Origin of the sequence: Azospirillum baldaniorum, assembly GCF_003119195.2 — a bacterium.
Classification (GTDB): domain Bacteria; phylum Pseudomonadota; class Alphaproteobacteria; order Azospirillales; family Azospirillaceae; genus Azospirillum; species Azospirillum baldaniorum.
In genome coordinates this window covers 687,456-791,790 of record NZ_CP022255.1, presented here as the reverse complement: position 1 = coordinate 791,790, position 104,335 = coordinate 687,456, and the positions used below count along the sequence as shown (strand labels likewise).

Below are 104,335 nucleotides of genomic sequence, written 5' to 3'. Positions count from 1 at the left end.
ACATGCCCATCGCGGCCTGAAACCGCAGGGCGAGCAGGTCAACGTCGCCATTGTCCAGAGCGTCCTGCCCCGTCACGGTGCCGATGGCCTGCCCAGCGGCGGACGCCATAACGGTGCCCTGCCGAATGGCCTTGTTAACCTGGGCAGACCGGGCGAGCCCGGATTGAAAACCGCCTTCCAGCGCGCCGCCGGACCCGGTGTCGGTCTCCCAATTCGCCTGCGTCTCGACGTTCGCGCCCGTGGCCGTGGCGAAGGGAATGAAATCGTTGGTCGCCATGTGGATTCCTCAAGGAGAAGTGGGGAGGCCCCAGGCGCCCACGTCGAACCCGGCGATGCCGGAGTCGGCGGCGTCGAAGCCGAAATAGGGGGTGTCCGGGACGGATTGGGTCCAGTAGGCGTTGACCGCCACGCCGGCCGGCCGGACGTTGAGGTAGCCGCCCGTGAAAAGGGCCAGCGTCACCGCGTCGGGCGACGGCCCGAGCAGTGCGAAATCCATCGTCATGTTCTGGTTGTCTTGGATCAGGACCGAGTACCCGGTGCCGGCGAAGGCGATGTCCCAGACCGCATAGGCACCGGGAATGGTGCCGTCCCAGGCATTCGCGGCGATGCGCGCGCGGATCAGCGTCCGGTACCCGTCGTCCGGCAGGACGGTGAGGTACCCTGTCGGATCGCCGACAGCCCACCAGGAGCCCTGGTCGAAGCCGACGCCCGCGGTGTCGAAGCTGAAGTAGACGCCGGTCAGCGGCACGGTCAGTCGCCGGCTTGCCCCCACCCAAAGCCCGATGGTGTCGAGCTGGTCGCCCACGGCGCGATCAAGGTCGAAGCGGTCAGCCAGCCCGGCGAAGCTTCCCTGCCCGTCCGAGAGCGGCTTGAGCAGCGCCGTCAGCGCTGCGCGGTATAGGGGTTGGCTGGCGTGCTCGCTCGTGATGAGGCCGAGATAGGTCGCCACGTCGGCGCCGGGCAGGGAGAGGCCCGGCACCTCGTAGGGTGTCACCGCGGGGTCGCCGACCATGTCGACCAGCAACGCGGCAACGCCCGCGATTGCCGCCGCCACAGCGTCCAGGGCGGCCTGCTGCGCGAGGGCGATGGGCCGACCGGCGGGGGCCGGAACCACGGGCTCCTGAACCGGCAGGCCAGGGTAGATGTCGGGGGAGCCGATGTAGAGGCCGAGGCGGTTGATCGCCCCCTGGATCGCCAGCCCGGAGTCGGCCGCGGCGGTCTGGAATTCCTCGTTCATTGCCGCCTCACTCCACGGTCAGGACGATCTGGTCCGTTTCGGTCTGCGCGACGGAGTCGAAGGGGACCGGAACATTGGCCGACCCGGACGGGTCGGGGGCCGTGCCGACCGTGATCGCCGTCACGTCGTACGTGGCGCTGAGCGCGTCGAGTTGAGCTTGCGTCTGAGCGGCGCCCGATGCGGCGGATACCGCCGCGATAGCCGCGGTGCCGGTCAGGTTCGCCGCCGACCAGAGGCGCCCATACGTGACCGGCGCGCCGATGGTGGTGCTGTTGATCTCCTGCACCAGCGCCGCCACGATGTAGCCGCCGATCGCTGACGTGTATCCCGCGAGCGGCGTGATCGTGACCGTGGCGTAGATGTCCGTGTAGGCCAGAGTGCTGTACCGGATCGTGACGGGCACGCCGGACGGGTCGGTGACCAGAACGCTCGTGTCGCCGTAGGTCCCGGTGCCGGGCGCCTTCTTCACGGCGATGGCCTGGGCGATCAGCGCCGGGGCGCCCCCCTCGACCACCGCGCAGACGGTGTGGCCGGGGATGCCGTTCCCGTCGGTCGTGCCGGTGTCGTTCTCATAGAGCCGCAGGCGCGTCACGCCTGCGGCGTTGGCAATCTGCCCATAGAGCGCGGCGAGCGGCGTCACGGCGGCGAGTGACGTGGATTGCGCCTGCCGCTGCCGCAGGGCCGCATCGGACTCCACCGCGCGCCCCAGGGAAGCCGCCGCGGCGTTGGTCACAGCCTGCCAGCCGCGCTGCGGGTTGAGGATGCGGGTCAGCGTGTCGGCCTCCGCCGCCACCGCTCCAGCGGTCGTGCAGGTCGCCGCAGTCGTCACCTCGCCTTCGGGCGGGATGGTCACGGTGGCCTGGAGCGCCCATTGCGTGCCGAGGCTCTGGTCATCGCCGATCAGGCCGTTGCTGATGACGGTCCCGGCCTGCCCGGTGATCGTCACCACGGCGACGCTGTTGGTCGCGCCGATCCGGCTGATGCCGTTGATCTTCACGGCATATGACAGCCCGGTTCCCTGCGCGGTGGCCGGGCTGAAGTTGTTGTAGGCCGCGATCGCGGCGCTGTTGGAGTCGTGGATCGCGCGGGCAAAGATCGCCAACATCTGGCCATCCTGGCTGTCTGGCGCGATGTAGGAGTCGCTGCCGTAGATGGCCTGAAAGCTGGCCTGCAGGCTGGCGTAGATGTCCACGTAGGCGGGCGCGGTGATGCCGCTGGCGCTGACCGTCGCGGCCAGCGTCGGGAGGGGATAGGTCGTCATCGGGGCGTCACCGTGGAGAGGGTGATGTCAATAGCCGTCTGCCCGTAGATCGTGGCGACGGTGGCGTCGACGGACAGGGCGCGGGTCGCGCGGTTCAGGTCGCTGGAGTAGGCGACCAGCTCCGTCACGCCGGCCGTTTCGAGGATGCGCGTCCGGATGGCCGCGTCGTAGGTCGGCACGGTCCCGGTCCCCAGGATCTCCGTCGAGTAGGGGGTGCCCTCCGTGACGTCGAGGAACCATTCCCCGGTCAGCAGCAGCAGGCGCGTCCGGATTGCCTGCGCCACCGCGGCGGCGTTGTCGACGTGGAAGGCCGTCGCGCCGGAACAGAACGTGCTGTCCCCGGCGCCGGTAAGGGCTCGGTAGCGCATGGGTCAGGTTCCCGGTGTCGGCGCGGCGGTGCTGCCGCTGCCTGGCTGGACGCCGCCATGGATGTGATGCTGTAGGCTGACCGACGCGCCGCCGGCCCCGGCCACCACGTCGCCCGTGGCGTAGACTGCCCCGGCGATGGCACACGGCGCGGCGTGCCCCTCACTGTTCAGGATCGACAGCCGGCCCGAGATGGTGACGTCTGGGCTGTCCAGAACGATGCGGGTCGGCGCCTTCACCGTGACGACCTCGCCGCCGGCCACTTCCACGTAGGTTTCGCCGTCGTCACTGCGGAGTTGGGTCGAGTTGCCCGAGACGCCGCCGATCGTGTTCGGCTGGCTCCAGACCTTCGGGATCACGAAGCCGTCCGACAGGTCGTGCATCCGCAGTTCGGCCTGCGCCTGCACGCCGCCGCTCGACCACCACGCATCAATGCAGCGGTCGGCGATGATGACCAGCACCTCGTCGCCCGGCGCCACAGGGAATGTCAGCGTGAAGCCGCCCCCCGACGGGAAATGCACCGGGCAGTCGAGCAGCAGCGGCAGGTTGACCCAATGCCAGATGCCCGCCGGGTCGCGCACCTGCCGCTGGACGGCGGGCTGCACCACGGCGGTCATGGCCGCAGCGTTGAAGCTCTGGATGATGCCGGGGATGGCGGTGTTGATCCGCCCCTGCAGGCCGTCCATCGCCGCACGCAGGGCTTCCTGCCCGTCGTCAAAGCGTTCGCGAGGGTCCACGCCGATTCTCCGAGGTTGTGCTATGCTTCGCCATCACGTCTTCGGAGGGGAGAGCATGCGGTCCATTCTGGCGGCAGCCGTCATCACTGCGGCCATGAGCGCAGCCGCAGCGGCCCAGCAGCCGGGCGAGAAATTCGAGGTTGTGTCGGTGGGCCTCGTGATCGGAGTCGGATCGCCGGTCGTGCCGGGCGGCATCGTGTGCGCCGACTACGCGACTGTTACGGCCCTGTACCAGCATTACAACCGCGCATGGCGGGACGAGATACGCGAGTCCCAGCAGCCTGGGGCAACCATGCTCTATGGCCGCGTCGACCGGCCGCGCCCGTCGGATTATGGGTGCCGCGTCGCCAAGCCCGGCACCAAGGCGACCGCCTACTGGCCGCCAGGGGTGCCGGTGATGGTGGTGGAGTACAAGGCCGGCGGCAAGCTGGTGAAGGGAGCCACGATGCCCGCGCTGTGGACGAAGGCGGGGTGACTACCCCACCGGTCCACCCGCCCAATACGGGTTGACCCGCTGGCCGTCCGGCGCCGACGGATCGACGGCGAGGCACGTCATGGTGGAGTACCAGGGCACCCCGCGGCTGTCCCCCACGAATTCGTGCACCAGCACCTTGTAAAAGCCGTCGTCGGCGATCTTGGCGTTGAAGCCAGGGATGGACTCCAGCCGGCCCGGCGAGATGGCCGGGGCCGTGCTGAGGCCCTGGTTGATCGACTTGTTGTCGATCCTCACCAAGCCCCCGATCTGGATTTTCGGGTTCAGCAGCGCCGTCACCTCGATCCCGCCCGGCGTCTGCTGCGGATAGCCGATGAGCCCGGTGGCCGCGGTCAGAACCACCGCCTCGCCGGCCCGGTACCCGGTCATCGGCACCATGACGAGCTGCCCGTTCTGAATGCTCCAGCTCTGTCCTACCGTCTCGCTCAGGCGCCGCATGTAGTCGCGGCTCATGCCGAACATGACCTTGCCGCGGCTGAGCGCCGTGGGCGGCAGGTCGGTCACGTAGCCGGCCTGCAGGTCCATGGCCTTGGACAGCGCGTCGAACTGGTCCGCGGGTGTCGAGCCAGCGGCAAGGCTGGTGTTGATCACGCTGTTGACGTAGGCCGTGTCGCCGTCGGCGGCGAAAACATCCAGGTAGCTGTCGGTCGGGCTCTCGTGCCCGGTCATGACCTGCTTGATTTCGCCTTCGAAGATGACGCCGTACGGCCCGTCCGCATAGCCTGCCTGGAGCGTGACGCGCTGGTATTCGCCGCGGACCTTGCGCGCCGTCTCCTCCTTCAGGTTGTAGATCCGAATGAACGAAGTGCCCGGCGTTCCAATGTCCGACTGGTTCACGCGGAACAGGATGCGCATCTCGGACAAGTCGAGGCCGCCGCCGCCCAAGCTCTGCGGGTTGTACACCACGAGCCCGATTTTCCGCCCGAAAAGCGTCTCATTTGCCATGGGTCCTCACGGGGTCGTGAAGTAGAGGTGCCCGGTGCTGCCCAGCGTCTCGTACGAGGGCACCAAGTCCGGGTTGTTGTCGCTCTGCACAAGGATTTCCGCCCTGGCGCCGCCGATGAGCAGATAGCCGACCTGCTCCAGCAGGTTGACGCCCGTCACCAGGGGCACGCCCTGCACCAGCCCGAGGCCGCCCTGGTCGGTGATGTCGAGCACCCAGCAGGACGCGGCTCCATTCCAGTCGATCGCGAGCTGGTAGATCGTGCCGCCGAGCGTGATGGTCATCCGCTGTGCCGCCGGGATCGTCGGGATTTCGAACTCAGCCATTACGGACCCCTTGGCCTGACGATGGTGATGGTGCGCAATCCAACGTTGCCATTGTTCACCGGGGCCGCGGTCGCCTGCGGGGCCTTCTGGACGGACGGATCAGGCACGGTGACGGTCTGGACGCGGGCGAACAGCACCTCTTGGAACTCCGCCGACACCCACAGGACGTTTTCCGATTTCTCGTCCGTCCGGACCGCAAGCGTCTCCAGCATGAGGTTGGTGTACCGGCGCTTGCCCGTCACCACTGTGACCACGGCGCGCTGCGTCTGGATCTTCAGCAGCGTGTCGTAGAGGTCCGTCAGGTAGCTGGTATCCGGCGGCACCGGCAGGAACATGGCCGCGATGCCGGCGGCGTTGGCGAAACTCCATCCGGCCCGGATGCGCAGCCGCGCCGGGAGCTTGAAGGCGTGATCCGTGATCTGCGCGCCCACCTCGACCGGGTGCTGGGTCAGGCGGAGTTGGTCGAGGTGCTGTTCCTCCACCACGACCTGCGGGGCGAGGGACGAGATGGCCGGGCGCCCCGACTGGTCCACCGCCGGTTTCCCCGCGGCGTCCTTGGCCTGCCACAGGATGACGCGCTTGGGGCTTGTCGACCAGATGGCGCCGAGGACGTTGGAGCCGATCAGCCCAGCGGCGCCGAGGCCAAGCGCGGGGATGTTCATTTGCTCACCTCACGATGGCGGACAGGTTTCGCACGAGGTCGCCGGTTGCCCGCTCCTGCGCTTGGCCGATGGCGCGCCCGGTTGCCGCCGGGTCGGTCGCTCCGTTGACCGTGGTTTTGACCGTCTGGTTGACCGTGACCGGCCCCGCCCCGCCCTGCGCGGCTTGCGTCGCCGTCTCCGGCCTGACCTGCGACAGCCAGTGCTGGCTGTAGCCCAGCCGGCGCGGGATGTCGTCCAGGCCGCCCCGCTCGTAATGCCGCGTCACCACGTCGGCGGCGCGCTGCAACGTGGTCGCGCCGCGCAGGAGCGCCCCTGCGGCTCGCTCGTTGCCGCTCGTCATCTCGTGCTGGACGTAGGCCAATTGCTCATCCAACGACGCATCGCGGAGCTTCTTGCCGTACATCCGCTCGAACTCTTCGATGCGCGGGCCTCGCCACTGCGCGATGCCGTGCGCGCCCTGGCCGCCGCCCTCTGGGTTGTAGGCCTTCGGGTCGAAGTTGGACTCGCCCTGCAGCGCCCCGGCGATCGCCGCAGCCTGCTCCTTCGTCCATCCCTGCTGGATGAAGTACTGCGTGACCTTCTGGCCGGTGGCCTGCATATCGGACGGGGATGAGATCGGCGGCGCGGGGTCGGCATCCACACCGTAGGCGCGGGGGTTCGCTTTGAACTTCCGCACCTCGTCATCCTCCCCGGCATTGGCCTCGGACGGGGCCATGACGGCTGCGGCTGTGCCGATCACGGGGAGGCGCCGGAGCAGCCCGCCCAGAAGGCCGCTGCCCGATGCGCTCGCAGCGCCGCCGCCGCCCAAGAGGTTGCGCAGGCCGCCCAGCAGCTTCCATCCGCCCCACGCCGCGCCGACCGCCACGCCCACATCGACGGCCTTGCGGCCCGTGTCGTCCAGGCTGGTGTACCAGCGCGCGAAGGCGTCCGCCGCCGCGTTGGCGTAGTCGACCACCTGTTTCGCCACCGGCAGCCAATCCTGCGCCACCCGCTGCGCAAGCGCCGAGAACCGCGCCATCAGACCGCCCAAGGCGTTGTCGAAGTCCTTGCTCTGCTCGGCCAGCTTCTCGCTGTCCACGCCGAATTGACCGAGGATGCGCCGCCCCTCCTCCTGCGCCTTCAAGTAGGCCGGCAGGTTGTCGAGCACCCGGTTCAACGTCTCCGGGTCGATGCCCAGGCGCGGCGCGATGGCGATGGCCTGATACCGCGGCATCTTCGCCAGGACCGGCAGAAGGTCGTTCAGCGTGCCGGACAGGTCGCGCAACTGGCCGTTGGCCTGCCGCGTCTGGATGCCGTAGGCGTTGAGCAGCCCTTCTGTGCCGGGGTTGGTCCGCATGGCGCGGGCCAGACCCTCCAGCATGTCCTTGCCCTGCCCGGCCTGCAGGCCGACCTGCTGCGCGGCATAGCCAACGGCCTGCAGGGATTCCGCCGTCGCGTGGGTCCGCTGTGAGGCGTAGTACAGATCCTCCATCTGGCGGGCCACGGTCGTGACCATGGCGCCCACAGCGGTGGCCGTGAACACCGCGGCCTTGCCCAGAGCGACGACCGGCACCGTCGCCTTGTCCACGGCGCCTTCGAAGCGCTTCAGCCCGCGCTCGTCAACGTCGAAGCCGAGCGCGAGGAGGAATTCGCGGATCGTGTCAGCCATTCCCGCGCTCCCGTCGTGCGGCTTCGTGCACACGCCAATCGTTCTCGATCCGCGCGTCGATGCAGTCGTTCATTTCGGCGATGTCGGCGAGGTCGAGAGTGCCGTCTTTCAGGCTCTCGTACCGGCACCACCCCTCGCTGACCGGCCGCAGCAGCCAGCCCCGCCGGCCCGGCAGCGTCACCAATTTCGCCGCCGTCTCCGGGACGGTCAGTTCCCAGGCGCGGGCGGGGCGGCTGAAAAAGACGCGAGGGACGGTTGCAGGACGCGCCAGACGATCTGGACCATGAGGGGCAGGGAGTCCGCCACCTCGTTGAGCATGATGTTGCCCTGGTGGTCGCAGAGCACCTGCCATCCGACCTGTCCCTTCTTGGCCCACTGGACCTTGCACAGCGCTGTGGTGACGACCATGCGCCGGTCCTCCCGCGGCATCGCGGCCAGGGCCTTCGCGAGCGGCGCCAGCACGGCGGACGGCTCGCTGTCGAGCAGCGCCTTCACGCCGCTCTCCAGCCCGCCGCCACCCCGGAAGACGCGGGCAATGGCGTCCGCCGCGCCGGAGATGACGGGCAGCAAGACCACTGCAACGTCCATCTGCTCGAAGGCATTCAGCTTGCCGGCCCGAAACGCCGTGTCGCCGATCTGGAATTCCACCATGGCTTAGAACCCCGTCATGCTGGAGAGGTTGGGCGTGCCGCCGCCGAGCTGGATGTTCAGCACGCCCTCGAACTCCCATTCGTTCATGGGGCCCTCGACGTTGTAGACAACGGTCGGCTGCTTCCGGAACGCCGCGCTGGTCAGAGTGATGACGTCGCCCCGGTCGACGTCGGAGAAGGCAATCGTGTTGCCCCCCCAATTGGCCGCGCTGGACTTCTGGAAGTTGTACATCAGAGACAGCATGGCATTGACCGGGCTCGTCTTGAGCAGCCGCACCACGGCCCGGCCCGGACTGGCGGCGTGCAGGCTGTGCATCACGGCCCCGTCCGCGCCCATGGTCATCGTGTTCTTGTCTTCGGACGGCTCGACCGTGATTCCTTCGGATGCCACGCCCGCCGTGCTGCCGATGTTGATCGCGCCGCCGGGGCCGACGATCGTCCCCTGAACGCTCAGGAAGCTGTAAGTGTTCGAGACAGGCATTTCTTACGCCTCCTGGGGTTTACTGGTTGACCGTGACGGAAATCGCCACGTCGTGAACCGCGCCTGCTTCCTTCGCCATGACCTGGATGGGCACGGACTTGCGCGCGGCGCGGTCGGCCTGCGACTGCGACGCGATGGGTGGCACGTAGACGTAGTAGCCCTTGGGCAGCCAATCGCCCTGCTGGTACTGGCCGAACCCGGCACTGTTCCAGACGCCCGGCGCGAGGAACCCGTTGTTGACGGCCTGCGCGCACACGGCCTCGATGGTCGTGCCGATCAGGTGCATGCCGGCGTCGGTCTGCGGGACCTTCGTCGGCGTCGTGAACAGCAGATTGAAGACGGCGGATTGGATGGACGAGCCGAACCAATCGGCGTTCCAGATTTCATCGATGAAATGGCGGCTCGCCAGCTTCCCGTTCACGGTGATGGCCGTGTTGTTGTTGAAGTTGGCGTAATAGTTGTAGTTATTTGCGTCGAGCGCGGCGGCCTGTGTGCTGTTGATGCTTTCCGCGATAACGCCCGGCTGCTGCTTCCACATGAACGTGATCGTGGTGTTCGCGCCGTTGTAGTTGACGGTGCAGCCTTTGCCGAAGATGGCGCAGGCTGCGAACGGCGTGGTGCTGGACCACTGCACGAAGGTCCGGTTGTACTCCAGGGCCGCCAGCAGCGCGCCCAGGCTCGTTGTGTCGCCCGGCAGCAGCGCCGCCGCCTCGCTGGTCGTGGCGCCGTAAAGGTGCCGGTTGCCGTTGCCCTCGATGTAGCCAGCGACGGCGAGGTGGTCCGCGTCCGTCACGTGGGCGTTGCCGCCCGAGCTGCCGAAGGTCAGGCCGTACCAGTCAGCAAAAACGGACTCGATGGCCTGCACCGCGGCGAGCGGCGTTTCCGCGTCCGCGCCCGGCACGGCGTAGCTGCCCGACGTGGTGACGCGGGCGCCCAGCGTGGCGCTGATGTCCGTGCCCGACCCGCCGGAGAGAGTGGCGCCGGAGAGGGTGATGGCGCTGGACGACTTGGCGAGCGTGTAGGACGCCCCGGTGGTTCCGGTGGCCTTGCTCACGATGTAGAGGGTCGTGCCGACCACGCCGTAGGTCATCGCCGACAGGTTGGCATCGGTCGAGCTGGACAGTAGCGTCAGCAGGTTCGCCAGCGTCGCGGCAAGGGTGCTGCCGATCTGGACCTGACCCGCGCTCGGCGCGCCCGACACGAAGGTGACGGCGGTGCCCTTGATGGTCAGCGTGTCGTTGTTGGCGGGCTGGCCGCTGAACGCGGCGCTGCCGATCGCCGCGGGCGTCTGTAGGAACCCGAAGGACGAGGCTGCGCCGGTCGTGCCGCTGATGAAGGCAAAGCGACCGTATACGGAATTCCATGCCGCCGTGGAGCCGGCCGAGGCGCTGTTCAGTGCGGTCGCGATAGACGACGCCACGCCGTTCAGGTTGGTGGCGGTCGAGAAATTCAGGCCGCTGATGTTGACCGGCTTGCCGTCGATGTAGGCCAGGAACGCGCCGGACGTGATGGCCGTCCAGTTGCTCATGACCTGGGCCGCCGCGGACAGAGTGGCGCCGGTCAGCCGGCCGGCGGCGGCGACGCGCACCCAATAGCCGATGTAGAGCCGGGTCGGCTGGGGCTGGGCGGCGAAGAAGATGGAAGCGGCCTGATACTCGGGCGCCGACGTGCCGAAGTCGCCGGCAACGCCGTTCAGGTCGCTGTACAGCCGGTAGCGCTCGCGGGCGTCGATCACGCCCGGCGTGTCGCCGACGATCAGCAGCGAGTTGAGGTCCGGCCCCTGCGCCGCGGTCGGCGTGATCTGCACGCCCACCGAAATCAGCTTGGAGACTGGGAGGGTGTTCGCCATGGCGGGCGGCTCCTACGAATTGGTGACGGTGACGGGGACGGTGAGCGTCCGGCCCACCGGATCGCCCGCGATGATGGTCGCTTGGCCCTGCAGTAGGTTCAGGACGGGGTAGCTGCGCGCGACGGCGCGGCGGACGGTGATGGGCAGGTCGACCCGGTAGAGCCAGCGGGACTTGAGAAGCGACGGGACCGGGGTTAGCGTGCCCGTTTCGATCAGGGCGAACCCGGCCAACTGAAGCGGCTCGCTGTTCTGCCGGATCGTGAGGTTGTCGCGCAGCAGGGCCGCGTGAGCGTCGGCCTGCCCGGCGACTCCCAGGTCGTAGACGCTCACCAGCAGCTCCAGCCGCTCGTGCCGGACCACGATGTCCTGCCCGTCGCCGCTCGGGTCGTGCGTGACGCTGGGGTAGGCGTCCGCCGGCCGGGCCGTGATGCCGATGGCGGCCCATGCCTCGCCCGCGTCGGGGATGGCGGGCGGCTCGGCCTGCCAGCGGGGCCGGACCATCTGGCCGGGCAGCCCCAGGAGCGGCGCGAGCCAGCCTTGCAGGAAGACCAGCAGCGCCTTGCCTTCCAGCGGCGCGACGGTGCCGTTCGGCAGGATCGGGCCGCCGGTTGCGCTGGTGTTGCTCATGCTCCGGCCTCCTGCGGCGGGCTGTCGATGAAATCGGTGCTGGAGCAATCGGCCTCGACGAAGCCGGCGCCGAAGGCCGTCCAATCCTTGAGGTCGCGAACCACGTAATGGTCGCCGCCCCACAGGATCAGGTCCGGCTGGTAGCTGGCACCGGCCTCTTTGCTCGGACCGCGCAGACGGAAGGCGGTGATGACCTTGATCGTCTTGGCGCCGGTCTGGAAATCCTGCTGCCGCACCAGCGAGTTGTCGCCGGTCGGGGAAATGGAGCCGTAGACGGGGCCGATGATCTGGTTGGTAACTTCGGAAAAGCCGTCGTCGCCAACAGTCTCCACGCGCCGGATCACCGTGAACTCGGTGCCGGCGATGTAGGTGGAGAGCGTGAGTCCGCTCAGGTCGATGCTTGCCATCAGCGGCTCCGAACGACGTAGGTGATGGACCGGAGCAACTGACCGGTGTCCCAGAGCGGTTTGGCGTCGGCCTCGGTCGCCTCGCGCCGGTAGCCGCTGCCAGGGGTGCGTTGCGCCCGGTTGGCGATGGTGGCCGGCGAGAGCGGCGGCTGGAGACCGTTGCGGATCTCCGTCTGTGCCGCGGTGGCTGCCGTCTGGCCGGCCCGCGCCAGCCCGATCTCCACTCCCGTGGCGTCGCCCTCGATCGCCGCATCCGCGGCGCCGCGCAGCTCCGCCACGATCCGCGGCTTGGCCTTGGCGATTCCCGGCTGGAGGAAGGGCCGGGGCGGGATGTTCACCTCGGGAGCGCCGAAGGTGTGGATGTAGGCCAACTGCGCGTTGGTGATCGGCTCGCCGGCCTGCCGGTTGGCGTTGTCGCCCGGCACGCCCACCATGGCCTGCCGCTTGGCAAGCTGGCGAATGCCGTCTGAGACCTTGCCGAGATGGTCCCGCGTGGTCCGGACGCCCGACTTCATCGCCCGTACCTCGGCCCGGTGTAGGGACCACGCGGACCCGGCGCGTAGACCGGCCCCAGGCACCGACCCTTGATCAGGCGCCACAGGCGGACGCCGTATTGGGTCAGGTTCCATTCGCCCGCTCGCTCATCCGCCACCCTCCCGGCGTCGTAGCTGGCGGATGCGGGACCGACCGTCTCGGACGTGGCCGGGCCGCGGATTGCCCCCGGCGCGCCGCCAGTCGCCCCTGCCCGCACATTCGGTGCGGACAGGGCGAGGTTGTGGGCGGTGAACAGCATCACGGCCAAGTCCAGCCGGCCGCCCAGGCGTTTGGCGTTGAGCTGGGCATAGCCCTCCGCCGACCAGAAATTGAACTGGCTCTCCGGGAAGACGGCGGGGTTGGCGAACTCGGGGAAGGCCGCGATGAAGTCGGCATAGCTGACGGCCATGCGGCCCTCCGTTGGTCAGGATCAGACGTCGGCCTGGGTGACCTGCATGCCGACGCGCGGCGGGTTCTTCGGGTCGATGCGCTCCAGGCCGGAGCGGAGTTCCGTCCTCTCGCGCGCTTCGCCCTCGGCGTGGCCGGGCTTGGCGTGCGCGAATATCAGGCCGGAGCGGACCAGGGCGGAGCTGGCGTTCTGCTCCAGCCACTTGTCCCAGAAGCCCTTCGGCACGCCCGGCGTCAGGCCAAAGCCGCCGATGATGGGGTGTTCCGGGGCCATGTTCTGCGGGAAGGCGTTGCCCTTGATGACGAAGGTCGTCTCGTCCTGCCGGGCCATCTTCACGGAGCGGAAGCCGCCGCCCATGACGGGCTCGGAGACCTCCTCCATGGTGAAGGTGCGCAGCTCCAGGCCGTGCGGCAGCTTGCACGCGACGGTGACGGTCTCGCCCGACGTGGCCGGCGCGGTGGCCTCGCTTGCGGCGGAAGCGGTCAGAACGTCGTCGGTCGCGCGGGGCGTGTTGGGGGAATGCTCGCGGGGCGGCATGTGGTCCTCGTGGGTTGGGATAGGCTGGGTCGAAGCTCAGGCAGGCGCCCGGCGGGAGGGTTGCCGGGCGCCCGGTCAGCGCCGACCGGGGACGGGTCGATCAGACGCCGAGCATCTGGGCGATCGCCATGGGCATGCGGATGATCGCCCCCCAGGTCCCGCCCGTGACCTTCTGCTTGTAGGACGAGGTGGCGGGGATGATCTTGTGCGCCCGCATCTTCTCGTTGTAGGCGCAGTACCCGGTGTCCTGCCCCTCGATCTCGTCGACGATGAGCTGGACGAGGTTGCCGACGACGACGCCCTGCGGGTTGCTGGCCGACCGGATGCCGTACTGCACCGCCGTCACGACGCGCAGGTTCGGGAAGTTCTTGCGCAGCAGGTCGGTGACGTTGACGTTGTAGGTATTCGTCGCGGTCAGGGCCACGGCGCTGCCGGGGCCCAGGGCCAGGGTCATCTTGGATTCCTGCGTCACGAGGCCGCCGGACTGCGCCACCAGCTTCCAGAACAGGGCCTGGATGTCGGCGTAGACCTCGTTGGCGGTCGCCTTGATGACGCCCGCGGCGATCCACGCCGTGCCGCCCGCGGCCTTGGTCGCCGGGGTCAGGGCCGCGGACAGGTTCGGGTCGTTCAGCAGGCCGTAGTTCTGGAGGCCCTGGACGCCGTAGAAGTAGGTCAGGTTGGTGAAGCGGTTCAGGGTCGTGGCCGCGGCCTTGTCGATCTCCGACACCCAGTTGATGCGGGCCAGACCGGCGCGCTCCAGCTCGCGCTCGCCGTATTCCTTCATCACCTGGAACAGGTAGGACTGGCGCTGCGGCCAGTTGGTGTTCGCGCCGGCCCGGCCATTCTCGGCGAAGTCGCCGTAGCTGGACGCCTCGCCCGTGTGCTCGACCACCGGGAACATGGCGGTGTCGTCCGTCCACGTGCCCTTGCGGTTCTCGCCCAGGATCTCCGCCGCCTTGGTCGGGCTGAACAGGATCTCGAAGACGTCCGGGTCGATCAGGGTCGTGAGCATCGCCGGAACGGCGCTGTTCGGGTCGGTCGACAGGCCCGGCTGCGCGTCCATGGCGATGGTGTAGTCGAAGCGCGGGCCGTCGTACAGGTAACCGGTGGCGAGGCTGTAGACGCCCAGGCGCTCGGCGCGCTCGCGGTCCGAAGCCCACGCGGTCCGGGCTTCCTCCTGGGTGTTGAAACGGATGGGCATGGGGAACTCCCGTGATGGGCGCCGGCTCGCGGCGCGAAGAGAGACGAGGCCTTGCCGAAGGGCTGTTATGGCGTCCGATCAGCCGATCGGGGTGGTGGTGACCTTGACCAGCTCACCGGCCAGACCGGACGAGCGGGCCTCCCAGCGGGTCTCGATGTTGACCGCCGCGGTGACGGTGGTGCTGCTTGCCGTCTGCGAGGTGCCGACCCGGTAGGTGCCGGTGCCGCCGGTACCGGTGCCCAACGCCGTGATGGTCGTGCCGGCCGTGATGCCCGAGCCGGACAGGACCGCGCCGACGGTCAGCGTGCCGCTGGCTACGGCGGTGACGGTCAGCGTGCCGTAATCCTCGGTGATGGTCGTGCTGGCGACCGTCTGCTCCGGGATGTCCACCGAGTAGACGCCGACACCGCCGGCCGTGCCGGAGACCTGCGAGACGACGCGGGTGCCGGTGGCGACGCCGGTACCGGACAGCACACCGCCGGGGACGACGGTGCCGGACGACACGGCGGTGATGGTCATGATGTTGCCGCTGATGCTGCCGGTGACGACAGCCTGGGTCGGGGCGATGGAGCCGGTGACGGTGGCGTTGGTCGGGTTGCCGGTCGCGGCGAAGGAAATCGCCCCGTCCGAGAAGCGCGCGTAGGCCTTCATGCCGGGAAGGGCCTGGGCCGAGCCGTTGTTTTTGACCCAGATATCCCCGGCGTTGAAGATTTCGACAGGGAAGCCCTGCGGCACGGACAGGGACGAACTGCCCAGGAAGTCCGTGATGAGTCCCTGTTGCCGGCGCGGCACGATGCCGGTGGGCTTGCCGATGCCGTGGCTGCTGACGATGGCCGGCGCGCCGTTGGCGTCGACGGTGCTGAAGTCGGCCCAGGCGAAGCGACCGACGGTCACGCCGTCCGGGCCGGCCACGAAGGCGCCGGGACCGGCCAGGGCGTTGTGCCGCGGGTTGGTGGAGGCGAAATCACCCTCGACGGCGGGCGCCGGCTGGGCATTGACCTGCGACTGGAATCCGCCGCTCATGGTTCAGTCTCCCAAAAAAGAAGGCCCCGCAGAGGGGGCCGTTGAAGCGGTGTTGCGGGGCCTGCCCGTGTCAGGCGGTGCCGATGCGGCCGGCGCCGGGGAAGCGATCGGCGAAGCCCTTGGCGCTCGCGGCGTCCATGGCCTGGACGGGCGCGCGGCGCGGCGTGGCGGCCTGCACGTGCATGTCCCACATGGCCCGGTAGGCGCTGGGGTGGACGTCCTTCAGGTTGACGCCGCGCATTTCCAGGGCGGCCTTGAAGACGCCCTCGGCGCTGTCGCAGGCGACGGCCAGCGTGCCAACGACCGGGCGGACCAGATCGCGGGCCTCGGCCACGGCGTTCATGCGGGCGATAACGGCGGCCTCGGTCTTCGTGCGCTCGGCGGCCAGGGCGGCGTCCATCGCGGCCTTGGTGATGGGCTCCTGTCCGCCGCCGGGGATCGGCTTGCCTGAGAACGGGGCCGGCTCGTCCTTGGCCGCGGGCGGCTGGAGCGCGCCGGGTTCCTTGGTCTCCTCGTCCTCGCCGAGCATGGTGCCCAGCGCGGCCATGTCCTCTTCGCCCAGCTTGCCGGCCAGGGCGGCGAGGATTTCGGCCTTGGTCTTGCGGACGGCCGGGGCGACGGCTTCGGCCTCGTCGCCGGCCTCCAGCTCGGCCAGGAGGGGTTCGGCCTCGCCCATGGCGTCCTGCGCCATCTTGCCCTTCATCATGTCGCGCAGCTTCGCGACGACTCCCTTGCGCTTGCTCATGCTCTCGATCTCCAGGGGTTTCGCGTCGCCGACAACCACGTCCGGGCCGGCTCGCCCTTCTTTCACCAGGGCCACATGGTTGCCCTTAAGGTTGCGCATCACGCCGTCGTAGGGCTGGCCCTCGTACGTGCCCGGCGTCATGTCCGGGTCGTAGCGGTAGCCGCACGACAGCTCTTTCTGGCTCCCGTCCTCGATCCCGGCGATTGCGTCGGCGGTCCAGACGGCGAGGCTGTTGGTCAGGTATGGCGGCTGGAACGCCGCGTCTGTGCCGGTGGTCCCGACGACCTTACCGAAGGGGTGATCCCAGGCGGTGGAAGGGACGTGGGTGTCGAGCAGCGGCAGCGCGTTGAAGGTCGGCGCAGCGCGGGCCAGTTCGTCCGGGTGGCGCAGAAGTCGATACGTCTTGCCGGGGTCCAGCCCCAGCGCCTCCCATCCGGGGATTTCCCGGCCCAGGTAGGGGTTCACGACGGCCTTGCTGATGTTGGCCCGCTCGACCTTCAGGCGCCCATCCTCGTCCTTCTGGCGCACCGTGTCGCGGTCCATCGCCAGCCGGTCCGTGGTCACGCTGTCCGCGGCGCCTCCACCGGTCAGCGTCGCCCGCACCTTCGGGTGCATCGGATCAGGCAGAGCGTCCGGCAGCGCCCAGACGAAATCCGTGTGCTCTCCGTTCAGCGTCGGTTCGAACCTGTCCGCCACCGGGCATTCGAAGGTGTGGAACACCATGCCGGTTGGCGTCTCCTTGCGGCTGATGAGCCGGAGGGGGCCGGGCGGCTCGCGCCCGATCTCCTCCAGGCTCTCGCGCGTCGCGGCCTGCTCAGCCGTCTCGCCGGGGTCGGCCCCGCCGCCGGGAAGCGACCAGTGCCCCGCAAAGTTGACGTCGTCCGGGCTGCGCTTCAGCAGGAGAACCGACCCGTCCGGCGCGCGGAAGATGATGCCGGCGGCCATCTTCGGCGGCGGTCCGCCCTTCGCGCGCCCATCGTCCGGTCCCTGATGCTCCGGCTCGGCCGCCTCCTCCATGAAGAAGCGGATGAGCAGACGCACCAGATCGCCTAGGTAGGACGGAGCGGCGTCCTTCGGGATGCTTGGCGGCATGGTGGGAACCCCTGTAGGCTGGCCCGATGGCCGATGATTTGACGTTCGCCCTTGAGGCGATCCGTGAGTTGGTGGACGACCTCCGCCGGGACGCGGAGCTGATGAGCTTCGAGGTGGTGGTCCCGGAGGAGCGTCTTGTGGGCAATGAGGCCGCGGCGTTCATCGAGCGCGCCGCGGGATTCCTGGAGGAACTGGCGAAGGCCGGCGGCCCGACAGGCGAACGTGCGTCCGCGATCCTGCGGACGGTCGGCTAAAGCACCGGCTCCGCGTAGCACCGGCAATTGTAAATTGCCCCAGGCAGAGCGCGGGCGCCGGTCCGCTTGTCGGCGACCGGCGGCGCGTTCCATTCGAACGTCTTCCCATCCAACGCCCGGTGATCCCGCCGCACGTCGGAGTCGCCGACCGTGCGCCAGTTGAAGTGCGTGCTCCCGATGGCCTGCGACCGGGCCGACACCAGTTCGGCCTGCGTGCGCCCGACCTCGGTCCGCGCGATCATGTTCGCCCGACTGGCCGCGACGTCGCCGGATCGCATGATCTCCTGCGCGATCTGCTCCGCCCGGGTGCCGTTGGTCAGGCTCTCGACCGTCAGCTTGTGGACCCGCTGCCCGGCCTCCGTGGGAAGGCTGGTGATGAGCTGGACCTGCTCGGCCAGCCGCGCCTGCATCAGCGCGCCCGTCGGGGCGCCCTCGATTTCGGCATGCAGCGCCCGGCCGATCTGCCGCCCAGCGTCGAGCCACATCTTCCGGTCCCGCGCCGCGACGTCGGCGAGCATCCGGCGGCCCACCGCATCCGCCCAGGGCTCAATGACCTTGGCGTAGCGGTTGAGCGCGTCGGTGATCCCCACGGCCCACCCCAGGTCTCCAGGCTGGAACGTGCCGCGCACGAGGTTCCCGACCTGCCGGGCCACGCCGCGAAGCTCGCGAGCGTATGACTCTTCAGCCCGGCGCGCCCGCATGACGGCTGCCTTGCTGAACGGCTTGTTGGCCCGGTCGAAGGCGAGGCCGCGGGGCAGCCCGACCAGCCCGCGCGGCTGCGCGTCGCACAGGATGCACATGGGCCTTGCCCCTCAGTCCTTCGGTGGTCGCGGCGGGGGCAAAGGCCTCCGCTCCCCGCACGACAGGCCACCGCCCAGCACGAGCAGCCAGACGACGACCACCGCGCCCGTCACGAGGATGACGGCCCGTTCGATCAGCGCTTCCATCACGCCACCTCTTGCTGTTGCGGCGGCGCGGCGGGCGCGGCCGGCTTCTCCAGGCCGGGCAGCGGCGGGATGCCGCCGCCCTCTTCGCCAGCCGGCGGAACCGTGCTGCGCTCCCTGGACAGGCCGCTGTAGGGGCTGCCCTCGTCGCGGATGAGCCGTTCCCGGATCTCCGGAGCGTCGATCGCGCCGATCTCCTGATAGATCGCGCCCGTCTGCGCCTCGATGAACCGAACCTCTGCCTGTTCCTTCTCGTCCAGGCTCCGCAACGGCTCGAACTCGAACCCGATGTCCGGGTCGATCTCGCCGAACTTGCTGAGCTGCACGACCTGCAGCACCCGCTCCAGGTTGGGCCGGAAGAACCGCTCCTGGAGGCTGTGGACGTGGTCGTAGAAGGCCTGCAACTCCCCTTCCGACGAGGCGTTGAGCCCCGCGGGCTGGATGCCCAGCAGGATCACGATGGGGATTCCTGACACGGCCGACATGTGCTCCTGCGTCTGCGCCTGGAGCACGTCCAGGCCGGACAGCGGGGCGGAGACGTTGGCGAAGTCCTCCGCGTTTTTGTCCACGGCCATCACGCCGCGGTTGTCGCGCAGGGAGTTGAACAGGTCGATGCGCCGGAACAGCTCGTCCGCCGCCTCCCCGTCCGCCATCTGCGCAAGAAGGTCGGTCTTCAGCACCATGACGCTGAACGCGCTCACGATGTCCGCGACGCTCTGCCGGGTCCGAAGCCAGTTGTCCACATAGGGCTTGGCGATCTGGCTGAGCGACAGGCCGCCGAAGCTGTAGGCCGGCTTCAGCATGTCGGGGACCTCGCGCCCGATGAAGGTCAGCAGGCGGGAGCCGTGGACCTCCTTCCCCATCACGAACCAGCTCTCCGGATTGTACCAGCCGGGGTTGAGCGGGTCGTTGCTGTTGTAGGCGGTCGGGTAGCACCAGACGGCTTCGACCGGGCGGACGGCCTTCAGGCTGCCGCGCTTGACCTTGGCGGGGCTGGGCGTGCCGTCGGCGCTGGAGATGGGCTTCTTCAACTCCTCAGGATCTTCGGTCGATCCGGTGTCGAGGTAGAGGTGCGACCGACCGAAAAAGCCGTCGTCCTCCGCGATCTTCCGGAACGCCTCCTGCACGCCCAGGCGCTTGAACTCCGCCTCGATGGCCGCGATCTTGTCGGACTTGTCCTCGCCGTCATCGCCGTTCTGCCCGTCGCCCACGTGGCGGATCTTGATCCACTTGCGGGTCATGTGCTGCGCCAGCGTCTCGCTGATGCGGCGGTACTCGGGCCGCTGCGCCAGCTCCGACAGGTAGGCGTAGCCGAGGAACTGTTGCCCCTCGTGCCATGCGCTACTGGCCGCCCATGCGAACATGGCCGCGGCGGAGGCGTCGGAGGCGCTGTCCATCGCCATGCCGTTCGACCCCTTCGGGGCAACGCCCGGCGGGTGGGACGGGGCGACGAACGGGTGCACCGCGTCCGGCCGTCCGGGCTTGCGCGCCGCCTCGATCAGCGCAGTGTGCGTGACGCGCATCTTCGGCTTGGCCGGCGGCTGCTCGACCGGCGCCGCGGCATCCTGCGCCGGAGCGGCGCCACGCCCGCGGGGGCGCTTGCTGTGCTTCGGCTGGGTGGTCATCGACGCCTCGTGGTGGGCTGGGCGGCACGGGCCAGGACGGAATCGGAGACGGTCATTCGGGCGCCCTGGAACAGCTCGTTGAACGCCCGTGAGAGCGCGTCGACCTGATCGTCGTTCGTGGCGTTGGGGAACACCCGCATTTCGGCAATCAGCGCATCGTTCCACGGCGCGGCCAGCATCAGCACGTTGCCGACGTTCACCTGAGAGGCGAACGGCTCGGCCCGCGTGATCTTGTCGCCGCTCTCCGGGCTGGACTTCACCGTGTGCCCGGCAAGTTGTTTGGTCAGGTAGCGGACCTGCGATTTGCCGGCCTGTCCGGGGTCCTGCGGGATGCAGACCGCGACGGACCGGCGGTCGCGCGCCGCGGTGTTGACGATGGCCTCTTCGACGCGCTCCGGGCCGCCCTGGAGCCGCACGATATCGGCGATGACATAGCGCCCATCGGGCAGTTGCCCCAGCTTCGCGCCGACCGTCCAATCGCCCTCGTCCTCGCTCGCGGCAAGGTCCCAGGCCCGGACGAAGCGCGTCCCCGCCGGCAACTCCTCAATCGGCTTGATCGAGTCCGGCTTGAAGATGTTGCCTTCGGGCGGCGCCGGCTGCTGTTGGTACTGGCCCGCGAAGGTGTAGGGCTTCGCGGCCCGCATCCGGCGCAGCTCGGCGACGTCGTGTTTCTCGGGCCACAGGGCGGTGCCGTCGTCCTGCAGCGCCTTCAGGCACACATGGTCCCATCGCTCGCCGTTCCCCCCATTCAGGAGCCAGCCGGCCAAGTCCCCCTCGTGCAAGCGCTGCATGATGAGGATGATCGGCGTGTCCGGCCCGTTGACGCGGGTTTCAAGCGTGTTCTGGAACCAGTCGATGACGTTCTGCCGCATGACGTCCGAACGGGCCTCGTCGGCCTTGTGCGGGTCGTCAATGAGGATGGCCCCGCCGAAGCCGGGCCGCATCTTGCCGGCGCCATAGCCGGTGATCGTGCCACCCGCGCCGACCGCGTAGACGATGCCGCCTTCCGTGGTCCGCCACTCGTCCTTGGCTTGGCTGTCGTCCCGCAGCGCCAGCGAAGGGAAGACCTCGCCGTAAGCCGGGTGCTGCGCCATGCCGCGCACGTCCCATGAACTGGCCGACGCCAGCCGGCCCGAGTAGGACGTGTAGATGAACTCGCTGTCCGGATGGTGCCCGAGCCCCCAGCCGATGAAGTTCTTGACGATCTCCGTCTTGGAGTAGCGCGGCGGCAGGTTCAGAATCAGCCGCCGGCTTCCCCCGCGGAACACCTTCGTCAGGGCCGCGCAGATGGCCGCGTGATGCTTGGCCCGCTGCCACTTGAAGCCCTTGCGCTGGAGGAACATCCACCGGCTGAAGAAGTACAGATCCTCGCGCGCGAGCTGGACCGCGGCGAACCTCTTCTCCGGCGTCATGTCCAGCATGGTCAAACCTCGTCGGCCACCTCGCGGGCGATGCCCTTCCACTCGTCGACGGACAGGTTTGCGACTGGGATCGGCGCACCGCCCGGCCCGCTCAACTCCTTCCGCACCTTGTTCGTGAAGGCGTCGCCGCACTCCTTCGCGGCCTGCTCCATGAGCTGCGCGGCCAAGGCCATGTTCCCCATGCCCTCAGCCTTCGCAGCCATCCGGTTCAGCGCCCGCAGCCGCACCGCCTTGTGGCTGATGCCGATGGCGGATGTGTCTTCGAGGAAGGCCTTGCGGGTCTCCTCGAAAAGCTCCTTCCAGCGCTCGGCCAACCCGCGGCCCGAGACCTTCGTGGGGTCGTGCGCCTCGACCTGCTGCCGAGACACGACAACGCCGAATCCCGTTTTGACCGACTCGACCACGGTGGACGGTGGATCGAAGCAGGCGACGGCCTGAACGATGAAGGCTTTCACCTCTGGTTTCAGGACTGCCATGTCAATCAATCCCGTCCATAGCGGTCCAGACTACGCCATCTTCCGGCAACACGTCCCACAAGCCGCCCCAATGAGCGCCGGGGCAATCGTCGGGGCCGAGTTCGCGGCCCGCACCAGATCGACCGTACGGCCCGCAGCGTGGCCCACGCCGTAGCGCTGAACCACCCCCACGAATTCCTCGACGTCGTGGCCTCGGATGCCGAATGTCGGCCGTCCGTCCTGTCCAAACTTCGGAGCGCCGAACACGTCGCGCTGCTGCCCGCAGTGGAAGAGTTCATGTTCCACGGTCGCGCAGGCCGAAGCGTCGTCCGCCTCGACCCACCACACCGCGTCGAAGGTCAACAGGAAGTCCGGCTCGTAGCCGAACCAGTCCTCAAGCTGCTGTTCCGCGCGCCCGGCGGTCCAGGCGTTGCCGCGTGGCTGCGGCATCTCCGCCATGGCGACAGCCCGGTTCATCTTCACGACGAGCGGCCGGTTCGCCCAGAGGCAGGCGATGTTGGCCTGCCGGAGGTGCGCGTGTTCGGGGTTGGCGAGAAGCCCGGTTTCCGAGACGAAGACGGCCATGAGCCATTCCGTCAGGTCGACCGCCGGGACGAAGCGCCACGGCGGAAGCGGCTCGCACAGGTCGGCCGGCGGCATGGGGCGCTTCAGGCCGCCGAGGCGGATCACTTCGCCCTTCGGCTTTCGCGCCATGGCGTCACTCCAGTTTCAAAGCCGCCCGTCTGGCGAGATAGTCGGCCAGCCGCCGCGCGTTCGAGGCCGCTTCTTGGGCGCGCCGCGCTTCCCATTGCATGTCGACGGCCGAGCGTCGCCGTGGGCCAGGCGGGCAAGACCTCTCACCCGCGACCGCGTTGCGCAGCGTCCGCGCGATCCCCAGTTCCATGGCGCCCGTCCTCCTGCCGCTCGATCAGCGCCTCGATGATCCGCACCGCGTCGGCGAGGCTTTGGCTCAGCGGCTTCATGCTGGTTCGTCCGGTTGTTCGACCAGCACGCGCCCGACCCAATCGGCCGGGATGATGCTGAGCGACAGCCGTCCCGCCCCATCCTCCACCAGCTCGTGACGCGCATGGACCCGCGTCCCGTCAACGGCCACGAACGGCTCGCCGCTCGCGTCCAGTCCCTCGGTCACGACGCGGCGCGGGGCGCATGTGCACCGGCCGTCCGTCATGCAGGTCTCGTTGCAGCGCTTCGTCATCTCGTCCCCATCAGCCCGTTGGCGGGTCGCAGCGCACCGTCGGCGATCTGCCGAACTCGGCGCGCCATTTCCTTCGAGGCGGTTCGCAGCGGGTCGCGAAGGCGGCGGCGCAGGCGGTCAACCTTGCGCTCCAGCCGGGAAACGTCGTGCTGCTCGGTGCGGATCACCGCCCGTTCGGTCGGGGCGACAGCGGCGGACGCCAAGCCAAGCGCCATCACGGCGCCAAGCCCGGCGCCGATCAGCAGTCGCTTCATGCCCAACCTCCTGAATGCGCAATTGTGAATTGCTTTCTGGTCAGTCCGCCCGAGCCCGCGGCAGCCGGCTCTGCACCGTCTGCCACACGGCCTCGATGATCCGCGGCCCGATGTACGAGCCCGCCACCACGAAGCCGACGCGGACCTGCCCGTCGATGCCGAGATGCCCGGCCATGGCGTCGAGCACCAGCCCCATGCCAACGGCGGTGACGGTCTCCAGCCCAAGCTCCTTGGACCAGAATTTCCGGCGTCCCAACTGGACCTGCCCTGCGTGAACCATCATGCGCCCCACAAAGCTGGAAGCCACGGCAACGGCACCTGACGTTACCTGCGCTAACCAGTCCGGTCCGGCGTCTAAGGGCATGACAGTCTCCAGCGGGGCCGGATGACGGGCCCAAGGCGATGTGTAGGGCCGCAGGCGACGCCGCGCGGCGTCATCGTGCATTCTGGCGGGACCAGGACGGTGCTGCGCGCCTGCGGATCTCGGGAATGGTTGCGATCGCCCCGAACGCGAAAAACCCCGCTTGGGACGTGCCCAGCGAGGTTTCTGCGGTCGGATTTCGGCGATTAACTGCGACCCTACACCCGACCCTCCCAGGGGTCAAATCCTTTTTTCGCGATAAAGGGTTAGGTTTTGCCGATGGGGTACCGCTCGTCGCGGATGATTCGCCGGGACCGGAACGGGACCTGCAAAAACGCCTCCTCCAGCTCGGCGTAAGCGGCCTCGAACCGGTCCACGATGGCGCGCAGCATGTCCAGATACGCCGGATCGGGCCAGTACTCGACTGGGCAGTAAGGGGACCAGAGGCGGTCGCCGGTCGCCCAGCCCGAATTCGTGTCCAGCGGCGCCCCGGTGGTAGCGCACACCACGCGCTGTTTTCGACGCAGCCGGCGGCGCGGGCGCAGGTCGATCCGGTATTTCCACTTGTGGGTCCGGTCCTTTGTCGCCCAGCGCTCGATCTCGCCGTGGTCCTCCGTCTCGGCCAGCTTGGCGGCCTCGGCGCGGGTCAGCAGGATTTCCGGGACCGTGACCCACTCGCCGCGGACGGCGTGCATCGCTCCCCCGGCGCCGCGGTCCATGTTCGGCATTGCCCGCACCTCCGGCTGAGCGGTCGGGCGTTCCGGCTCCTCGCCGGTCCGCGCCGCCTCGATGACCAGCCGGGCAATCTCCGGGTCGAGGATGCCGATCACGATCCGGTGGGCCGCAGCGGCGTCGCGGTGGATGGCCGCCGGAATGTCGCCGTCCAGGCTGGACAGGTATTCCGCCCACAGGAACCTGGAACCGTGGCTGCGCCCGAGCCCGAGCCGGTCGGCGCGCTGCGACCCGTAGGCCCAGACCAGCATGTCCCAGACGGTGGCGGGCTTGCGCTGGTCGACCGGCGTGGCGTCAATCGGCACCGGGGTGGCCGCGGGGGTGATGGCGATGGCGTTCATGCGGCCTCCTTGGTCAGGGCGTCGAAGTTGGTCCAGAAGGCTTCCTCCCACCGGTTCAGCCGGCGGGAGCGGAGGGCGGCGGCGATCCGGGGGCGAAGCTGGCCGATGCTGGCGTGCTCGGCAGCGTGCGGGATGACCCGGTACCGCTGGTCGCCACTCGAAGCCGGGATGATGCCGGCCTGGACAAGATCGGCGGAGAGGCGCAGGGCTTCGTCCGCCCACAGCATGGACAGCATGGCGTGCGGGGCCATGCGCTCCCCGGCGCCGAAGCGACGGCTATCGCGGTAGGTTTCAGGCTCCCACGGGGCGGACGCCCCAAAGTGAACGGCGGACTCCCTGAGGGTTCCGCCGTCGAAGGTGCGCACGGCGTCGAACCCCAACGCCCAGCATGCGGCGTAATCGGCGGGCTCGTGCAGCACGTCCAGCACCAGAACCAGCTTGTCGAACCGGGCGCCATACCGCTCGCGCTGCTCGGGCAGGCGGGCCAGCGTGTCCTTGCCCGACTTCAGCTCGATCCCGATCAGCGCGCGGTCCAGTGCGACAACCATGTCAGCCCGCCCGTCGCTGGACGAGCTGTCCAGCGTGATCTCGTGGCGGATGGCGTCACGCGGCGTGCCGGCGGACAGCAGCGCCGCGGTGACAGCCAGCCGCAGGTCCATGTCGCAGGTTTTCGGGGGCTTGGTCATGCGGCGTCTCCTTCGGCGGCGCGGTCTTTCAGGAAGGCGCTCACGGTCGGGTGAGTGACCTTGATGCCGTACTCGGCGGAAACCGTGTCGGCGATCCGGCGCAGCGACGTGCCGGCGGAAGCCAGTTCCACGATGCGCCCCTTGATCGCGTCGAAACCGGGGATGGGGACCAGCGCGTCGCCCTCCCGGCGGAATCCGAACGGCGGGTTGCCGCCTTGGTACCGGCCCTTGGCTTTCAGCTCGTCCATGCCGGCCTGGGTGCGGACCCCGATCATCTCGCGCTCGAACCGGGCGAACCCCGCCATGACCAGGGCCAGGATGCGCGCCATGCCGCCCTTGGTCGGGTCCGGCGTGCCGTCGCTGAGCGCCACATCCACGCCGCGCTCCGCCAGATCGTCCACAGTCACGCAGAAATCCGTGTCGGATCGAAACAGGCGGTCGAGTTTTGTTGCGAATACTTTGTCGCCGGATTTCAGCGCCGCCAGCAGCGCCCCGCCCTGCGGACGGTCGCGCAGCGGGATTTTCGCCGACACGCCGGCATCCACGAACAGCCGGGCCAGCGGCGCGCCGCTCTTCTCGCAGAGGGAGCGGATGGTGCGCTCCTGCCCGTCAAGGCTTTGACCTTCAAGGGCTTGCTCGTCTGTCGAGACCCGGATGTAGCCGTAAGCGGCCATGGTCACACCTCGGCTGGTAACGAGTGGAAGGGAGGGGCGCCTTTCCAGGCATGGGGCGGTAAGGTGGGGTCGGTCGAAACCAGACGATCCGAGCGGCCCTTTACGCGCAATACTCCCCGCGCTTCTTTCAAGTAATCGTGACGCATTTTATCCCCCGAAGTCCAAAAGCGCCTTTCCACGGCTCCGCGGCAATTGAACGGCGCGGCGCGCTTCGACGAATTCATTCAACATTTTCGATTTCGCCTTTGGGCGCCCATGTCGAAGCGCTCGCGGCGAAGCCGAACTCCATGTCCGTTTCGATGGATTTCGTGACGATCCCGTGCTCGATGGAGCGCACGAAGGCGCCGCCCTCATCCCGCAGCATGGCGGCCGACGCCATGGCCCAGGGCATCCGCTCCGAAATCCGATCAGCCCTCAGCACGACGACATTTCCGGCGGCGTTGCTCACCAGAGCCTCCCGCATCCGCGAGTACCCCGGCCGCTGGGAAGGGTTGCCCCTCCCGTCGCACACGTCCGAAAAGATTTTGACGAGGCTGACGTCGTTATCGGCACAGAATTTTCGTATTCCGGCCTCTTGTTCGGCATAATTCGGGGGCGAGCTTTCGCTTTCCGTGCGGATATATCCAACGGCCAGCTTCGCTGCAGCGTCGGCATCCTTCTTTTTCTTGGCGAGCTTCTTCAGCTTCCGTTTCTGATATTTGCTGATCTGGTGCGGCGTCGGGTCATCCATCGTCACAGCCCCCACACGGAAAGCCACCACAGGCCGAACCGAATGGCCGGAACGGCAGCGAGGAAAAGTAGGAACGAAACCACCACACCAGACACAGCCGGCCCCAACGGGCTCTCGGGGCCAAGCCACCGGCCAATCAGCTTCAGCGCTTTCATCCCTCACCCCTCCCCGCGGTTCATCACGGCCGGCGCGCCCATGTTCCGCTGCGCCGGCTTCCCGCCGTTCCGCGCCCAGAAATCCGCCATCAGCTTTTCCGTGGTCTCGCTCATGACGCGCGGGCCGGCGTCCCGGTCATCCTCCGGCTGCGGCCGTCGACGCTGCGGCGCTGGCGCCCCGCCCTTCGCGAGCACGGACAGCCGCCCCCATGCATCGCGCAGCCGCGTCCGCTCGGCGTCGAGCGCTTCGGACAGCTCCGCCCAGCCCGGCCAGAACCGGAACTTGCGGGCCACGCGGTCGAAAACGGCCGGGTCGGTGAACAGGGCTGACGGGTAGCCGTTGTTCAGGATGTCGGAGACGGCGCCCATCAGCTTGGTTTCCGGCGGGAGCTGGCTGCCGTTGCACCGGTTGGCGAGATGGGCAACCCACCGCTTGGCGTCGTCGTGCGACACCGGGGCGGTTCCGGAGCGGAGCGCGGCCAAGGCATCGGCTGCTTCGCGCCGCACATCGGGCGCCACGATCGCGGGCGGCTTCCAGGCGCCGGGCCGGAGCACGTACACGCCGTCGATCAAGACACCCTCCTCCGGGGGCTCAAGCGCGGCCCGCAAGGTCTCGCTCCAAGATGCCGGCGAACAGGCTGTCGGGGCGCTGGCGGGCAGCGCTGACACGAGACTGGTCACGTTGGTCATGATCGAATCCTTTCGGCGATTGCATGGCGGGCGGGGGCGGCTCGTCGAGCCAGCACTTGCCGTTCAGCCACGTGGATGGATGCTTGATGTACCGGGGGTCGTTCCCGGCGACCTGCCGGGCGTACCGCTGGATTCCGGTCAGCAGGTCGGCAGGGGTCGCCCCGCCCTTGACCGCCGACCGATAGGCCTTCTCGGCGTGCCCCTTGCTCACCTTGTGCGGGACGTGCTGCCACCACTCGCCGAACGATGCATTCGGGTCTTGGCTCTGTGGCTCCGGGATGGACCGGGAGTCGTCGTCGACCTGCCCGTCCGTCGTCTGCGGATCACCAGTCCGCAGGCTCGCCTCATCCGCACTCGGGTCATGGCCCAGGGGGGCCGATTTGAGGGAGTCCTCAATAGCGTCAGCTATTGAGGTAAGTACTGTATGGGTGTGGGTGTGGGTGCTTGCGTTTTGCTTAAGCTCCGCTGATGCATTTGCTTGAGCGGTATTGTTGTTTTTCAGCGACTTAGCCTCAGCGCCGAGCTTCCCGGACTTGCTGCGAACGGCCGACACTTTTTGCACATACCGCCACTCTTTTTCGAGCCGATGCTGCCGCCACGTCCCTTCCGACAGGTCGAAAAAACTGGCAAGGATCGGCCGCAGACGCTCCGTCCACCGCTTGACCGAAACGCGGCAGATGCGCGCCATCCGCACCGGATCATCCGGGAAGGGGTCCGCGTTGTTGCGCCACGTCACGAACAGGATGAGGCAATAGGCGCCGAACTCCTCCGTAGAGAGGTGCGTGGTGTCCCCGAGCAGAGCATCGGTGAACACCGGCATAGAAGGCGCCTTGCTCATGCCACCCCCCATTGTTCCGGTGTCCTGGCGCCCTTTGCTCGATTGCAGGGACGGCACGCTGTGACGAGGTTCTCTTCGGTCGCCGCCCCGCCAACGGAGGCGGGGATAACGTGGTCGCACTCAAGCGGTCCGCCCCTCTTCCCGCAGTACCGGCAGGTGTAGTTGTCACGCTCGAAGACGACCGCCCGGATTTGCCGCCACTCTTCCAGAGGCGGCCGGGAGGCGGCGCGAGCAATTTCAGTTTCGCACCGACGGTTGCTCAGCTTCCCGTCTCTGAGGAACAGTTTGCGGCGCGCGAGCAGCGATGCGCGGATGCGGCGCCACTTCTCAATCGTCGTGTTGCACAGCTTCGCGAGGTCCCGATCATCGTCGTCGATCGGGCCGCCGTAGCTGTAGATCAGACAGCAGACGGTGATGTAGCAGCCGCGCTCGTCCGGCCGCAGCGTTGCCGCGCCCACAAGCCATTCGTCGGGGGACAGGTCGACGCGCCGGACTTTGCCCATGGATCAAATGGCCCTCTCTTCATGCCGCATCAGGAACAGCGCGGCCCGGACGCTGCTGAGCGCGTCGCCCCACTGCGGGGCCTCGCGGGTCAGGACCGGGGCGCCGACAGAGCGGATCACGGTGCGCGGCGACAGGCCTTGGAACTTCGCCCACAGGCAGTGTTCCAGGGCGATGTCGTGCGCCGCGTCGCGTTGGTAGGCCATGCCCCCTACTCCGCCGCCTGCGCCAGCCCAGCCGCCCGCAGGTCCCGAACCCACGCCAGCATGAGGGCGTTCGGCGCCGCGGTGACGGCCTGGAACCCCCGCCGCTCGAAGACGTCCGGGCGGCCGGTGCGGGCCATGACGAAGTGATCTGGCTCGGCCCGGTTCTGGACGTGACGCAGCGCCGCGTCGAGCAGGCGCCCGCCGATTCCTGCGGCCTGGAACTGCGGGGCGACGCCCCAATAGGCGATGTCCCAGCCGGCAGCGGAGATGAAGGACCGGCGGAAGGCGATGGCGCCGACGACGCGGGCTTCCTCGCCGACGGTGGCGACGATCACCTGGGGCACGTGCAGGGTGATGCCGGCCAGGCTATCGAACAGCACGTCCCGCAGGTCGGTCGCGTAGCGCTGGGGGATCGCGCCGCCGGGCTGGCGGTGGCAGTCGCGCAGGATCTCGATGACCGCTGGCACGTCGCCGCGAAGCATGGTGCGGATGGTGGCGCTCATGGCGTGTCCCTGGAGAGAGGTTGTGGGCATGGCCGGTCACTCCGCGGCGACGAGCGGCAAGGTCGGGGCCGGGGCGGCGGCGAACTTCCCGACCTCATTCCCCCAGGCGTCCCAGCCCTCGCGCGCCGCCCTGGCGAACAGCTCGCACTTGCGTGCCGCCGGATACATGCGCTCCAGATCGGCGTGCAGCCGGTCGGGCTTGCGGGAGTGCTCCCGGCGCTCGGCGATGATGCTGTTCGGGATAGCCACCCCTCGGACACGGCCGGGCTGACCCTTGACGCCGACGAGCCACGGTTCGGAGCTGGAGCGCCAGTAGTAGCCGGTACCCTTGGCCGGCTGTCCCTCGCCGTCCAGCTTCGCCCAGCTCCCCGCCGTGCTGTACCGGAAGCCCCAGGCCCGCAGCACATCCAGCGAGAGGGCCAGGAAAGGCGCTGTCGTCCACATCACCAGCAGGCAGTCGCGAGCGGCCAGATCGGCGACGGGGAGCGCGGCGATTTCGCCGATGCTCATGGTCGGATAGGGACAGGGCTTCCCGTCGCCCTTCGCCGACCACGTTCGGAACTTCCAGGGCGGGTCGGCAAGGATGACGCCGTATGCCCCGCGCTGCAGGTCGCCGAATGGCCAGGAGGGAGTCGTCATCGCCGCACCCCCTTCTTCCTGGCCTGCTCCTGCTCGGCCCGCTGGATCGTCGCCCGGTTGGTCTGGTAGCGCTTCCAGAGGTCCGGCCGCTTGGGCAGATCGTCGCCGTGCTCGCGCATCAGGCGCGCGTTCTCGGCCATGGCCGATGCGGTGGCGGGGGTCATGGGGCGGTCTCCCCGCAGAAGAGGGCCGTCTGGACGGGCTTAGCCGCAGGCGCAGGGACGAAGAGGTCAGCTTGCTTGTAGGCTTCTTCGATGCGGCGGCAGGCGATGCCGAAGTAGCGGGCATCTCGCTCGATGCCGACGAACGACACGCCACGCTTGGCGCACGCAACGCCAGTGGTTCCGGAACCCATGTACGGGTCGATCACCGAGCCCACGGACGGCAGAAGGCCAAGGCACCACAGCATTAGCGAAAGGGGCTTTTGCGTCGGGTGCTGTTTGTTTGGCGTGCCGCGCGTTGCGCTCTCACGAAAGATTGCCGCCGGCCTGTTGAGCGATGACCACGCCACCTCAACCTGAGAGAAATTCTCCCACGGCTGCTCCTTGTCCCATACCAGAACGGCGCGAGCGGGCGGGAGGTTGAAGTAATTCCCCCCCCAAATGATCTGGTCTCGCGACACCCGGCGGATCAGGTCGAACACCTCGTCTGATGGGGCGATGTCCCATTTCACGTCAGAGGTGTTCAGCAGCCGCCCCTTCAGCTTTCCGGAGCCCTGCTGGCGCGGCGACTTCCTTACGGCAGGCGTTGACCCCTCGCCTTCAAGGTTCAAAATGCCGTACGGCGGGTCGGTGACAACCGCATCAACCCCGCTCAGCGTCGGCAGGATTTCCCGGCAATCCCCGCAATACAGCACGGCATCGCCAATCTCGACGCGCTCAACCATTCAGTGCCTCCAGTGCGGCAGATCGGGGACAGGTACCGGCGATGACCGCCCGACCGATTGCGTAGTAGGCGGCGTAGGTGGCGCTAAGCTCACGCTGGGTGCGCCACCAGTCGCAGAAGAGGGGCTTCATCACACCCCTCCCGCCGCAGCCGCGTCGCCCTCGGGCGTGCGGAAATAGAGGAAGTCGCGCGGCACGCGCTGCTGATTGACGAAGCCGCCGCCGGTAAGCGCCTGCATGACGGCCTTGGCCTCGGGCAGGTCGAGGCCGGCGCGCTCGGCGATGCTGGGCAGGCGGGCGCCCTGCACGTCGCGTTGGCCCGGCGTAGCGCGGAGCAGGGAGAGCATGGCGGGGGTCATGCTGGCACCGCCACGGAGCGCAGAGGGTTGAGCTTGGCGACCACGAGGTGGAGCGAGCGCGGACAGTGCGGCTGCCGCTTGACCAAGCCACGCCGAGCAAGCCCATGGACCGCATCGGAGGTGGTGCGGGGGTCCGAAAGGCCCGAAGCCTCCGTCAGCTCCCGGTAGGTCATCGGGACGGCCCCATTGGCCTCCGCGTTTTTCACGAGGGCTTCGAGTACCTGGGATTGATGCGCGGGCATCCCCGTGAATGCCGGCCGCGACCGCTCTCCGGCCGCAGGCTCAGTGAAGCGCCCGCCATAGCCGAGAGCCTGCGCCCGCTCCATCAGGTCGAGCTTGGTCGAGCAGCCGAGGCGCGCGGCCAGCTTGGCGGCGCAAGCCCGAACCTCCTCTTTCGTGACCCCGTGGGACTCGGCGATCTCCCGGTACATCTTGTGCTGGGCGACGCCGAGAAGGACGGCGTGCTCCAGGTCGGACGCGAGGCGTGCCTTGCTCATGCGGCCTCCTTCGCGCAATCGTCCATTGCGCTTTGCGAGAGGTGTTCGTGGGTGATGCGGACGCCGACGAGCGCGGCCCAGGCGAACAGCTTGTCGGCGGGCGGGAAATTGACGCCCTTCTCCCAGGCGGACAGCGCTTGCCGGGTGCAGCGCAGATCCTTGGCGACGGCTTCCTGATGGAGCCCCTTCGCGGCGCGGGCATGCACCAGCGCGCGGCGGAGGGAAAGCCAGTGGGCGGCGGCGCTCATGACGTCATCCCGAGCGCTTCGCGATACAACTCAAGTATCGCGTCTTGCTCTTGCAGGTCCGCCTTATCCATCTTGCGAAGACGAATGATTTGGCGAAGAATTTTATTGTCAAACCCCGCGCTTTTGCTTTCTGCGTAGACTTCGCGAATATCGTCGGTTAGCCCCTTCTTTTCTTCTTCCAGCTTCTCGATGCGGAAGACGAAGGATTTCAGGCGATCAGCAGCTATTCCACCGACATCACTCATCGTGCGGCCCTCTGTTCAGCGCGCCGGGTGCGTTGCATTTCCATGCGGTGCGCGTGGTTTTGTTTCTGATGGCGGCGGATGGCATCGGACTGGCAGGCGCGACAAAATCGATGCCCGCGATGGTCGATGCCGGTATTCTCCGGAGAGAATGGGTGTCCGCGCTTGCAGTGGGTTTGGAGTGACGCCTTTGCTCGGGTTACGATCCCAAGCGCGCCGCGCAAGGTGTTTTCCAGGACGGTCACAGCTTCCAAATGCTCGGGGTTGACGCAGCGTCGATTGCGGCAGAGATGATCGATGTGCAGGCCTTCCGGGATCGGCCCATAGGCCATTTCGTAGGCCACTCGATGCGCCAGAACCGGCTTCGAATCCTCGCTGCTGATCTGGCCGTATCCACTGCTGATGCAGCCGGTCCAGTCATGGCACCCGGTGATCGGATTGACGGAGACCTTCTCGGCGAAGCGCTGCGACAGCGGCTTCCGCACGCGGAGCCATTTTCCCCGACCGAGCTTTCCGCCGCCGACGTCGCTCGCGTCGGACGGCGGCTTGTTGTGGCCGATCTTGCTCATGTCGGCCTCCTTCAAACGCGCATCGGCATGAGGACTTGGCGCAGCGATACGCGGTCCTGCTGCTCGCTCGGGCGCCCATCGTCCGCCGGCTCCACCACACAGGGCATGGCGCCGTCTTCGAAGCGGAACGTCACCGCTTCGCCGTCGAAGGCGTCCAGCATCTCGGCCACGTAGCGGGCGTTGAAGCCGATCTCGCCGACGTCGGTGCTGGCGACCGTGACGCGGGTGGACAGGCTGCCCAACTGCGGGGAGGAGGCGGAGACCTGCAGGGACGCCTTGTTCAGCGTGAGCTTCACGCCCTTGCTGTCGCAGGTCAGCGCCGGCCCGACCGTCTTCAGCGCCCGGCGCAGCATGGCCCGGTAGACCGTGAAGGCCTTCGTCGTGTCCTTCGGGATGACACGCTCGTAGTCGGGATAGGTGCCGTCCACGAGCCGGGTGACGATCTCCGTCGTCTCGCCGCCGTGCTCCCAGGAGAAGGCCATGCGCGCGGCTTTGTCCGGCCCGTTCGGAATGGTCAGCGTGACCGGCGCCGCTTCCGGCAGGACGGCCAGCAGCCGCAGGACCATGCCGACCGCCGATCGCGGGATGATGACCCCGGAGTCCAGGTCCTTGTGATCGCCGTCCACGGGCGACGCGATGCTGGCGATGCCCATCCGGTGGCCGTCGGTGGCGACGGCGCGCAGAGTGCCACCGTGGCGCCGCAGGAAGATGCCGTTCAGGTAGTAGCGGGTTTCCTCGGTGCTGATGCAGTGCTTGACGGACTCGAACAGCCGAAGCAGGTCGCCGGCCGGCATCTGGAACGGCTTGTCGGTCTGGACGGCCGGAGCGTCGGGCATGTCCTCGATGGGGAGCGCGAACACCTCGCCTGTCACATCCTCGGCGGTGATGGCGACCCGCATGGCCGCGCCGTTCGGCTCCAGCGTCACCGGTCCGGGCGAGATGGCGTCAAGCACTGCGGCGAGCGTCTTGGCTCCGACGGTGGTTCCGAACGCCGCCGGCACGTCGGCGGGGGTCGTGCGCAGGATCGCGATGTCTTGATCGGTCGCCCAGAGGCGCACGGTGCCGGCGGGGTCGGCTTTGATCGCGACGTTGGACAGGATCGGGATGGTGTTGCTGCGGGCCACGACGAGCGAGACCGCCTTTACGGCGCGCAGCAGGACGGGGGAATCGATGGTCAGGCGGGCGACGGGCGTCGAGTTGGTCTCGCGGGCCGCCCTGGGCCTCTTCGCGGTGATGGTCATCACGGGGTTTCCTTCTGCGTGATCGTGACACGGCAGCCCGTCAGGCCCGGCACGTTGGGGCGCCCGGTCAGCTCGGCCACGATGTTGGCGTTGTCGTCTTCGATGAGGCCCAGCTTCACCAGGAGGTCGAGCGGGGCCTTGAACAGATTGTCGGTGTCGACGCGCCCGGCGCGCTTGCCGTGCTCGACCAGGATAGTCACCGGGCCGTGGATAGGTTCGTGACGCTGTGCCTTGACCTTCCAGACGGCAGCCTGCTTCCAAGCGTCGTAAGCGGGGGTCGGCACGCGACCGCCACGCACGTTCTTGAACAGGTTGTTGGCGCTCGGCGGGGCGGGCATTTCGATCACGGCGCAACGGGTCATTGCGAAATCCTCCGCAGGGCGGAGCGGGCGCGTCGGTCCAGGTCGAGGCGATGGGAGACTTCGAAAAGCTGGCGCGTCTGGGCCTCGGTCGGACGGTCGCCCATGGCGCGGATCAGGTGTTTCTTGGCCTGCTCCTTGGCGACGATCTCCGCTCGAGACATGATCCACTCCGGGCCGGGTGGCGCGTCGTCTTCCTCCTGCCGGGGCTGAACGACGGCCAGGGATCGGCGAAGCGTCTTGGGGATGCGGAGCGCGGATCCGTTTCCCTTCAGGCCCATGAGGGCAAGGTGATTGCCGACGGTCCTGGAGGATGTCCCGATCCGCTTCCCGATCTCGGCGCTCGTCAGGCCCTGCGCATGGAGCGGGGCAATCATGGCCTGCAGGGCTGCGCTTTGTTCGCGGCGGGCTTTGCTGAGAGCCATCACGCCACCCCCTGCACGTCGGAGCCGCGCGGCCGGCGGAAGCGCAGGACACCGACGTCAGCACCAGCCAGCACGCGACGGAACCGCTCGCCTTCCCTCTCGCGCATGACGGCCAGGGTCCGGGCGGGTGGAAGGTCGCTGATCCAGCGCTCGGCGGTGCGCGTGGACACGCCATAGTCGGCGCCGACCTTCGCCGCGACGCAGGCTCCTCCGTGTTTGGTCACGAAGTAGCGCTTCAGGTCGCTCGACATTTTCCGAGCGGCCTCGTCCTGCTCCTCCGACATCTTCTGTCGGCGTAACGACATGATCTGTCGGGGCTTTCCGGTGGACCGGTCAACGTGTGCGTGTGCAGCATAGACGCCATGAACACGAACGATCCGATCCAAAACCCCGTCGACGCCCTGATCCTGGCGACGCTGATCCGCATCCGCGCCGCCGAGGTCGAGGCGGTCACGCCGGCCAGGGCAGCGTTTCTGCGCGCCGCCGCTGGCGCCATTGAGGCCCGCGTGTTCTCCGGGCAGGCACCCGGAGACCTGGGCGGCCTGCGGAGCGCTGTGGGTGAGTGACGGACCCATGTCACGCCTCCATCTGCGGGGAGGTGGCGGCACCGGCCTGGGTCGCGCGGGAGCGCCACCAGACCGCGGCCTGGACGCGGTTCTTCGAGCCGGTCCGGCGGAATATCTCGGACATGTGCGAGCGAACGGTCTCGGCAGAGATGCTGAGCGCTCGGCCGATTTCCTTGTTCCTCTTGCCGTCGGAAAACAGGGCCAGCACCGACTCATGGCGCGGCGAGAGAGGGAAGGCCTGGGCATCGGCGCTGCGGATCTTCAAAACGGTCGCGAACTGTGCCCTGCCCTGAACGCCGAGAACTCGCTTGGCCGCCCGTACGGCATTCTTCACGGACTGGTTGGGGACCTTCAGCGTGGTCGCGATCTCCTTGTCGGGATGGCCGCACGCGACCAGCCGCGCGACTTGGGCGACGAGGCCCGTCAGGGCCGCGGAACCTTCGGCGGGCTGGACCGGGGGCGCCATCCCATGGCATTCTCCGGCTTGCTGATTGGCACTGATCTGCATGGTTTCTGCCTTTCAGTCTGGACGCCGGCCCGCGGGGTGCAATCCTGGGCCGGCGTTCTTGCGTTCGCGCTCCGGTTGGAGCGCGGCGGGTTGGGCTCAGAGCCCGAGCGCGGCCCAAACGAAGCGGGTCAGGGCCGACGTGAGAAGGAAGAGACTCCCCAGCATGAGGCCGGTCGTTGCGGCGATGCGAGCCGTCGCGCCGAAGTGGTAACGGCCACTCCGCCAGGGGGAGGGAGTCCGACCGCATGCGCGAATGACACGCTCACGGACGGGCCGGTAGGCTGGGGCCATGGTAGAATGGGCGGAGCTTTGCCCGCCCATCGGGTCTTGGCGCGAAGCGGCGAGCAGGCAGGCGTGGTCAGCCATGGCTGCGGCTCCTATGCGTTGGCTTTGGGAAAGCGCTCGAACAAGTCGAGCGGAGACGTCGGGATGCCGATGGAGGTCAGATGCTCGGCAACCTGTACGGCCCGGTGCTCGGGGAGGCGGTGGGCCCAATGGATTACCGTCGGCTCCGGAACCCCCATGCCCGCGGCAAGATCCCGCACCGACATCCCGGCTCGCCTCAGGGCTGCAGTCAGGATGGAGTGGCTTGGATTCGCGGCGCCGGATTGCGATCCAACCGTGTTCGGTATGTCCTCAGGAAGCGTGCCCCCGATCCCCAGGCCGCGAGCAAACGCCACAAGCGACTCCTCAGGACGAAACCATTCGCCATGAATACGATGCTGCGCAAATCGCTTATGAAGGAACCCTTCCGCGACCCGGCACCCCGGCGCTGTGGCGATGATGGACAGGGGGTAAGGGCACCAACCGAAAAGCGCCGAGATGCGACTGCTCGGGTTAACCGAGCATCCGATTTTGATCGGCCCAGCCATCCCGTCAGGCTCCTGGACCTGGATGAAATAGACACACGGCGTCTCCATCACGCATCCCTCCCGAAGACGTCGGGGCGGAGATCGTTCTTCGACACGCCTGTAACGGCTTCCACATCCGCCGCGTATTGCGGCGGCAGTTTCCCGGACTTGTTCAGCCAGTACCAGACATGACCCTGCTGAACGTTCAGGCCGCGCGCCTCACGGAGTTTTCGAGCAAGCGCCGCCTGCCCTCCAGCGAGGCCGACTGCATGCTCAAGGGGGGTGGCTTCGTGCTTCATGACGCCGACGATACAAGCATTCTTGTGGGCATGTCAACAAGAAGTCTTGTCGGGAATGCTCACAAGGTTGCTGGTAGGCTCCGCCCCATGTCGATCGGTGAACGTGTTCTCAAAATTCGGACGGAGCGCAAGCTTTCGCAGGCCAAGCTTGCGAAAGAAGTTGGCGTTACCCAGCAGCTCATCGGGCAGATAGAGAACGGCGAGAACCAGGGCACCAAGCACATCGTGAGGATTGCGGCAGCATTGGGCGTATCCGTCCTGTGGCTCGAAAGCGGCGAAGGGGAGCCGGAGCCGCCGCCGCCGGCCCGCATCACGTCAAGCGCTGACCAGCGGCTCGAAGCTATAAAGGCCCGCCTGGGCGATGAGCAGAAGCATGCGGTTGCCGACATGCTGGAGCGGATGTTCCCTCCGGCAAAGTGAGTTGCTCAAGCGCTTCCAGGGCTTGACCCTTTTGCTGCTCGCTGAGACGGCCCCAGATCCGCATAAGCCGGGCATCCCCGCTCTCGCGCTCTCCTCTCTCCAACCGATCTTCAGCGCCGGCCATTACGCTTCCTCCCGAACGAAAAGTGAACACAGTGTGCCATAAGGACGCGAGTCAGTCCATAACTGATGACGGCAGTCCCATCGATAGGAATTTCAGCCCATTTGCATAAAGGGGTATGCCTACCCCGGTGAGGGCTTGCGACGCACATATTCCCGTATGTAATTAAGGGTTCCCAAAGCGTCTCCTCCCGTGCAACAGTCACCGATGCCCGCCGGTAGGGCGCGGACGGTGAGTTGAGGCCAACAGCGCTTATGCGCCGCAGCAATACCCGGTGAGGTGGGACTCTGAGGGGTCGGTTTGGGTCTAGCCACCCTTTCCGACCTCTTCCGCCTTTGGGCAAAGGCGGGACTGAACTCTACAGACTCACGATCTCTCTTTGGTAGAGTTTTTTCATTTCAATCACGTAACCGTCCTGAACTGGCAACATACAAGAATATGCGAAGCGCTCCCCACCCTCTGTGTTTCCATAAGGTTGCAGGCGTATGTGGTTTGCGTGCGGCAGGATGCCGCATGCGTTGCGCTAGATGTGGCATATCGACGGACAGGAGCGCTTGACACCGACGCCGCCCAACGGGAACATAATGCGAACAGACTGTGGAGTTCGCCATGCCCGTTCAGCAGCCTCGCCGCCTTTTCATCGTGGAGGACTCCCGGCGTCGGGCGGCCGTCTCGGCCCGGGACGCGGGCCGGGCGCGCGCCGTTGCTGCTGCCATGCTGCTGGGGAGCCCTCACGCAGAGCGCCGGGACGCCCTTGTCGTCAGGGAGCCCGAGGACGAGGAGCGCGCAGACTTCGAGACGCGGGCACGCCAGATCGGCCAGGGCGATTGCGGGCTGACGGCAATTCCGTTGTGACCTTGCCGCCCCCGGCATGAAGGCGCGCTTTTCATGTGAGATCCATCACATGTTTTTCGGCTCCGTGACGGTGCACACATATGGATGCAACCAGACACGCGGCGGGGAAGCCATGTCTTCGAAAATGCTCAAGAACGTCTGTGTCGCCGGAAAGCGCACCAGTATGCGGCTGGAGGCGGCCTTCTGGGATGCCCTGGCGGAGATCGCACGGAGGGAAGGCCTGACGGTGAGCAAGCTGTGCACCCGCCTCGCCAGTCAACTGGATGCCCAGGACATCGACAGCTTTTCCAGCGCCGTACGGGTCTACGTGATGGAGTATTTCAGGGCGGCCACGCCGAGGTCGGAGGCCCCTTGCTGTGAGGTAGCCGTCGCGGCGGAGTGATAGACCGGCGCAGCAGCGCGCGACTAGGAAACGCGAAGGGCGCCCGAAGGCGCCTCCGCTTGCCGCCCCTCCGCCGAGATGCCCATCAGCAGATCGAGAGAAGGAATTCGTTCCACTGCGCGCCGATTTTCTCGGCGTCGAAGCGCATGACCGCGTTAGCGCGCGCGGCGGCCGACACCGCCGCCGCTTTTTCGCTGTCTTCCTGGATTTCCCGGGCCAGATCCGCAGCGTCGGCGATCGTGTCGTAGAGAGCGCCGCCGCCATCGTCCAGAAAGGCTGGCACCTCGTAACGAGACGGGTCCCAGCCGTCGTCCACCGGGCACCCTTGGTCCAGTATGAACTTGTCGGACGGGGCCAGGATCGGAGTGCCGGCCATCATCGCCTCCAGAACCGACAGCGTGTAAGACGGCGGGCGCGTGTAGATGTAGAAGTAGTAGGACGCCTCCTGCAGCAGCCGCGCCATGTCACCGTGAGGCGCCAAGCCGCTTGAGTTCGGGATGCCCTCGTTCCAAGCTCCGAACAGCCGGCTCTGGACCCGCTCATTGAACCGCTGCCACCCGCCGACGTCCGGATAGGAAATGGCGTTCCGCGGCGCGAAGGCATTGTGGAACGACAGGCCGCCAGATCCGCCGCGCCACGCCTGATAATCACCGGGGTACTTGCCGAAGTAGATCACTGCGTCAGTCTTCGCCCAGCCGGGGCGCTCGGCCTCGGTCTGGGAATAACGGACGATCTTCACGCGGTCCTGGAACGCTCGGTACTCCTCCTCAACCTCCTGGGTGGACTGGCCGATGGTGCGCATGACCACCGGCAGATCGCCGAACGCATCGCGGTTCGAAGTGAACCAGATCGGATGGTGATTGACGATCACGACATCGAAGTTCTTGCAGAACTCCGCCGTAACGCTCCGCGCTCGGATGGAACATCCCGTCTTTTCGAACTGCTCGAAAAGCTCCTTCTGGTGGAAAGCTTTTTCCAGTTCGTCTCCTGCCCCACGGAATGATTGGTCCTTCCAGCTCTTGTCGCCGAACGACCCTATACTGAATACTTTGTGTCCGGCCTTGGTGAGCATCCTGAGATCATCAAACTCTAAGGTTTCGTGACAAGCGAAATAAAGCACGCTGAGGCTGCGGGGCATGGGGCGCTCCTGGTGAAAGCGGTGACGTGGCGGCGTTCTCGGTGAGGCATACCGGGGCGAGCGCCCGTCTTCAAGCGCCACCGCGGCGAGTATGACGAGGATAGAAATTTTATCCTCACAAGTTTTCTTGTTGACGCCTCCCTACAAGAATGCTTGTATGTCTCCACGCCACCCGCTCAGACAGCCACCCGGCAGCCCGAACAGGTGACGGAGCCAGCCCGAATAGGGATGGCGCTCTTGGTTGCGTTTCCTCCCATCCGAAACTCTCCCGCGGCGCTGCGCGTCGGCTGCCGCGGGAACTCTTCGGAGAGGGGCGCAGGACACACGGGGGAAGACACCATGACCAGCAAGCCGCATTTCATCACGCTGACCAGCGCCGGGAACAAAATGAAAATCCGCTTCAATCCGGCCTGCATCACGACATACCGGTCGGCAATCGAGCAGGACCGCATTCCGCCGGCCGCAAGCGTGGTCAACATGCTGGATGAAACGATCTACGTCACCGAGACGCCGGAGCAGATCGACGCGCTTCTGGGCGTGACGGCGGCGCCCGCGGCCCCTGATGGGTATCCGCCCGTTGGGTCCATGGTTCTGGTCGCCGGGGCAAACAGCGACATCAGCGACACCGAGCGCTCGTACGGAGAACGCATGGTGATCGGCTACACGCCATGCGGACTGTTCGCGTGCTTCCAGAAGCCGGGATGCTGGCCGTACGTGGAGCGGCTCGCGAACTGCCATTTCAAGCCGCTCCCCGCTCATCCCGCCATCGCCACCGGCACGGAGGGCGCGTGATGACCAAGGACGACTGGATTGACGCCTGCGCCGACCGCTTTGCGACAGGCGGCGACATGGACCGGGAGATTGCCGACCTGAAGGCCCGCGAGGCTCTGGGGATCTGCTCACGGTGGGGAGGCGAAGAGAAGGCCCTTGTCGATTTCGATCCGGTCGCGGTCGCCAGAGACCTGCTGTCCATGGCCGCCTGACCCCCTCCCTCCCGGATCATATCCGGGAAGACACAGACAACACGATAGGAGATAGCCGTGAGCCAGACTGAGCGCGCAGAGCTTTCCGAGGGTGCGGTGTTCAGCGTCGCTTACCCCTTCGTCCGCGACATCCACCGCTCCATGGATGAGGACGGCATCGGAACGTCGCTGACATGGAAGCCCGGCCTGCGCGCTGTCTACGTCCCGGCGTTCGAGGCGCCCGACGCTGAAGAGGTGGCGGACGCGATGGGCGAAATGATCCTGACCGTCGTCAGCGTCCACAAGCCGGGCCGCTTCCCGACGCGCGTGTTCTTCACCCGCCAGTGGGTCACGCCGGACAGCCGGAAGTTTGGTAAGAGCAAGCTCCACGTCGCCACCGCCGAGAAGTTCCGCCGTCTGGCTCGCGGGTTCGGCGTGCAGGTGTGGCGAATGGCCGAACCGGACGAAGTGTCGAGCCACCTGGAAAAGCTCAAGGAAGCCGCCTGACCTCTACCGGTGGCTGGCACGACAAGCCACCGGCTACCCGACACTCAGACATACCAGACACACGACAGGAGGCAGCGATGCACGACCAGCTTCTCAGCGACCGCATCGTGAAGGCCAAGAAGCAGCACGTCTGCGATCACTGCGGGGTCACTATCGAGGCCGGCGAACGGTACCGGTCCATTGCCCAAATCTGGGAAGGAGACTTCGGCGTGTTTCGCGCCCACTGCGACTGCGAGCGGGCGGCCAGACACCTTCACCGGGCGTCACGCATGAATTGGGACGAGGGCGTGATCCTCGCCGATGACATCGCGGAAGGTGGGCCGGAAGCCGCTGATTGGCTGGCCGCCAAGCACCCAGGCCCGGCGATCCGGATGGGTGTCGCTCTCACCCCGTACTTCTGACCCTCAGCCAGCGGCACACACGCCGCCGGCTCTCGCAATGGCCCTGACACGTCGGGACCGGGGCGATAGCCGAGACCAAGGGAGACACCCAATGCTGATGACCGAAGAACAGGCCCGCACGAAGTGGTGCCCGCATGCTCGCCAAACGGGCGTGACGAACCGCGACGGCGGCATGTGCGCCACGGCCAATCGGGCCGGCTCCGAACACTACGGGGTCGAGAACTGCAACTGCATCGCCTCCGGGTGCATGGCGTGGCGGTGGGTCCGCGTCCGCGACGACGAAGGCAGCGAGGACGGCGGGGCCGCGATCCTGACGCAGACCTACGGCTTCTGCGGCGCCTTCGGCAAGCCGGAGGCCGCCTGATGCGCCCCCTCCCCTCCGAAGCCGATCCCGTGGCGAACACGCTCGCCGACCTGCGCGCGACGGGCCTCTTTCTCTTCCGGGTCGCCGTCTGGACCTCCACGGCTGTCTCCGTCGCCGCCTTCATGGCCCTCCTGGGAATCCTGCCATGCTGAACTCCACCGCCCCGCGCGAATCCTGGCTCTCCTACCCCTACTGGATCGCGACCGACCGCGGCCCGCAGCCGGTGACCAGCGGCAAGGCCCGCGGCCCGTTTGCGGTCCACCGCGACCACGACGGCTGGCGCCTCACGCACCTTCCGACCGGCGCGCTGATCGGGTTGGCGGACGACGCCGAGACCGCCATGGCCGTCTCGGACCTGATCGCCGGCATCCGCAACTGGTCGCTGCCGCAAGAGCCGACCGCCATCGAGAAGGATGTGGCCTCCGCGATGCTGCGCAGCAGGGGCATTCGGGCTCCGGAGACCCGGAAGTATTGGGCGCCATCGGCAATTGCGCCCGCCGCCCTTCCGCTGGGCACCTGAGAAATCCCCTTCCCCGCCGTCCAACCCTGGCAGGTCGTTACGGCGGGCGAACCGGTCGGCGGGTGCATCCAGGCGCCCGCCGGCTGCCGGAAGCGGGCGCATCGACGCCCGTTGCCGCCAGCCGACACCACAGGAGCAAGGAGCACGCCATGCCCGTCCTGACCGCTTACGCCGCCCTCCCCATCACCCCCTCCGACGCGCCGGACAGCCGCACCGCAGCCTTCTTCAACGCCCTGGACGACGCCGACCTGCTGATGGCCCGCGCGATCTTCGACGCAGAAATCCACCGTCGGGCCGAGAGCAATCCTCTGTTGCGCGTCGCCGCTGCGCCGGCCATGCCGATCTGTTCCCTATCCCGCGCCTTCCAAGCCGTGCAGGGCATCCTGCGCCACCGCGACACCCACACGCGCCGGGTGCCGGGCAGCTTCCTGTCGATCGAAGTGACGGCGCGCGACATCACCGTCTTTCAGGGGTCGGCGCCCATCGCGATCACCAACGACATCGGCGACGCGCTGCGGGAAATGGACTCGCGAGTGTCCATGCTGGTGCCCCGCGCCGCCAGCCGGAGGAACTGACGATGGCCCACATGTCCAAGCTCGACCTGGAAGAGGCCGAGACGTTGGCGAAGCTGCTTCGCGCGGTCCGGACTTTCGACTTCGCGCTGAGCGATGCGGTCGGGGACAAGTGCCGGCAGTTCCCCAGCATGAAACTGAGCGTGGGGACTGTACGCGATGCGCTGGAAGACCTGCAAGGCGACGTCCGCGGCACGATGAAGGACAAGGACCCGGACAACGTGACCGGCTGGGACGAGCTGCGCAGCTACCTCAGCCGCCGGGAAGCGGAGGCCAGGACATGACGCTCCTCGCCATCGGCCTTTCCCGGCTCCAGCTCGACGCCAAGGCCGCCGCCGCGTCCGGCCAGCCGCTCGCCTACACCGCCGCCGAGGTCCAGCAGATCGTCGCCGAGATGGAGCGGGCGGAACGCGCCGCCCTCGAAAGCGCGATCGCCCACCTGGAGCGCCTGAATTTCCAGCCGGCCACCCGGCTCTGACCAACGCCGCTCCGCCGGCCGCCGCCGCGGACAATGAGGAATCGCCATGTCCGAAACTCTCGAAGCAGCCAAGACCGAAATCGCCGTCGTGAACGTGACGGCGCTCGTGCCGACCAAGGTTTTCGCCCCAGGCGGCGTGGACGAAATCTTGACCAAGCTGGAGGCCGAAGCCCGCGCCACGGCGGCCACGCTGGACGTCAGCGCGCCGAAGGGTCGGAAGGAAATCGCCTCGCTGGCCTACAAGGTGGCGCGCAGCAAGACCGCCCTGGACGATATGGGCAAGGATCTGGTCGCCGACATCAAGGCGAAGGCGGCACTGATCGACGCCGACCGGCGCGTGGTGCGTGACCGGTTGGACAAGCTGCGCGACGACGTGCGGCGCCCGCTGGACGAGTTCGAGGCGGCGGAGGAGAAGCGCGTCGAGCAGCACGAGGCTGGGATCGCGGCGTTCTCTATCGCGGCTCCCGGCACCACCGAGGAGATTGCAAAGACGCTGGCTATGGTCGAGGCCACGCCGACCGACGGGTTCCAGGAGTTCGCCAAGCGAGCGGCCGAGGCGAAGGAGGCCGCCGTGATCCGCTTGCGCTCCGCCCTGCTGGAGAGTCAGCAGCGTGACGCCGAGCGCGCCGAACTGGAACGCTTGCGCCAGGAAGCTGCGGAGCGCGCCGCCCGCGAGGAGGCCGAGCGGATCGAGCGCGAGAAGCAGGAAGCCGCCGACCGCGCTGCTGAGCAGGCCCGGCGCGACGCGGAGGAGAAGGCCCGCCAGGAGCGGGAAGAGGCCGAACGTGCCGCCACGGCAGAGCGTGAGCGGATCGAACGGGAGGCCCAGGCCGAACGTGAGCGCGCCGCTGCCGAGCAGGCCCGCGTCGAGCGCGAGAAGGCCGAGGCCGAGGAACGCGCTGCCCAGGCGGAGCGGGACCGGCTGGACGCCGAGCGCCGCGCCAAGGAGGCGGAGGAGCGAGCGGAACGCGACCGCATCGAGGCCGAGCGCCGGGCGGAGGAAGACCGCAAGGCCGCCGAAGAGCGCGCCCGGCAGCGGGAGGAGGAGGCCGCGCGCCGTGAGCGCCAGAGGGTCGAGGACGAGCGCAAGGCCGAGGAGGAGGCGCAGCGCCGCCGCGAGGAGGATCGGGCGCACCGCGGGTCCATCAACCGCGCCGCGATGAACGCACTCGTCGCCGCCGGGCTGTCAGAGGGCGCCGCCCGCACCGCGGTCGAGGCGATCGCGAAGGGCGAGGTGCCCTGCGTCCGCATCTCCTACTGAGCGGGGCCAGCATGAACGCCACCCTCCCGGCCAGCGTGGACGCCTTCCGCAAACACTTCCCGAAGTTCAAGGACTTCCTGGTGTCGCGCGGGTCCGAAGTGCTGGCCCCATCCAACGCCTTCGAGGTCGCCCGGTTCACGACGCCGCAGGGAATCGGTGTGGTCTACCGGAACGGCAAGGGGCAGGTGTCGAGCTGGCAGGGTGGCGCCGATGAGGCGTTCGCCGCCTTCCGGGCCGGAGCGTCATGGTCGGTCGGCGCTCGCAAGGCCAAGGGCAAGGGCAAGGTCCGTCACCAGATCAACGCCCTGCTGTCCCGCGACGGCGACGGCTGCTTTTTCTGCGGCCGGCCCCTCGGCGATGACATCACCGTCGAGCACCTCGTGCCCGCTGTCCACGGCGGACCCAACCACATCAGCAACCTCGTCCTGGCGCACGCCGCCTGCAATCAGTCCGTCGGGCACCTGTCCGTCGCCGAGAAGGTCAGGGCGCGGGATCGCATGACGAAGGATGCAGCCTCGCAGGAAGGAATTTCGGCATGAGCGTCATCAGCAAGACCCACATCGTCCACCACGACGGGCTCGTCCAAGGAACCGATGAATGGCTCGCCGCCCGCTGCGGCCTCCTCACCGCCTCCGAAATGAAACTCATCATCACGCCGACGCTCAAGATCGCGAGCAATGAGAAGGAACGCGCCCACCTTTACGAGCTGCTGGCCCAGCGGGTCACGAAGCATGTCGAGCCCCATTATATCGGCGACGACATGATCCGCGGCTGGGACGACGAAATCGCCGCCCGCGCCCTCTACGCCGAGAAGTTCGCCCCCGTCGAGGAGGTTGGCTTCATCACCAATGACCGGTGGGGGTTCACGATCGGCTATTCCCCCGACGGACTGGTCGGGGATGACGGGCTCATCGAGATCAAGAGCCGTCGGCAGAAGTTCCAGGCTGAGACCATCGTCAACGGCACGGTTCCTGCCGAACATCTCATCCAGGTTCAGACCGGGCTTCTCGTGTCCGGGCGGAAGTGGCTGGACTACATCAGCTATTGCGGCGGCATGCCCCTGTTCGTGGTCCGCGCCTATCCAGACCCGAAGACCCAAGACGCCATCATCGAGGCTGCGGGGGCGTTCGAGCATCGACTCTCGCTCGCGCTTGAGCGCTACCACGCCGCCGCCGCGCGCATGCCGATGACTGCGCGGCGCGTCGAAATGGAGATCCGCATATGATCGACATCAGGAAGACGATCGCTCCCAAGAGCGACCAGATGAACGCTGACGACCTGATCGGCGGCCCGCGCACGATCCGGGTCACGCGGGTGTCGCTCCTCGCCGCCGCCGACCAGCCGATCGCCATTAATTTCGAGGGTGACGACGGGAAGCCGTACAAGCCCTGCAAGAGCATGCGCCGCGTGCTGGTCAGCCTGTGGGGCCCGGACGGCGCCGCCTACGCCGGCCGGTCCATGACCCTCTACCGCGACGAGACGGTCGCATTCGGCGGCCAGCAGGTTGGCGGGATTCGCATCTCGCACATGAGCCATATCGACGGGCCGCGGAAGCTGGCCCTGACCGCCACGCGCGGAAGCCGGAAGCCGTTCGTCGTGCAGCCTCTGGGAGCGGAGAACAACGGCGAAGGGCCCGACCCTGCAGCCCTCGGCGCCGAGGCTGAAGAAGCGGTCGAGCGCGGAACCAGCGCCTACGCCGCGTTCTGGAAGCGCATCGGCGCCGCCGGTCAACGCGCCCTCGCTGCCGACCACGAGGACCGCAAGCGTCGCGCCGCCATGACCGATATGCCGGCAGCCGGCGCAACCGATTACGCCGAGGACAACGCCGAATGAGCCGCCGCCCCAGCTCGCGCGAGATCGCGCAGACCCGCCGCGCCAAGGAAGCGCACCGGTTCGACCACCTGGACACGCGCGCCGATGACGAGCGCTGCCCGGACACGCTGGACCTGACTGAGTTCCTGGCGCGGATCGACGCGACAGACGCCGGCACGAAGCCGCTAAGCGCGTGAGGCCCCCATGGACGAAGCCAAAATCCGACGAGCCGTGCAGCTCTGGAACGAGGACAAGGACATGGTCGACATCGCCAAGGCTCTCCGCGTCCCGGTCAGCGACCTCGGCTTTCTCATCACCGCCGCACTCAAGCGACCGGCTGGGAAGTGGCGCCTCAAAGCCAACCAGATGGTCCGCGACCAACTCACCACCCCCACCGCTCCGCGCTGAGCGCAGAGCGAGGAGACCGACACCATGACCGACTTAACCTACGTGCTGCCGGAGCCTCCCGAGTACCCCTTCCGCGTCGGCGATGAAGTGGAAACCGTCAATCGCAACGGGGAAGCCATGGGCCGCCAGCACATCACCCGCATCAAAGGGAAGATCGTCACCACCGATTGCGGTCGGAGGTGGACGAAGGACGGGTGGTGGCACGGCGAGACCCGCGCCTACCCGTTCCCGAGCATCCGTCATCCTGCCACGCCCTCGGCCTGAGGAGACCGAAATGACCGATGAGCAGATCAACGCGCTGCGGGAAGCCGTGGCATCCCTCCCGATAGTCCTCTGGCACGACCCGAACGGCGCCATGCGGTTTGTCAAATCCGTTCCCACCGAGCCGCGCGATCCGGACGGCACCGGCTACCCGGAGATGGTCGCGATCCTCGAAGGCGGCCAGCACATCGACCTCCCGAACGTCGATCCCGAAGATTTCCTGTGCGCGGCCAAGCTTTTCCCCGCCACGCCCTCGGCCTGAGGAGACCACCATGACCACCAAAGCCGAACGGCAGGCGCACCGCGAAGCGGGTCTCTCCGCCTCCGACTTTCCGATGCCGCCAATCCCACTCATGCACCCCAATGCCGAATGGTGCGAAAGCTACGCGCGGTGGCACAGCCAGTTTGTCGCCGCCTCCCGCCGCCCCGCCGTGGAGGCCGCCCCGTCCGGAGCCGAAGAGATGGCGCGTGCGCTTTACGACGCCCTGTCAGCTGAGGATGGCACGTCCTTCATTGGAGAGTTCTCCGCCAGCGGTCCAGTCACCATTGACGGCCGGTTCGATCTTTCCAAGGTGGCCGGGCGCCTCTCCGCCGCCCGCGCTGTCTCTGCGCCCGCCGCAGCGCCGGGAGGGGTGGAGGACGCCCAAGACCTCATCGAAATCGCCCGCCATCTCGAAAGGCTCTCCACCGCGCTCGATAACAACGAGGCTCTGGACACCGATGAACTGATCGAAGCCATGGATGATGCCGCGGATGAACTGCGCCGCCTCTCCGCCTCTCCTGCCGCTCCGGCGGCACAGAGCGGGGAGACTGACAACGGATGGTTCGTCATGGTCGGCGATTGGCGCGACGAACGGGTGGCGATCCACGGCCCGAACGGACACATCGCGTCCGGCCTGACGGCGGAGCAGGCGAACGCCCTGATCGAAGCGCACGGGCGCCGCGCCGTTGGTTCGGCCTCCGCTCCCGCCCCCAGGGAGGCGATGGGATGACGCAGAGCAGCCACTACACCGTGACGCGCTCCGGTTCCCATGCCTTGGTGATCCGGCACACGCCAAAGCGCAAAGACCGCTGTGTTGCAGCGGTACCGCTCTGCAACGATCCCGCTGACGCCGAAGGTCGCGCCTACAGCATCGCCGAGGATTTCGTCACCGGCCGCATCAACGAACGCTCGCAGGACTGACCCCATGACCACCTCCCACACCCCGGCGCCGATGAGCGCCGAAGACCTCCGTCGCCGCGCAGACAAAGAACGCGTGTTTGGCGCTTTCCAAGATGCGTTTGATGACCTCGCATCCACCAAGGCCGGGCGCCTCGAACTGCGCATCATGTTCGCCAAGGCCAACATTGACAGGGACCAAGCCGCCGACCTGCTCGACGCCCTGTCCTCGCGCGTCGCGGAGATGGAGGCGGAGCACAAGCGCCTGACCTCCTGCGAGGACGAAGATCACGACCCGTGTATCGCTTTCCTGCTGCGAGGCGCAAACGATGCCCTGGCCCGCGCCACCCAGGCCATCGCCGAGCGTGACGCAGCGCAGGCCGCCCTTGCCGCCGCAGAGGCGCGAGAGGCAGCGCTGCGGGACTACATCACGGCGACCGAATACTGGAAGCTCGAGCCGCATGACGACAATGAGCGCAAGGCGTATCTCGCCGCCCTCTCAGCGGGCGCACAGCAGGCGCAGGGCGAAACCACCGGTACGGAGGGCTGAAGCATGGGCATTGATCGCGAGGACGCCGCCGAGCATTGGTCCGGGCTTTCCGATAAGGCGATTGACGAGATGGTGGACCTTGGCATCGCGCCGACCGCGCATGTGGAGGACCGGCGGGCCAAGGGGTGGACCGATGACGGAAACAAGTTCTACATGACGTCCGACTCCCTGCGGAAACTGGGCTACGCCGAGGCCGCCGACTGGCTGGACCGGCGCGCGGGAGTTCAGCCGGAGCCGCCCCCGCCGCCGCTCGTCTTCACCTACACGAACTGGCGCGGCGAGCACGGCACCCGCCGGGCCATCCCGATCCGGGTCTACCACGGCGCCACAGAATACCACCCCGAGCCGCAATGGCTCATGGAAGCCCACGACCTGGACAAGGGCGCTGTCCGCGTCTTCGCCATGCGGGACATGGGGCCGGACCGCAGCGCCGCCCTCCTGACCACCGAGACGGAGGGTGTCGACCATGGCTAAACCGTACCGCCCGAGCAATGGGACCGAAGGCGACATCTTCCATGCCCACTGGTGCGCCCACTGCACCAAGGCGAAACCCGGCGCCCCGTGCATGATCGCGGGGGCAGCCTTCTTCCACGACATCGAAGAGCCCGAATACCCGAAGGAGTGGGTACAGGACGAGAATGGTCCGCGCTGCACAGCCTTCAATGACAAGGTGCAGATGACCAAGGCGGACGTCGCCTATCTCGCGTGGATGCGTGACCGTGACGCCGCTCGGGAAGCGCAGGGAGGCGGGAATGGGTGAGCCGGATGACGAGATCGCCTATTGGGCCGTGGCGAAGGAACTGGCAGACCACGCACACACGCTGGAGCGGCAGGCCATGGCGGTTTCCGAACGCCTGCGACGCAAGGAGAAGGTCAAGGAAATGGATGTGCTGTTGCTCCGCTCGTCGGCGAAGCATGTCGCGGCCCTGACGGCCATCCTGTTCCCGGCCGGCGCAGCGCAGGGAGAGGTGTAGGCATGGCAACTGAGTACCTGTCAGAGACGTCCGTTGCCGAGTTCTTCGACACGAGCGCGTCCACCGTCCGCCGGTGGGTGGAAAAAGGCGTCCTCCCAAAGCCGCTTATGATCGGAGGCGCCAAGAGATGGCATGTTGACAGCCTGCGCATAGCCGTCCGAACTGGAATGGAGCAAGCGGTCGGAACCGCGCCCCGCACCACCGATCCCGACGAAATTTCTTCGAGGCTTCTCCGCGATGGCCCGCAAAACCGTAAAGCGCACTCTCGCAGACGGAACAATTAAGACATACAGCTACGAACGCGCCAGCAAGGAGCCGCGCGCGAGAACCGTCGCGGCTATCGTCAGGGAATACACCGCAAGTCATCAATACAGGGGAATGAAGCGGTCTTCACAAACCCTTTACGACAGATGCCTGAACGAGATCGTCACCGAGTATGGTGAGGTTGAGATAGCCAAGATCAAGCGCCGGCATGTCTTGGCCCAACGCGATGCTTTAGCCGGCACTCCAGGCATCGCGAACGAGGTTCACAAGGTTTGGACAGTCTTGCTAACTTTCGCGCTTGATCGCGAGTACATCCAGTTTCATCCGGCCCTGCGTATCAGAAAACTGAAAGGTGGCGAACATTCACGCTGGCCGGACGCTCTGGTGGAGCACGCGTTGACTCCCGGCGTGCTCCCGGAGCACTTTCGCAGAGCTGTGGCACTGGCCGTCTACACTGGACAAAGGCTTGGCGATTGCATCCGCATGCAGTGGTCTGATTACGATGGATCCACGATCTCCCTGGCCCAGCAGAAGACAGGGAAGAAGCTGTTAGTTCCATGCCACAGCGCCCTGCGACACGAGATGGACGCGTGGAAGGCTACGCGAGGAGAGTCGACCGCCACCACCATTCTGGTTCGCCGTAACGGATTGCCGTGGCCCAACGGGGATCATTTCTCATCGAGCTTCCGTGGGTTCATCCTCCATGCTGACAAGCATGGGCGCCCGCTTCGCCCTGAGTTCACAGGGTACGTCTTCCATGGGCTTCGCAAGGTCGCCGCCTCCCGGCTAGCTGAGGCTGGATGCAGCATCCATGAAATAGCAGCCATCACCGGCCACTCCGCTCTTTCTATGATTGAGCACTACACCAAGGAGAGCGACCAGTTCCGCAGGGCAACCGCAGCGATAACAAAGTTGGAAAATTGGCGAAAAGCCAAATGATGACAAACAGAAAGCTTTCCGCTGACAGATCAACTACTTATCCTTACGTGGCAGGTAAGGGAAAAGCCTTTGATCGCGTTATCGAGCGTGCGCTGGCTGGATCATCGGAGCGCCGCATCACCGCACGCCGGTGATGGCCATGGATGGAGGGGCACGGTTTTCCCGTTACGCGCGTCGTCGCGGATGTCGCTGCGACATTGTCGCAATTTCCCCATTGGGCGAATAGGTTGCATCGGCGCATGGGAATGTCGGCCTCTGGCCTGCGCAGGAATGATGGCGGCGGAAGACAATGTTCACTCTCAGGAAAAATGAGCAATTCGAGCAGGAGATCAAAAAAAGCCGATTTCTTGCCTCGGCGGGCCCGGTCAGCACTGAGGAAGAGGCGCGTGGATTTATTGCCGCGTGCAGCAGACGGGACGCGGGTCACAATTGCTGGGCTTTCCGGATCGGAGACCTCTTCCGGTCCAGCGACGATGGTGAACCCGGGGGCACTGCGGGACGTCCAATTCTTCAGGCCATAGACGGCCAGAACCTGGATCGGGTGGCGGTGGTGGTCAGCCGCTGGTTCGGTGGTGTGCTTCTCGGTGCGGGCGGGCTGGTGCGCGCCTATGGCGGCACCGCGTCGGCCTGTCTCCATGCCGCAGACCGCCAGCCGATCATCAGCTATGCAGTCCTGTCCGTCACGTGCGCTTTCGCCGACGAGGCCAGGATCAGGACGGGAGTTGGCGCCTTCACCGCGGCCCTTGCCGAAACCAACGGCTTTACGGCCGAAGGTGTGCAGCTTCAAATCAAGGTCCCTTGCGAGCGGTTGGACGATGTCATTCGCATGATCACGGATGTTTCTCGCGGTCAGGCCAAGGTCCAAAAGTCGCCGGTGTAGCGAAACGGGACGCTCGCCACGTCGATCAGACGGGTTTTGCGGGGTCAGATCGGGCCGGGCGATGGTTCAATCCGTTCGAACATGTGCTGGTAGCGGACGATCACCCCCCGCCCGTCCACCTGGAGATCCGCCGCGAAGCCGGCGGAGAGCCCGAGGTCGACGTAGCGCAGCCGGTCTGGGCCCAGACGCTCGTACCTCTGACGGGAACGCGCCACCGTCATGGTGGCCCCATCCACGAAGCAGGTGTCGAGCGTAAGACTTGCCCCTTCGTTGAGCGGCGTCCGGCGGATTGGGAAGGTGTTGCAGACCGGGGTGACCGAAAGGTCCGGCTCCTCCGCGCCGTCGACCTTCCAGCCGCCGTCGGTCCGCTCAACGGTCAGGCGCGTGTGCACGGCCGCTCCCCATCGCTCCACATCCAGCGAAAGTGCCCGCCAGTCGGGTGTCAGCGTCCAGCGGTGATCGAGCCGGTAGCCGCCATCCTCCACGCAGATCACCGTCGACTCGATCAGCACCACGTCGGTGGAGACGCTGAGCAGCAATCGCTCCAGGCCTTGCACGTCCGTGCGCCGCCAGAACAGGGTCTCGTGTTCCCTCCGCATGGCCCCTCCTCGTGTGCGTGGCATCGACGTCCACCTCCGGTCAACAGACAAGCGAGGATTGGCGCACATCCGGCCAACGGCTTCCGGGCCTTCGATAAGGTCACGTCCCGCAAGGAACCGCTGGCACGGGTGTGGTGAAGGAGACCCTGGGCACCTTGCCTTCGGGCACCGGCCGCATGATCATCGCAGCCGGCATCGCCCAGACCGCGACACCAACCGTCCAGTGTGGAACGGGGTCCTCCTGGCCGCTTGCGAAGCGGTCCGCCGGCTCCGTTCCGACGGCGCAACCAGACTATAACAAAAGGCGTATTGGCACGTTCTGTAAAGCCTGATATCCAAACCGTCCGGTTTTGTTTCTGAAAGTTGGGAGGCTGCATGCGTACGATCTGCTTGCTGACATCTCCCGCACCGGTCAACCGTTAGGTCGCCCGACCGCAAGGGCCGACCGCGGGCTTTTTAGGCCCGGCAACGGTCATCGATATTCCCATTCATTGGACGGCGCCGCCAGGCCCTGATCGTGCCATAGCCATGGCCGCGTCTCGGTCCCCCGCCGTGGAGACGGCGCGTCCCCGCGCCGAACGGAGTCATGGCTGTTTTGAAACGCACCGGCCGAACGGACGCGATCCGCGCCGTTCTCGCCTTTACCTTCCGCCACTGGAGCCGCCGGAAGCCGTTGGTGGCTTGGATCGCCGGCACCATCGCACTCGCGACGCTGGCCGACGTCTTCATGCCGCTGTTTGCCGGCCGTCTGGTCGACGCGCTGGCTCTGCTGCCGGACGACCGGGAGACAGCGCGCGACGCCGCCGTCGGCGCCTTCGCCGCCATGGTCGGGCTCGGCGCCGGAATGGTCGTGCTGCGCCACATCGCCTGGAGCGGCGTCATCCCGTTGACGCTGCGCATCATGGCCGACGTCGGCCAGGACAGCTTCCACCGCGTCCAGCGATTCTCGACCGACTGGCACGCCAACAGCTTCGCCGGCTCCATCGTCCGCAAGATCACGCGCGGCATGTGGGCGCTCGACACGCTGAACGACACGCTGCTGCTGGCGCTGTGGCCGTCGCTGGTCGTGCTGGCCGGAACGATGCTGCTGCTCGGTCTGCAATGGCCGGTGATGGGGCTCGTCATCGCGCTGGGAACGGCGATCTACATCGCGCTCACCGTGCTCTTCGCGACGCTTTACATCGCCCCGGCGGCGCGGCTGTCCAACGCCTGGGACACGCGGCTCGGCGGCACGCTGGCCGACGCCATCGGCTGCAACGCGGTGGTGAAGGCGTTCGGCGCCGAGCCGCGCGAGGACGAGCGGCTGGCTCAGGTCGTCGGGAAATGGAGCCGCCGGACCAGCCGCACCTGGACCCGCCACACCCGCCACAGCACGGCCCAGCTCGTCATCCTGCTGCTGATCCGCAGCGGCGTGGTGGCGACCGCCCTGTGGCTGTGGTGGCGGGGGCAGGCGACGCCCGGCGACGTCGCCTATGTGCTGACCACCTATTTCGTCGTCCATGGCTATCTGCGCGACATCGGCATGCACATCAACCATCTCCAGCGCTCGATCAACGAGATGGAGGAGTTGGTGGCCATCCACGCCGAACCGCTGGGGGTGGAGGACCGGCCAGACGCCGTGCCCCTGCGCATCACGGCTGGCGAGGTGCGCTTCGACCGCGTCACCTTCCGGTACGGCGGCCACACGACGCCGCTCTACCGCGACCTGTCGGTGACGATCCGGGCCGGCGAGCGGGTCGGACTGGTCGGACCGTCGGGCTCGGGCAAGACAACGTTCGTGAAGCTGATCCAGCGGCTGTATGACGTGACCGGGGGCTGTGTCCGGATCGACGGGCAGGACGTGGCCGGGGCGACGCAGACCTCGCTGCGCTCGCAGATCGCCATCGTCCCGCAGGAGCCGATCCTGTTCCACCGCTCGCTTGCGGAGAACATCGCCTATGGCCGCCCCGGCGCGACCCCGGCGGAGATCGAACGGGCGGCGCGGCTGGCCAACGCACATGACTTCATCGCGCGCCTGCCCAAGGGCTACGCGACGCTGGTCGGCGAGCGCGGCGTCAAGCTGTCCGGCGGCGAGCGCCAGCGGGTGGCGCTCGCCCGCGCCTTCCTGGCCGACGCGCCGCTCCTGATCCTCGACGAGGCGACCTCCAGCCTGGATTCGGAATCGGAGGCGCTGATCCAGGAGGCGATGGAACGCCTGATGCAGGGCCGCACGGCCCTCGTCATCGCCCACCGCCTGTCCACCGTGCGCAGCCTGGACCGCATCCTGGTCTTCCACCAGGGGCGCGTCGTCGAGGAGGGAACGCACGCCGCCCTGCTGCACCGCCCGTCTGGCCTCTACCGCCGCCTGTTCGAGCAGCAGTCGGCACCCGAGTCCAACCGTCGGGTCAGCGGCTGAAGGAGGAGCGCTTGTCCGTGACGCACCCTCGACGCGATCATCTCAGAGCCCGTTTGAGAAAAGGGTTGGGCGCGGTCAAGTTGTGAGGCGGCGGAGCATGATGGACCTCATGGCAACGTAGATCATGCCTTCGGAGACGTCGATGCCAGCCTCATAGTCGCGGACGAGGCGGCGCCAATGCATCAGCCAGCCGAAGCTGCGCTCGACCACCCAGCGTCGCGGCAGCACCTGGAAGCCCTTTGCTCGGCCAAACGCCGGATCACGGCGAGGGTGAAGTCCAGGAAGGCGGCCTTGCTGAGCAGCCGGCCACGGTCGTAGGCGCCATCGGCGAACAGGTGGCGCAGCCAGGGCCAGCGTTTGCGCAGCGCGTCCAGGATCAGTTGGGCGCCGGCGGAGCCCGTGCGCGCCAAGTCGCGGATGGCGTTCAGGATCTCACGCAGGTTGACGCTGCACCGCCGGCCCCGCTTGGCCGGGCGCGGTAGCCATGGTTCGATCAGGATCCACTCCGTGTCCGTCGGATACCGCTGTGACCGCCGGTCCGGCCCCGCCTGCTTCGCTCGATGAGCCTTCGTCCACATTGCCTGTCTCCCGCTTCCACACGGAAAACAGGCGAACCCTCATGTACAAACGGGCTATCAGCGCTTACGCTTGCGCCAGGACCAAACCGCGGTGAGCACGGGGACTGACAGGGCTGCCCAGGACACGGCGTCCACGACGCCGTCATCCAGCAGGGCGGTGATCAGCCCGGCGGTGGTGGCAAGCGCGATCGCAAAGGGAATCCCGAAGATCGCCAGCAGTCGGAAGGGAGTGCGCGGCGTCATTCCGCAGCCTCTCCGGCGGTGGTGCGTAGGCCGGAGCCTATGGCGGCATGATCCTGGACACGGCGGCTGCGGGCGATCCACAAATACAGGCCGCTGCCAAGGATGACGATGGTCAGCAGGTCCAGCACCGCCCACAGGATCTTCATCGGCAGCCCGCCATAGTCGCCGAAATGAAGCGGTTGCGACAACCGCAGCGCCAGCATGTACCAAGGCATGGAGCGCATGTCGGTGAAGGCCCCCGTCTCGGCGTCGATCAGGGCTGGGGTCAGAATCCGGTTGGTGGCCGGCGTGGCTCCCTTCAGCCACACCGCGTAATGGTGGTTGCTGGAAAAGCGCACGCCGGGGAAGGCGACGAATTGCGGCCGCATGCCGGGAGCGGCCTCCATGGCGGTGCGGACGGCCGCGTCGACCGAGGTGAAGCGTTCCGGAACCGGCTTGCCCTCATAGGGAGCGATCATCGCGGCCAGCTCGTTGGCGCGCCAATAGGCGACCAGCGGCACGGACAGGGTGTTGATGACGCCGGTCAGCCCGACCACCACCACCCACATCAGCGTGACGATGCCCAGCATGTTGTGCAGGTCCAGCCACTTCAGCCGCCGGCCGCGCCCGGCCCGCACCGTGCCGAAGGACAGCTTGCGCATGAAGGGGGCGTAGATCACCACACCTGACAGGGTGGCCAGGACCAGCAGGAAGCCCATGAAGCCGAGGAACAGCTCGCCGGGCAGCCCGGCGAACAGGTCCACATGCAGGCGCAGCATCACATGCATGAACCCGTCGTCGTCGTTCAGGTCGGCCAGGATCCGCGTGGTGCGCAGGTCGATGGCGGAGATGTGCATCTGCGACACCGGAGGACGGGCCCCCGGACCGGTGGTGACGTTCACCACCGGCCGGTCCACATCGAAGCTGAGGAACAGCGGGCGCTCGCCGGGGTAGGTCGCCAGCGCCGAGGCCACCGCCTCGTCCAGCGACGTCAAGGGCGTGTCGGCCGGCATGGTCGGAAGCGTGTCCTCGGCCGTCAGCGCCTCGATCTCGTCATGGAAGATCAGCGGCAGGCCGGTCAGGCACAGCAGCAGCATGAAGATCGTGCAGATCAGGCTGGTCCATTTGTGGATCACAGTCCAGATCCGGATTGTTCGGTTGGTCATCGCGTCCCCCTCATGCCGCCGTCATGGCTTCGCCGGGTCGGAAATCCACCTTCAGAAATCCACCGACACCGACAGCTTGGCCGTCAGCGGGTTGCCCTGGCTCAGATAGCCGCCGGAGGCCGACGCCCAATAGGCCTTGTCGGTCACGTTCTCGACCGCCGCCCGGATGGTGACCGGACGGTTCTGGACCTCGGCGATCATCCGCGCGCCGACATCGAAGCGGGTCCAGCTGGGAATCTTCAGCGTGTTGGCGGTGTTGAGATACTGCGAGCCCGTGTGGATCATGCGCCCGGTCACCGTCACGGTGGGGAAGGACGCGGGGAGGAAGGGCAGATCCCATTCGACGTTGGCGTTGAACTGGTGGCGCGGCACGCCGACGGCGTCCTTGCCCTCGGTCGCGGCGCTGCCGGTGTCGCTCAGCTCCGGATCGATGAAGGTGGCGCCACCGAGCAGCCGAACGCCCTGCACCGGTTCGCCGTACAGCATCAGTTCGATGCCGCGGTTGCGCTGTTCGCCGGACACGCTGTAGACGCGGGTGAACGCGTCGGTGACGCCGCTGGGCTGCGTGGTCTGGAACAGCGACAGCGAGCCGCCGAAGCTGCCGAAGTCCAGCTTGCCGCCGACCTCGTACTGGACCGACCGGTAGGGCTCGAAGATCTCTCCAGAATTGACCGCCGTGGACGGGGCAGTCGGCCCCTGCGCCAGACCCTCGATCCGGTTGGCGTAGAGCGACAGCGTCTCGATCGGCTTCACCACCAGCCCGACCACCGGCGTCAGCGCCGACTGGTCGTAATCGGAGGTGCGGGCGCCGTTGGCCCGGTTGTATCCGCGAACCTGGATGTTCTGCTGGCGCAGGCCGGCGGTGACCATCACCCGGTCGTTCAGGATCGACACGGTGTCCGACGCGTAGACGCTGCGCAGCACCGACTCGCTGACCTTCGGCAGATCGCCGACCATGCCGCTGGCCGAGGTCGTCGCCGGGCGCGGGAAGCCGACCATGTTGTAGAGGTTGATGGTGGAGGTCGTGCCGAACTCGAAGCCGTTGTTGTTGGTCGTCCGCAGCGCGGAGGCTCCGGCGTTCAGCTGGTGCCGGAGCGGACCGGTCTGCAGGTCGGCCCGGACGCCGCCCTGGCCGGTGACGGTGTCGTCCTCGCGCGGGACGGTCAGGCGCCGGACCGTGCCGGTGCCGTCGGGCCGCGTGATGGTGGGAGAGGCATAGTCGCCATCCTCGCGCATGCTGCGCAGGCCGAAGGCGCCGTAGGCGGTCAGGTTGGGCAGGATGTCGTATTCGGCGCGGATCTGGCCGAAGGTGTCGCGCATCCGCGAATAGCTCCAGGGCTGCGCGTAATTCTGCGAGGCCGACGGCACCGCCGGGACGAAGCTGCCGACATAGACCACCGGGCGTCCCTGCTCCACCCGCTGGGTCTGGGTGCCGACGTCGAGCGTCACGCGGGCGCGCTCGCCACGGTAATCCAGCGCCAGGGAGCCGAGCTTCAGCGTCCGCTCCTCGTCGTCGATGGCCGTGTCGCCGCCGCGGACCGCGGCGTTGGCGCGCACGCCGAACTGGTTGGCGTCGCCGAACCGCCGGCCCACATCGGCGGACAGGCCGAGCCGGCTGTCCATGGCGTAGCTGGCGGTCAGCCGGGTCAGCGGTTCGTCCTCCGCCCGCTTGGGCACGAGGTTCACGCCGCCGCCGATGCCGGACCCGCTGGGGGCCGCGCCGTTGAGGAAGGCGTTGGCGCCCTTCAGCACCTCCACCCGTTCGAACATGTTGGTGGCGACGATCTGGCGCGGAGCGGTGCCGTAGAGGCCGTCGACCGACAGGTCCTCCCCCGCCAGCTGGAAGCCGCGGATGACGAAGCTCTCGGCGAAATTGCCATAGCCGAGGCTGCTGCGCACCGCCGGGTCGTTGGCCAGAACGTCGGCGATGGTATCCGCCTGCTGGTTGCGGATGGTTTCGGCGGTGTAGCTGGTGATGGAGAATGGAACGTCCATCGCGTCCTGGTTGCCCAGCGCGCCGATGCGCCCGCCCCGCGCCACCTGACCGCCGGCGTAGGCCGGGGGCAGAGCGCCCGGACCGGTGGCGCCCCGGCTTCCTTCGACCTGCACCGGATCGAGCAGGACGGCGTCGCCGGCGGCCACGCGCTCGACCGTCACGGTCTCGGTGTTGAGGAAGCGGGCGGCCAGTCCGGTGCCGGACAGCAGACGGTTCAGCCCCTCGCGCGCGGTCATCGATCCGCTGACGCCGGGAGAATTGACGCCCTGGGTCACCGCACCGGGGGTCAGCACCTGGATGCGCGTGGCGGTGGAGAAGGCGGCAAGCGCCCCGTCCACCGACTGTGGCGCAATGGCGAAGGTCACCGGACCGGCCGGGATCGACTCCTGGATCGACTGCGCGACGGCCGCGGGCGCGCTGAACAGCAGAAGGCCCGGCACGATCAGCATCGTCGTCGCCAGGAGCCGTCCCGGGAGCACGCGCCCCAACCGGCAGCCCTGGACTCTGCCCCGGCGTCCGTTCGTCACACCCGTCGCTTCACACTTCACCGATGTCATCGCTCGCCTCTGTCGTCCGGTGAGAGAGCGCGCCGCTTTCTGCGATTGCGTCTCATTCTCTCCTTTCCCGAACATGACGACGGGCGCGCGGAGAACCCTGGGAAGTTTTTTTCAGGTCCCGCCGATTTTTTTCAGCGGAGCAGGGTCAGGTAGGGAGTGATGCGGGTGGCGCGCACGCCGAGGCCGCGCTCCAGCGCATCGAGCACGGCGTCCGGCCGGTCGAGCGCGAAGACGGCGGATACGACTCGTTCCGCCGCCTCGTCGTTCAGCAGGACCACCCGGCCCGGCCATTGCCGGTTCAGAGCCGTGATGACGGAGGCGAGCGACTGCTGGCGGAAGACGATCTGGCCCTGGCGCCACGCGAAGGCGACGGCGGGGTCCGCCGCCCGTGGTCCGGTCACGCCGTGGGCGTCGGCCTCCGCGCTCTCGCCGGGGTGCAGGCGGACGCTGTCGGGCCAGGGGGCGCTGCTGTCGGCGTTCCGATGGGCGACGACCTCCACCAGCCCTTCGCCGACGGTGACCGTCGTGCGGTCGTTCTCGCGCCGGACGCTGAATTGGGTTCCCAGCACACGGGCGGCACCCGCCCCGCCATCGACGACGAAGGGATGGTCGGGATCGCGCGTGACCTGGAACCACGCCTCGCCGCGCAGAATCCGGACGCGCCGCTCGCCATCTCGATAATCGAGCGCCAGTGCGGTGTCGCCGTTCATGTCGACCGTGGAGCCATCCGGAAGGGTCAAGGTCCGGCGCTGTCCGGTCGAAGTCACCTGATCCGCGACGGCGTTCTGGTACAGCGTCGGTCCGTGCCAGCCGCCGAGGCCGCCGACCACCAGCAGGATCGTCATAGCCATGGCAAGGCGCCGCATACCGGTCGCCGCGGGGCGGCGGGGAGACGCGATGCGTGACCCGGCATAGGCGGCGCGGGCGGGTTCCTTCAGGTCGTGAAGGAGGATCTGCAGGCCGGTCCAGGCGTGGGAGTGAGCCGGACTGCGGGCCAGCCATTCGGCAAAGGCGGCGCGTTCCGCCGGCCGGACGTCGTCGGATTGCAGGCGGAAGTGCCACGCGTTGGCTTCCGAGAACAGCCGGTCCTCGTCCGGGCCGCCTTCCAGCGGGCCGCCTTCCGCCGGCTCGCTGCGCTGTCCATCCTGATGATCCATTGCGTCCCGCTGATCGCTCCTGTTGTCTCGTGTTTGGATAGACGGTCGAGGGCGGCCAATCCCTCAAAGAAAATGACCTGCCGGGACCTTGGCCCGGCCCATCATCGCATTGGACGCCGCTTCATATGCGCGCGGCACTGCTCCAGCGCCGTGCGCAGATGGTACTCCACCGTGCGGGGGGAGATGCCAAGCCGCTCACCAATGGCGCGGTAGGACAAACCTTCGACATGATAGAGGAGGAAGACGTCACGGGTTTTGGGCGGCAGGGAGTCGATGGCGCCGCGCAGCCGGGCCATGGTCTGGTTCCGCTCGACCACCATGTCGGCACCGGGGCCGGAGGAGGGCAACTCCTCGTCTGGCGGGCCGGCCTCACGCAGGCGCTGGCGCTTGGCAGCCCGGCAATGGTCCAGCGCCACGCGGTCGGCCACCACATACAGCAGGCCGGCCGGATTCTGGATCGCCTCGCCATCGGGCAAGCGGGCCAGCCGCAGGAAGGCATCCTGCGCGAGATCGCCCGCCGTTTGCGGATCCCCGGTCCGCCGCGCGATGGCACGCTCAACGCGCAGTCGATGCGCATCAAACAACTCCGCGATCTTGCGCGCCCAAGCGCTTACGGAGCCCGTCATCGGACGCTCCAGGAGTGGGTGTCGTCAAGCAGCGGAGGGCAGTGGGTGTCGGTCACAGAGGCGCGGAATGACAGATGCAAAGAAACCAGCGCCCGTGGGGCCATCGCCCAGGATGCCGGTCACACCGGTATAGCCGCATCGAACCCATAATGCGAACTATTCTTATTATCAAATAATTCCCCTAGGTTACGGAGCCCCTTTGGACAAAAGGTTGGTTCCGTTGCAAAGTCCTACAGTTGTTATTGCCCGGACACGAGCCGATGCCCCCGTGGTACGCACGAGCAGCTTCAACTGCAGGAGAAAAATTGTTTGTTAAAATGATATATTTTGCTGATGCAATGCATTTATACACTATTTAAAATGCCAAATGGCACAGCCTAAACCGCTTCACAATACTATTGTGACTACGGGTATTTTAATACGATTAAAATGCATTGCGCATCATATACGCTACAGTATTATTGTGATTATAATAATAAAATGAATTGACTATGATTGCGGTGCGGTAGCCCCAAAATTGTCATTCTGCGACGCGCGATTTTTTGGTCAATGCTTCATCCGATTGGAGGGGGCATGTCACTAACGAAGATCGCTGTTTTCACAGCCACGATGCAAAACACGGGCGCTGAACTTTGGGTCACCGACGGCACGCCGTTGGGAACGCGCCTTATTGCCGACATCAGACCCGGCGAGGAGGGAAGCGCCCCCCAGGACGCCGTCGTCGCCGGCGAAAAGGTATTCTTCACCGCCGACGACGGCCTGCACGGACGCGAACTCTGGGTCACGGATGGCACCAGCAGCGGGACCCGGATGTTCGACGCTGCGGCCGGCGCCGCATCAGGCGCCCCGGACGACCTGACTGTGGTCGGCAACCGGCTGTTCTTCACTGCAGACGATGGGATTCACGGCCGTGAGTTGTGGGTGAGCGACGGGACCGCGGCGGGGACGCGGATGGTTGCCGACCTCATGCCGGGGATACAAGGGTCCTCCCCATCGGCGTTGACGGCTGCACACGGCCGGATCTACCTGCACGCAGACGGTGACACTCGGGATGGGATCTGGAGTTCCGACGGCACCGCCGCCGGAACTGTCCTCTTCCATGAGATGACGCCGCTGCCCACCTGGTCCTACGGCATCACACTGGTCAGCATGAATGATAGGGGGCTGGCCTTCCACGAGGGGGCGGCGTCCTGGCCTTCCAAGCTCGCCTTCGTCAATGCCAACGGCACCGCGACGGCCTTTGCGAACCTCATCCCCGACAGCGGGGCGGTCCGCTATTCCCCCTCGCCTGATGGGCTTGTGGTGTCAGTCACGAATGTCATCGACTGGACCGGGAGCATGGAGTGGCCTACCGCCGTCCGTCATTCAACCTTCTGGGTCACCGATGGCACGTCCGAGGGCACGCGCTACCTTGGCGACCTGACCATGCAAGGTTGGGACCTTGAGCGGATCGTCGGCGTGCGCAACGGCCATGTGGTGTTCACGACCGACATGGATACCTACCGGGTGGAACAAGGTTCTGCCTCCCTGATTGGCATTTTGGAGGAGGCTACTGGCAAGGTGAGCTTCCTGCCGAGCCAGGAACTCGCCAACCCGCTCGGATGGCTCGATAGGGGAGCGCCCGGCGATGATGGAGATCGCCTTCTCTTCTTGGACGAAAGCTATTGGTCGGGCTCGCAACGCCTTCTGGCGAGCGATGGCACAGCTGGGGGGACCGCCGAACTTCATCAGAACGATTGGATGTACCAGGACATTGAGATTGCCGGCGGCCGGGCCTTCTTTCTGACGGACCAGAGCGGAGCCGATCCCGCTGCTCTGTGGGTGACCGATGGCACGCCCGAAGGCACGCACAAGGTGCAGGACACATCGGGGGGAGCCGTTGGCGACAAGCTCCTCGGGGATCTTGATGGCCACATGCTGGGGTTCGATCGTGATTACGCCGCCAAGACGGATCGGTTCTTCCTGTCCGACGGCACGACGGACGGCACCATCGTACTTGCAGAGCTTCCCCCTGGAACAGGGAACGATTATTGGGATCACACGGCCAAGCTGCTCGGTGTCATCGCAGCACCGGACGGTATCCACCGAGGATCCCAAGGCAACGACACGTTGCTGGGCGGAGATGGTGCGGACCGGATTCATGGATTGGGTGGTGACGACCGCATCTTGGCCGGTGCCGGGGACGACCGGTTGAACGGCGGCGCCGGCGCAGACTTCATCGACGGGGCGGAAGGTGCCGATCGCCTTTATGGCATGTCCGGGCGGGATGTCCTCTTGCCGGGGGCTGGGCGCGACATCGTGGATGGCGGCATCGGCGACGATGTCTTGCTTGCCGAGCGGGACGGCGAGAGCGACCAGTTCTTCTTCGCCCCAGGCAGCGGCGCTGATGTGCTGACCGCCTTCGACCCGCTGCTGGACGTCATCATTCTGAAGGGGTTCGAGCAGGACATCGGTACGGCGGCATGGCGGGCGGAGCACATCACCGAGTTGGGGGGAAGCGTGCATGTCGATCTCGGAGGCGGGGACAGCATCCTCGTCCTGGACGCGATGGCACAGGACCTCCGCTTTACGGTCATCGACCCAGGCCTCTGACGCACACCAGACAAGGCAGCCTGAGGCAGTTTGCGCAGACGAAGACGCATTGGAGCGGCCTGGGGGAATCGAACCCGCCTTACGCGGGTTGGAAGCCCCCTGCCTCGCCATCCGGAAAAGTCCTGTCGATGGGCCTGCGGCCAACGCTATCCATTGTCGGATGGACGTCGCTCCGCCGCAAGGCGCCATCACGCTCGCCGAGGCCCTGGACCGGGCGCTCGCGTTCCATCAGGCCGGTCGCGCCAGGGAGGCGGGCGATCTCTGCCGCGCGATCCTGCGCGCCTTGCCGGAGCAGGCGGAGACCCGCTGCCTGTTGGACACCATCGCGTTCGGGCAAGGCCGCCTGGACGCGGCTGGCGCGCTCATCACCGTCACGGCGGCGCTGGATCCCGCCTTCTTCGACGCCCACCGCACGGTGAGGCTGTAATACTCCAGATGCTCGTGGAGACCGTGTCGAAGGCGTTCCGCAGCAGCAGGAGCGGCAGGTAGGACAGTTCCAACACCCACAGCCCGTCCGGAGCGAGCAGCCGGGCGATCGCGGCGGCGGCCCCGCAGGGATCCTCGATGTCGTAGAACATGGCGATGGAGGTCACGATGTCGAACCGGGCGCCGGCGAGTTCCGTCAGCGCGGCTTCGGACGGAAAGAAGGTGTTGACGACGGTGACGTCGCCTGCGAGCCCGGCAGCGATGTCGGACGGATCGACCCCGACCCGCGCCGACGCCGCGGGGTAGGCGCGGAGCAGGGTACCGTCGTTGCAGCCGATGTCGAGCACCGCCGGCGCCGGCCGGCCAACGCCCCAGACTGTTCGGCGATGCCGCGCAGATGGTCACGCATCGTCGCGTTGAGGCCTGACCGGTACCAGTAGGTCCGGTACAACCGTTTGGGAGGCACGCTGGCGGAGGTCTGCAACAGCCCGCAGGCTCCCGGATCCCGGTCGGCGCCGCAACGCACGAGCCGCATGGGAAAGGCCTCCCCGGTCAACGCCGCCCGCCCGGGCTTGGCGAAGACTCCCTGCAGAACCTGCGGGCCAAGGTCGATGACCGGCACCAGGACCGACGAACCGCAGATCCGGCCCGTCTGTCGCGGGTGAATCGGACGCGGGCGAAGGGACATACCGGGACCTCGACGGGCTTGGGGGCAGGAGGGCATAAGGTGGAACGCGCCGACGGGCCGAGACGCTCGCGGGATTGCCAAGACCCGTGGGCGTGTGATCGACCACCGCGCCGCGGTCGGCCAGCCTCCGCTCAAGGTCGCGGTGGCTTATCGAAAACTGCAAGGACCAGCGCATCCCCCACAGGATCGCCGCCGCCGTGAACTGCCGGCCCTTGAACGGGTCTTTCCGCTGCGCTTCACCGTGTCACCCCTGCCGCCGAAAGAGGACGGGTTTTGCCCGATCTTCGCCCGCAGGCAAACTTTGCAACGGAACCCAATCAGTCGCAACGTTAACAGCACCCGACAAGGTCACTCACTGCCGTCTCGTTACCCGCAAGAAGCATGACGGAGGACATGGGCAAGTCGGTTGGCGTTCGTTATGAGCATATCAAGGAACCGCTCCTGGGCGGATTCCGGGGAAACAGCGCTGCGCAGCATCATGATGTTGAGCGTTGCGAGAATACCCTGCTCGTCACGCACCGGCACCGCCATGGCCCAAAGCTGGCCAGAATATTCACGGTCGCTGTAAGAGTCGTCCATGCATGCGAAACCTCGGGCCCGCACGTCGCTGAGCAGAGCCTCAAGACGTTGCGGATCGCTGGCCAGGGCGTTGGCGGGATCGGTGCGGGGCCTCAGGCGTGCAAGAATCCGTTCCCGTTCGCTGTCGGCGCAGAATGCGAGATACGCCCGCCCAATGGAGGTTTCCAGGATCGGCGCGCGAAAACCAGGGCGGCGGTTGAAGAACAGCGGTCCCGTTTCGCGGCTCGTCTGGACGACGATCATGGCGTCGTGATCGAACAGCGCCACGTCGGATGGCCAACCGATCGCCTGACGGAACTCCGTCAGGATCGGTTCGCACAGCAGCCCAATCCGGTGGTGCAGGTCGTAACCACGGCTAAGCTGCAGCGTGCGCCCGGTAGCGACGTACCCTGAGTTGGATGGGTTGCGGGTCACGTAACCTTCATGCTCCAGCGTCTCCAGCATTCGCACGATCGTGGCCTTGTCGAGCCCCGTCTCCTTGTGCAGAGCGGCAACGGACGCATCGCGCAGTTCGTTGACGATGCGCAGGACGTCAAGGCCTCGGGTCAGGGCCGCAACGGGTTTGAAGGAAGGCATCGAGGTCACGTTCCCTTGTTTAGCGTCTGGACTTGGGTCCACCAGCGATGTCGCCATCGCCAACGGATTGTTGGAGGGGCCATCCGTCCGTCCCGCTGTTTTTTCGCCAAGCTGAAAAGACGGTTGCCTTTTATCAGAGGGCCCGTTAGCCTATCCATAATGAAATGATCGTTTCACAGAGTGAAATGGTCATGGCGCCGGGAAATGCAAGTTCCAGGCGTCAGAAGTGAAAAGGGAGGCTCCCGTTCCAGGTCCGGAACGGTGACGCTTGCAGCCGGAGACCACTCATTGTGACCTTGCCCGAATCACCCCACGACGAAGCCGGCAACCGTGCCGCCGGCCCGATGTCCCTGGCTGGGCTGCGGGTGCTCGACCTCAGCCGTGTGCTGGCCGGTCCTTGGGCATCCCAAATTCTGGGCGACCTCGGCGCCGATATCATCAAGATTGAGCATCCGGAAAAGGGCGATGACACCCGTTCCTGGGGGCCGCCCAACCTGCGGCCCACGCCGGGGGACCGAACCGACGATCCGCCCAGCGCTTATTACTTGAGCTGCAACCGAAACAAGCGGTCACTGGCCATCGACATCGCCAAACCGGAAGGGGCGGCTCTCGTCCGTCGGCTGGCACGAAGCTGCGACGTCGTCCTGGAGAATTTCAAGGTCGGCGGCCTGTCTCGCTACGGTTTGGATTACGAGAGCCTGAAGCGGGAGAACCCCGCCCTGGTTTACTGTTCCATCACCGGCTTTGGCCAGACCGGCCCCTACGCACCCCGCGGCGGCTATGATTTCCTGATCCAGGGCATGAGCGGGCTGATGAGCGTCACAGGCCAGCCGGAGGGGGCACCCGGCAGCGAGCCGCTCAAAGTCGGAGTGCCGGTGTCGGACCTGTTCACCGGGCTTTATGCCACCATTGCCGTGTTGGCGGCGTTGCGCCACCGTGATCGCGCCGGCGAGGGCCAGCACATCGATTGCGCTCTGCTGGACACCCAGGTCGCCGTGCTCGCCAACCAGGGCATGAACTGGCTGGTTGGTGGTCAGGTGCCGAAGCGGCTCGGCAACGGACATCCCAATGTCGTCCCCTATCGCTGCTTTGCGACGGCCGATGGCCACATCATCGTCGCCGTCGGCAACGACGGGCAATTCCGTGCCCTGTGTCGTCTGCTGAATCGCGAGGATTTGCTGGCGGACGAGCGGTTCGCCAGCAACCCCGGCCGGCAGGCCCACCGCGCGGAGCTGGAGGCCACGTTGGCGGACAGCATGGCACGGTGGACGTCCGCGGACCTGATCGAAGCGCTGTCCGGCGGCGGGGTCCCGGCCGGCCCGATCAATCGCATCGATCAAGTGTTCGACGATCCGCAAGTGGTGGCCCGTGGTCTTGTCCATCGGTTGGAAACGCCCGGCGGCACGCCGGTGCCGATCGTCGGCTTTCCGGCGCGCCTGTCCCGGACCCCGGCCTGCTACCGGCGTGTGCCGCCCCGTCTGGGAGAGCAGACGGACGAGGTGCTGTCCGATCTGCTGGACCTCACCGGAAACGAACTTGAGGAGCTGCGGGCCGGTGGCGTGATCGGCACCGCGGGGCGCTCGTGACGGCCTTCCTCTGACCTTTCCGGCGCCACCGGCCCGCCGCATCGAAGACGTGAGACCAAGAAGATGATGGAACGAAGGAATTGGATCGCCGGACGTCTTGTCGACGGTGTCCGAATGGAAGCGAACCGCAACCCGGCGCGGCCAGGCGAGGTGATCGGCCATTATGCCTGGGCCTCGGTCGAGCAGGCGGAAGAGGCGCTCGGCGCCGCACACGCGGCCTTGCCGGGTTGGGCGGCGAGCAATCCGCAGACCCGCTCCGACGTGTTGCGGCGGGTCGGCGACGAGTTGAACGCCCGCGCCGAAGAACTGGGCGCTTTGCTGACGCGAGAGGAAGGCAAAACGCTGCGTGAGGGCATCGGCGAAGTCCGGCGCAGCGCACAGATCTTCCACTATGCGGCCGGGGAGCCGCTCCGCCAGGGTGGCGAAGCCCTTCCCGGTCTGCGCGACGGCACCACCGCCATGGTCAGCCGTGAACCGGTCGGCGTCGTCGTCCTGATCACGCCGTGGAATTTCCCGATGGCGGTTCCCGCCTGGAAGACCGCTTATGCGCTCGCTTTCGGCAACACGGTGGTCTTGAAGCCCTCGGAAGTCACGCCGGCCTGCGCCTGGGAACTGGCGGACATCCTGCACCGCGCGGGGCTGCCCGCCGGCGCCTTCAATCTGGTGGTGGGGGACGGCCGGACGCTGGGACCGGCGTTGGTCGACGGAGCCGACGCGGTCAGCTTCACCGGCTCGCCGGGGGTTGGCCGGGCGATCCTGGAGCGCTCGGTCGCCCGCATGACCCGCGTCCAGCTTGAGCTTGGCGGCAAGAACCCTCTGGTGGTTCATGACGACGCCGATCTGGATCTGGCGGCGGACATCGCGTTGCAGGGGGCTTTTCATTCCACCGGACAGCGTTGCACGGCGACCAGCCGCATCATCGTCGATCGCCGGGTGCACGACGCTTTCGTCGAACTGCTGGTGACGAGGATCGCCGCCCTGCGCGTCGGCGATCCCATGGACGCGGCGACGGACATGGGGCCGGTCGTCAGCGAAGCCCAGCTCGCCAAGGACCTGCACTGCATCGCGGATGCGCGCAGCGAAGGCGCGGAGCTGGCCTTCGGCGGCGGACGCATGGATGGGGACGGCTATTTTCTGGAACCGACCTTGTTCGTCGGCACCGACAACGCCATGCGGATCAACCGGCACGAAGTGTTCGGCCCGGTCGCCTGCGTCATCCCGGCGGATGGGCTCGATCACGCCATCGCCATCGCCAACGACAGCGAACACGCCCTGTCGAGCGGCATCGTCACGCGTGGGCTGGCGTCGGCCGAAACCTTCCGCCGCCGTTCACGGGCCGGCCTCGTCATGGTCAACGCTCCCACCGCCGGCATCGACTACCACGTCCCGTTCGGTGGCCGCGGCCCCTCGGGCTACGGCGGACGCGAGCAGGGCAGCGCGGCCGTCGAGTTCTTCACGGAAGGCAAGACCGCGTACATCAACCACGGCATCGCCGGCTGACGCCGAACGAAACAGCCAACCACCAAGTCGGCCAGCAAACCGGCCAGCAAGCCAGACGGCTGCACAGCGCCGACGGCATTCGAAGGGGAGTGAAAAAATGTCAGAGACGATCGCGTTCATCGGGCTTGGCGCCATGGGGTTGCCGATGGCCTCCAACCTGGTCCGCAAGAACTTCCCGGTGATCGGCTTCGACCTCGATCAGGACAAGCTCGGAAAGCTGGTTGCGCTGGGCGCACGCCCGGCCAGCGACGTCACCGCCGCCGTGCGGGACGCGACCGTCGTCATCACCATGCTGCCCGCCCCACCGCAGGTGCGCGAGGTCATCCTGGGCGGTGAAGGCGTTCTCGCCGGCCTCCGGCCGGGCGCGCTGGTGATCGACATGAGCACCGTCGACCCACAGACCACGGACACTGTGGCTGCGGCGTGTCTGGAGAAAGGCGTGGCCTTCGTGGACGCTCCGGTCGGCCGCCTGGTCAGCCATGCGGAACGCGGCGAGTCCCTGTTCATGGTCGGGGCCAGCGATGAGGGCTTCGCCCGTGCCGAACCGATGCTGAAGGCCATGGGGACGACCGTCCACCGCTGCGGCCCGGAGGGCGCCGGCACCCGCATGAAGATCGTCAACAACTACCTGGCGGTGATCGGCGCGCAGTTGACGGCGGAGGCCATTTTGCTGGGGACCAAGCTTGGCCTGCCGGTGGACGTGATGAAGGCGGTGTCGGGTGGGACCACGGCGACCAATGGCCAGTTCCAGATCAACTTCGCGACCAAGGTGCTGAAGGGGGACACGGCGCCCGGCTTCACCATCGACCTTGCCCACAAGGATCTGATGCTGGCGCTGACGGCGGCAGCGCAGCAGCGTCTCGGTCTGCCGGTCGGGTTGGCGGCGGCCGGTGCGCTCGGCGCCGCCCGCGGCGGCGCCTATGCCCAGCGCGACTTCTCCGCACTGCTCGACTACGCCTGCGACATTGCCGGCGTCACTCCGCCCCGCCTGCCGGACTGACCGGACACGGCACCGGCACGACCACCGCGAAAAGCAAAATCAGGTTTTGGGAGGAAGGGAATCATGAAGACTTTGGCGGCTCTGGCCACTTCGCTCGTCGCGCTGACACAGGTGGCCTTCGCTCAAGGAGTTTCCGACAACAAGGTCAAGATCGGCGTCATCACCGACCTGTCGGGCGTCTACACCGACATCGCCGGCAATGGTTCGGTGGTCGCGGCCGAATTGGCGGCTGAGGATTTCGGTGGGAAGGTCAAGGGCGTTCCCATTGAGATCATCAAGGCCGATCACCAGAACAAGGCGGATATCGCCAGCTCCGTCGTTCAAAAATGGTTCGATACCGAGCAGGTCGACGCCATCGCGGACATGGTGACATCGTCGGTCGGCCTTGCCCTCCAGCAGGTGGCGGTGCGCTCGAAGAAGGTGGCGCTGAACACCGGCGCCGGCACGTCCGGCATGACCAACGCGTCCTGCTCTCCGTACGGCGTGTCGTGGGTCTACGACACCTATTCGCTGGCCACCGTGAACGCCAAAGCAACCTTGCAGAGCGGTGGCGACACCTGGTTTTTCATCACCGCCGACTACGCCTTCGGACATGACTTGGAAAACGATGTGCGCAAGGTGCTGGAAGCCAATGGCGGCAAGGTCGTCGGCAGCGTCCGCCACCCCTTCCCCACGCAGGACATGAGCTCCTACCTGCTGCAGGCTCAAGCCTCGGGTGCCAAGGTCATCGCTCTGGCCAACGCCGGCCAGGACACCATCACCGCGATCAAGCAGGCCAAGGAATTCGGCATTCTCGACGACAGCAAGGTCAAGGTGGTGGCTCTGCTCGCCTTCGAGCCGGACATCCGCGCCATCGGCCTGTCCGACGCGGCCGGCATCCTGATGTCGAGCGGTTTCATCTGGAACCGCACTCCCGAAACCACCGCCTGGTCCGACCGCTTCCACGCCAAGACCGGAAAGCGCCCGACCAGCGTGCAGGCCGGCACCTATTCCGCGGTGTTGCATTACCTGAAGGCGGTCGAGGCGACCGGCACCGACAACGCCGACAAGGTGATGGAGGCCATGCGGGCCACGCCGGTCAAGGACATGTTTGCCGACGGCGGCACCGTGCGCGCCGACGGCCGGATGCTGCACGAGATGTATCTGGTCCAGGTGAAAAAGCCTGAGGAATCGCGCGACTCCTGGGACCTGTTCAAGGTGGTTGGATCGGTGCCCGGCGAGCAGGCCTTCCGCCCCGTCGCCGAAAGCCAGTGCCCGCTGCTCAAGAAATAGGAAGGGGGCGGCACTCTTCGCTCCCGGCGCACGGTCGCTGCCATCGCACTCTCCCCTTCATGTCAAGAGATCCAAACGTGAGCGAGACAAGTCAGATCGTACGGGACACGGCCAACCGGCTGTTCACGGAACGCATCTCCCCGCAACGTCTGCTCGGTGCCGAAACCGGTGCTTGGCTGGGCGAGGAGTGGACCCTGATCGAGGAGATGGGCTTGCCCCTCGCCATGGTTGGCGAAGAGCATGGCGGGGTCGGACTCGACGACGTGGACGCTGCGATGGTGATCCGCGTCGCCGGAGCCAACGCTGTGCCGTTGCCCCTGGCCGAAACCATGCTGGCGAACCGCTTCCTGGCCGCCGCGGGACTGCCTCTGTCCTCCGGACCGGCAACCGTGGCGCCGGTCCGCCCCACCGATCGGTTCCATTTGGAACGAGCGGGCGGCGGCTGGAACCTGTCCGGGACCGCCCACCGCGTCCCCTGGGCGCGCTCGGCACAGACCGTTCTCGTCCTGGCCGAGGCGGGTGGACAGACCTTTGCCATCCGGCTCGGCGATGGGCAGGTCCGGACGGAATGCGCTCATAATCTGGCCGTTGAACCGCGCGACAGCCTGTTCGTGGACGGCCCGGTTCCGGACACGGCGGTTGCCCCTCTCCCCGAAGGAACGGGAATCGGCGATCTCATGGCGATGGGGGCGGCCCTGCGCACCGCCGCGATGGCCGGCGCCATCGGGCGCGTGCTGGAAATGACCGTCGGCTACGCCAACGAGCGCGCTCAGTTTGGCCGCCCCATCGGCAAGTTCCAGGCGATCCAGCAGTCCTTGGCCGTCCTGGCGGGCCACGCGGCCGCCGCGTCCGGAGCCGCCGACCTCGCCGCCGAGGGGCTGTCTCAGGGGGCCCGGTCATTGACCGTCGCCGTCGGCAAGGCGCGGGCAGGCGAGGCGGCGGGTGTCGTCGCGACCATTGCCCATCAGGTGCATGGCGCCATCGGCTTCACCCATGAACACAGCCTGCATTTCCTGACCAAGCGCCTGTGGTCCTGGCGCGACGAGTTTGGAAACGAGGCGCACTGGAATCGCCTGTTCGGACAGCGCATGGCCGAGGCCGGCGCCGATGGAGTTTGGCCGCTGATCGCCGCTCTCTGATCAGCGCCGCCCTTCCCGGAGACATCCCTCGATGCAAGATTTTTCATTTCCGGCGCCGCCGACGGCGCCGGACACGGCCGAGCTGCGTGCCGAGGTGCGCGCCTTCCTGGCGGCGGAGCTGGCCGGCTATCCCGCCGCCAAACGCATCCGCTCCTGGAGCGGGTTCGATGCCGAGTTCAGCCGCAAGCTGGGACAGCGCGGCTGGATCGGTATGGCGTGGCCCAAGCAGTATGGCGGACACGAACGCAGCGCACTGGAACGCTACGTCGTTCTGGAGGAACTGCTGGCGGCCGGCGCTCCGGTTGCCGCCCACTGGATCGCCGACCGACAAAGCGGCCCTTTGCTGCTGAAAGTCGGGACCGAGGAACAGAAGCGCAGCATCCTGCCGCGCATCGCCGCCGGCGAGTTCTTCTTCTGCATCGGCATGAGCGAACCGGATTCCGGATCCGATCTCGCGGCGGTGCGCACGCGCGCCGTTCCGGTGGAGGGGGGCTGGCGGGTCAACGGCACCAAGCTGTGGACGACCTATGCCCACCATGCCCACGCCATGATCCTCTACTGCCGTACCGGCGCTGCGGACGATCGGCACGGCGGGACCAGCCAGTTCCTGGTTGACCTGACGCTTCCCGGCATCACCATCCGGCCCATCGCCGACCTGTCGGGCGCGCGGCACTTCAACGAGGTCGTGTTTGAAGACGTGCTTCTGCCGCACTCCGCCCTGATCGGGCAGGAGGGGGACGGCTGGAACCAGGTGATGAGCGAACTGGCCTATGAGCGCAGCGGCCCAGAACGCTTCATGTCGACCTTCGTGCTGTTTGTCGAACTGGTGCGGGCGCTTGGCAGCCAGATGACGCCGGATGCGGCGGGTGCGCTCGGTCGGCTGGGCGTCCACCTGGTCGTTCTCCGCCGCCTGTCGCGGTCGGTGGCCGGCATGCTGCAGGATGGCCGCAACCCCGCTTTGCAGGCGTCGGTCGTCAAGGATCTGGGCGCCCTGGTCGAGCAGGAGATTCCGGAGATCGCCCGACAGCTTATGGCGATGGAGCCCGATCTGCGGTCGCACGATGCCCTGTCGGCTGTGCTTGGCTACTCCATCCTCAACGCGCCGGCCTTCTCCCTGCGTGGCGGCACGCGGGAAATCCTGCGCGGAATCATCGCGCGGGGCCTGGGGCTGCGCTGACACGCCCTTCCCTTCAGCCGTCCGTCGGCGCCCCACACCGGCTTATCAGGAACTTCCCCATGTCCGATCCAATCATCTTCGAGAACGACGACGGGATCGTCACGTTGACGATCAACCGGCCGGAAACCCGCAATCCCATCTCCGACCCCGACATGATCGAGGCGATGCTGGAGGCGCTCGACCGGATTGACCGCGATCTGTCAATCCGTACGGCGATCCTGACCGGCACCGGGACGAGCTTCTCGTCCGGCGGCAACTTGAAAACGATGGGTGAGCAGGGCGGAATCAACGATCCTCTGCCGGCCCAAACCCGGCGGAACTACAAGTTTGGGATCCAGCGGCTTCCCCTGGCCTTCGAGGCGCTGGAGGTCCCGATCATTGCGGCGGTGAACGGCCCGGCCATCGGCGCCGGTTGCGATCTCGCCTGCATGTGCGATCTCCGGATCGCCGCGGAACGCGCCGTGTTCGCGGAGAGCTTCGTCAAGGTCGGCATCGTGCCGGGCGATGGCGGAGCGTGGTTGCTGCCGCGCGTCGTTGGCTTCTCCAAGGCCTGCGAGATGGCTCTGACCGGCGATCCGATCGACGCGGCCGAAGCGTTGGCCTGCGGCCTCGTATCGAAGGTGGTGCCGAACGACGAACTGCTCGCCGAAGCCCGCAAGCTGGCGATGCGCATCGCCGCCAACCCACCCCACGCGGTCCGCATGACCAAACGGCTGCTGAGAGAAGGACGCAACGCCACGCTCGACCATTTGCTCGAGCTGTCGGCGGCGATGCAGGCGCTTGCCCACGCGACGGCCGACCACAAGGAAGCGGTGGCCGCCTTGCTGGGCAAGAGGCCGCCGAGCTTCACCGGACACTGAAAGGATGGACGCCACGGCCGAACGAGACAGGACTTGGGACAGCGGGCATGATCACCGGCACCAATGACATCATCCTCGAGGCGCGCGGACTCTCGAAGGAGTTCGGAGGCTTCATCGCGGTGAAGGGGGTGAACCTCCGGGTTCGCCGCGGCACCATCCACGCGCTGATCGGCCCGAACGGCGCCGGCAAGAGCACGGTCTTCAACCTGCTGACCAAGTTCCTGACGCCGACGCGCGGCCAGATCCTCTACAAGGGGCGCGACATCACCGCCATGAAGCCCGCCGACGTGGCGCTGCTCGGCATGGTCCGCTCCTTCCAGATCTCCGCCGTCTTCCCGCATCTCAGCGTGCTGGAGAACGTCCGCGTCGCGCTGCAGCGCCCGCGCGGCACCAGCTTCCATTTCTGGAAGCCGGAGGCCAGCCTGCACGACCTGCACGACCGCGCCGAGGAACTGATCGAGGCGGTGAACCTCACCCCCTGGGCCGGCCACACCGCCGCCGAGCTGCCCTACGGACGCAAGCGCGCGCTGGAGATCGCCACCACGCTGGCCCTCGACCCTGAGGTGATGCTGCTCGACGAGCCGCTGGCCGGCATGGGCCACGAGGACATCGAGGGCACCGCCGCGCTGATCAAGCGCGTCTCCGCCGACCGCACCATCCTGATGGTCGAGCACAACCTGTCGGTCGTCGCCCACCTGTCGGACACCATCACCGTGCTCCGCCGCGGCGAGATCCTGGCCGAGGGCGCATACGACGTCGTATCGCGCAACCCGCAGGTCATGGAAGCCTACATGGGCACGGGGGCCGGCACGGGTGAGGTGGGCCATGCCTGACGGCGCGACCGTGAAGACCACCATGCTGGAAATCCGCGACCTCCAGGCCTTCTACGGCGAGAGCCACGTGCTGCACGGCGTCAACATCGACGTGCGCCAGGGCGAAGTGGTGACCCTGCTGGGCCGCAACGGCGCCGGCAAGACGACGACCATGCGCTCGATCATGGGCATCGTCGGCAAGCGCAACGGCTCGATCCGCTTCCAGGGCAAGGAACTGATCGGCATGGCGCAGCACAAGATCCCCCGCCTCGGCATCGGCTATGTGCCGGAGGAGCGCGGCATCTTCTCCTCGCTCAGCGTGGACGAGAACCTGATGCTGCCGCCGGTGGTGAAGTCGGGCGGCATGACCGTGCCGCAGATTTACGAGCTGTTCCCCAATCTCCAGGGCCGCGGCACCACCCAGGGCACGCGCCTGTCGGGCGGCGAGCAGCAAATGCTGGCCATCGCGCGCATCCTGCGCACCGGCGCCGACCTGATCCTTCTCGACGAGCCGACCGAGGGGCTGGCCCCCGTCATCATCGAGCAGATCGGCGTGGCGGTGCGCAAGCTGAAGCAGCGCGGCTTCACCATCGTGCTGGTGGAGCAGAATTTCCGCTTCGCCGCGACCATCGCCGACCGCCATTACGTGATGGAGGAAGGCCATGTCGTGGACATGATCCCCAACGACCAGCTCGCCCAGAACATGGACAAGCTGCACACCTATCTGGGTGTCTGACGGCACAGAAACCACCTGCCGTCCAACAATCAAAACCCAACAAGCGCTCGATTCATAGGGAGGGACGGTCATGTTCGACTTGCTGGGGGTGCCGCCCCAGGTCCTGTTCGGCCAGCTTCTGCTCGGCCTCATCAACGGGTCCTTCTACGCGCTGCTCAGCCTTGGGCTGGCGGTCATCTTCGGCATGCTGAACGTCATCAACTTCGCCCACGGCGCGCTCTACATGATCGGCGCCTTCGTGGCGTGGCTGCTGCTGACCAAGCTCGGCCTCGGCTACTGGTGGGCGTTGGGCCTGTCGCCGCTGATCGTCGGGCTGCTGGGCGTGGTGCTGGAAAAGACCATGCTGTCGCGGCTCTACAAGCTCGACCATCTCTACGGCCTGCTGCTGACCTTCGGCCTCGCCCTGATCATGGAAGGCGCCTTCCGCCACTTCTACGGCGTGTCGGGCCAGCCCTATCCGATCCCGGACGCGCTCAAGGGCGGCCAGAACCTCGGCTTCATGTTCCTGCCCAACTACCGCGGCTGGGTCGTCGTCGCCTCGCTGATCGTCTGCTTCGGGACGTGGTTCGCCATCGAGCGGACGCGGCTCGGCGCCTACCTGCGCGCCGCCACCGAGAACCCCGTGCTGGTCCAGGCCTTCGGCATCAACGTGCCGGTGATGATCACCGCCACCTACGGCTTCGGCGGCGCGCTGGCCGGGCTGGCCGGCGTGCTCGCGGCACCGATCTACCAAGTGTCGCCCCTGATGGGCTCCAACCTGATCATCGTCGTCTTCGCGGTGGTGGTCATCGGCGGCATGGGCTCGATCCTCGGCGCCATCGTCACCGGCCTGGGGCTGGGGCTGCTGGAAGGGTTGACCAAGGTCTTCTACCCGGAAGCCTCCAACATCGTGGTGTTCGTCGTGATGGCGATCGTCCTTCTCATCAAGCCCGCGGGCCTCTTCGGACGGGAGCGCTGAGCCATGGCCACCCAAAGCAAGACGACCAGCATCAAAACGGCCGGCATCAAGACGGCCGACACCCAGACGACGACCATCGCGCTGCGCCGTCCGGGGCAGGACAGCACCCGCAACGCCATCATCCTCGGCATCGGCCTGCTGATCGCGCTGGCCGCACCCTACGTGCTGTACCCCGTCTTCGTGATGAAGGTGCTGTGCTTCGCGCTGTTCGCCTGCGCCTTCAACCTGCTGATCGGCTTCGCCGGGCTGCTGAGCTTCGGCCACGCCGCCTTCTTCGGCGGGGCGGCCTACATCACCGCCCATTCCGCCAAGGTCTGGGGGCTGGGGCCGGAGGTCAGCATCCTGCTCGGCATGGGCTTCTCCGCCCTGCTCGGCCTCGCCTTCGGCGCGCTGGCGATCCGCCGGCAGGGCATCTACTTCGCGATGATCACGCTGGCGCTGTCGCAAATGGTCTTCTTCATGGCCCTGCAGCTCAAGTTCACCGGCGGTGAGGACGGCATCCAGGCGGTGCCGCGCGGGCATCTGTTCGGGGTGATCGACCTGAACAACTCGCTATCCATGTATTACTTCGTGCTGGCGGTGTTCCTGGTCGGCTTCGCGGTGGTCTGGCGCGCGGTGCATTCGCCCTTCGGCCAGGTTCTGAAGGCGATCCGCGAGAACGAGCCGCGCGCCGTGTCGCTGGGCTACCGGACGGAGCGCTACAAGCTGCTGGCCTTCGTGCTGTCGGCGAGCCTCGCCGGTCTGGCCGGCGGCACCAAGGCGCTGGTCTTCCAGCTCGCCTCGCTGACCGATGTGACGTGGCAGATGTCCGGCGAGGTGGTGCTGATGACGCTGCTCGGCGGCATGGGCACGCTGCTTGGCCCGGTGGTGGGGGCGGCCATCGTCGTCACGCTGGAAAGCTATCTGGCGGCCACCAGCATGCCGGTTCCGGTGGTGATCGGCGCCATCTTCGTGGTCTGCGTGCTGGTCTTCCGACGCGGCGTCGTCGGCGAGTGCCTTGCCTGGATCGGCAGGCGCAGCCGCTGATCCTTCCTCGCCCTGCACCGGAGGTATCGCCGTGTTCTTGACGTACAAAATCCCTGGCGCGTTGGTGACCTCGGCGGTGCTTGCTGCCGTGCTGCTCGGCAGTTTCGCCTATGATGCTGCGTCCAGGCGCTTGCGGGAGACGGCGCAGGACAAGCTGGTGGCGTTGGCCGATGCGCGCGAAGCCAGCGTGCGCGCCTATCTGGAGAATTTGGAAAGCGACATCGTGCTGACCGCCAGCACCCGGTCCATGCGTGACGCGGCGGTCGGGATGAGCAATGGCTGGCGCGTCGAGGCCGACCGCGGGGACGCTGGCGCTTCCCTGCGCAAGCGCTACGTGGACGACAACCCATACCCGGCTGGCGAGCGCCACAGGCTGGAAAAGGCGGATTCCGGCGCGATGTACGACATCGCACACCTGCGGCTGCATGGCTGGATGCAGGATCTCATGCAGCGCCGGGGTCTCGCCGACGTGCTTTTGCTGAGTCCTGAGGGCATGGTGATTTATAGCGTTGCCAAGGGGGCCGACTTTGCCCGGCCGGTCGCGTCACCCGCCCTGGCCAACCTTCAGGCCGCCGTCCGAAGCGATCCACGCCCCGGCACCCTGCAGATCGCTGACTTCACCGTCTATGGCGCGCCCGACGAGCCGCCCTCGGCCTTTCTCGTTAGTCCCATCACCATGCCGCAGCCGGACGGCAGCGCCCAATTGCTCGCCCTCCTCGCATTTCGGCTGGAGCCCAACGGCCTGAACCGCATCATGCGGGCGACCGATGGCATGGGGGAGACCGGTGACACCTACCTTCTCGGCGCCGATGGCCTTCTGCGCAGCACACCCCGCTTCGCTCACGGCCTGCCCGTCCTGTCCCGCCACGTCGGCGGATCCATCACCATGGGCCCAGCTGGCGGATATGATGGCAACGCGCGCGTGGTTGAGACGATGAACGCGCTTGGCACGGCGGTCGCCCTGGCCGCGGCCCGTCCGCTGCGGCACGACAGGCTGGCCTGGACCGTTCTGGCGGAAGCCTCAGTGGCGGAGGTGCTGGCGCCGGTTTACGCCATGCGCAACCAGATGATGATCGCCGGTTGCCTATTGTTGCTCATCATCTGCGCGGGCGGCGTCCTTTTTGCCCGTGGCATCACGACGTCGCTGAGCGCGATGAGCCACGCCATGCAACGCCTTGCCGAAGGAGACCTCACCATCACAATTCCGGCCCGGGATCGCCGTGATGAGATCGGTCGGATGGCTGGCGCCATGCAGGTGTTTCAGGAGGCACTGGGGCGCACCGAGGTTCTGAAGGCAGAACAGGAGCGGGTGCGCGCTGAGCGCGAAAAGCGGACACGTGCGCTGGAGCAGGCTACCCAAGGCTTTGATTCCCGTGTCGGAGGCATCGTCCGCGCCGTGGCCTCGTCCGCAGACGGATTGGAAGCGACCGCCCAAACCATGAGCGACGGTGCCGACCGCACCCTGAACGAGGCCACCGGCGTCGCCGCTGCGGCCGAGCAGACGGCGGCGAGTGTCGGCACCGTGGCTTCGGCGGCCAACCAACTCCGCACTTCCATCAGCAACATCCGTCGCCACAACGAGGAATCCAGCCGCATCACCCAAGCTGCCATCGACGCCTCCGGGCAAGCCGGCGATACCATGCGGGTGCTGGTGGAAACTTCCGGCCGCATCGGCGCCGTGGTGCAGCTCATCCAGGATATCGCGGCGCAGACCAACCTGTTGGCCCTGAACGCGACCATCGAGGCGGCCCGCGCCGGAGAGGCCGGCAAGGGCTTCGCCGTCGTGGCGTCGGAGGTCAAAAGTCTGGCCGCTCAGACGGCCAGAGCGACCGAGGAGATCGGCGCCCAGATCGACACCATGCAGTCTGTAACCGACGGGGCGGCCGTTGCCATTGGCCAGATCGTCTCGGTGATTGAGGAGATGGGACAAATCTCTGCCATCGTGACCGGCGCCGTTGAGGAGCAGGGTGCGGCGATTGCCGAGATCGCTGCCAACGCCGGTCAGGCGGCAACGGCAACTCAGTCCGTGACCGCCATCATCGACGGCGTGGCGCGCTCCGCCAACAGCACCAAGACGGCGGCGGGGGATGTGTTGAGCGCCTCCGGCGACCTTACCCGGCAAGCCGCCAGCCTGCGCACGGAAATCGAACGTTTCCTGTCCGACATTCGAACCACGGAAGAAGCAACCCAGACATGAAGGTCCTCGTCCCGGTCAAGCGGGTGGTCGATTACAACGTCAAGATCCGCGTCAAGGCGGACGGTTCCGGCGTTGAGACCGCCAACGTGAAGATGCTGCCGCGCGTCGCCGCGCTGCTCGACGTCGCGGCGATCTCCGACATCACCGGGGTGGTCTCCGCCGACACCTTCGAGCGGCCGATCTACGCCGGCAACGCCATCGCCACGGTGAAGTCCGCCGACCCGATCAAGGTCGTCACGGTGCGCACCACCGCCTTCGAGGCGGCCGCCGCCACGGGCGGCTCGGCGACGGTCGAGAGCATCGCCGGGACGGGCGACGCCGGTTCGGCCAGGTTCGTCGGCCAGGAGCTGACCAAGTCGGAGCGTCCGGAGCTGACCCAGGCCAAGATCGTCGTGTCGGGCGGCCGCGGCATGCAGTCGGGCGAGAACTTCAAGCTGCTGGAGGCACTGGCCGACAAGCTGGGGGCGGCGGTCGGCGCCAGCCGCGCGGCGGTGGACGCCGGCTTCGTGCCCAACGACTACCAGGTCGGCCAGACCGGCAAGATCGTGGCGCCCGAGCTGTACATCGCCGTCGGCATCTCCGGTGCCATCCAGCACCTCGCCGGCATGAAGGACAGCAAGGTCATCGTCGCGATCAACAAGGACGAGGAGGCGCCGATCTTCCAGGTCGCCGACTACGGCCTCGTCGCCGACCTGTTCAAGGCGGTGCCGGAGCTGACGGCCGCGCTGGACAAGGCGTAACCGGCCAATCCTCCTCGGAAGACCAGCGGCCCAAAGACAAGCGGGAAAGCTCATATGTCCACGATCAAGAAGATTGGCATCATCGGTGCCGGCCAGATGGGCAGCGGCATCGCCCACGTCTGCGCGCAGGCGGGGTACGAGGTCGTCATCTCCGACATCAGCCCGGAGATTCTGCAGAAGTCGGTGGCCGCCATCTCCAAGAACATGGACCGTCAGGTTCAGAAGGGGAAGCTGACGGAGGCCGACAAGACGGCGGCGATCGCCCGCATCTCCACCGGGTCCGACCTGTCCGTGTTCCATGACGCCGATCTCGTGGTCGAGGCCGCGACGGAGAACGAAGCGCTCAAGCGCGAGATCTTCAAGAAGCTGGTCCCCAACCTGAAGCCCGAGGCGCTGATCGCGACGAACACCTCGTCGATCTCGATCACCCGGCTCGCCGCCTCGACGGACCGCCCGTCCAAGTTCATGGGCATGCATTTCATGAACCCGGTGCCGGTGATGCAGCTCGTCGAGCTGATCCGCGGCATCGCGACCGACGAGGCGACCTTCAGCGCGATCGCCGAGCTGACGGCGAACATCGGCAAGACCGCGGCGGTGGCCGAGGACTTTCCGGCCTTCATCGTCAACCGCATCCTGCTGCCGATGATCAACGAGGCGGTCTACACCCTCTATGAGGGGGTGGGCGGCGTCCAGGCCATCGACACGGCGCTGAAGCTGGGGGCCAACCACCCGATGGGCCCGCTGGAGCTGGCGGACTTCATCGGCCTGGACACCTGTCTGGCGGTCATGCAGGTCCTCTACGAGGGTCTGGCCGACAGCAAGTACCGCCCCTGCCCGCTGCTGGTGAAGTATGTCGAGGCCGGCTGGGTCGGACGCAAGGTCGGACGCGGCTTCTACGACTACTCCAAGAACCCGCCGGTCCCGACCCGCTGACAAATGTGCAAAACACTTTCACATTCTTTTTAGAAGGACGAAAAATGCTAACATTTGAAGACTGCTTGGCAATATCCGACGCTGAAGGAAGCGCAATCATAACCACGGACATCAACACTGTCGAAGCATATCGAATGATGGCACAAGCATCTTTGCAACAATCCAACACATTGGCGCCGAAAGGAGGCTCATACAGGTCAACAGATGAACGAAATCAGCGGGAGCACCGAGTCTAAAGCGAACTTCCGTTCGCTTTAGACTCATATCGCCTCATTCGCCGGCGGGCTCCGGTCGCATGTGCGACCGGGACCGCCGGCGCGGTCCAAAGCGGATTGCAATCCGCTTTAAAGCGGATTGCCGCTGAGTATAGACAGAATTTTGGCTGGCCCGAGCGGTTTGAGGAAGGCGCCACTGAAGGACGCCGCGCCATGGGCCAGCCAAAGTCAAGTGCCTTAACAATATCGTTGAACAGGATCACCGGCGGATCAAGCGGCTGGTCCGGCCGGGGCTCGGGTCCGGGAGCTTCCACACAGCGCGGCGGACAATCGCCGGCTATGAGATCTTGTCCATGGTGGGCAAGGGGCAGGTCGCCGCCGTTCCCGCCAACGACATGCCGGCCCAGGACCGCGCTCGGCTACACCGTGACCACCGCCAGCGATTGCCGGGCCGTGCTGACGGCGGGCGGCAGGACGGACCTTGTTTTTTCCCTCTACAACCGCTTCCCGATCGACAACCCGGAAATCCTCGTCCCCTCGCTGTGCGGTCTCGTCGGCCTGCCCTGCGTCGGGGCACCGGCCAACACGCGGGCTCTGGCCGAAGACAAGTGGTTCGCGAAGCTGGCCGCCAAGGCCATGGGCATCCCGGTGGCGGAGGGGGCGGTCTACGCCGACCGCGCCGCGCTGGCCTTTCCGCCCGCCTTCCGCGGCCCCTACTTCGTGAAGAACCGCTTCGGCGCCGCCTCCGACGGGGTGAGCGCCGAGTCCGTGCAAGAGGACTGGGCCGGAGCGTGCCGCATCGCCGAACATCTGTTCCGGCGCGGCATGTGCGTGCTGGTCGAGCAATACGCTCCCGGCATCGACGTCACCGTGCCGATCCTCGGCGCCGCGCCGCCCATCCTGCTCGGGCTCGTGCTGCCGGTCTCCAACAAGCCCGGCGGCATCATCACCGAGGATCTCAAGCGCGACGACCCGCTGGGCTACGAGATGTTCGCGCCGGGGCCCGAAGTGGAGGCGGGCTTCCGCCACGGCGCCGCCCGGCTGTGGGAGACCGCCGGCCCGATGGATTATCTGCGCATGGACTACCGCTACGACCCGGCCAGCGGGCGGCGCGTCTTCCTGGAGTTCAACCTGTGCTGTCACATCGGGCGCAGCGGTGCCATCGGACTGGCCGCCGCGCAATGGGGCGCCAGCCAAGCCGACGTGCTCGGCCATGTGGTGGAGCACAGCCTGCGCCGTCAGCGCCGGGCGGAGGCATGACGATGGACGGGCTGGCACTGGACGGACTGGCCTTGGAAGGCCTTTTCGGGCGCTGTCCGGAAGCCGACTGGGCCGCAGCCATCGACGCCATCGAGGAGGTGCTGCCGGGAGACGCGCCATCCCCCCGCGGGCTGGACTTCCTGGGCGGCGTGCCGGTGCCGCTGCGCCACCGCGTCCGCGACGGTCTGGCGGATGTTCTGATCCGTCACCGCCGCGAGACCGGGCGGATCCTCGCCGGCTGCTTCCCTATGGGACAGGGCGGGCGCACACCCTTCGACCGGCTGCGCCGCATCCGCCGCCTGGAGGACTTCCCAGCCATGCTGGTCTCCGCCGATCACGGCAACACGTTCAACCGGCGCTTCCATCGCGAGCATGTGGCCGGCGGCGCGTTCCGGATCGAACAGCCGGGGCCGGTGGCCGCCCCCTTCGCCGACTGCGGCCTTCCCGACCCGGAGGGGCGGATCGCCGTCTTCGCGGTGGCCCCCTTCGTCATCCTCGCCGACAGGCGGCGGCTGAGGGGGCGCCCGGTACCGCGGCGCTGGAGCGACCTGCTGGGCCTCGCCTACCGGGGGCAACTCGCCTTCGGCGGCTGGCGCCGGCCCGGCGGGTCATTTGGCGCACACGTCAACCATTTCTTCCTGCTGGCGATGCACCGGATGTTCGGGGACGCCGGCCTGCGCTGCATCGCCGCCAACACGGCGACGCTGACGCACAGCGCCGAGATGCCGCGCGTCGCCGGCACCGTCGCTTCCCCCGCGGGGGTCTATGTCCTGCCCTGGTCGCTGGCCGGCATCTGCCCCCACCGCGCGGAGACGGAACTGGTCTGGCCGGAGGACGGGGCGCTGGCCTACCCGCTGTGGATGACCGTCAAGGCGGCGGATCGGGAGCGGCTGGACCCGCTGGTGCGGCATATGCAGGGGCCGGATCTCGGGCGCCTGCTCGCGGACAACCGCTACCCGCCGCTGTGCCCGGAGGTGCCGTCGGGCCTGCCGCCGGGCGCGCGCCTGTGGTGGCCGGGCTGGGAGGTGGTGCGCGCCCGCTCCACCGCCGACACGCTGCGCGCCGCCACCCGGACCTTCTTCGACGCCTGGAGCCCGCCATGCGCCTGATCACCGTCGCCGGGCCGCCCTCGGTCGGCAAGACCTCCGTCATCGTCCGCGCGCTCCGCCACCTGATCGCGGGGGGCCTGCGCGCCGGCGTCATCAAGTTCGACGCGCTCGACACCGCCGACGACGCGCTGTACCGGCGCGCCGGCATCCCGGTGGCGGTCGGGCTGTCGCATGGCATCTGTCCCGACCATTTCTTCGTCAGCAACATCGACGACGCCCGCGCCTGGGGGCAATCGCAGGGCTTGGACGCGCTGGTCAGCGAGAGCGCCGGCCTGTGCAACCGCTGCTCCCCCCACATCCGCGAGGTGTTGGCGGTCTGCGTGGTGGACGTGCTGTCGGGCGTGCAAACGCCGCGCAAGATCGGCCCGATGCTGCGCCTGGCCGATCTCGTGCTGATCACCAAGGGGGACATCGTGTCCCAGGCCGAGCGCGAGGTCTTCGCCTATCACGTGGCGCTGGCCAACCCGCGCGCCGCGGTGCTGTTCGTCAACGGCATCACCGGCCAGGGCTCGGTCGCGTTCGCCAACCGCATCCGCCACGCCGGGGACACCGGCGCGCTGGAGGGCCGCCGCCTGCGCTTCCCCATGCCGTCCGCCGTCTGCCCCTACTGCGTCGGGGAGACCTGCATCGGCGTCGATCACCAGCGCGGGCACGTCCGCAAGATCGCCTTCGAGACTCCGGAGGTCCCGCCATGACCGGCGCCCCCCTGCGGTCGCTGACCATTCTCGGCGGGCGGGACAAGGCCGGGCGCCCGGAGGTGGGCGAGGTCACCCTGCGCGCCGGGGACGTGGCCTGCATCGTCGGCCCCACCGGATCGGGCAAGAGCCGCCTGCTGGCCGACATCGAATGCCTTGCCCAGGGCGACACGCCAAGCGGGCGGCGCATCCTGATCGACGGCGCGGAGCCGGAGACGGCGCTGCGCTTCGCCGCCCACCGCAAGCCGGTGGCGCAGCTCTCCCAGACCATGACCTTCGTCGTCGATCTGACGGTGGGCGAGTTCGTGGCGATGCACGCGCGCTGCCGCGGGGTACCCGATCCCGGAAGCCGGGTGCCCTCCATTGTCGCTGCGGTGATCGCCGGCGCCAACGACCTGTCGGGCGAACCCTTCGGCCCCGACGACGCCCTGGCGGAGCTGAGCGGCGGGCAGAGCCGGGCGCTGATGATCGCCGACACCGCCCTGCTCAGCGCCTCGCCCGTTGTGCTGATCGACGAGATCGAGAACGCCGGCATCGACCGCCGCCGCGCGCTCGACCTGCTGGTGGGGGAGGAGAAGATCGTCCTGATCTCCACCCACGATCCCATCCTGGCGCTGCTCGGTCAACGGCGGCTGGTCATCCGCAACGGCGGTATCGCCGAGGTGATCGCCACCGGTCCGGACGAGCGCGCCAGCCTGGAGATTCTGGCGCGGCTCGACCGCGCTTTGCTCGACCTGCGGGAACGCCTGCGCGCCGGTCGGCGCATCGACCACCTGCCGGACTGGCCGGCGCTTCTCGGCATCGACAAGGAACGCGAGACGACACCATGGACGCCCTGACCCTGCTGCTTCAGCGCCGCTCCTGCCCGGCCCTCCAGGCCCCGGCCCCGGAGGGGGAGCATCTCGACCTCATCCTGCGTGCGGCGCTGCGCGTGCCCGATTTCCAGCGGCTGCGCCCCTACGAGTTCATCATTGCCGAGGGCGACGGGCTGGTCCGGCTGGGCGTCCTGCTGGAAGCGGCCGCCGTCGCGTCCGGCAAGCCGCCGGAGATCGTGGAGCGCGCCCCGCGCATGCCGCTGCGCGCGCCGATGGTGATCGTGGTGGTGTCCCGCCCGCGGCCCAGCGAACTCGTCAGCCCGTTCGAGCAGCGGCTGACCGCCGGTTGCGCCGTCATGGCGATGCAGATGGCCGCCCAGGCGCTGGGCTACGGCGGCATCTGGCGGTCGGGCTGGCCGATGTTCGATCGCGGCCTGCACGACGCGCTCGGCCTCGGCGCGGAGGACCAGGTGGTCGGCTTCCTCTATCTCGGGACGCCGGCCCGCCAACCCGGCCCGCCGCCGGACGCTGAGGTGGGACGTCATGTCCGCCGGCTCTGAACACCGGCTGCTTCCCCATCCCGGCACCGCCAACCCTCAGCGCAGGACGAGCGTGTAGCGGACGAAGCCGTCCGCCTCCGTGAAATGATCGTAGAGACGGCGGGCCGCCTTGTTGTCCGCGCGCGTGTGCCAGTAGAGCCGCTTCCACCCGCAGGTTCGGCCAAGATCGGCGAGATCCCGGATCAGCGCTCCGCCAACCCCGGCGCCACGGGCGCCGGGATCGACGAACAGATCCTCCAGATAGCAGACCGGCTCCACCGACCACGTGCCGGGGTGCAGGACCGCGCAGGCAAAGCCGATGACCGCCCCGTTCCGCCAGACGGGCGGACAGGCAGGAGCCGGGGTCGCGGACGCGGATGGCCGAGAACGAACCGGTCTCCATCACGTCACGCCACCCTCACTTGACGATGGAGGCGGCCTGCGGACGGTCCCGGGTGATCGCCTCGACCCAGATGCGCACACGGTCCACGTCGGCGTCCACGGCGGGGATGAAGGCGTTCGCCCGGAACACCCCCAGGGCGGCGGCATCGTCCACGCTGGTGAAGGCCTTGCGCACCTCCTCCTTGAAGGCGGGGTCCAGCCCATCGCGGAAGGTCCACATGTACTCCGGGATGGCCGGCGATTCGGCCAGCAGCCGCACCTTGGCCGGGTCGATCTTCCCTTCCTTCAGCAGGCGCTTGTAGATGGGCATGGACAGGCCGCCGGCGGCGGCCTTGCCGTTCTGCACGGCCAGAGCCACCGCATCGTGCGCACCGAGGACGCGCAGCGTGTAGTCGCGTTCCGACACCAGACCGGCGGCGGCGAACATGTAGCGCGGCACCCAGGTGCCGGAGGTCGAGGCCGGATCGCCGAAGGCCACCTCCTTGCCGCGCAGATCGGCCAGCGTCGTCGCGGGGCTGGCGGCGGGCACGATCACCACCGCTTGGAAGGTCGGGCCGACAACGTCGTGCGACGGGCGGGCGAAGGGCTCCAGCGCGGCGCGGCGGCCCTGCAGGATGTAGGTGACCGGTCCCAGATAGGCGACGTCGAGCCGCCCGAACCGCAACGCCTCACCGGTCGCCGCGTAGTTGGCCCCGACCTGGAGTTCGACCGGCAGGCCGAGCTTCTTTTCGAGATAGGCGCGCAGCGGCTCGTTCAGCCGCATCACCGTCGGCGCGGACTCGCCCGGCAGCAAGCCGACGATCAGCTTGCCCGGACGCCCGGCTGGCGTTTCGGCCAATGTTTCGGCTTGGGCGGCGCCAGCCAGCAGGGCGACGGTGAGGGCAAGGCGTTTGAAGAGGATGGAGATCATGGACGGCTCATCCTTAAGCGTTTGGGGTGCGTTTGGAAACGGCGGATCGGACGGAGAGCGAGACGGGCTCTTCCGAAGGCGTCAGAGCGGCGTGATGCCGTGCTCGTGGTAGATCGCCTCCGTGGCCTGCTTGAATTCCGGCACCGTGAAGTCGAAGCCGGCGGCCCGGATGAAGGCCCAGTTGGCGGCCTCGTCCTCGCCGTCGTTGATGGTGCGGCGGAAGGCCTCGTCCTCACGCATGCGCGTGATGTAGGCGATGGCGGATTCGACGGACATGAGGGATTCCTTCGGGAAGGCGGGGTCAGGCGGTCATCGCCAATTCGGCCAGTGCGGCCTCCACGGATCGGCCCGCGAAGCGGTCTGTGGCCTCGATGCCGGCGTCGGCGAGCAGCTTGCGGGGGGCCTCGCCGACCTTGGCGACGAGCAGCGCCCGGCAGTCCCCCAGCATGCGGACGATGGTGGCCCGGCGGTCCTCGCCACCACGGGAATGGACGGCGATGAACCGCCGCTCGATCAGGCGCCCGCCGCCGGGCTCCAGCGCATAGACGAGAAACTCCTCGGCCTGACCGAAATGCTGGTCGATCAGACCGTCCTCGGCACCGCCGACGGCGATCAGGATGCCGGTGCCGGAGGGTGGGTGAATCACGGTCTGGTCGGACATCGCCGCCTCCTGTCGTGTTCATCGGGATGCGTGATGGGAGAGCAAGCGGCGTGCCATGCGCCGAAGGCCTGGACCGGGCTGGACGGCCGGGGCATGGGCCGTACGGAAAGGTACGAACCCCCTCCGGCGGGACGTTTCCGTACGAAACACCGGCGCCGCTTTCCGCCCGCCTTTCCCGGCGGGGGCGCGGGATCGCAGGAAACAGCGGGTGCTGGCATGCCCCTTGCTCTCTCCCTGTCCCAGGCTAACAGGGAGGTCCCCGCCATGAAGCCGAACGACATCCAGGCGCTGCTCGACGAGCCGGCCTGCGCCCACAACGACGCCAACAAAGCCGGGGGCAAGAAGGCGGGCTGCCCGAAGCCGCAGCCGGGCTCCACCCAGGGCGGCTGCGCCTTCGACGGGGCGCGCAACGCGCTGCTGCCCATCGCCGACGCCGCCCACATCGTGCATGGCCCCATCGGCTGCGCGGGAAGCTCGTGGGATGGGCGCGGCACGCGGTCCAGCGGGGTGTCGCTGTTCCGCATCGGCATGACCACCGACCTGACGGACATCGACGTCATCATGGGCCGCGGCGAGAGGCGGCTGTTCCAGGCCATCCGCCAGACGGTGGAGACGCACAGCCCCGCCGCCGTCCTCCTCTACGCCACCTGCGTTCCGGCCCTGTCCGGCGACGACCTGGATGCGGTGGCCAAGGCGGCGCAGGAGCGGTTCGGCGTCCCGGTGATCCCGGTGGACTGCGCCGGCTTCTACGGCAACAAGAATCTCGGCAACCGCATCGCCGGGGAGGTGGTGGTCGAGCGCATCATCGGCACGCGGGAGCCGGAGCCGGTGCCCGCCGCCGCCGAGCGCCCCGGCCTCCGCATCCACGACGTCAACCTGATCGGCGAATGGAACGTCGGCGGCGAGTTCTGGAACGTCGCCCCGCTGTTCGACGAGCTGGGGCTGCGCATCCTCTGCACCCTGTCCGGCGACAGCCGGTTCCGCGAGGTGCAGACCATGCACCGGGCGGAGGCCAGCATGGTGGTCTGCTCCAAGGCCATGCTGGGCGTGGCACGCAAGCTGCACGAGAGGTATCGCATTCCCTTCTTCGAAGGCAGCTTCTACGGGATTGAGGACACCTCCGCGGCGTTGCGCGGCTTCGCCCGGCTGCTCAACGATTCGGACCTGACCGCGCGGACGGAGGCGCTGATCGCGCGGGAGGAAGCGGCGGCGGAAGTTGCGCTGGCCCCGCTGCGCGCGCGATTGCGCGGCAAGCGCGTGCTGATCTTCACCGGCGGCTACAAGAGTTGGTCGGTGGTCTCGGCCATGCAGGATCTCGGCATGGTGGTGGTCGCCACCGGCACCGAGAAATCGACGGAGGAGGACAAGGCCCGCATCCGCGCCCTGATGGGGCCGGACGCCCTGATGATCGCCGACAACGACCAGATCGAGCTGCTGAAGACCTTCGAGCGCTGCCGGGCCGACATCCTGATCGCCGGCGACCGCTACATCTACCCGACGCTGAAGTCGCGCATCCCCTTCCTCGACATCGACCATGTGCGCAACATCGGTTACGCCGGCTATGCCGGCATGGTGGAGCTGGCGCGCCAGCTCGTGACCTCGGTCGAGAATCCGGTGTGGGCGCAGGTGAACCGTCCGGCCCCCTGGGCCGACGCCGTCCCGGCGCCGCAGGCCCTGCGCGCCTGAGGGAAAGGCACCGTCATGACCGATATCCTCACCCCCGCCAAGCCGCTGAGCGTCAGCCCGCTGAAGGTCAGCCAGCCGGTCGGCGCCTCGCTGGCCTTCCTGGGGCTGGCCCGGACCATGCCGCTGGAGCATGGGGCGCGCGGCTGCACCTCCTTCAACAAGCTGTTCTTCATGCGCCATTTCCGGGAGCCGATCGCGCTCCAGACGACGGCGATGGACCAGACCACCACCGTCATCGGCGCCGACGGCAACGTGGTGGAAGCGCTGCGCACCATCGCGGAGCGCAACCAGCCCGACGTGGTGGGGCTGATCTCCACCGGCCTGTCGGAGATGCAGGGGGCGGACGTCCCACGCACCGTCAAGGCGTTCCGCGCCGCCTGCCCGCAGCACGCCGGCATGGCCGTGGTGCCGGTGAACGCCACCGACACGCTGGGCTGCCTGGAGACCGGCTTCGCCCTGGCGGTGGAGGCCATCGTCGACGCGCTGGTTCCCGAAGGCTGGGAGGCCGGGCAGCGCCGCCGGCAGGTCAACATCCTTGCCCCGTCCATGCTGACGCCGGGCGACGTCGAGGTGCTGAAGGACTGGGTGGAGGCGTTCGGCCTGTACCCCATCGTGCTTCCCGACATCGGCGATTCGCTGAACGGCCACCTGACGGCGGACGGCTATTCCACCCTGACCTACGGCGGGACGACGCGCGCCGACATCGCGCAGATGGGCCGGTCCGCCGCCACGCTGGTCATCGGGCGCTCGCTCGGCCGCGCCGCCGACCGGCTGAAGGCGCGCACCGGAGTGCCGGACCACCGCTTCGATGGGCTGATGGGAATTGAGGCCTGCGACGCCTTCACCCACACGCTGAGCCAGCTGTCGGACCGCCCCGTCCCGCCGCGCGTCGAGCGCTGGCGCGACCAGCTCCGCGACGCCATGGTGGATTGCCAGTTCCAGCTCGGCGCCGGTCGGGTGGCGATGGCAGCGGATGCCGATCTGCTGGCCTCCCTGTCGGTTTTCCTGTCCGGCATGGGGATGGAGACGGTGGCCGCGGTGGCGACGGCGCGGGCACCGGTGTTGGACGGGCTGCCGCTGGACAGCGTCGTGGTCGGCGATCTGGAGGACCTGGAGACGCTGGCGCGCGAGGATCTGGCCCTCAGGGGCGGGGCCGGCATCCTCATCGCCAACTCCCACGGGGCGGAGCCGGCGGCCCGGCTGGGCATGCCGCTGGTGCGGGCGGGCTTCCCGCTCTACGACACCCACGGCGGCCATGCGCGGGTGTGGATCGGCTACCGGGGCAGCCGGAACACGCTGTTCGACCTCGCCAACACCTTCGCCGCCGTCTACCGCGAGATCGCCCCCTACCGCTCGATCTACTGGCAGGGCACGCCGCGCGACCACGAGACCCCGCAGTGAAAGGACAGGGACCAGCCATGATCAGGGTCGCCTTCGCATCGGACGATCAGGCCCAAGTCAACCTGCACTTCGGCGGCGGCGAGCGGTTCGTCGTCTACGACATCCAGCCCGGTTCGGCGGAGCTGCACGGCATCGGAGAGTTCGTCCCGGCCCGCATGAAGGGCGTCAACGCCGAACGCCGGCCCGGCGAGGAAGCCCTGCCGGAGCCCGAGGAGGACCCGGCCCATCCTCCCGAGGACAAGGTGGCGGTGAAGATCGCCTTCCTCGATGGCTGCGCCGCCGTCTATGCGGCGTCGATCGGGGTTTCGGCGACCAAACGCCTGATGGAGGCCGGCATCCAGCCGATCATCGTGGACAAGGGGCACGACATCCTGGACCTGCTGAACGAGGTCAGCCTCGCGTTGGTCCATGGCGGGCTCGGCTGGGTGACGCGCGCCGTGCAGCGCCGGAACGGGGACGCGCCGGGCAAACCCAAGGGGGCGACCATCCACCGCCTCATCACCTCCGTGGAGGAGTTGGACTGACATGAAACCGGCGCTTTGCGACCTTGCCCTGCCCACTGTTGATTCCCATGCCTTGCTGCCGGGCATCCGGGCGCTCGGCTTCCAGGGGATCGAGGTGGCTCCGCACCGCATCGACCCGGATGGGGGTGCGGGGGACAGTCCATCCGCCGCCGCGGTGGAGGCGCACCGCCGAACCATCGGCGCGGCGGGGCTGGCGGTGACCGGACTGCACGCGCTGCTCGCCGGGCGGCCCGAGCTCGGCCTGTTTGGCGATGCGGAGACGGTACGGCGGACCCGCGACCATCTGGTCCGCCTGTCGGCGGTGTGCCGCGACCTGGGCGGACGGACCATGATCCTCGGAGCGGGTGGCCGGCGGCGCGGAGCGCTGTCCTTGAAGGCGGCTTGGCTGGCCGGGCGCGCCTTTCTGGAGGATCTGCTGCCGCGCATCGAGCGGCATGGAACCGTGCTGTGCATCGCCCCGCTGGGCCGCTCCGGCGGCGACTTCGTTCTCAGCGCCGCCGACGCGCGCATCCTGGTGGATGCGCTGGACCATCCGTCGCTCGGCCTGCAGATGAACAGCGCGGCGCTGGTGGACTCCGGCGAGACCGGGCACGCCCCCTTCAACGCGGGGCGCGGGCGGCTGGAGCAGTTCGGAGTCTGCGATCCCGGGCGGACCGTGCCCGACCCGGCCGGACCTGGCCGGCACGCCGACTTTCGCCGCCATCTCGCGACCATCGGCTATGGCGGCTGGCTGACGCTGAAACAGCGCCCGACCGCCGCTCCGTTCGACGGTGTGAGGCGGGGCTGGGCGGTGATGCGGGACGTCTACCTGCGCCAGGACGGCCACGCCTTCGTGCCGCCGCACCGCCCCCAATCCTTCGCGCAGAGGACCTTACCCCCGGCACCCGCCGGCTGATCGCCCGGCCCGGCCGTTTTTCGGGGCGGACGATCTTTTGTGTTGCAACGCAACCATGCGCTATATTTGAATGGATATATCGTCTGGTCGCGCCTGTCATCCGGAACCCATCATCGGAGCGAGACGACCCATGACCACCAGCGTTCTGCCCGCCCCCTCGGCCGCCCTCTCGGTTTCGGCCACGGACGACGACCGCCTGCGCCTGATCGCCGCCGCCATCGAGGAGCTTCGCCCCATGCTTCAGAACGACGGCGGCGACATGGAACTGGTGGAGGTGTCCGGCGACGTCGTGCGGGTGGGCCTGCGCGGGGCCTGCGTCGGCTGCGGCATGGCCGGGCACACGCTGGGCGCCGTTCGACGCCGGCTGGTGGAGGTTCTGGGAACGCACATCCGGGTCCTGCCGGCCCCTCTACCGTAAAGGTCCACGCATGGCGGTGGCGCTCATGGAATCGCGCAGCTTCAAGAAGCTCTACGAGTTCACGGACTGCGAGAGCGGGGAATGCCGGATCAACGTCCTGCCTTTCCTCTACGAAATCAGCCGCATCCTGACCGAGAGCGAGAGTTTGCCCGGCTCGCTGGGCGTGCTGCTGACGCTGATGCGCGAGCGGATGCGCATCCTGCGCGGCATGGTGACCCTGCACGACCGCGAGACCGGCAGCATCTTCATCCATGAGAGTTTCGGCCTGACCGAGGAGCAGCGGGCGCTCGGTCTCTATTCACCGGGCGAAGGGATCGTCGGGCGGGTGGTTCAGGGGGGCGAGGCCATCGTCGTGCCGCGGCTCGGCGACGAGCCCGCCTTCCTGAACCGCACGCAAAGCCGGCCGGCCGCGTCCGACATGGAGCTGTCCTTCCTGTGCGTGCCGATCCGTCACGGCCGCCGCGTGCTGGGCACCATCTCGGCGGAACGCGCCTATGCCAACCGGCGCCTGCTGCAACAGGATGCCGAGTTGCTGGCCACCATCGCGGCGATGATCGCGCCGGCGGTGGAACTCTACATGCTGGAGAACATCGACAAGGTGCGGCTGGAGGCTGAGAACCAGCGCCTGCACAGCGCGCTGAAGGCGAAATACCGCCCGTCCAACATCATCGGCGCGTCCAAGACGATGCAGGAGGTCTTCGCGCTGATCCAGAAGGTGGCGAAGACCAAGGCGACCGTGCTGGTTCTGGGCGAAAGCGGCGTCGGCAAGGAACTGATCGCCAACGCCATCCATTACGAAAGCCCCTGGTCCAACGGCCCCTTCATCAAGTTCAACTGCGCCTCCTTGCCCGAAACCATCGTCGAGAGCGAGCTGTTCGGCCACGAGAAGGGGGCTTTCACCGGCGCCCAGGCGCAGCGCAAGGGCCGGTTCGAATTGGCCGACGGCGGCACCGTCTTCCTGGACGAGGTGGGGGAACTGACGCTGGCGGTGCAGGCCAAGCTGCTGCGCGTCCTTCAGGAAAAGACCTTCGAGCGGGTCGGCGGCAGCAAACCCGTGAAGGTGGACCTGCGGGTGATCGCCGCCACCAACCGCGACCTGCGCGCCATGGTCGCCGCCGGGACCTTCCGCGAGGACCTCTACTACCGCCTGAACGTCTTCCCCATGACCATCCCGCCGTTGCGCGACCGCGGCAGCGATGTGGTCACACTGGCCGACCATTTCGCCGCCCAGTTCTCCCGCGAGGCCGGCAAGCCGGTGAAGCGCATCTCCACCCCCGCGCTGACCATGCTGATGAGCTACCACTGGCCGGGCAACGTGCGCGAGTTGGAGAACGTGATCGAGCGCGCGGTGATCCTGTCCGACGACGAGGTGATCCACGGCTACGACCTGCCGCCGTCGCTCCAGACTTCGGTGGAGACGGGGACCAGCTTCGGCTGCGGGCTGGAGGCGAAGCTTCAGGCGGTGGAGTACGAGATGATCGTGGAGGCCCTGAAGACCCACACGGGCAACATGACCGAGGCTGCGAAGGAATTGAACCTGACCCGCCGCATGCTCGGCCTGCGGATGGAGAAGTACGGGATCAGCTACAAGTCGTTCCGCAAGGGGTGACAGCCCTGCCGGCGGACAGGGCGTAGGGCACATACTGCTGGTCCTCGCCCAGGATGTGGCTGGTCAGCCAGTGGCCGAGGAAGCGGTGCAACGCGTCGCCCAGCCCCGGCGTGAAGGCGGCCATGCGGCGCTGAAGCCCGCGCACCTCGTCCAGAAGCGCGCGGTGAACCGCTTGGTGATGGTCCAGGTCGGGATAGCCGACCCGAGCCAACAATTCCTCCTCCCGCGCGAAATGCAGGGCGGTGTAGCCGAGCAACTCGTCGAGAACGAACTCCACCGCCACCCGGTCACCCTGGTTGTCGCGGTCGGCGATCTGGTTGACCAGCGCCAGCAGCACGCGGTGATCGGCGTCGATGTCGGGGATGCCGGTCTCCATCTCCGCAGTCCATTCGATGGTGCGGGCGGCGTTGCGCGCCGCCAGCACCTCCTGAAGGGCATCGACCACCATCGGGTCGAAATGCCGCCCGGCTTGATCGCGCAGATAGGCCAGAACCTTGTCCTGCGGCCACGGTTCCTTGTAGGGGCGGCGGGAGGACAGGGCGTCGTACACGTCGGCCACCCCGACGATGCGGGCGGCCAGAGGGATCGCCTCTCCCGCCAGCCCATGGGGATAGCCGGTGCCGTCCCAGCGCTCGTGATGGTGTTCCGCAATGGCAGCGGCGAAGCGGAATTGCGGGCTGCCCGCCAGCATGGCGTCGGCCTTGCGCAGGATCTGCGCGCCGCTCGCCGTGTGGGTCTCCATCACGGCGCGTTCCTGCGGGGTCAGGGCGCCCGGCTTCAGCAGAATGGCGTCGGAGATGCTGACCTTGCCCACGTCGTGCAGGATGCTCGCAACCCCGACGTGGCGCAGGAAGTCGTCATCGATCCCGCCGGCGCAGCGGCCCGTCTGCCAGAGCCGGCGGGCGATCTCATGGGCCAGGCGGGCGACGCGCAGCACATGCTCACCCGTCTCGTTGTCGCGGTGCTCGGCGAGGTCGGCCAGGGCCACCAGCGCGATCTTCTGCGACCGTTCGGCCATCCGCTCGCCACGGCGCTGAGCGGTGACGTCCTGCCCGCACAGGGTCCAGCCGCCGCCAGCCACTGGAGTCCCTCCCACCGGAGTCCCTCCCACTGGTGTCAGGGCGAAGGCGGCGATGGTGCCGGTCGGTGACGCGAAATCGTGGAACACACCCGGTGGACCACCGACCCGCGGCAGACCGAGAAAAGCGGTGATCGCCCCCAGCCCTTCGTGACGCCAGCGATCCTCCGGCGCGACCAGCCGCTCCCACAGATCGCGGAACCGCTGGTTGGAGGCGGACAGCCGCCCGTCCGGGCCGTAGACGGCGACCGGATGGGCCAGAGCCTCCAGAAGATCCGCGGCGGCGGTTCCGATGGTCATGCGGCGGCCCGCTGGACCAGCTCGATCCGGTAGCCGTCCGGGTCCTCGATGAAGGCGACGATGTTGTCGCCGTGCTTCTGCGGCTTGGGCGGGCGGGGAACCGGCACGCCCTCGGCGGCCAGCCGCTCGCACAGGGCGCCGATGCCGGACGGCACGCCGATGGCGATGTGGCCGAAGGCCGAACCCTGGCTGTATGGCACCTCCTGCGTCCAGTTGGCGACCAGTTCGATCACCATGGCTGGGGAATCCAGCGGGTCCTCCGCCGTCCCGTAGCCGACATAGGCCTGTGTGAACTGGTTTTTCTTGTGCTCCCGCTGCTGGATCACCCGCATGCCGAGCAGGCGTGTGTAGAAGTCGAGCGAGCGCTCCATGTCGCTGACGCGCAGCATGGCGTGCAGCAGCTTGATATCCGTTCCGGTCATCGTCCGTCCTTGGATGGGGCGTGGGTGTTTCGTGCCTTCCGAAATGAGCAACCGCCATGCCATCCGAAGAGGAGCCAATGTGCATGGACGGATGGGAACCGGACGGCGCACGGATACGAACGGTTGCCGGCGGTTCGTACGTTTTGGAACGGCCCCCTGGAGCGGCGCTTCCGGCCTTCCCCGGTCGATGACGGCGGATTCCGGGGATCCGGGCGTCTGGCACGGGCCGTGCAGTAAAGGAAGCGTCTGACATTCCGTGGCCTAGCCCCCCACAACCCGAGACTCCTGAAACACACGATCAGGCCCGTGCAAGCCGGCCGTCTTCACCCGAACCGAACATTCCCTGCCCATTCCCCGCAAGGAGAGCACTCCCATGCCCATGGTCTTGCTGAAGTGCGACAAGGACATTCCCGAGCGCGAGAAGCATATCTATTTAAAGGCCCCTGACGAGGACACGCGCGATTACCTGCCGCTGTCCAACGCGGCGACCATTCCGGGAACCCTGTCGGAGCGCGGCTGCGCCTTCTGCGGCGCGAAGCTCGTCATCGGCGGCGTCCTCAAGGACACCATCCAGATGATCCACGGGCCGCTCGGCTGCGCCTACGACACGTGGCACACCAAGCGCTACCCGACCGACAACGGCCACTTCAACATGAAGTACGTCTGGTCGACGGACATGAAGGAGAGCCACATCGTCTTCGGCGGTGAGAAGCGGCTCGAAAAGAGCATGCACGAGGCCTTCGACGCCATGCCGGACGTCAAGCGCATGATCGTCTACACCACCTGCCCGACGGCGCTGATCGGCGACGACATCAAGGCGGTGGCCAAGAAGGTCATGGACGCCCGCCCCGACGTGGATGTCTTCACCGTGGAATGCCCCGGCTTCTCCGGCGTGTCGCAGTCGAAGGGCCACCACGTCCTCAACATCGGCTGGATCAACGAGAAGGTCGGCACGCTGGAGCCGGAGATCACCAGCCCCTACACGATGAACTTCATCGGCGACTTCAACATCCAGGGCGACACCCAGCTCCTGCAGACCTATTGGGACCGGCTGGGCATCCAGGTGATCGCGCATTTCACCGGCAACGGCACCTACGACGACCTGCGCAAGATGCACCGCGCGCAGCTCAACGTCGTCAATTGCGCGCGCTCCTCGGGCTACATCGCCAATGAGCTGAAGAAGCAGTACGGCATCCCCCGCCTGGACATCGACAGCTGGGGCTTCAACTACATGGCCGAAGGCATCCGCAAGATCTGCGCCTTCTTCGGCATCGAGGAGAAGGGCGAGGCGCTGATCGCCGAGGAATACGCCCTGTGGAAGCCCAAGCTCGACTGGTATAAGGAGCGCCTGAAGGGCACCCGCATGGCCATCTGGACCGGCGGCCCGCGCCTGTGGCACTGGACCAAGTCGGTCGAGGACGACCTGGGCGTCGAGGTCGTCGCCATGTCCTCGAAGTTCGGCCATGAGGAGGACTTCGAGAAGGTCATCGCCCGCGGACGCGAGGGCACCTACTACATCGACGACGGCAACGAGCTGGAATTCTTCGAGATCATCGATCTCGTGAAGCCGGACGTCATCTTCACCGGCCCGCGCGTCGGCGAGCTGGTGAAGAAGCAGCACATCCCCTACGTCAACGGCCACGCCTACCACAACGGGCCGTACATGGGCTTCGAGGGTTTCGTGAACCTCGCCCGCGACATGTACAACGCCGTCAACAACCCGCTGCTGAAGCTCGCCGCCAAGGACATCCGCGGCGCCAACCGCATCGCCTACAAGGAGGCCGCGGAATGACCACCACGACCGAGTCCCCCACCAACTCCAAGATCGACCAGCTCTACGGCTACGTCCAGGAGCGCTGCCTGTGGCAGTTCTACTCCCGCACCTGGGACCGTCAGGAGAACATCGACGGCGTACTGGGCAAGGCGGCGGAGCTGCTGACCGGGAAGGAGCTGACGCTCGACACCCCGCAGGACCGTCTGTTCTACGCCGACGCCAAGATCATGGTGAAGGATTTCCAGGAACGCTTCCCCTGGATCAGCGAGGCCGGCCCGGCCCAGATCCGCGATCTGCTGAACGGTCTGAAGGAACGGCTGGTCGCCATCGCCATCACCGGTTCCAAGAACCGCGAACTGAGCCACTCCCTCTACTGAGCGGTCCTTCACCGCATCCGAAAGGCATTCCTCCCATGAGTTGCGAAATCACGTCGAAGGACCGGGCCGGCATCATCAACCCGATGTTCGACTGCCAGCCGGCCGGCGCGCAGTATGCGGGCATCGGGGTCAAGGACAGCATCCCGCTGGTCCACGGCGGTCAGGGCTGCTCCATGTTCGTCCGCCTGCTGTTCGCCCAGCACTTCAAGGAGAACTTCGACATCGCCTCGACCTCGCTGCACGAGGAGTCGGCGGTGTTCGGCGGCAACAAGCGGATGGAGGAGGGCGTCCAGGTCCTCGTCAACCGCTACCCCGAGCTGCGTGTCATCCCGATCATCACCACCTGCTCCACCGAGGTGATCGGCGACGACGTGGAAGGCACGATCAACGTGCTGAACCGCTGGCTGAAGGAGAACCACCCGTACCGCAAGGTCCATCTGGTGCCGGTCCACACACCGAGCTTCAAGGGCAGCCACGTCTCCGGCTACGACGAGTGCGTCAAGGCCATGGTCAAGACCATGTCGAAGACCAAGGCCAAGCCGAACGGCAAGCTGAACGTCTTCCCCGGCTGGGTGAACCCCGGCGACGTCGTCCTGCTGAAGAGCTACCTGAAGGACATGGGCGTGGACGCCACGGTGTTCATGGACACCGAGGACTTCGACAGCCCGATGCTGCCGGACAAGACCAACCACACCCACGGCCGAACCACGGTCGAGGACTTCCAGGGCGCGCCGAACGCGGTCGGCTCGATCGCGCTGGCCCGCTACGAGGGGGCGAGCGCGGCTGAGTATCTGCGCGACGAGTTCGAGGTCCCGGCCATCGTCAGCCCGACGCCCTACGGCATCAAGAACACCGACGACATGCTGGAGGCGATCAGCCGGCTCACCGGCAGGGAGATCCCGGACTCGCTGGTGAGGGAACGCGGCATCGCGCTCGACGCCCTCCAGGATCTGGCGCACATGTTCTTCGCCGACAAGAAGGTGGCGCTGTTCGGCCACCCCGATCTGGTGATCGGCCTGGCGCAGTTCTGCCGCGAGGTGCAGCTGAAGCCGGTGCTGCTTCTGCTCGGCGACGACAACAACAAGTACAAGAAGGACCCGCGCATCCTGGAGCTGAAGAACTCCGTGGATCACGACATGCAGGTCGTCTGCAACGCGGACCTGTGGGACCTGGAACGGCGCATCCGCGACAAGGAGGTCGAGCTGGACCTCATCATGGGCCACTCGAAGGGCCGCTACATCGCCATCGACAACAACATCCCGATGGTGCGCGTCGGCTTCCCGACCTTCGACCGGGCCGGCCTCTACCGCAAGCCGACCATCGGCTACAAGGGCGCCATGGAGTTGGGCGAGGCCATCGCCAACGCCCTATTCGCCCACATGGAATACAACAAGAACAAGGAGTGGATTCTCAACACCTGGTAAGAGCCGGGCGTCCGGATCATCGCCGGTTGCCCCCACCCTTCCCACGGCTGCGCCGCGGGCCCCTTCCCTCCCGCGCTGGGCGGGAGAGGAAGCTCATCCCCTCCCCCGCCCAGCGCGGGAGGGTCAGGGTGGGGGCAACGTCCCCCGAAGACCTTCCCTCAAGAATCCTTGCAGCGGAGCGTTCCCCCGATGACGGCGCTCGACGATGCCATCGCCGATTACACGACTCGGTTCGGCGACCGCCTGCGCCGGACCGAACACCGGCAGATCGAACTCTACACCAAGAAGAAGAAGCTGACCTTCGCCGAGGAGACGGATGCCCCGGCGCTTCCCTGCCTGTTCGGCGCCGCCACCGCCTTCATGCTGCTCGACGGGCATCTGGAGGCGGAGAACGAGGAGGCGCTGGAGGGCAAGACCGGCTGGCAGCGCTACCTCGCCCTGCCGCGGATCACCGCCATCGACAAGCTGCTGGCGGAGATCCACCGCATCCTGCGCATCCTGCGCACCGTCATGGTGCACAAGAGCGGACGGCTGGAGGTGAAGGACGGCATCGTCGTCGCCCGCTGCACGGTCAACCGCTGCGCGGTGGCGCTCCACATCACGCCGGTCGGGCTGAACCTGCTGGAATCGGCGGTGGCCTGGTTTCTCGACTCCCGGCGCCAGCCCTACGGCGACGCCTATGTCGAGGCGATGCTGTCGCAGCACTTCACCGACATCGTGGCGGAGATCAAGCGCTTCGCCGACGAGGACCGCATCCTCTACCAGTTCCGCCCGCGCGCCTTCTTCAACCGGCATTACCGCTTCGACTGCGACAACCCGAAACACCGGATCGACGGCGACTGCCTCCGGATCGAGATCGGCCCGCTCTACGCCGACCCGGTGCGCCATCCCATCGACTTCTTCGTCGCGGTGGACGAGGTGCTGCACATCGTGCCGGCGGAGGCGCTGACCGACGGGGCCATCGCGCTGACCGACCTGCCGCGCTGGCGCGCCCGCACGCCCGACGGCCAGACCCTGCCCGCCCATCTGCGCACCCGCTTCGGCCGCGAGACCATGATCGCCGGCCTGCCGATGTGGTGAGCCTTCCTCCTCTCTTCGACTTCCGCCCACGGAGCCGCCCATGAGCGACATCGGACACATCAAGATCGCCCTGACCACCAACAGCCTGACCGACGTCGACGCCGACTTCGCCAGTGCCCGCCAGATGGTCTTCTACGACGTCTCCTACGACAGTTCGGCATTCCTCGACGTGGTGCAGTTCGCCGCCGGCAAGGCGCCGAACGGCGGCAAAGGTCCCGGTGGCGGCGCCGGTTGCTCGGGTGCCGGGGCGGACGACAGCGCGGGCGACCTGACCGACCGGAAAATCGGCGCGCTCGACGGCTGCGCGGTGCTGTTCACCCGCAAACTCTCCGACTTCGCCGCCGTGCGGGTGCGCGACGCCAAGGTCTTCCCGGTGAAGATGGAGCGCGAACGCGAGATCGCCGAGGTCATCGAACAGCTTCAGGCGATGATGAACAAGAGCCCGCCCCTGTGGCTCCGCAAGGCGCTCGGCTACGGCACCCGGAACAACGCCTTCCTCGTCGAAAAGGAAGCGTGAGGAGACGGCCCGGCATGCGGATACAGGGAGTGGGCGCGATGGTGGACAAGGCGGTCCTGCCTCCGGCGGCAACAGCAATGGCGACGGCGCCGGAAGCGGCACCCACGGCCATTGTCGTGGATAACCTCGCCGTCCGGCGCGGCGGGGTCCCGGTGCTGCGGGGCGTGTCGCTGACGATCCCGCAGGGACTCGTCACCGCCGTGGTGGGCCGGTCCGGGGTCGGCAAGACGACGCTGCTCGGCGTGCTCAACGGCTTGGTCGCTCCGGAGCATGGAACGGTGACGGTCGCCGGCAGCGGCCCGTTGGACGATGCCGAGGCGCTGGCTCGCCACCGCCGCCGCACCGCCACCGTGTTCCAGGACCATGCGCTGATCGACCGGCTGACGGCGCTGGACAACGTGCTGCTCGGGTTGGCCGACACGCGCCATCCGCTGTCGCCGCTGCCCTGGCCGCGCGCGCTCCGCCGCCGCGCCGCCGAGGCGCTGGACCTCGTCGGGCTGCTGCCCCGCGCACTGGTCCGCGCCGGGCGCCTCAGCGGCGGCGAGCGCCAGCGGGTCGGCATTGCCCGCGCCTTGATCCGCAAGCCGGACATCCTGCTGGGCGACGAGCCCTTCGCCTCGGTCGATCCGGCGCTGGTGGCGCATCTCGGCCGGGTGCTGCGGCAGGCGGTGGAACGGCAGGGCGTCACCGCCGTGCTGGTCCTGCACCAGATCGAGACGGCCATGGCGCTGGCCGACCGCATCGTCGGGCTGGCCGAGGGGCGGGTCGTCTTCGACGGCCCGGCCACCGCCTTCGACGCCGCCGCCCGCACCGCCGTCTTCGGTCCCCGCCCCATTCTGTCGGAGTGACGCCGCATGGCCAGCCTCGCCGAAGCCACCCAAAATCTGAATGCCGCCGATCTGGACTCCGTCGTCGAGGACGGGCGCCGCCGCGCCGGAAAGACCTTGGCGCAGGTGCTCCTGACCGTCCTGCTCGTCCTCGGCGCCTTCGCCTACACCGGGGGCCTGTCGGCGGAGCGCTACCGCGGCGCCGTCACCACCATCCTCACGCTGGTGGGCGAGTCCCTGCCACCCGACTTCTCACGCTGGTCCAACTGGGGCCGTCCGCTGCTGGAGACGCTGGCGATGAGCGTCGCCGGAACGGCGCTGGGGACCGTTGCCGGGCTGGCGCTGGGCGCGCTGGCCGCGCGCAACACCACTCCGCGCTGGCTGCACGAGCCGGTGCGCCTTCTGCTGAACACCGCGCGGTCCATTCCGGGTCTGGTGTGGGGGGTGCTGTTCGTCGCCTCGGTCGGCTTCGGCCCCCTCCCCGGTGTCTTCGCGCTGGCCGGCCATTCCACGGGCGTGCTCGGCAAGCTCTACGCAGAGATCCTGGAGCATGTCGACCCCGGCCCCGGCAACGC

Annotated in this window: 138 protein-coding genes and 3 pseudogenes (2 of these 141 only partly in view); 68 read left to right on the top strand and 73 right to left on the bottom strand. The window is 67.4% G+C overall.

The window, feature by feature from the left end:
• The 5 genes in view from Sp245p_RS35175 to Sp245p_RS25975 are tightly spaced (at most 9 nt apart) and all read right to left on the bottom strand, a layout consistent with a single transcriptional unit that may run on beyond the window.
• Positions 1 to 277, bottom strand: the 5' portion of a protein-coding gene (locus Sp245p_RS35175; protein ID WP_014199376.1) for a glycine-rich domain-containing protein. 578 nt of this gene lie to the left of the window's left edge; 277 of the gene's 855 nt are visible here — the first part of the coding sequence; the start codon lies at positions 275 to 277; its stop codon lies off the left edge, out of view.
• A 9-nt stretch (positions 278 to 286) separates the two neighbouring features.
• A complete protein-coding gene (locus tag Sp245p_RS25990) occupies positions 287 to 1,237 on the bottom strand; it encodes a DUF2612 domain-containing protein (RefSeq protein WP_014199377.1) in 951 nt (316 codons plus the stop codon).
• Between the two features lie 7 nt (positions 1,238 to 1,244).
• Positions 1,245 to 2,498 (bottom strand): baseplate J/gp47 family protein, encoded by a 1,254-nt coding sequence (locus tag Sp245p_RS25985; RefSeq protein ID WP_014199378.1) that lies wholly within the window; start codon positions 2,496 to 2,498, stop codon positions 1,245 to 1,247.
• Positions 2,495 to 2,866 (bottom strand): contractile injection system sheath initiator, encoded by a 372-nt coding sequence (locus tag Sp245p_RS25980; RefSeq protein ID WP_014199379.1) that lies wholly within the window; start codon positions 2,864 to 2,866, stop codon positions 2,495 to 2,497. The genes Sp245p_RS25985 and Sp245p_RS25980 overlap by 4 nt, the downstream gene beginning before the upstream one ends.
• A gap of 3 nt (positions 2,867 to 2,869) precedes the next feature.
• Entirely contained in the window at positions 2,870 to 3,601 is a 732-nt protein-coding gene (locus Sp245p_RS25975) for a Gp138 family membrane-puncturing spike protein (protein WP_014199380.1), read from the bottom strand.
• Between the two features lie 55 nt (positions 3,602 to 3,656).
• Between Sp245p_RS25975 and Sp245p_RS25970 the strand changes: the two genes are divergently transcribed.
• The gene (locus tag Sp245p_RS25970; protein WP_014199381.1) at positions 3,657 to 4,076 is read left to right on the top strand and encodes a hypothetical protein; all 420 of its coding nucleotides are present in this window, start codon (positions 3,657 to 3,659) and stop codon (positions 4,074 to 4,076) included.
• On the opposite strand, the gene Sp245p_RS25965 is transcribed toward Sp245p_RS25970, so the two are convergent.
• From Sp245p_RS25965 to Sp245p_RS25890, 16 genes are all read right to left on the bottom strand, one after another.
• Positions 4,077 to 5,039 carry a phage protein gene (locus Sp245p_RS25965; RefSeq protein WP_014199382.1) on the bottom strand — a complete coding sequence of 321 codons (963 nt, stop codon included), beginning with the start codon at positions 5,037 to 5,039 and terminating at the stop codon, positions 4,077 to 4,079.
• A gap of 6 nt (positions 5,040 to 5,045) precedes the next feature.
• Entirely contained in the window at positions 5,046 to 5,363 is a 318-nt protein-coding gene (locus Sp245p_RS25960) for a phage baseplate plug family protein (RefSeq protein ID WP_014199383.1), read from the bottom strand.
• On the bottom strand, positions 5,363 to 6,025 hold the full coding sequence (locus Sp245p_RS25955; protein WP_014199384.1) for a phage baseplate protein: 663 nt from the start codon (positions 6,023 to 6,025) through the stop codon (positions 5,363 to 5,365). The genes Sp245p_RS25960 and Sp245p_RS25955 overlap by 1 nt, the downstream gene beginning before the upstream one ends.
• 4 nt (positions 6,026 to 6,029) lie before the next feature.
• On the bottom strand, positions 6,030 to 7,673 hold the full coding sequence (locus tag Sp245p_RS25950) for a phage tail tip lysozyme (RefSeq protein ID WP_052584513.1): 1,644 nt from the start codon (positions 7,671 to 7,673) through the stop codon (positions 6,030 to 6,032).
• Positions 7,666 to 7,854 carry a DUF6889 family protein gene (locus Sp245p_RS25945; protein WP_247887504.1) on the bottom strand — a complete coding sequence of 63 codons (189 nt, stop codon included), beginning with the start codon at positions 7,852 to 7,854 and terminating at the stop codon, positions 7,666 to 7,668. The genes Sp245p_RS25950 and Sp245p_RS25945 overlap by 8 nt, the downstream gene beginning before the upstream one ends.
• A gap of 26 nt (positions 7,855 to 7,880) precedes the next feature.
• On the bottom strand, positions 7,881 to 8,324 hold the full coding sequence (locus tag Sp245p_RS25940) for a phage tail assembly chaperone (RefSeq protein WP_014199387.1): 444 nt from the start codon (positions 8,322 to 8,324) through the stop codon (positions 7,881 to 7,883).
• A gap of 3 nt (positions 8,325 to 8,327) precedes the next feature.
• A complete protein-coding gene (locus Sp245p_RS25935) occupies positions 8,328 to 8,804 on the bottom strand; it encodes a DUF3277 family protein (protein ID WP_014199388.1) in 477 nt (158 codons plus the stop codon).
• A gap of 19 nt (positions 8,805 to 8,823) precedes the next feature.
• Positions 8,824 to 10,653: a DUF3383 domain-containing protein gene (locus tag Sp245p_RS25930; protein WP_014199389.1), complete on the bottom strand. Its 1,830-nt coding sequence runs from the start codon at positions 10,651 to 10,653 to the stop codon at positions 8,824 to 8,826.
• 12 nt (positions 10,654 to 10,665) lie between these two features.
• Positions 10,666 to 11,280 (bottom strand): phage neck terminator protein, encoded by a 615-nt coding sequence (locus tag Sp245p_RS25925; protein ID WP_014199390.1) that lies wholly within the window; start codon positions 11,278 to 11,280, stop codon positions 10,666 to 10,668.
• Positions 11,277 to 11,687, bottom strand: a complete 411-nt coding sequence (locus Sp245p_RS25920; RefSeq protein ID WP_014199391.1) for a hypothetical protein — start codon at positions 11,685 to 11,687, stop codon at positions 11,277 to 11,279. The genes Sp245p_RS25925 and Sp245p_RS25920 overlap by 4 nt, the downstream gene beginning before the upstream one ends.
• Positions 11,687 to 12,202, bottom strand: coding sequence for a hypothetical protein (locus tag Sp245p_RS35170; protein WP_014199392.1), 516 nt, complete (start codon positions 12,200 to 12,202; stop codon positions 11,687 to 11,689). The genes Sp245p_RS25920 and Sp245p_RS35170 overlap by 1 nt, the downstream gene beginning before the upstream one ends.
• Positions 12,199 to 12,630 carry a DUF4054 domain-containing protein gene (locus Sp245p_RS25910; protein WP_014199393.1) on the bottom strand — a complete coding sequence of 144 codons (432 nt, stop codon included), beginning with the start codon at positions 12,628 to 12,630 and terminating at the stop codon, positions 12,199 to 12,201. Before Sp245p_RS25910 ends, Sp245p_RS35170 begins: the two co-directional genes overlap by 4 nt.
• A 21-nt stretch (positions 12,631 to 12,651) precedes the next feature.
• Entirely contained in the window at positions 12,652 to 13,167 is a 516-nt protein-coding gene (locus tag Sp245p_RS25905; protein WP_014199394.1) for a hypothetical protein, read from the bottom strand.
• A 100-nt stretch (positions 13,168 to 13,267) separates the two neighbouring features.
• Positions 13,268 to 14,368, bottom strand: coding sequence for a major capsid family protein (locus Sp245p_RS25900; protein WP_014199395.1), 1,101 nt, complete (start codon positions 14,366 to 14,368; stop codon positions 13,268 to 13,270).
• 78 nt (positions 14,369 to 14,446) lie between these two features.
• Complete coding sequence (locus Sp245p_RS25895; protein ID WP_014199396.1) at positions 14,447 to 15,391, bottom strand: structural cement protein Gp24; 945 nt, start codon at positions 15,389 to 15,391, stop codon at positions 14,447 to 14,449.
• A 70-nt stretch (positions 15,392 to 15,461) separates the two neighbouring features.
• Positions 15,462 to 17,228, bottom strand: a complete 1,767-nt coding sequence (locus tag Sp245p_RS25890) for a DUF2213 domain-containing protein (RefSeq protein ID WP_014199397.1) — start codon at positions 17,226 to 17,228, stop codon at positions 15,462 to 15,464.
• Between the two features lie 26 nt (positions 17,229 to 17,254).
• Between Sp245p_RS25890 and Sp245p_RS25885 the strand changes: the two genes are divergently transcribed.
• The gene (locus tag Sp245p_RS25885; protein ID WP_014199398.1) at positions 17,255 to 17,482 is read left to right on the top strand and encodes a hypothetical protein; all 228 of its coding nucleotides are present in this window, start codon (positions 17,255 to 17,257) and stop codon (positions 17,480 to 17,482) included.
• Here the strand turns inward: Sp245p_RS25885 and Sp245p_RS25880 are convergent.
• From Sp245p_RS25880 to Sp245p_RS35140, 32 genes are all read right to left on the bottom strand, one after another.
• On the bottom strand, positions 17,479 to 18,282 hold the full coding sequence (locus Sp245p_RS25880; protein ID WP_014199399.1) for a phage head morphogenesis protein: 804 nt from the start codon (positions 18,280 to 18,282) through the stop codon (positions 17,479 to 17,481). The two genes, Sp245p_RS25885 and Sp245p_RS25880, sit on opposite strands and share 4 nt — an antisense overlap.
• A gap of 12 nt (positions 18,283 to 18,294) precedes the next feature.
• Positions 18,295 to 18,429, bottom strand: a complete 135-nt coding sequence (locus Sp245p_RS36330) for a hypothetical protein (protein WP_014199400.1) — start codon at positions 18,427 to 18,429, stop codon at positions 18,295 to 18,297.
• The gene (locus Sp245p_RS25875; protein WP_014199401.1) at positions 18,429 to 20,051 is read right to left on the bottom strand and encodes a phage portal protein; all 1,623 of its coding nucleotides are present in this window, start codon (positions 20,049 to 20,051) and stop codon (positions 18,429 to 18,431) included. The genes Sp245p_RS36330 and Sp245p_RS25875 overlap by 1 nt, the downstream gene beginning before the upstream one ends.
• On the bottom strand, positions 20,048 to 21,472 hold the full coding sequence (gene terL / locus Sp245p_RS25870) for a phage terminase large subunit (protein ID WP_014199402.1): 1,425 nt from the start codon (positions 21,470 to 21,472) through the stop codon (positions 20,048 to 20,050). Before terL ends, Sp245p_RS25875 begins: the two co-directional genes overlap by 4 nt.
• A gap of 2 nt (positions 21,473 to 21,474) precedes the next feature.
• On the bottom strand, positions 21,475 to 21,948 hold the full coding sequence (locus Sp245p_RS25865) for a DUF2280 domain-containing protein (RefSeq protein WP_014199403.1): 474 nt from the start codon (positions 21,946 to 21,948) through the stop codon (positions 21,475 to 21,477).
• 30 nt (positions 21,949 to 21,978) lie between these two features.
• Positions 21,979 to 22,641, bottom strand: coding sequence for a putative metallopeptidase (locus Sp245p_RS25860; RefSeq protein ID WP_014199404.1), 663 nt, complete (start codon positions 22,639 to 22,641; stop codon positions 21,979 to 21,981).
• 143 nt (positions 22,642 to 22,784) lie between these two features.
• Entirely contained in the window at positions 22,785 to 22,910 is a 126-nt protein-coding gene (locus Sp245p_RS36325; RefSeq protein ID WP_014199406.1) for a hypothetical protein, read from the bottom strand.
• Positions 22,907 to 23,143, bottom strand: a complete 237-nt coding sequence (locus Sp245p_RS25855) for a hypothetical protein (RefSeq protein WP_014199407.1) — start codon at positions 23,141 to 23,143, stop codon at positions 22,907 to 22,909. The genes Sp245p_RS36325 and Sp245p_RS25855 overlap by 4 nt, the downstream gene beginning before the upstream one ends.
• A complete protein-coding gene (locus Sp245p_RS25850) occupies positions 23,140 to 23,397 on the bottom strand; it encodes a hypothetical protein (protein ID WP_014199408.1) in 258 nt (85 codons plus the stop codon). Before Sp245p_RS25850 ends, Sp245p_RS25855 begins: the two co-directional genes overlap by 4 nt.
• A 40-nt stretch (positions 23,398 to 23,437) precedes the next feature.
• Entirely contained in the window at positions 23,438 to 23,761 is a 324-nt protein-coding gene (locus Sp245p_RS35165) for a phage holin family protein (RefSeq protein ID WP_014199409.1), read from the bottom strand.
• Between the two features lie 263 nt (positions 23,762 to 24,024).
• Positions 24,025 to 24,831, bottom strand: a complete 807-nt coding sequence (locus tag Sp245p_RS25840) for a hypothetical protein (protein WP_014199410.1) — start codon at positions 24,829 to 24,831, stop codon at positions 24,025 to 24,027.
• Positions 24,828 to 25,517, bottom strand: coding sequence for a hypothetical protein (locus Sp245p_RS25835; RefSeq protein ID WP_014199411.1), 690 nt, complete (start codon positions 25,515 to 25,517; stop codon positions 24,828 to 24,830). Before Sp245p_RS25835 ends, Sp245p_RS25840 begins: the two co-directional genes overlap by 4 nt.
• On the bottom strand, positions 25,514 to 26,191 hold the full coding sequence (locus Sp245p_RS25830) for a recombinase family protein (RefSeq protein WP_014199412.1): 678 nt from the start codon (positions 26,189 to 26,191) through the stop codon (positions 25,514 to 25,516). Before Sp245p_RS25830 ends, Sp245p_RS25835 begins: the two co-directional genes overlap by 4 nt.
• 220 nt (positions 26,192 to 26,411) lie before the next feature.
• Complete coding sequence (locus Sp245p_RS25825) at positions 26,412 to 26,921, bottom strand: recombinase family protein (protein ID WP_014199414.1); 510 nt, start codon at positions 26,919 to 26,921, stop codon at positions 26,412 to 26,414.
• Positions 26,922 to 26,923: 2 nt separating this feature from the next.
• Complete coding sequence (locus tag Sp245p_RS35160) at positions 26,924 to 27,076, bottom strand: hypothetical protein (protein ID WP_014199415.1); 153 nt, start codon at positions 27,074 to 27,076, stop codon at positions 26,924 to 26,926.
• Between the two features lie 3 nt (positions 27,077 to 27,079).
• Positions 27,080 to 27,649, bottom strand: a complete 570-nt coding sequence (locus Sp245p_RS25820; RefSeq protein ID WP_129557233.1) for a hypothetical protein — start codon at positions 27,647 to 27,649, stop codon at positions 27,080 to 27,082.
• 19 nt (positions 27,650 to 27,668) lie between these two features.
• Positions 27,669 to 28,604: a YdaU family protein gene (locus Sp245p_RS25815; RefSeq protein ID WP_158310458.1), complete on the bottom strand. Its 936-nt coding sequence runs from the start codon at positions 28,602 to 28,604 to the stop codon at positions 27,669 to 27,671.
• On the bottom strand, positions 28,601 to 29,107 hold the full coding sequence (locus tag Sp245p_RS25810) for a YdaU family protein (RefSeq protein ID WP_014199418.1): 507 nt from the start codon (positions 29,105 to 29,107) through the stop codon (positions 28,601 to 28,603). The genes Sp245p_RS25815 and Sp245p_RS25810 overlap by 4 nt, the downstream gene beginning before the upstream one ends.
• 3 nt (positions 29,108 to 29,110) lie before the next feature.
• Positions 29,111 to 29,311 carry a hypothetical protein gene (locus Sp245p_RS25805; protein WP_014199419.1) on the bottom strand — a complete coding sequence of 67 codons (201 nt, stop codon included), beginning with the start codon at positions 29,309 to 29,311 and terminating at the stop codon, positions 29,111 to 29,113.
• A 5-nt stretch (positions 29,312 to 29,316) separates the two neighbouring features.
• The gene (locus Sp245p_RS25800; RefSeq protein ID WP_109139014.1) at positions 29,317 to 29,844 is read right to left on the bottom strand and encodes a GNAT family N-acetyltransferase; all 528 of its coding nucleotides are present in this window, start codon (positions 29,842 to 29,844) and stop codon (positions 29,317 to 29,319) included.
• Between the two features lie 6 nt (positions 29,845 to 29,850).
• Positions 29,851 to 30,453, bottom strand: coding sequence for an MT-A70 family methyltransferase (locus tag Sp245p_RS25795; protein ID WP_014199421.1), 603 nt, complete (start codon positions 30,451 to 30,453; stop codon positions 29,851 to 29,853).
• Entirely contained in the window at positions 30,450 to 30,617 is a 168-nt protein-coding gene (locus tag Sp245p_RS35155) for a hypothetical protein (RefSeq protein WP_014199422.1), read from the bottom strand. Before Sp245p_RS35155 ends, Sp245p_RS25795 begins: the two co-directional genes overlap by 4 nt.
• Positions 30,614 to 31,339, bottom strand: a complete 726-nt coding sequence (locus Sp245p_RS25790) for a DNA methyltransferase (protein ID WP_014199423.1) — start codon at positions 31,337 to 31,339, stop codon at positions 30,614 to 30,616. Before Sp245p_RS25790 ends, Sp245p_RS35155 begins: the two co-directional genes overlap by 4 nt.
• 129 nt (positions 31,340 to 31,468) lie before the next feature.
• On the bottom strand, positions 31,469 to 31,696 hold the full coding sequence (locus Sp245p_RS25785; protein ID WP_014199425.1) for a hypothetical protein: 228 nt from the start codon (positions 31,694 to 31,696) through the stop codon (positions 31,469 to 31,471).
• A complete protein-coding gene (locus Sp245p_RS25780; RefSeq protein WP_014199426.1) occupies positions 31,693 to 32,193 on the bottom strand; it encodes a LexA family protein in 501 nt (166 codons plus the stop codon). Before Sp245p_RS25780 ends, Sp245p_RS25785 begins: the two co-directional genes overlap by 4 nt.
• Positions 32,190 to 32,441 carry a helix-turn-helix transcriptional regulator gene (locus Sp245p_RS25775; RefSeq protein WP_014199427.1) on the bottom strand — a complete coding sequence of 84 codons (252 nt, stop codon included), beginning with the start codon at positions 32,439 to 32,441 and terminating at the stop codon, positions 32,190 to 32,192. The genes Sp245p_RS25780 and Sp245p_RS25775 overlap by 4 nt, the downstream gene beginning before the upstream one ends.
• Positions 32,438 to 32,686, bottom strand: a complete 249-nt coding sequence (locus Sp245p_RS25770; protein WP_014199428.1) for a DUF2312 domain-containing protein — start codon at positions 32,684 to 32,686, stop codon at positions 32,438 to 32,440. Before Sp245p_RS25770 ends, Sp245p_RS25775 begins: the two co-directional genes overlap by 4 nt.
• Positions 32,683 to 33,252 carry an HNH endonuclease signature motif containing protein gene (locus tag Sp245p_RS25765; RefSeq protein WP_014199429.1) on the bottom strand — a complete coding sequence of 190 codons (570 nt, stop codon included), beginning with the start codon at positions 33,250 to 33,252 and terminating at the stop codon, positions 32,683 to 32,685. The genes Sp245p_RS25770 and Sp245p_RS25765 overlap by 4 nt, the downstream gene beginning before the upstream one ends.
• 11 nt (positions 33,253 to 33,263) lie before the next feature.
• Entirely contained in the window at positions 33,264 to 34,493 is a 1,230-nt protein-coding gene (gene dnaN / locus Sp245p_RS25760; RefSeq protein ID WP_014199431.1) for a DNA polymerase III subunit beta, read from the bottom strand.
• Positions 34,493 to 34,855, bottom strand: coding sequence for a RusA family crossover junction endodeoxyribonuclease (locus Sp245p_RS35150; RefSeq protein ID WP_014199432.1), 363 nt, complete (start codon positions 34,853 to 34,855; stop codon positions 34,493 to 34,495). Before Sp245p_RS35150 ends, dnaN begins: the two co-directional genes overlap by 1 nt.
• Positions 34,852 to 35,277 carry a hypothetical protein gene (locus Sp245p_RS35145; protein WP_014199433.1) on the bottom strand — a complete coding sequence of 142 codons (426 nt, stop codon included), beginning with the start codon at positions 35,275 to 35,277 and terminating at the stop codon, positions 34,852 to 34,854. Before Sp245p_RS35145 ends, Sp245p_RS35150 begins: the two co-directional genes overlap by 4 nt.
• Complete coding sequence (locus tag Sp245p_RS35140; RefSeq protein ID WP_158310459.1) at positions 35,277 to 35,582, bottom strand: hypothetical protein; 306 nt, start codon at positions 35,580 to 35,582, stop codon at positions 35,277 to 35,279. The genes Sp245p_RS35145 and Sp245p_RS35140 overlap by 1 nt, the downstream gene beginning before the upstream one ends.
• 57 nt (positions 35,583 to 35,639) lie before the next feature.
• Here Sp245p_RS35140 and Sp245p_RS25750 point away from each other — a divergent pair, with 57 nt between their 5' ends.
• Positions 35,640 to 35,843 carry a hypothetical protein gene (locus Sp245p_RS25750; RefSeq protein ID WP_014199435.1) on the top strand — a complete coding sequence of 68 codons (204 nt, stop codon included), beginning with the start codon at positions 35,640 to 35,642 and terminating at the stop codon, positions 35,841 to 35,843.
• Positions 35,844 to 35,853: 10 nt separating this feature from the next.
• Here Sp245p_RS25750 and Sp245p_RS25745 read toward each other — a convergent pair whose 3' ends face one another.
• From Sp245p_RS25745 to Sp245p_RS25735, 3 genes are all read right to left on the bottom strand, one after another.
• Positions 35,854 to 36,351, bottom strand: a complete 498-nt coding sequence (locus Sp245p_RS25745) for a helix-turn-helix transcriptional regulator (RefSeq protein WP_014199436.1) — start codon at positions 36,349 to 36,351, stop codon at positions 35,854 to 35,856.
• A 377-nt stretch (positions 36,352 to 36,728) separates the two neighbouring features.
• Positions 36,729 to 37,271, bottom strand: a complete 543-nt coding sequence (locus tag Sp245p_RS25740) for a GIY-YIG nuclease family protein (protein ID WP_041813906.1) — start codon at positions 37,269 to 37,271, stop codon at positions 36,729 to 36,731.
• A complete protein-coding gene (locus tag Sp245p_RS25735; RefSeq protein WP_014199439.1) occupies positions 37,271 to 37,501 on the bottom strand; it encodes a transcriptional regulator in 231 nt (76 codons plus the stop codon). The genes Sp245p_RS25740 and Sp245p_RS25735 overlap by 1 nt, the downstream gene beginning before the upstream one ends.
• Between Sp245p_RS25735 and Sp245p_RS35955 the strand changes: the two genes are divergently transcribed.
• The 3 genes from Sp245p_RS35955 to Sp245p_RS25720 all read left to right on the top strand — a co-directional run bounded on the left by Sp245p_RS35955 (position 37,391) and on the right by Sp245p_RS25720 (position 39,279).
• Entirely contained in the window at positions 37,391 to 37,921 is a 531-nt protein-coding gene (locus tag Sp245p_RS35955) for a helix-turn-helix domain-containing protein (RefSeq protein WP_052584518.1), read from the top strand. The two genes, Sp245p_RS25735 and Sp245p_RS35955, sit on opposite strands and share 111 nt — an antisense overlap.
• Positions 37,922 to 38,651: 730 nt before the next feature.
• The gene (locus tag Sp245p_RS25725) at positions 38,652 to 38,897 is read left to right on the top strand and encodes a hypothetical protein (protein WP_244439534.1); all 246 of its coding nucleotides are present in this window, start codon (positions 38,652 to 38,654) and stop codon (positions 38,895 to 38,897) included.
• Positions 38,898 to 39,021: 124 nt separating this feature from the next.
• On the top strand, positions 39,022 to 39,279 hold the full coding sequence (locus tag Sp245p_RS25720; protein ID WP_082188296.1) for a ribbon-helix-helix domain-containing protein: 258 nt from the start codon (positions 39,022 to 39,024) through the stop codon (positions 39,277 to 39,279).
• An 85-nt stretch (positions 39,280 to 39,364) separates the two neighbouring features.
• Here Sp245p_RS25720 and Sp245p_RS25715 read toward each other — a convergent pair whose 3' ends face one another.
• On the bottom strand, positions 39,365 to 40,417 hold the full coding sequence (locus Sp245p_RS25715; RefSeq protein WP_014199443.1) for a glycosyltransferase family protein: 1,053 nt from the start codon (positions 40,415 to 40,417) through the stop codon (positions 39,365 to 39,367).
• Between the two features lie 339 nt (positions 40,418 to 40,756).
• Here Sp245p_RS25715 and Sp245p_RS25710 point away from each other — a divergent pair, with 339 nt between their 5' ends.
• From Sp245p_RS25710 to Sp245p_RS25585, 26 genes are all read left to right on the top strand, one after another.
• Positions 40,757 to 41,209: a hypothetical protein gene (locus Sp245p_RS25710; RefSeq protein ID WP_014199444.1), complete on the top strand. Its 453-nt coding sequence runs from the start codon at positions 40,757 to 40,759 to the stop codon at positions 41,207 to 41,209.
• The gene (locus tag Sp245p_RS25705; RefSeq protein ID WP_014199445.1) at positions 41,209 to 41,400 is read left to right on the top strand and encodes a hypothetical protein; all 192 of its coding nucleotides are present in this window, start codon (positions 41,209 to 41,211) and stop codon (positions 41,398 to 41,400) included. Before Sp245p_RS25710 ends, Sp245p_RS25705 begins: the two co-directional genes overlap by 1 nt.
• Positions 41,401 to 41,457: 57 nt before the next feature.
• Positions 41,458 to 41,886, top strand: a complete 429-nt coding sequence (locus tag Sp245p_RS35420; protein WP_014199446.1) for a hypothetical protein — start codon at positions 41,458 to 41,460, stop codon at positions 41,884 to 41,886.
• A gap of 77 nt (positions 41,887 to 41,963) precedes the next feature.
• Positions 41,964 to 42,287 (top strand): hypothetical protein, encoded by a 324-nt coding sequence (locus Sp245p_RS25695; protein WP_014199447.1) that lies wholly within the window; start codon positions 41,964 to 41,966, stop codon positions 42,285 to 42,287.
• Positions 42,288 to 42,378: 91 nt separating this feature from the next.
• On the top strand, positions 42,379 to 42,651 hold the full coding sequence (locus Sp245p_RS25690) for a hypothetical protein (protein ID WP_014199448.1): 273 nt from the start codon (positions 42,379 to 42,381) through the stop codon (positions 42,649 to 42,651).
• Entirely contained in the window at positions 42,651 to 42,803 is a 153-nt protein-coding gene (locus Sp245p_RS35130) for a hypothetical protein (protein WP_014199449.1), read from the top strand. Before Sp245p_RS25690 ends, Sp245p_RS35130 begins: the two co-directional genes overlap by 1 nt.
• Entirely contained in the window at positions 42,797 to 43,171 is a 375-nt protein-coding gene (locus Sp245p_RS25685) for a hypothetical protein (protein WP_014199450.1), read from the top strand. The genes Sp245p_RS35130 and Sp245p_RS25685 overlap by 7 nt, the downstream gene beginning before the upstream one ends.
• 149 nt (positions 43,172 to 43,320) lie before the next feature.
• On the top strand, positions 43,321 to 43,746 hold the full coding sequence (locus Sp245p_RS25680) for a hypothetical protein (RefSeq protein WP_014199451.1): 426 nt from the start codon (positions 43,321 to 43,323) through the stop codon (positions 43,744 to 43,746).
• A gap of 11 nt (positions 43,747 to 43,757) precedes the next feature.
• Complete coding sequence (locus Sp245p_RS25675) at positions 43,758 to 44,027, top strand: hypothetical protein (RefSeq protein ID WP_144019381.1); 270 nt, start codon at positions 43,758 to 43,760, stop codon at positions 44,025 to 44,027.
• Complete coding sequence (locus Sp245p_RS25670) at positions 44,024 to 44,221, top strand: hypothetical protein (RefSeq protein ID WP_014199453.1); 198 nt, start codon at positions 44,024 to 44,026, stop codon at positions 44,219 to 44,221. Before Sp245p_RS25675 ends, Sp245p_RS25670 begins: the two co-directional genes overlap by 4 nt.
• A 46-nt stretch (positions 44,222 to 44,267) precedes the next feature.
• A complete protein-coding gene (locus tag Sp245p_RS25665; RefSeq protein ID WP_014199454.1) occupies positions 44,268 to 45,482 on the top strand; it encodes a coiled-coil domain-containing protein in 1,215 nt (404 codons plus the stop codon).
• 11 nt (positions 45,483 to 45,493) lie between these two features.
• On the top strand, positions 45,494 to 46,021 hold the full coding sequence (locus Sp245p_RS25660; protein ID WP_014199455.1) for an HNH endonuclease: 528 nt from the start codon (positions 45,494 to 45,496) through the stop codon (positions 46,019 to 46,021).
• Positions 46,018 to 46,707, top strand: coding sequence for a lambda exonuclease family protein (locus Sp245p_RS25655; protein ID WP_014199456.1), 690 nt, complete (start codon positions 46,018 to 46,020; stop codon positions 46,705 to 46,707). The genes Sp245p_RS25660 and Sp245p_RS25655 overlap by 4 nt, the downstream gene beginning before the upstream one ends.
• Complete coding sequence (locus tag Sp245p_RS25650) at positions 46,704 to 47,315, top strand: hypothetical protein (RefSeq protein ID WP_014199457.1); 612 nt, start codon at positions 46,704 to 46,706, stop codon at positions 47,313 to 47,315. Before Sp245p_RS25655 ends, Sp245p_RS25650 begins: the two co-directional genes overlap by 4 nt.
• A complete protein-coding gene (locus Sp245p_RS25645; protein ID WP_014199458.1) occupies positions 47,312 to 47,491 on the top strand; it encodes a hypothetical protein in 180 nt (59 codons plus the stop codon). Before Sp245p_RS25650 ends, Sp245p_RS25645 begins: the two co-directional genes overlap by 4 nt.
• Positions 47,492 to 47,498: 7 nt before the next feature.
• On the top strand, positions 47,499 to 47,702 hold the full coding sequence (locus tag Sp245p_RS25640; protein WP_014199459.1) for a hypothetical protein: 204 nt from the start codon (positions 47,499 to 47,501) through the stop codon (positions 47,700 to 47,702).
• Positions 47,703 to 47,726: 24 nt separating this feature from the next.
• Positions 47,727 to 47,966 carry a hypothetical protein gene (locus tag Sp245p_RS25635; RefSeq protein ID WP_014199460.1) on the top strand — a complete coding sequence of 80 codons (240 nt, stop codon included), beginning with the start codon at positions 47,727 to 47,729 and terminating at the stop codon, positions 47,964 to 47,966.
• A gap of 10 nt (positions 47,967 to 47,976) precedes the next feature.
• Positions 47,977 to 48,225 (top strand): hypothetical protein, encoded by a 249-nt coding sequence (locus tag Sp245p_RS25630; RefSeq protein ID WP_014199461.1) that lies wholly within the window; start codon positions 47,977 to 47,979, stop codon positions 48,223 to 48,225.
• Positions 48,226 to 48,235: 10 nt separating this feature from the next.
• A complete protein-coding gene (locus Sp245p_RS25625) occupies positions 48,236 to 48,955 on the top strand; it encodes a hypothetical protein (protein ID WP_014199462.1) in 720 nt (239 codons plus the stop codon).
• Positions 48,952 to 49,146, top strand: a complete 195-nt coding sequence (locus tag Sp245p_RS25620; protein WP_014199463.1) for a hypothetical protein — start codon at positions 48,952 to 48,954, stop codon at positions 49,144 to 49,146. Before Sp245p_RS25625 ends, Sp245p_RS25620 begins: the two co-directional genes overlap by 4 nt.
• A 4-nt stretch (positions 49,147 to 49,150) precedes the next feature.
• Entirely contained in the window at positions 49,151 to 49,672 is a 522-nt protein-coding gene (locus tag Sp245p_RS25615) for a hypothetical protein (RefSeq protein WP_014199464.1), read from the top strand.
• Positions 49,673 to 49,675: 3 nt separating this feature from the next.
• A complete protein-coding gene (locus tag Sp245p_RS35950) occupies positions 49,676 to 50,146 on the top strand; it encodes a hypothetical protein (protein ID WP_014199465.1) in 471 nt (156 codons plus the stop codon).
• A complete protein-coding gene (locus Sp245p_RS25605; protein ID WP_014199466.1) occupies positions 50,139 to 50,432 on the top strand; it encodes a hypothetical protein in 294 nt (97 codons plus the stop codon). Before Sp245p_RS35950 ends, Sp245p_RS25605 begins: the two co-directional genes overlap by 8 nt.
• Positions 50,425 to 50,646, top strand: coding sequence for a hypothetical protein (locus Sp245p_RS25600; protein ID WP_041813914.1), 222 nt, complete (start codon positions 50,425 to 50,427; stop codon positions 50,644 to 50,646). The genes Sp245p_RS25605 and Sp245p_RS25600 overlap by 8 nt, the downstream gene beginning before the upstream one ends.
• Positions 50,647 to 50,883: 237 nt before the next feature.
• Complete coding sequence (locus Sp245p_RS25590; RefSeq protein ID WP_014199468.1) at positions 50,884 to 51,849, top strand: site-specific integrase; 966 nt, start codon at positions 50,884 to 50,886, stop codon at positions 51,847 to 51,849.
• 289 nt (positions 51,850 to 52,138) lie between these two features.
• Positions 52,139 to 52,729, top strand: coding sequence for an IMPACT family protein (locus Sp245p_RS25585; RefSeq protein WP_041813916.1), 591 nt, complete (start codon positions 52,139 to 52,141; stop codon positions 52,727 to 52,729).
• 44 nt (positions 52,730 to 52,773) lie between these two features.
• Here the strand turns inward: Sp245p_RS25585 and Sp245p_RS25580 are convergent, their stop codons facing one another.
• Positions 52,774 to 53,328 carry a putative glycolipid-binding domain-containing protein gene (locus Sp245p_RS25580; protein WP_014199471.1) on the bottom strand — a complete coding sequence of 185 codons (555 nt, stop codon included), beginning with the start codon at positions 53,326 to 53,328 and terminating at the stop codon, positions 52,774 to 52,776.
• Between the two features lie 586 nt (positions 53,329 to 53,914).
• On the opposite strand from Sp245p_RS25580, the gene Sp245p_RS25575 reads away from it, so the two are divergent.
• Positions 53,915 to 55,723, top strand: coding sequence for an ABC transporter ATP-binding protein (locus Sp245p_RS25575; RefSeq protein ID WP_014199473.1), 1,809 nt, complete (start codon positions 53,915 to 53,917; stop codon positions 55,721 to 55,723).
• 75 nt (positions 55,724 to 55,798) lie between these two features.
• On the opposite strand, the pseudogene Sp245p_RS25570 reads toward Sp245p_RS25575, so the two are convergent.
• From Sp245p_RS25570 to Sp245p_RS25545, 6 genes and pseudogenes are all read right to left on the bottom strand, one after another.
• A pseudogene (locus Sp245p_RS25570) lies at positions 55,799 to 56,301 on the bottom strand (transposase).
• A 57-nt stretch (positions 56,302 to 56,358) separates the two neighbouring features.
• Entirely contained in the window at positions 56,359 to 56,544 is a 186-nt protein-coding gene (locus Sp245p_RS25565; RefSeq protein ID WP_014199474.1) for a hypothetical protein, read from the bottom strand.
• Complete coding sequence (locus tag Sp245p_RS25560; RefSeq protein ID WP_014199475.1) at positions 56,541 to 57,689, bottom strand: PepSY-associated TM helix domain-containing protein; 1,149 nt, start codon at positions 57,687 to 57,689, stop codon at positions 56,541 to 56,543. The genes Sp245p_RS25565 and Sp245p_RS25560 overlap by 4 nt, the downstream gene beginning before the upstream one ends.
• A gap of 51 nt (positions 57,690 to 57,740) precedes the next feature.
• Complete coding sequence (locus tag Sp245p_RS25555; RefSeq protein ID WP_165360002.1) at positions 57,741 to 60,164, bottom strand: TonB-dependent receptor; 2,424 nt, start codon at positions 60,162 to 60,164, stop codon at positions 57,741 to 57,743.
• A gap of 209 nt (positions 60,165 to 60,373) precedes the next feature.
• Entirely contained in the window at positions 60,374 to 61,399 is a 1,026-nt protein-coding gene (locus Sp245p_RS25550; RefSeq protein ID WP_014199477.1) for a FecR family protein, read from the bottom strand.
• 101 nt (positions 61,400 to 61,500) lie between these two features.
• Positions 61,501 to 62,025 carry an RNA polymerase sigma factor gene (locus Sp245p_RS25545; RefSeq protein ID WP_014199478.1) on the bottom strand — a complete coding sequence of 175 codons (525 nt, stop codon included), beginning with the start codon at positions 62,023 to 62,025 and terminating at the stop codon, positions 61,501 to 61,503.
• A gap of 573 nt (positions 62,026 to 62,598) precedes the next feature.
• Here Sp245p_RS25545 and Sp245p_RS25540 point away from each other — a divergent pair.
• Positions 62,599 to 64,617, top strand: coding sequence for an ELWxxDGT repeat protein (locus tag Sp245p_RS25540; RefSeq protein WP_014199480.1), 2,019 nt, complete (start codon positions 62,599 to 62,601; stop codon positions 64,615 to 64,617).
• 160 nt (positions 64,618 to 64,777) lie between these two features.
• The gene (locus Sp245p_RS25535) at positions 64,778 to 65,044 is read left to right on the top strand and encodes a hypothetical protein (protein ID WP_014199481.1); all 267 of its coding nucleotides are present in this window, start codon (positions 64,778 to 64,780) and stop codon (positions 65,042 to 65,044) included.
• Here the strand turns inward: Sp245p_RS25535 and Sp245p_RS35945 are convergent.
• From Sp245p_RS35945 to Sp245p_RS25520, 3 genes and pseudogenes are all read right to left on the bottom strand, one after another.
• The gene (locus Sp245p_RS35945) at positions 64,989 to 65,390 is read right to left on the bottom strand and encodes a methyltransferase domain-containing protein (protein ID WP_014199482.1); all 402 of its coding nucleotides are present in this window, start codon (positions 65,388 to 65,390) and stop codon (positions 64,989 to 64,991) included. The two genes, Sp245p_RS25535 and Sp245p_RS35945, sit on opposite strands and share 56 nt — an antisense overlap.
• Positions 65,391 to 65,500: 110 nt before the next feature.
• Positions 65,501 to 65,731 (bottom strand): annotated as a pseudogene (locus Sp245p_RS36585) (class I SAM-dependent methyltransferase); the annotation flags it as partial.
• A 366-nt stretch (positions 65,732 to 66,097) separates the two neighbouring features.
• Positions 66,098 to 66,886, bottom strand: a complete 789-nt coding sequence (locus tag Sp245p_RS25520) for a helix-turn-helix domain-containing protein (protein WP_014199484.1) — start codon at positions 66,884 to 66,886, stop codon at positions 66,098 to 66,100.
• Positions 66,887 to 67,176: 290 nt separating this feature from the next.
• On the opposite strand from Sp245p_RS25520, the gene Sp245p_RS25515 reads away from it, so the two are divergent.
• The 20 genes and pseudogenes from Sp245p_RS25515 (at position 67,177) to Sp245p_RS25415 (ending at position 87,476) form a co-directional block, all read left to right on the top strand.
• Entirely contained in the window at positions 67,177 to 68,472 is a 1,296-nt protein-coding gene (locus Sp245p_RS25515) for a CaiB/BaiF CoA transferase family protein (RefSeq protein WP_014199485.1), read from the top strand.
• Between the two features lie 114 nt (positions 68,473 to 68,586).
• A complete protein-coding gene (locus Sp245p_RS25510) occupies positions 68,587 to 69,972 on the top strand; it encodes an aldehyde dehydrogenase family protein (RefSeq protein WP_109139009.1) in 1,386 nt (461 codons plus the stop codon).
• Complete coding sequence (locus Sp245p_RS25505; RefSeq protein WP_281291745.1) at positions 69,866 to 70,972, top strand: NAD(P)-dependent oxidoreductase; 1,107 nt, start codon at positions 69,866 to 69,868, stop codon at positions 70,970 to 70,972. Before Sp245p_RS25510 ends, Sp245p_RS25505 begins: the two co-directional genes overlap by 107 nt.
• Before the next feature lie 63 nt (positions 70,973 to 71,035).
• A complete protein-coding gene (locus tag Sp245p_RS25500; RefSeq protein WP_014199488.1) occupies positions 71,036 to 72,244 on the top strand; it encodes an ABC transporter substrate-binding protein in 1,209 nt (402 codons plus the stop codon).
• A gap of 77 nt (positions 72,245 to 72,321) precedes the next feature.
• Positions 72,322 to 73,383, top strand: a complete 1,062-nt coding sequence (locus tag Sp245p_RS25495; RefSeq protein ID WP_014199489.1) for an acyl-CoA dehydrogenase family protein — start codon at positions 72,322 to 72,324, stop codon at positions 73,381 to 73,383.
• A gap of 31 nt (positions 73,384 to 73,414) precedes the next feature.
• A complete protein-coding gene (locus tag Sp245p_RS25490; RefSeq protein ID WP_014199490.1) occupies positions 73,415 to 74,560 on the top strand; it encodes an acyl-CoA dehydrogenase family protein in 1,146 nt (381 codons plus the stop codon).
• 59 nt (positions 74,561 to 74,619) lie between these two features.
• Positions 74,620 to 75,420 (top strand): crotonase/enoyl-CoA hydratase family protein, encoded by an 801-nt coding sequence (locus Sp245p_RS25485; RefSeq protein ID WP_014199491.1) that lies wholly within the window; start codon positions 74,620 to 74,622, stop codon positions 75,418 to 75,420.
• A gap of 47 nt (positions 75,421 to 75,467) precedes the next feature.
• Positions 75,468 to 76,253: an ABC transporter ATP-binding protein gene (locus Sp245p_RS25480; protein WP_014199492.1), complete on the top strand. Its 786-nt coding sequence runs from the start codon at positions 75,468 to 75,470 to the stop codon at positions 76,251 to 76,253.
• On the top strand, positions 76,246 to 76,968 hold the full coding sequence (locus tag Sp245p_RS25475; RefSeq protein WP_014199493.1) for an ABC transporter ATP-binding protein: 723 nt from the start codon (positions 76,246 to 76,248) through the stop codon (positions 76,966 to 76,968). Before Sp245p_RS25480 ends, Sp245p_RS25475 begins: the two co-directional genes overlap by 8 nt.
• Positions 76,969 to 77,038: 70 nt before the next feature.
• The gene (locus tag Sp245p_RS25470) at positions 77,039 to 77,926 is read left to right on the top strand and encodes a branched-chain amino acid ABC transporter permease (protein ID WP_109139006.1); all 888 of its coding nucleotides are present in this window, start codon (positions 77,039 to 77,041) and stop codon (positions 77,924 to 77,926) included.
• 3 nt (positions 77,927 to 77,929) lie between these two features.
• Positions 77,930 to 78,952: a branched-chain amino acid ABC transporter permease gene (locus tag Sp245p_RS25465; protein WP_109139005.1), complete on the top strand. Its 1,023-nt coding sequence runs from the start codon at positions 77,930 to 77,932 to the stop codon at positions 78,950 to 78,952.
• Between the two features lie 31 nt (positions 78,953 to 78,983).
• Positions 78,984 to 81,149 (top strand): methyl-accepting chemotaxis protein, encoded by a 2,166-nt coding sequence (locus tag Sp245p_RS25460; RefSeq protein ID WP_109139004.1) that lies wholly within the window; start codon positions 78,984 to 78,986, stop codon positions 81,147 to 81,149.
• Entirely contained in the window at positions 81,146 to 81,889 is a 744-nt protein-coding gene (locus Sp245p_RS25455) for an electron transfer flavoprotein subunit alpha/FixB family protein (protein ID WP_246119815.1), read from the top strand. The genes Sp245p_RS25460 and Sp245p_RS25455 overlap by 4 nt, the downstream gene beginning before the upstream one ends.
• Positions 81,890 to 81,943: 54 nt before the next feature.
• Positions 81,944 to 82,822, top strand: a complete 879-nt coding sequence (locus Sp245p_RS25450; RefSeq protein ID WP_014199495.1) for a 3-hydroxybutyryl-CoA dehydrogenase — start codon at positions 81,944 to 81,946, stop codon at positions 82,820 to 82,822.
• A gap of 460 nt (positions 82,823 to 83,282) precedes the next feature.
• Positions 83,283 to 83,345 (top strand): annotated as a pseudogene (locus Sp245p_RS36580) (hypothetical protein); the annotation flags it as partial.
• Between the two features lie 118 nt (positions 83,346 to 83,463).
• Entirely contained in the window at positions 83,464 to 84,297 is an 834-nt protein-coding gene (locus Sp245p_RS25435) for a D-alanine--D-alanine ligase family protein (RefSeq protein WP_014199496.1), read from the top strand.
• A 2-nt stretch (positions 84,298 to 84,299) separates the two neighbouring features.
• Complete coding sequence (locus tag Sp245p_RS25430; protein ID WP_109139040.1) at positions 84,300 to 85,406, top strand: ABC transporter substrate-binding protein; 1,107 nt, start codon at positions 84,300 to 84,302, stop codon at positions 85,404 to 85,406.
• A complete protein-coding gene (locus tag Sp245p_RS25425) occupies positions 85,397 to 86,101 on the top strand; it encodes a GTP-binding protein (RefSeq protein ID WP_014199498.1) in 705 nt (234 codons plus the stop codon). The genes Sp245p_RS25430 and Sp245p_RS25425 overlap by 10 nt, the downstream gene beginning before the upstream one ends.
• Positions 86,098 to 86,940 (top strand): ATP-binding cassette domain-containing protein, encoded by an 843-nt coding sequence (locus Sp245p_RS25420; RefSeq protein ID WP_014199499.1) that lies wholly within the window; start codon positions 86,098 to 86,100, stop codon positions 86,938 to 86,940. The genes Sp245p_RS25425 and Sp245p_RS25420 overlap by 4 nt, the downstream gene beginning before the upstream one ends.
• Positions 86,928 to 87,476, top strand: coding sequence for a nitroreductase family protein (locus Sp245p_RS25415; protein WP_014199500.1), 549 nt, complete (start codon positions 86,928 to 86,930; stop codon positions 87,474 to 87,476). Before Sp245p_RS25420 ends, Sp245p_RS25415 begins: the two co-directional genes overlap by 13 nt.
• Before the next feature lie 36 nt (positions 87,477 to 87,512).
• Here Sp245p_RS25415 and Sp245p_RS25410 read toward each other — a convergent pair whose 3' ends face one another.
• The 4 genes from Sp245p_RS25410 to Sp245p_RS25395 form a co-directional block, all read right to left on the bottom strand.
• Positions 87,513 to 87,776: a GNAT family N-acetyltransferase gene (locus tag Sp245p_RS25410; protein WP_041813920.1), complete on the bottom strand. Its 264-nt coding sequence runs from the start codon at positions 87,774 to 87,776 to the stop codon at positions 87,513 to 87,515.
• A gap of 97 nt (positions 87,777 to 87,873) precedes the next feature.
• Entirely contained in the window at positions 87,874 to 88,767 is an 894-nt protein-coding gene (gene phnD, locus Sp245p_RS25405; protein ID WP_014199502.1) for a phosphate/phosphite/phosphonate ABC transporter substrate-binding protein, read from the bottom strand.
• A gap of 81 nt (positions 88,768 to 88,848) precedes the next feature.
• A complete protein-coding gene (locus tag Sp245p_RS25400; protein ID WP_014199503.1) occupies positions 88,849 to 89,043 on the bottom strand; it encodes a Nif11-like leader peptide family natural product precursor in 195 nt (64 codons plus the stop codon).
• A 25-nt stretch (positions 89,044 to 89,068) separates the two neighbouring features.
• On the bottom strand, positions 89,069 to 89,428 hold the full coding sequence (locus Sp245p_RS25395) for a NifB/NifX family molybdenum-iron cluster-binding protein (protein ID WP_014199504.1): 360 nt from the start codon (positions 89,426 to 89,428) through the stop codon (positions 89,069 to 89,071).
• 264 nt (positions 89,429 to 89,692) lie between these two features.
• On the opposite strand from Sp245p_RS25395, the gene nifE reads away from it, so the two are divergent.
• The 6 genes from nifE to Sp245p_RS25365 all read left to right on the top strand — a co-directional run bounded on the left by nifE (position 89,693) and on the right by Sp245p_RS25365 (position 95,961).
• Positions 89,693 to 91,114 (top strand): nitrogenase iron-molybdenum cofactor biosynthesis protein NifE, encoded by a 1,422-nt coding sequence (nifE, locus tag Sp245p_RS25390; protein WP_014199505.1) that lies wholly within the window; start codon positions 89,693 to 89,695, stop codon positions 91,112 to 91,114.
• Positions 91,115 to 91,129: 15 nt separating this feature from the next.
• Complete coding sequence (gene nifN, locus Sp245p_RS25385; protein WP_014199506.1) at positions 91,130 to 92,515, top strand: nitrogenase iron-molybdenum cofactor biosynthesis protein NifN; 1,386 nt, start codon at positions 91,130 to 91,132, stop codon at positions 92,513 to 92,515.
• 17 nt (positions 92,516 to 92,532) lie between these two features.
• Entirely contained in the window at positions 92,533 to 93,039 is a 507-nt protein-coding gene (locus Sp245p_RS25380; protein WP_014199507.1) for a NifB/NifX family molybdenum-iron cluster-binding protein, read from the top strand.
• Between the two features lies 1 nt (position 93,040).
• A complete protein-coding gene (locus Sp245p_RS25375) occupies positions 93,041 to 93,934 on the top strand; it encodes a sugar phosphate isomerase/epimerase family protein (RefSeq protein ID WP_014199508.1) in 894 nt (297 codons plus the stop codon).
• Positions 93,935 to 94,064: 130 nt separating this feature from the next.
• On the top strand, positions 94,065 to 94,352 hold the full coding sequence (locus Sp245p_RS25370; protein ID WP_014199509.1) for a NifU family protein: 288 nt from the start codon (positions 94,065 to 94,067) through the stop codon (positions 94,350 to 94,352).
• A 25-nt stretch (positions 94,353 to 94,377) separates the two neighbouring features.
• A complete protein-coding gene (locus tag Sp245p_RS25365) occupies positions 94,378 to 95,961 on the top strand; it encodes a sigma 54-interacting transcriptional regulator (RefSeq protein ID WP_041814215.1) in 1,584 nt (527 codons plus the stop codon).
• Here Sp245p_RS25365 and Sp245p_RS25360 read toward each other — a convergent pair.
• Positions 95,933 to 97,339, bottom strand: a complete 1,407-nt coding sequence (locus tag Sp245p_RS25360) for a bacteriohemerythrin (protein WP_014199511.1) — start codon at positions 97,337 to 97,339, stop codon at positions 95,933 to 95,935. The two genes, Sp245p_RS25365 and Sp245p_RS25360, sit on opposite strands and share 29 nt — an antisense overlap.
• Positions 97,336 to 97,761 (bottom strand): lactoylglutathione lyase, encoded by a 426-nt coding sequence (gloA, locus tag Sp245p_RS25355; protein WP_014199512.1) that lies wholly within the window; start codon positions 97,759 to 97,761, stop codon positions 97,336 to 97,338. Before gloA ends, Sp245p_RS25360 begins: the two co-directional genes overlap by 4 nt.
• 373 nt (positions 97,762 to 98,134) lie before the next feature.
• Between gloA and vnfD the strand changes: the two genes are divergently transcribed.
• The 7 genes from vnfD to phnE all read left to right on the top strand — a co-directional run.
• On the top strand, positions 98,135 to 99,553 hold the full coding sequence (gene vnfD / locus Sp245p_RS25350) for a nitrogenase vanadium-iron protein, alpha chain (protein WP_014199514.1): 1,419 nt from the start codon (positions 98,135 to 98,137) through the stop codon (positions 99,551 to 99,553).
• Positions 99,550 to 99,912: a V-containing nitrogenase subunit delta gene (gene vnfG / locus Sp245p_RS25345; RefSeq protein WP_014199515.1), complete on the top strand. Its 363-nt coding sequence runs from the start codon at positions 99,550 to 99,552 to the stop codon at positions 99,910 to 99,912. The genes vnfD and vnfG overlap by 4 nt, the downstream gene beginning before the upstream one ends.
• 35 nt (positions 99,913 to 99,947) lie before the next feature.
• Entirely contained in the window at positions 99,948 to 101,336 is a 1,389-nt protein-coding gene (gene vnfK, locus Sp245p_RS25340; RefSeq protein WP_014199516.1) for a V-containing nitrogenase subunit beta, read from the top strand.
• A 189-nt stretch (positions 101,337 to 101,525) separates the two neighbouring features.
• Positions 101,526 to 102,416 (top strand): hypothetical protein, encoded by an 891-nt coding sequence (locus Sp245p_RS25330; RefSeq protein WP_014199517.1) that lies wholly within the window; start codon positions 101,526 to 101,528, stop codon positions 102,414 to 102,416.
• A gap of 40 nt (positions 102,417 to 102,456) precedes the next feature.
• Entirely contained in the window at positions 102,457 to 102,933 is a 477-nt protein-coding gene (locus tag Sp245p_RS25325; RefSeq protein WP_014199518.1) for a NifB/NifX family molybdenum-iron cluster-binding protein, read from the top strand.
• A 14-nt stretch (positions 102,934 to 102,947) separates the two neighbouring features.
• Positions 102,948 to 103,781: a phosphonate ABC transporter ATP-binding protein gene (locus Sp245p_RS25320; protein ID WP_211101766.1), complete on the top strand. Its 834-nt coding sequence runs from the start codon at positions 102,948 to 102,950 to the stop codon at positions 103,779 to 103,781.
• Between the two features lie 6 nt (positions 103,782 to 103,787).
• On the top strand, positions 103,788 to 104,335 hold the 5' portion of the coding sequence (gene phnE, locus Sp245p_RS25315; protein WP_014199520.1) for a phosphonate ABC transporter, permease protein PhnE. It continues 289 nt past the right edge of the window; the window shows 548 of its 837 coding nt (coding positions 1-548); the start codon lies at positions 103,788 to 103,790; the stop codon falls past the right edge of the window.

Coding starts and splice junctions, on each gene's coding strand:
- Sp245p_RS25950 (WP_052584513.1), bottom strand. CDS start 7,673: ATGGCTGACACGATCCGCGAATTCCTCCTCGCGCTCGGCTTCGACGTT.
- Sp245p_RS25365 (WP_041814215.1), top strand. CDS start 94,378: ATGGAATCGCGCAGCTTCAAGAAGCTCTACGAGTTCACGGACTGCGAG.
- Sp245p_RS25645 (WP_014199458.1), top strand. CDS start 47,312: ATGAGCCGCCGCCCCAGCTCGCGCGAGATCGCGCAGACCCGCCGCGCC.
- Sp245p_RS25905 (WP_014199394.1), bottom strand. CDS start 13,167: ATGCCGCCCCGCGAGCATTCCCCCAACACGCCCCGCGCGACCGACGAC.
- Sp245p_RS25815 (WP_158310458.1), bottom strand. CDS start 28,604: ATGAGCAAGGCGCCTTCTATGCCGGTGTTCACCGATGCTCTGCTCGGG.
- Sp245p_RS25670 (WP_014199453.1), top strand. CDS start 44,024: ATGACGCTCCTCGCCATCGGCCTTTCCCGGCTCCAGCTCGACGCCAAG.
- Sp245p_RS25880 (WP_014199399.1), bottom strand. CDS start 18,282: ATGTGCATCCTGTGCGACGCGCAGCCGCGCGGGCTGGTCGGGCTGCCC.
- Sp245p_RS25590 (WP_014199468.1), top strand. CDS start 50,884: ATGGCCCGCAAAACCGTAAAGCGCACTCTCGCAGACGGAACAATTAAG.
- Sp245p_RS25400 (WP_014199503.1), bottom strand. CDS start 89,043: ATGTCCGTCGAATCCGCCATCGCCTACATCACGCGCATGCGTGAGGAC.
- Sp245p_RS25900 (WP_014199395.1), bottom strand. CDS start 14,368: ATGCCCATCCGTTTCAACACCCAGGAGGAAGCCCGGACCGCGTGGGCT.
- Sp245p_RS35950 (WP_014199465.1), top strand. CDS start 49,676: ATGGGCATTGATCGCGAGGACGCCGCCGAGCATTGGTCCGGGCTTTCC.
- Sp245p_RS25840 (WP_014199410.1), bottom strand. CDS start 24,831: ATGAACGCCATCGCCATCACCCCCGCGGCCACCCCGGTGCCGATTGAC.
- Sp245p_RS25830 (WP_014199412.1), bottom strand. CDS start 26,191: ATGGCCGCTTACGGCTACATCCGGGTCTCGACAGACGAGCAAGCCCTT.
- Sp245p_RS25680 (WP_014199451.1), top strand. CDS start 43,321: ATGCCCGTCCTGACCGCTTACGCCGCCCTCCCCATCACCCCCTCCGAC.
- Sp245p_RS35145 (WP_014199433.1), bottom strand. CDS start 35,277: ATGGCTCTCAGCAAAGCCCGCCGCGAACAAAGCGCAGCCCTGCAGGCC.
- Sp245p_RS35130 (WP_014199449.1), top strand. CDS start 42,651: ATGCGCCCCCTCCCCTCCGAAGCCGATCCCGTGGCGAACACGCTCGCC.
- Sp245p_RS25630 (WP_014199461.1), top strand. CDS start 47,977: ATGACCGATGAGCAGATCAACGCGCTGCGGGAAGCCGTGGCATCCCTC.
- Sp245p_RS25395 (WP_014199504.1), bottom strand. CDS start 89,428: ATGTCCGACCAGACCGTGATTCACCCACCCTCCGGCACCGGCATCCTG.
- gloA (WP_014199512.1), bottom strand. CDS start 97,761: ATGACCGGAACGGATATCAAGCTGCTGCACGCCATGCTGCGCGTCAGC.
- phnD (WP_014199502.1), bottom strand. CDS start 88,767: ATGATCTCCATCCTCTTCAAACGCCTTGCCCTCACCGTCGCCCTGCTG.
- Sp245p_RS35160 (WP_014199415.1), bottom strand. CDS start 27,076: ATGAAAGCGCTGAAGCTGATTGGCCGGTGGCTTGGCCCCGAGAGCCCG.
- Sp245p_RS25740 (WP_041813906.1), bottom strand. CDS start 37,271: ATGGAGACGCCGTGTGTCTATTTCATCCAGGTCCAGGAGCCTGACGGG.
- Sp245p_RS25520 (WP_014199484.1), bottom strand. CDS start 66,886: ATGCCTTCCTTCAAACCCGTTGCGGCCCTGACCCGAGGCCTTGACGTC.
- Sp245p_RS25330 (WP_014199517.1), top strand. CDS start 101,526: ATGACGGCGCTCGACGATGCCATCGCCGATTACACGACTCGGTTCGGC.
- Sp245p_RS25920 (WP_014199391.1), bottom strand. CDS start 11,687: ATGGCAAGCATCGACCTGAGCGGACTCACGCTCTCCACCTACATCGCC.
- Sp245p_RS35165 (WP_014199409.1), bottom strand. CDS start 23,761: ATGCCCTTAGACGCCGGACCGGACTGGTTAGCGCAGGTAACGTCAGGT.
- Sp245p_RS35955 (WP_052584518.1), top strand. CDS start 37,391: ATGACCCTGCTGAACGTTCAGGCCGCGCGCCTCACGGAGTTTTCGAGC.
- Sp245p_RS25745 (WP_014199436.1), bottom strand. CDS start 36,351: ATGCAGATCAGTGCCAATCAGCAAGCCGGAGAATGCCATGGGATGGCG.
- Sp245p_RS25875 (WP_014199401.1), bottom strand. CDS start 20,051: ATGACCACCCAGCCGAAGCACAGCAAGCGCCCCCGCGGGCGTGGCGCC.
- Sp245p_RS25620 (WP_014199463.1), top strand. CDS start 48,952: ATGACGCAGAGCAGCCACTACACCGTGACGCGCTCCGGTTCCCATGCC.
- Sp245p_RS25710 (WP_014199444.1), top strand. CDS start 40,757: ATGACCAGCAAGCCGCATTTCATCACGCTGACCAGCGCCGGGAACAAA.
- Sp245p_RS25475 (WP_014199493.1), top strand. CDS start 76,246: ATGCCTGACGGCGCGACCGTGAAGACCACCATGCTGGAAATCCGCGAC.
- Sp245p_RS25425 (WP_014199498.1), top strand. CDS start 85,397: ATGCGCCTGATCACCGTCGCCGGGCCGCCCTCGGTCGGCAAGACCTCC.
- Sp245p_RS25665 (WP_014199454.1), top strand. CDS start 44,268: ATGTCCGAAACTCTCGAAGCAGCCAAGACCGAAATCGCCGTCGTGAAC.
- Sp245p_RS25585 (WP_041813916.1), top strand. CDS start 52,139: ATGTTCACTCTCAGGAAAAATGAGCAATTCGAGCAGGAGATCAAAAAA.
- Sp245p_RS25805 (WP_014199419.1), bottom strand. CDS start 29,311: ATGGCCTACCAACGCGACGCGGCGCACGACATCGCCCTGGAACACTGC.
- Sp245p_RS25450 (WP_014199495.1), top strand. CDS start 81,944: ATGTCCACGATCAAGAAGATTGGCATCATCGGTGCCGGCCAGATGGGC.
- Sp245p_RS25540 (WP_014199480.1), top strand. CDS start 62,599: ATGTCACTAACGAAGATCGCTGTTTTCACAGCCACGATGCAAAACACG.
- Sp245p_RS25580 (WP_014199471.1), bottom strand. CDS start 53,328: ATGCGGAGGGAACACGAGACCCTGTTCTGGCGGCGCACGGACGTGCAA.
- Sp245p_RS25780 (WP_014199426.1), bottom strand. CDS start 32,193: ATGAGCAAGGCACGCCTCGCGTCCGACCTGGAGCACGCCGTCCTTCTC.
- Sp245p_RS25575 (WP_014199473.1), top strand. CDS start 53,915: ATGGCTGTTTTGAAACGCACCGGCCGAACGGACGCGATCCGCGCCGTT.
- vnfG (WP_014199515.1), top strand. CDS start 99,550: ATGACCACCACGACCGAGTCCCCCACCAACTCCAAGATCGACCAGCTC.
- nifE (WP_014199505.1), top strand. CDS start 89,693: ATGAAGCCGAACGACATCCAGGCGCTGCTCGACGAGCCGGCCTGCGCC.
- vnfD (WP_014199514.1), top strand. CDS start 98,135: ATGCCCATGGTCTTGCTGAAGTGCGACAAGGACATTCCCGAGCGCGAG.
- Sp245p_RS25320 (WP_211101766.1), top strand. CDS start 102,948: ATGCGGATACAGGGAGTGGGCGCGATGGTGGACAAGGCGGTCCTGCCT.
- Sp245p_RS25545 (WP_014199478.1), bottom strand. CDS start 62,025: ATGACGGGCTCCGTAAGCGCTTGGGCGCGCAAGATCGCGGAGTTGTTT.
- Sp245p_RS25980 (WP_014199379.1), bottom strand. CDS start 2,866: ATGCGCTACCGAGCCCTTACCGGCGCCGGGGACAGCACGTTCTGTTCC.
- Sp245p_RS25510 (WP_109139009.1), top strand. CDS start 68,587: ATGGAAGCGAACCGCAACCCGGCGCGGCCAGGCGAGGTGATCGGCCAT.
- Sp245p_RS25360 (WP_014199511.1), bottom strand. CDS start 97,339: ATGACCATCGGAACCGCCGCCGCGGATCTTCTGGAGGCTCTGGCCCAT.
- Sp245p_RS25895 (WP_014199396.1), bottom strand. CDS start 15,391: ATGAGCGGCGGATTCCAGTCGCAGGTCAATGCCCAGCCGGCGCCCGCC.
- Sp245p_RS25720 (WP_082188296.1), top strand. CDS start 39,022: ATGCTCAAGAACGTCTGTGTCGCCGGAAAGCGCACCAGTATGCGGCTG.
- Sp245p_RS25940 (WP_014199387.1), bottom strand. CDS start 8,324: ATGGTGGAATTCCAGATCGGCGACACGGCGTTTCGGGCCGGCAAGCTG.
- Sp245p_RS25790 (WP_014199423.1), bottom strand. CDS start 31,339: ATGGTTGAGCGCGTCGAGATTGGCGATGCCGTGCTGTATTGCGGGGAT.
- Sp245p_RS25605 (WP_014199466.1), top strand. CDS start 50,139: ATGGCTAAACCGTACCGCCCGAGCAATGGGACCGAAGGCGACATCTTC.
- Sp245p_RS25855 (WP_014199407.1), bottom strand. CDS start 23,143: ATGACGAAGCGCTGCAACGAGACCTGCATGACGGACGGCCGGTGCACA.
- Sp245p_RS25375 (WP_014199508.1), top strand. CDS start 93,041: ATGAAACCGGCGCTTTGCGACCTTGCCCTGCCCACTGTTGATTCCCAT.
- Sp245p_RS25565 (WP_014199474.1), bottom strand. CDS start 56,544: ATGACGCCGCGCACTCCCTTCCGACTGCTGGCGATCTTCGGGATTCCC.
- Sp245p_RS25835 (WP_014199411.1), bottom strand. CDS start 25,517: ATGACCAAGCCCCCGAAAACCTGCGACATGGACCTGCGGCTGGCTGTC.
- Sp245p_RS25675 (WP_144019381.1), top strand. CDS start 43,758: ATGTCCAAGCTCGACCTGGAAGAGGCCGAGACGTTGGCGAAGCTGCTT.
- Sp245p_RS25925 (WP_014199390.1), bottom strand. CDS start 11,280: ATGAGCAACACCAGCGCAACCGGCGGCCCGATCCTGCCGAACGGCACC.
- Sp245p_RS25650 (WP_014199457.1), top strand. CDS start 46,704: ATGATCGACATCAGGAAGACGATCGCTCCCAAGAGCGACCAGATGAAC.
- Sp245p_RS25655 (WP_014199456.1), top strand. CDS start 46,018: ATGAGCGTCATCAGCAAGACCCACATCGTCCACCACGACGGGCTCGTC.
- Sp245p_RS25865 (WP_014199403.1), bottom strand. CDS start 21,948: ATGGCAGTCCTGAAACCAGAGGTGAAAGCCTTCATCGTTCAGGCCGTC.
- Sp245p_RS25690 (WP_014199448.1), top strand. CDS start 42,379: ATGCTGATGACCGAAGAACAGGCCCGCACGAAGTGGTGCCCGCATGCT.
- Sp245p_RS36325 (WP_014199406.1), bottom strand. CDS start 22,910: ATGAAGCCGCTGAGCCAAAGCCTCGCCGACGCGGTGCGGATCATCGAG.
- Sp245p_RS25490 (WP_014199490.1), top strand. CDS start 73,415: ATGCAAGATTTTTCATTTCCGGCGCCGCCGACGGCGCCGGACACGGCC.
- Sp245p_RS25750 (WP_014199435.1), top strand. CDS start 35,640: ATGAACACGAACGATCCGATCCAAAACCCCGTCGACGCCCTGATCCTG.
- Sp245p_RS25370 (WP_014199509.1), top strand. CDS start 94,065: ATGACCACCAGCGTTCTGCCCGCCCCCTCGGCCGCCCTCTCGGTTTCG.
- vnfK (WP_014199516.1), top strand. CDS start 99,948: ATGAGTTGCGAAATCACGTCGAAGGACCGGGCCGGCATCATCAACCCG.
- Sp245p_RS25890 (WP_014199397.1), bottom strand. CDS start 17,228: ATGCCGCCAAGCATCCCGAAGGACGCCGCTCCGTCCTACCTAGGCGAT.
- Sp245p_RS25990 (WP_014199377.1), bottom strand. CDS start 1,237: ATGAACGAGGAATTCCAGACCGCCGCGGCCGACTCCGGGCTGGCGATC.
- Sp245p_RS25625 (WP_014199462.1), top strand. CDS start 48,236: ATGACCACCAAAGCCGAACGGCAGGCGCACCGCGAAGCGGGTCTCTCC.
- Sp245p_RS25535 (WP_014199481.1), top strand. CDS start 64,778: ATGGACGTCGCTCCGCCGCAAGGCGCCATCACGCTCGCCGAGGCCCTG.
- Sp245p_RS25455 (WP_246119815.1), top strand. CDS start 81,146: ATGAAGGTCCTCGTCCCGGTCAAGCGGGTGGTCGATTACAACGTCAAG.
- terL (WP_014199402.1), bottom strand. CDS start 21,472: ATGCTGGACATGACGCCGGAGAAGAGGTTCGCCGCGGTCCAGCTCGCG.
- Sp245p_RS25705 (WP_014199445.1), top strand. CDS start 41,209: ATGACCAAGGACGACTGGATTGACGCCTGCGCCGACCGCTTTGCGACA.
- Sp245p_RS25485 (WP_014199491.1), top strand. CDS start 74,620: ATGTCCGATCCAATCATCTTCGAGAACGACGACGGGATCGTCACGTTG.
- Sp245p_RS25420 (WP_014199499.1), top strand. CDS start 86,098: ATGACCGGCGCCCCCCTGCGGTCGCTGACCATTCTCGGCGGGCGGGAC.
- Sp245p_RS25885 (WP_014199398.1), top strand. CDS start 17,255: ATGGCCGATGATTTGACGTTCGCCCTTGAGGCGATCCGTGAGTTGGTG.
- Sp245p_RS25480 (WP_014199492.1), top strand. CDS start 75,468: ATGATCACCGGCACCAATGACATCATCCTCGAGGCGCGCGGACTCTCG.
- Sp245p_RS25985 (WP_014199378.1), bottom strand. CDS start 2,498: ATGACGACCTATCCCCTCCCGACGCTGGCCGCGACGGTCAGCGCCAGC.
- Sp245p_RS35140 (WP_158310459.1), bottom strand. CDS start 35,582: ATGTCGTTACGCCGACAGAAGATGTCGGAGGAGCAGGACGAGGCCGCT.
- Sp245p_RS25800 (WP_109139014.1), bottom strand. CDS start 29,844: ATGCCCACAACCTCTCTCCAGGGACACGCCATGAGCGCCACCATCCGC.
- Sp245p_RS25615 (WP_014199464.1), top strand. CDS start 49,151: ATGACCACCTCCCACACCCCGGCGCCGATGAGCGCCGAAGACCTCCGT.
- Sp245p_RS25960 (WP_014199383.1), bottom strand. CDS start 5,363: ATGGCTGAGTTCGAAATCCCGACGATCCCGGCGGCACAGCGGATGACC.
- Sp245p_RS35170 (WP_014199392.1), bottom strand. CDS start 12,202: ATGAAGTCGGGCGTCCGGACCACGCGGGACCATCTCGGCAAGGTCTCA.
- Sp245p_RS25560 (WP_014199475.1), bottom strand. CDS start 57,689: ATGACCAACCGAACAATCCGGATCTGGACTGTGATCCACAAATGGACC.
- Sp245p_RS25695 (WP_014199447.1), top strand. CDS start 41,964: ATGCACGACCAGCTTCTCAGCGACCGCATCGTGAAGGCCAAGAAGCAG.
- Sp245p_RS25380 (WP_014199507.1), top strand. CDS start 92,533: ATGATCAGGGTCGCCTTCGCATCGGACGATCAGGCCCAAGTCAACCTG.
- Sp245p_RS25860 (WP_014199404.1), bottom strand. CDS start 22,641: ATGGCGCGAAAGCCGAAGGGCGAAGTGATCCGCCTCGGCGGCCTGAAG.
- Sp245p_RS25825 (WP_014199414.1), bottom strand. CDS start 26,921: ATGGATGACCCGACGCCGCACCAGATCAGCAAATATCAGAAACGGAAG.
- nifN (WP_014199506.1), top strand. CDS start 91,130: ATGACCGATATCCTCACCCCCGCCAAGCCGCTGAGCGTCAGCCCGCTG.
- Sp245p_RS25955 (WP_014199384.1), bottom strand. CDS start 6,025: ATGAACATCCCCGCGCTTGGCCTCGGCGCCGCTGGGCTGATCGGCTCC.
- Sp245p_RS25965 (WP_014199382.1), bottom strand. CDS start 5,039: ATGGCAAATGAGACGCTTTTCGGGCGGAAAATCGGGCTCGTGGTGTAC.
- Sp245p_RS25910 (WP_014199393.1), bottom strand. CDS start 12,630: ATGGCCGTCAGCTATGCCGACTTCATCGCGGCCTTCCCCGAGTTCGCC.
- Sp245p_RS25795 (WP_014199421.1), bottom strand. CDS start 30,453: ATGACGACTCCCTCCTGGCCATTCGGCGACCTGCAGCGCGGGGCATAC.
- Sp245p_RS25415 (WP_014199500.1), top strand. CDS start 86,928: ATGGACGCCCTGACCCTGCTGCTTCAGCGCCGCTCCTGCCCGGCCCTC.
- Sp245p_RS25785 (WP_014199425.1), bottom strand. CDS start 31,696: ATGACCCCCGCCATGCTCTCCCTGCTCCGCGCTACGCCGGGCCAACGC.
- Sp245p_RS25715 (WP_014199443.1), bottom strand. CDS start 40,417: ATGCCCCGCAGCCTCAGCGTGCTTTATTTCGCTTGTCACGAAACCTTA.
- Sp245p_RS25325 (WP_014199518.1), top strand. CDS start 102,457: ATGAGCGACATCGGACACATCAAGATCGCCCTGACCACCAACAGCCTG.
- Sp245p_RS25935 (WP_014199388.1), bottom strand. CDS start 8,804: ATGCCTGTCTCGAACACTTACAGCTTCCTGAGCGTTCAGGGGACGATC.
- Sp245p_RS25775 (WP_014199427.1), bottom strand. CDS start 32,441: ATGAGCGCCGCCGCCCACTGGCTTTCCCTCCGCCGCGCGCTGGTGCAT.
- Sp245p_RS35150 (WP_014199432.1), bottom strand. CDS start 34,855: ATGACCCGTTGCGCCGTGATCGAAATGCCCGCCCCGCCGAGCGCCAAC.
- Sp245p_RS25500 (WP_014199488.1), top strand. CDS start 71,036: ATGAAGACTTTGGCGGCTCTGGCCACTTCGCTCGTCGCGCTGACACAG.
- Sp245p_RS25770 (WP_014199428.1), bottom strand. CDS start 32,686: ATGAGTGATGTCGGTGGAATAGCTGCTGATCGCCTGAAATCCTTCGTC.
- Sp245p_RS25970 (WP_014199381.1), top strand. CDS start 3,657: ATGCGGTCCATTCTGGCGGCAGCCGTCATCACTGCGGCCATGAGCGCA.
- Sp245p_RS25635 (WP_014199460.1), top strand. CDS start 47,727: ATGACCGACTTAACCTACGTGCTGCCGGAGCCTCCCGAGTACCCCTTC.
- Sp245p_RS36330 (WP_014199400.1), bottom strand. CDS start 18,429: ATGGAAGCGCTGATCGAACGGGCCGTCATCCTCGTGACGGGCGCGGTG.
- Sp245p_RS25725 (WP_244439534.1), top strand. CDS start 38,652: ATGCCCGTTCAGCAGCCTCGCCGCCTTTTCATCGTGGAGGACTCCCGG.
- Sp245p_RS25600 (WP_041813914.1), top strand. CDS start 50,425: ATGGGTGAGCCGGATGACGAGATCGCCTATTGGGCCGTGGCGAAGGAA.
- Sp245p_RS25735 (WP_014199439.1), bottom strand. CDS start 37,501: ATGAAGCACGAAGCCACCCCCCTTGAGCATGCAGTCGGCCTCGCTGGA.
- Sp245p_RS25430 (WP_109139040.1), top strand. CDS start 84,300: ATGGACGGGCTGGCACTGGACGGACTGGCCTTGGAAGGCCTTTTCGGG.
- Sp245p_RS25810 (WP_014199418.1), bottom strand. CDS start 29,107: ATGGGCAAAGTCCGGCGCGTCGACCTGTCCCCCGACGAATGGCTTGTG.
- Sp245p_RS25550 (WP_014199477.1), bottom strand. CDS start 61,399: ATGGATCATCAGGATGGACAGCGCAGCGAGCCGGCGGAAGGCGGCCCG.
- Sp245p_RS25640 (WP_014199459.1), top strand. CDS start 47,499: ATGGACGAAGCCAAAATCCGACGAGCCGTGCAGCTCTGGAACGAGGAC.
- dnaN (WP_014199431.1), bottom strand. CDS start 34,493: ATGACCATCACCGCGAAGAGGCCCAGGGCGGCCCGCGAGACCAACTCG.
- Sp245p_RS25850 (WP_014199408.1), bottom strand. CDS start 23,397: ATGAAGCGACTGCTGATCGGCGCCGGGCTTGGCGCCGTGATGGCGCTT.
- Sp245p_RS35155 (WP_014199422.1), bottom strand. CDS start 30,617: ATGACCCCCGCCACCGCATCGGCCATGGCCGAGAACGCGCGCCTGATG.
- Sp245p_RS25465 (WP_109139005.1), top strand. CDS start 77,930: ATGGCCACCCAAAGCAAGACGACCAGCATCAAAACGGCCGGCATCAAG.
- Sp245p_RS25765 (WP_014199429.1), bottom strand. CDS start 33,252: ATGAGCAAGATCGGCCACAACAAGCCGCCGTCCGACGCGAGCGACGTC.
- Sp245p_RS25470 (WP_109139006.1), top strand. CDS start 77,039: ATGTTCGACTTGCTGGGGGTGCCGCCCCAGGTCCTGTTCGGCCAGCTT.
- Sp245p_RS25685 (WP_014199450.1), top strand. CDS start 42,797: ATGCTGAACTCCACCGCCCCGCGCGAATCCTGGCTCTCCTACCCCTAC.
- Sp245p_RS25930 (WP_014199389.1), bottom strand. CDS start 10,653: ATGGCGAACACCCTCCCAGTCTCCAAGCTGATTTCGGTGGGCGTGCAG.
- Sp245p_RS25660 (WP_014199455.1), top strand. CDS start 45,494: ATGAACGCCACCCTCCCGGCCAGCGTGGACGCCTTCCGCAAACACTTC.